The organism is Bacillus zhangzhouensis (assembly GCF_000715205.1).
Lineage (GTDB): Bacteria > Bacillota > Bacilli > Bacillales > Bacillaceae > Bacillus > Bacillus zhangzhouensis.
Genome location: NZ_JOTP01000012.1, coordinates 1 through 115,343 on the forward strand (window position 1 = coordinate 1; position 115,343 = coordinate 115,343).

The 115,343-nt window shown below is 40.9% G+C and carries 120 protein-coding genes, 5 pseudogenes, 6 riboswitches and 1 other annotated feature (1 of these 132 running past the window's edge); of the genes and pseudogenes, 37 read left to right on the forward strand and 88 right to left on the reverse strand.

All coding sequences use genetic code 11. The features are described 5' to 3' along the window. Nucleotides 1–94: 94 nt before the first annotated feature. Complete coding sequence (gene mhqR / locus BA70_RS11235; RefSeq protein WP_003211701.1) at nt 95–550, reverse strand: MarR family transcriptional regulator MhqR; 456 nt, start codon at nt 548–550, stop codon at nt 95–97. A gap of 205 nt (nt 551–755) precedes the next feature. On the opposite strand from mhqR, the gene BA70_RS11240 reads away from it, so the two are divergent. Further along, entirely contained in the window at nt 756–2,261 is a 1,506-nt protein-coding gene (locus BA70_RS11240) for an ATP-binding protein (RefSeq protein ID WP_034322105.1), read from the forward strand. Nucleotides 2,262–2,309: 48 nt separating this feature from the next. Here the strand turns inward: BA70_RS11240 and BA70_RS11245 are convergent, their stop codons facing one another. The 6 genes from BA70_RS11245 to BA70_RS11270 all read right to left on the reverse strand — a co-directional run bounded on the left by BA70_RS11245 (nt 2,310) and on the right by BA70_RS11270 (nt 7,355). Then, complete coding sequence (locus BA70_RS11245; RefSeq protein WP_034322108.1) at nt 2,310–2,552, reverse strand: aspartyl-phosphate phosphatase Spo0E family protein; 243 nt, start codon at nt 2,550–2,552, stop codon at nt 2,310–2,312. Nucleotides 2,553–2,853: 301 nt separating this feature from the next. After that, entirely contained in the window at nt 2,854–3,384 is a 531-nt protein-coding gene (locus tag BA70_RS11250) for a 1,2-dihydroxy-3-keto-5-methylthiopentene dioxygenase (RefSeq protein WP_034322110.1), read from the reverse strand. Between the two features lie 17 nt (nt 3,385–3,401). Beyond that, nucleotides 3,402–4,040 carry a methylthioribulose 1-phosphate dehydratase gene (locus BA70_RS11255; protein WP_034322112.1) on the reverse strand — a complete coding sequence of 213 codons (639 nt, stop codon included), beginning with the start codon at nt 4,038–4,040 and terminating at the stop codon, nt 3,402–3,404. After that, on the reverse strand, nt 4,004–4,699 hold the full coding sequence (locus BA70_RS11260; RefSeq protein WP_034322115.1) for a 2-hydroxy-3-keto-5-methylthiopentenyl-1-phosphate phosphatase: 696 nt from the start codon (nt 4,697–4,699) through the stop codon (nt 4,004–4,006). The genes BA70_RS11255 and BA70_RS11260 overlap by 37 nt, the downstream gene beginning before the upstream one ends. Further along, complete coding sequence (gene mtnW / locus BA70_RS11265; protein WP_034322117.1) at nt 4,700–5,920, reverse strand: 2,3-diketo-5-methylthiopentyl-1-phosphate enolase; 1,221 nt, start codon at nt 5,918–5,920, stop codon at nt 4,700–4,702. Between the two features lie 99 nt (nt 5,921–6,019). Beyond that, nucleotides 6,020–6,121, reverse strand: a riboswitch (SAM riboswitch). A gap of 52 nt (nt 6,122–6,173) precedes the next feature. Next, entirely contained in the window at nt 6,174–7,355 is a 1,182-nt protein-coding gene (locus tag BA70_RS11270; protein ID WP_034322120.1) for a pyridoxal phosphate-dependent aminotransferase, read from the reverse strand. Nucleotides 7,356–7,517: 162 nt separating this feature from the next. Further along, nucleotides 7,518–7,675, forward strand: a riboswitch (SAM riboswitch). 80 nt (nt 7,676–7,755) lie between these two features. Between BA70_RS11270 and mtnK the strand changes: the two genes are divergently transcribed. Together mtnK and mtnA are read left to right on the forward strand one after the other, a co-directional pair. Further along, a complete protein-coding gene (gene mtnK / locus BA70_RS11275) occupies nt 7,756–8,949 on the forward strand; it encodes an S-methyl-5-thioribose kinase (RefSeq protein WP_034322122.1) in 1,194 nt (397 codons plus the stop codon). 6 nt (nt 8,950–8,955) lie between these two features. Continuing rightward, a complete protein-coding gene (gene mtnA / locus BA70_RS11280) occupies nt 8,956–10,017 on the forward strand; it encodes an S-methyl-5-thioribose-1-phosphate isomerase (RefSeq protein WP_034322125.1) in 1,062 nt (353 codons plus the stop codon). Nucleotides 10,018–10,042: 25 nt separating this feature from the next. Here mtnA and BA70_RS20825 read toward each other — a convergent pair whose 3' ends face one another. The 3 genes from BA70_RS20825 to BA70_RS11290 all read right to left on the reverse strand — a co-directional run bounded on the left by BA70_RS20825 (nt 10,043) and on the right by BA70_RS11290 (nt 12,970). Then, nucleotides 10,043–10,177, reverse strand: a complete 135-nt coding sequence (locus BA70_RS20825) for a hypothetical protein (RefSeq protein WP_262982640.1) — start codon at nt 10,175–10,177, stop codon at nt 10,043–10,045. 89 nt (nt 10,178–10,266) lie between these two features. Further along, nucleotides 10,267–10,758 (reverse strand): methylated-DNA--[protein]-cysteine S-methyltransferase, encoded by a 492-nt coding sequence (locus BA70_RS11285; RefSeq protein WP_034322127.1) that lies wholly within the window; start codon nt 10,756–10,758, stop codon nt 10,267–10,269. 1 nt (nt 10,759) lies between these two features. After that, nucleotides 10,760–12,970: a PAS domain-containing sensor histidine kinase gene (locus tag BA70_RS11290; RefSeq protein WP_034322130.1), complete on the reverse strand. Its 2,211-nt coding sequence runs from the start codon at nt 12,968–12,970 to the stop codon at nt 10,760–10,762. Nucleotides 12,971–13,264: 294 nt separating this feature from the next. Between BA70_RS11290 and BA70_RS11295 the strand changes: the two genes are divergently transcribed. After that, entirely contained in the window at nt 13,265–14,284 is a 1,020-nt protein-coding gene (locus BA70_RS11295) for an acyltransferase family protein (RefSeq protein ID WP_034322132.1), read from the forward strand. A 27-nt stretch (nt 14,285–14,311) separates the two neighbouring features. On the opposite strand, the gene BA70_RS11300 is transcribed toward BA70_RS11295, so the two are convergent. The 5 genes from BA70_RS11300 to htpX all read right to left on the reverse strand — a co-directional run bounded on the left by BA70_RS11300 (nt 14,312) and on the right by htpX (nt 17,664). Next, a complete protein-coding gene (locus BA70_RS11300) occupies nt 14,312–14,494 on the reverse strand; it encodes a hypothetical protein (RefSeq protein ID WP_034322134.1) in 183 nt (60 codons plus the stop codon). Then, nucleotides 14,487–14,651 carry a hypothetical protein gene (locus BA70_RS20325; protein WP_167331434.1) on the reverse strand — a complete coding sequence of 55 codons (165 nt, stop codon included), beginning with the start codon at nt 14,649–14,651 and terminating at the stop codon, nt 14,487–14,489. The genes BA70_RS11300 and BA70_RS20325 overlap by 8 nt, the downstream gene beginning before the upstream one ends. A 6-nt stretch (nt 14,652–14,657) precedes the next feature. Further along, the gene (locus BA70_RS11305) at nt 14,658–15,176 is read right to left on the reverse strand and encodes a DUF421 domain-containing protein (protein WP_034322136.1); all 519 of its coding nucleotides are present in this window, start codon (nt 15,174–15,176) and stop codon (nt 14,658–14,660) included. Between the two features lie 97 nt (nt 15,177–15,273). Further along, nucleotides 15,274–16,620 carry a TrkH family potassium uptake protein gene (locus BA70_RS11310; protein WP_034322138.1) on the reverse strand — a complete coding sequence of 449 codons (1,347 nt, stop codon included), beginning with the start codon at nt 16,618–16,620 and terminating at the stop codon, nt 15,274–15,276. A gap of 144 nt (nt 16,621–16,764) precedes the next feature. Further along, a complete protein-coding gene (htpX, locus tag BA70_RS11315) occupies nt 16,765–17,664 on the reverse strand; it encodes a protease HtpX (RefSeq protein WP_034322141.1) in 900 nt (299 codons plus the stop codon). A gap of 280 nt (nt 17,665–17,944) precedes the next feature. On the opposite strand from htpX, the gene BA70_RS11320 reads away from it, so the two are divergent. After that, nucleotides 17,945–18,661 carry a DUF1836 domain-containing protein gene (locus BA70_RS11320; RefSeq protein WP_034322144.1) on the forward strand — a complete coding sequence of 239 codons (717 nt, stop codon included), beginning with the start codon at nt 17,945–17,947 and terminating at the stop codon, nt 18,659–18,661. Nucleotides 18,662–18,784: 123 nt separating this feature from the next. Further along, entirely contained in the window at nt 18,785–18,979 is a 195-nt protein-coding gene (locus BA70_RS11325) for an alpha/beta-type small acid-soluble spore protein (RefSeq protein WP_003211343.1), read from the forward strand. Nucleotides 18,980–19,017: 38 nt separating this feature from the next. On the opposite strand, the gene BA70_RS11330 is transcribed toward BA70_RS11325, so the two are convergent. The 4 genes from BA70_RS11330 to BA70_RS11345 form a co-directional block, all read right to left on the reverse strand. After that, nucleotides 19,018–20,202 (reverse strand): anti-sigma factor domain-containing protein, encoded by a 1,185-nt coding sequence (locus BA70_RS11330; RefSeq protein ID WP_034322146.1) that lies wholly within the window; start codon nt 20,200–20,202, stop codon nt 19,018–19,020. After that, complete coding sequence (sigI, locus tag BA70_RS11335; protein WP_034322149.1) at nt 20,199–20,954, reverse strand: RNA polymerase sigma factor SigI; 756 nt, start codon at nt 20,952–20,954, stop codon at nt 20,199–20,201. Before sigI ends, BA70_RS11330 begins: the two co-directional genes overlap by 4 nt. Nucleotides 20,955–21,169: 215 nt before the next feature. After that, nucleotides 21,170–21,961 (reverse strand): TerC family protein, encoded by a 792-nt coding sequence (locus BA70_RS11340; RefSeq protein WP_034322152.1) that lies wholly within the window; start codon nt 21,959–21,961, stop codon nt 21,170–21,172. Nucleotides 21,962–21,992: 31 nt separating this feature from the next. Further along, nucleotides 21,993–22,164, reverse strand: a riboswitch (yybP-ykoY riboswitch). Nucleotides 22,165–22,241: 77 nt separating this feature from the next. After that, nucleotides 22,242–22,856 carry a DedA family protein gene (locus tag BA70_RS11345; protein WP_034322155.1) on the reverse strand — a complete coding sequence of 205 codons (615 nt, stop codon included), beginning with the start codon at nt 22,854–22,856 and terminating at the stop codon, nt 22,242–22,244. A 247-nt stretch (nt 22,857–23,103) separates the two neighbouring features. Between BA70_RS11345 and BA70_RS11350 the strand changes: the two genes are divergently transcribed. Further along, nucleotides 23,104–25,527, forward strand: coding sequence for a bifunctional diguanylate cyclase/phosphodiesterase (locus BA70_RS11350; protein ID WP_034322158.1), 2,424 nt, complete (start codon nt 23,104–23,106; stop codon nt 25,525–25,527). A gap of 227 nt (nt 25,528–25,754) precedes the next feature. Here BA70_RS11350 and BA70_RS11355 read toward each other — a convergent pair whose 3' ends face one another. The 3 genes from BA70_RS11355 to BA70_RS20330 all read right to left on the reverse strand — a co-directional run bounded on the left by BA70_RS11355 (nt 25,755) and on the right by BA70_RS20330 (nt 26,941). Continuing rightward, nucleotides 25,755–26,219, reverse strand: a complete 465-nt coding sequence (locus BA70_RS11355; RefSeq protein ID WP_105927621.1) for a MarR family winged helix-turn-helix transcriptional regulator — start codon at nt 26,217–26,219, stop codon at nt 25,755–25,757. A gap of 359 nt (nt 26,220–26,578) precedes the next feature. Further along, nucleotides 26,579–26,743: a hypothetical protein gene (locus tag BA70_RS11360; RefSeq protein WP_034322162.1), complete on the reverse strand. Its 165-nt coding sequence runs from the start codon at nt 26,741–26,743 to the stop codon at nt 26,579–26,581. Between the two features lie 42 nt (nt 26,744–26,785). Then, complete coding sequence (locus tag BA70_RS20330) at nt 26,786–26,941, reverse strand: hypothetical protein (protein ID WP_167331435.1); 156 nt, start codon at nt 26,939–26,941, stop codon at nt 26,786–26,788. 187 nt (nt 26,942–27,128) lie between these two features. On the opposite strand from BA70_RS20330, the gene BA70_RS11365 reads away from it, so the two are divergent. Next, entirely contained in the window at nt 27,129–27,458 is a 330-nt protein-coding gene (locus tag BA70_RS11365; RefSeq protein WP_034322164.1) for a MerR family transcriptional regulator, read from the forward strand. 166 nt (nt 27,459–27,624) lie between these two features. Here the strand turns inward: BA70_RS11365 and BA70_RS11370 are convergent, their stop codons facing one another. The 3 genes and pseudogenes from BA70_RS11370 to BA70_RS11375 form a co-directional block, all read right to left on the reverse strand. Next, on the reverse strand, nt 27,625–28,134 hold the full coding sequence (locus BA70_RS11370) for a MepB family protein (protein ID WP_034322167.1): 510 nt from the start codon (nt 28,132–28,134) through the stop codon (nt 27,625–27,627). A 240-nt stretch (nt 28,135–28,374) separates the two neighbouring features. Beyond that, a pseudogene (locus BA70_RS19965) lies at nt 28,375–28,475 on the reverse strand (IS1595 family transposase); the annotation flags it as partial. Nucleotides 28,476–28,653: 178 nt separating this feature from the next. Beyond that, nucleotides 28,654–29,025 carry a cupin domain-containing protein gene (locus BA70_RS11375; protein WP_078061710.1) on the reverse strand — a complete coding sequence of 124 codons (372 nt, stop codon included), beginning with the start codon at nt 29,023–29,025 and terminating at the stop codon, nt 28,654–28,656. A gap of 195 nt (nt 29,026–29,220) precedes the next feature. Here BA70_RS11375 and BA70_RS11380 point away from each other — a divergent pair, with 195 nt between their 5' ends. Then, entirely contained in the window at nt 29,221–30,084 is an 864-nt protein-coding gene (locus BA70_RS11380; RefSeq protein ID WP_034322170.1) for a LysR family transcriptional regulator, read from the forward strand. 137 nt (nt 30,085–30,221) lie between these two features. Here BA70_RS11380 and BA70_RS11385 read toward each other — a convergent pair whose 3' ends face one another. From BA70_RS11385 to BA70_RS20335, 3 genes are all read right to left on the reverse strand, one after another. Then, nucleotides 30,222–30,620, reverse strand: coding sequence for a metal ABC transporter substrate-binding protein (locus BA70_RS11385; protein WP_034322172.1), 399 nt, complete (start codon nt 30,618–30,620; stop codon nt 30,222–30,224). Nucleotides 30,621–30,721: 101 nt separating this feature from the next. Next, nucleotides 30,722–32,080 (reverse strand): magnesium transporter, encoded by a 1,359-nt coding sequence (gene mgtE, locus BA70_RS11390; RefSeq protein WP_034322174.1) that lies wholly within the window; start codon nt 32,078–32,080, stop codon nt 30,722–30,724. A 207-nt stretch (nt 32,081–32,287) separates the two neighbouring features. Beyond that, nucleotides 32,288–32,451, reverse strand: a riboswitch (M-box (ykoK) riboswitch). A gap of 132 nt (nt 32,452–32,583) precedes the next feature. Next, on the reverse strand, nt 32,584–32,724 hold the full coding sequence (locus BA70_RS20335; protein WP_167331436.1) for a hypothetical protein: 141 nt from the start codon (nt 32,722–32,724) through the stop codon (nt 32,584–32,586). Nucleotides 32,725–32,830: 106 nt separating this feature from the next. On the opposite strand from BA70_RS20335, the gene BA70_RS20830 reads away from it, so the two are divergent. Both BA70_RS20830 and BA70_RS11400 read left to right on the forward strand, forming a co-directional pair. Beyond that, entirely contained in the window at nt 32,831–33,064 is a 234-nt protein-coding gene (locus BA70_RS20830) for a cation:dicarboxylate symporter family transporter (RefSeq protein WP_275574587.1), read from the forward strand. A 52-nt stretch (nt 33,065–33,116) separates the two neighbouring features. Next, nucleotides 33,117–34,409, forward strand: coding sequence for an aminotransferase class V-fold PLP-dependent enzyme (locus tag BA70_RS11400; RefSeq protein WP_239646663.1), 1,293 nt, complete (start codon nt 33,117–33,119; stop codon nt 34,407–34,409). Nucleotides 34,410–34,575: 166 nt separating this feature from the next. On the opposite strand, the gene BA70_RS11405 is transcribed toward BA70_RS11400, so the two are convergent. The 4 genes from BA70_RS11405 to BA70_RS11420 all read right to left on the reverse strand — a co-directional run bounded on the left by BA70_RS11405 (nt 34,576) and on the right by BA70_RS11420 (nt 37,983). After that, nucleotides 34,576–35,094 carry a PepSY domain-containing protein gene (locus BA70_RS11405; protein ID WP_034322182.1) on the reverse strand — a complete coding sequence of 173 codons (519 nt, stop codon included), beginning with the start codon at nt 35,092–35,094 and terminating at the stop codon, nt 34,576–34,578. A gap of 93 nt (nt 35,095–35,187) precedes the next feature. Further along, nucleotides 35,188–35,877, reverse strand: coding sequence for a PepSY domain-containing protein (locus BA70_RS11410; protein ID WP_034322185.1), 690 nt, complete (start codon nt 35,875–35,877; stop codon nt 35,188–35,190). Nucleotides 35,878–35,943: 66 nt separating this feature from the next. Next, nucleotides 35,944–37,293 (reverse strand): sensor histidine kinase, encoded by a 1,350-nt coding sequence (locus BA70_RS11415; RefSeq protein ID WP_034322188.1) that lies wholly within the window; start codon nt 37,291–37,293, stop codon nt 35,944–35,946. A gap of 3 nt (nt 37,294–37,296) precedes the next feature. Then, nucleotides 37,297–37,983 (reverse strand): response regulator transcription factor, encoded by a 687-nt coding sequence (locus BA70_RS11420; RefSeq protein WP_034322191.1) that lies wholly within the window; start codon nt 37,981–37,983, stop codon nt 37,297–37,299. Between the two features lie 266 nt (nt 37,984–38,249). Between BA70_RS11420 and BA70_RS11425 the strand changes: the two genes are divergently transcribed. The 4 genes from BA70_RS11425 (at nt 38,250) to guaD (ending at nt 43,414) form a co-directional block, all read left to right on the forward strand. Further along, a complete protein-coding gene (locus BA70_RS11425) occupies nt 38,250–38,720 on the forward strand; it encodes a GNAT family N-acetyltransferase (protein ID WP_034322194.1) in 471 nt (156 codons plus the stop codon). Between the two features lie 378 nt (nt 38,721–39,098). Continuing rightward, a complete protein-coding gene (locus BA70_RS11430) occupies nt 39,099–40,058 on the forward strand; it encodes a S8 family peptidase (protein ID WP_034322196.1) in 960 nt (319 codons plus the stop codon). 112 nt (nt 40,059–40,170) lie between these two features. Continuing rightward, nucleotides 40,171–40,362: riboswitch (cobalamin riboswitch) on the forward strand. Between the two features lie 153 nt (nt 40,363–40,515). Then, the gene (gene metE, locus BA70_RS11435; protein WP_034322198.1) at nt 40,516–42,804 is read left to right on the forward strand and encodes a 5-methyltetrahydropteroyltriglutamate--homocysteine S-methyltransferase; all 2,289 of its coding nucleotides are present in this window, start codon (nt 40,516–40,518) and stop codon (nt 42,802–42,804) included. A 139-nt stretch (nt 42,805–42,943) separates the two neighbouring features. Further along, a complete protein-coding gene (gene guaD / locus BA70_RS11440; protein ID WP_034322201.1) occupies nt 42,944–43,414 on the forward strand; it encodes a guanine deaminase in 471 nt (156 codons plus the stop codon). A 168-nt stretch (nt 43,415–43,582) separates the two neighbouring features. Here guaD and ohrB read toward each other — a convergent pair whose 3' ends face one another. After that, a complete protein-coding gene (gene ohrB, locus BA70_RS11445; RefSeq protein ID WP_034322374.1) occupies nt 43,583–43,999 on the reverse strand; it encodes an organic hydroperoxide resistance protein OhrB in 417 nt (138 codons plus the stop codon). A gap of 167 nt (nt 44,000–44,166) precedes the next feature. Here ohrB and BA70_RS11450 point away from each other — a divergent pair, with 167 nt between their 5' ends. After that, the gene (locus tag BA70_RS11450) at nt 44,167–44,613 is read left to right on the forward strand and encodes a MarR family winged helix-turn-helix transcriptional regulator (protein ID WP_034322203.1); all 447 of its coding nucleotides are present in this window, start codon (nt 44,167–44,169) and stop codon (nt 44,611–44,613) included. Nucleotides 44,614–44,645: 32 nt separating this feature from the next. Here BA70_RS11450 and BA70_RS11455 read toward each other — a convergent pair whose 3' ends face one another. The 5 genes from BA70_RS11455 to purU all read right to left on the reverse strand — a co-directional run bounded on the left by BA70_RS11455 (nt 44,646) and on the right by purU (nt 50,219). Further along, nucleotides 44,646–45,074, reverse strand: a complete 429-nt coding sequence (locus BA70_RS11455) for an organic hydroperoxide resistance protein (protein ID WP_034322206.1) — start codon at nt 45,072–45,074, stop codon at nt 44,646–44,648. A 306-nt stretch (nt 45,075–45,380) separates the two neighbouring features. Beyond that, nucleotides 45,381–46,517 (reverse strand): Rap family tetratricopeptide repeat protein, encoded by a 1,137-nt coding sequence (locus tag BA70_RS11465; RefSeq protein WP_034322212.1) that lies wholly within the window; start codon nt 46,515–46,517, stop codon nt 45,381–45,383. 124 nt (nt 46,518–46,641) lie between these two features. Continuing rightward, on the reverse strand, nt 46,642–47,889 hold the full coding sequence (locus BA70_RS11470) for a glutamate-5-semialdehyde dehydrogenase (RefSeq protein ID WP_034322214.1): 1,248 nt from the start codon (nt 47,887–47,889) through the stop codon (nt 46,642–46,644). 13 nt (nt 47,890–47,902) lie between these two features. Further along, nucleotides 47,903–49,000 carry a glutamate 5-kinase gene (gene proB / locus BA70_RS11475; RefSeq protein WP_034322376.1) on the reverse strand — a complete coding sequence of 366 codons (1,098 nt, stop codon included), beginning with the start codon at nt 48,998–49,000 and terminating at the stop codon, nt 47,903–47,905. A gap of 55 nt (nt 49,001–49,055) precedes the next feature. Continuing rightward, nucleotides 49,056–49,273: a binding site (T-box leader), on the reverse strand. Nucleotides 49,274–49,316: 43 nt separating this feature from the next. Beyond that, nucleotides 49,317–50,219: a formyltetrahydrofolate deformylase gene (gene purU / locus BA70_RS11480; RefSeq protein ID WP_034322217.1), complete on the reverse strand. Its 903-nt coding sequence runs from the start codon at nt 50,217–50,219 to the stop codon at nt 49,317–49,319. 162 nt (nt 50,220–50,381) lie between these two features. Here purU and BA70_RS11485 point away from each other — a divergent pair, with 162 nt between their 5' ends. Next, a complete protein-coding gene (locus tag BA70_RS11485) occupies nt 50,382–50,567 on the forward strand; it encodes a hypothetical protein (RefSeq protein ID WP_034322220.1) in 186 nt (61 codons plus the stop codon). 33 nt (nt 50,568–50,600) lie between these two features. Here the strand turns inward: BA70_RS11485 and BA70_RS11490 are convergent, their stop codons facing one another. Both BA70_RS11490 and BA70_RS11495 read right to left on the reverse strand, forming a co-directional pair. Next, complete coding sequence (locus tag BA70_RS11490) at nt 50,601–50,915, reverse strand: DMT family transporter (protein WP_034322223.1); 315 nt, start codon at nt 50,913–50,915, stop codon at nt 50,601–50,603. Further along, nucleotides 50,912–51,241, reverse strand: a complete 330-nt coding sequence (locus BA70_RS11495; protein ID WP_034322226.1) for a DMT family transporter — start codon at nt 51,239–51,241, stop codon at nt 50,912–50,914. The genes BA70_RS11490 and BA70_RS11495 overlap by 4 nt, the downstream gene beginning before the upstream one ends. A 65-nt stretch (nt 51,242–51,306) precedes the next feature. After that, nucleotides 51,307–51,415, reverse strand: a riboswitch (guanidine-I (ykkC/yxkD leader). 221 nt (nt 51,416–51,636) lie between these two features. Here BA70_RS11495 and BA70_RS19535 point away from each other — a divergent pair. Together BA70_RS19535 and BA70_RS11500 are read left to right on the forward strand one after the other, a co-directional pair. Beyond that, a complete protein-coding gene (locus tag BA70_RS19535; protein ID WP_078061711.1) occupies nt 51,637–51,765 on the forward strand; it encodes a YrzI family small protein in 129 nt (42 codons plus the stop codon). A gap of 325 nt (nt 51,766–52,090) precedes the next feature. Continuing rightward, a complete protein-coding gene (locus tag BA70_RS11500; protein WP_034322229.1) occupies nt 52,091–53,134 on the forward strand; it encodes a bifunctional transcriptional activator/DNA repair enzyme AdaA in 1,044 nt (347 codons plus the stop codon). 18 nt (nt 53,135–53,152) lie between these two features. Here the strand turns inward: BA70_RS11500 and BA70_RS11505 are convergent, their stop codons facing one another. From BA70_RS11505 to BA70_RS11525, 5 genes are all read right to left on the reverse strand, one after another. Then, entirely contained in the window at nt 53,153–53,698 is a 546-nt protein-coding gene (locus tag BA70_RS11505; RefSeq protein ID WP_034322232.1) for a GNAT family N-acetyltransferase, read from the reverse strand. Between the two features lie 19 nt (nt 53,699–53,717). After that, complete coding sequence (locus BA70_RS11510; protein WP_034322235.1) at nt 53,718–54,206, reverse strand: small multi-drug export protein; 489 nt, start codon at nt 54,204–54,206, stop codon at nt 53,718–53,720. 110 nt (nt 54,207–54,316) lie between these two features. Beyond that, nucleotides 54,317–55,069: an HAAS domain-containing protein gene (locus BA70_RS11515; RefSeq protein WP_034322237.1), complete on the reverse strand. Its 753-nt coding sequence runs from the start codon at nt 55,067–55,069 to the stop codon at nt 54,317–54,319. A gap of 4 nt (nt 55,070–55,073) precedes the next feature. Next, nucleotides 55,074–55,400: a PadR family transcriptional regulator gene (locus tag BA70_RS11520; RefSeq protein WP_034322240.1), complete on the reverse strand. Its 327-nt coding sequence runs from the start codon at nt 55,398–55,400 to the stop codon at nt 55,074–55,076. A gap of 114 nt (nt 55,401–55,514) precedes the next feature. Continuing rightward, entirely contained in the window at nt 55,515–56,036 is a 522-nt protein-coding gene (locus BA70_RS11525; RefSeq protein WP_034322378.1) for an acyl-CoA thioesterase, read from the reverse strand. 179 nt (nt 56,037–56,215) lie between these two features. Here BA70_RS11525 and BA70_RS11530 point away from each other — a divergent pair, with 179 nt between their 5' ends. Further along, complete coding sequence (locus tag BA70_RS11530) at nt 56,216–57,076, forward strand: dimethylarginine dimethylaminohydrolase family protein (protein ID WP_034322243.1); 861 nt, start codon at nt 56,216–56,218, stop codon at nt 57,074–57,076. A gap of 62 nt (nt 57,077–57,138) precedes the next feature. Here the strand turns inward: BA70_RS11530 and BA70_RS11535 are convergent, their stop codons facing one another. The 10 genes from BA70_RS11535 to proG all read right to left on the reverse strand — a co-directional run bounded on the left by BA70_RS11535 (nt 57,139) and on the right by proG (nt 67,734). Further along, nucleotides 57,139–58,107, reverse strand: a complete 969-nt coding sequence (locus BA70_RS11535) for an ABC transporter ATP-binding protein (RefSeq protein ID WP_034322245.1) — start codon at nt 58,105–58,107, stop codon at nt 57,139–57,141. Continuing rightward, nucleotides 58,107–59,015 (reverse strand): C40 family peptidase, encoded by a 909-nt coding sequence (locus BA70_RS11540; RefSeq protein WP_034322246.1) that lies wholly within the window; start codon nt 59,013–59,015, stop codon nt 58,107–58,109. Before BA70_RS11540 ends, BA70_RS11535 begins: the two co-directional genes overlap by 1 nt. After that, nucleotides 59,015–60,094 carry a dipeptide epimerase gene (locus BA70_RS11545; RefSeq protein WP_034322247.1) on the reverse strand — a complete coding sequence of 360 codons (1,080 nt, stop codon included), beginning with the start codon at nt 60,092–60,094 and terminating at the stop codon, nt 59,015–59,017. Before BA70_RS11545 ends, BA70_RS11540 begins: the two co-directional genes overlap by 1 nt. Continuing rightward, nucleotides 60,091–61,032, reverse strand: coding sequence for a S66 peptidase family protein (locus tag BA70_RS11550; protein ID WP_034322249.1), 942 nt, complete (start codon nt 61,030–61,032; stop codon nt 60,091–60,093). Before BA70_RS11550 ends, BA70_RS11545 begins: the two co-directional genes overlap by 4 nt. Before the next feature lie 310 nt (nt 61,033–61,342). Then, the gene (locus tag BA70_RS11555) at nt 61,343–62,965 is read right to left on the reverse strand and encodes a peptide ABC transporter substrate-binding protein (protein ID WP_034322251.1); all 1,623 of its coding nucleotides are present in this window, start codon (nt 62,963–62,965) and stop codon (nt 61,343–61,345) included. Then, a complete protein-coding gene (locus tag BA70_RS11560; RefSeq protein ID WP_034322252.1) occupies nt 62,962–63,975 on the reverse strand; it encodes an ABC transporter ATP-binding protein in 1,014 nt (337 codons plus the stop codon). Before BA70_RS11560 ends, BA70_RS11555 begins: the two co-directional genes overlap by 4 nt. A gap of 7 nt (nt 63,976–63,982) precedes the next feature. After that, the gene (locus tag BA70_RS11565) at nt 63,983–64,945 is read right to left on the reverse strand and encodes an ABC transporter permease (RefSeq protein WP_034322254.1); all 963 of its coding nucleotides are present in this window, start codon (nt 64,943–64,945) and stop codon (nt 63,983–63,985) included. Then, nucleotides 64,942–65,877, reverse strand: coding sequence for an ABC transporter permease (locus BA70_RS11570; RefSeq protein ID WP_034322257.1), 936 nt, complete (start codon nt 65,875–65,877; stop codon nt 64,942–64,944). Before BA70_RS11570 ends, BA70_RS11565 begins: the two co-directional genes overlap by 4 nt. 18 nt (nt 65,878–65,895) lie before the next feature. After that, nucleotides 65,896–66,720, reverse strand: a complete 825-nt coding sequence (locus BA70_RS11575) for a M55 family metallopeptidase (protein WP_034322261.1) — start codon at nt 66,718–66,720, stop codon at nt 65,896–65,898. A gap of 189 nt (nt 66,721–66,909) precedes the next feature. Then, on the reverse strand, nt 66,910–67,734 hold the full coding sequence (gene proG, locus BA70_RS11580) for a pyrroline-5-carboxylate reductase ProG (RefSeq protein ID WP_034322264.1): 825 nt from the start codon (nt 67,732–67,734) through the stop codon (nt 66,910–66,912). A 169-nt stretch (nt 67,735–67,903) separates the two neighbouring features. Between proG and BA70_RS11585 the strand changes: the two genes are divergently transcribed. Beyond that, nucleotides 67,904–69,226, forward strand: a complete 1,323-nt coding sequence (locus BA70_RS11585) for a S1C family serine protease (protein ID WP_034322266.1) — start codon at nt 67,904–67,906, stop codon at nt 69,224–69,226. 231 nt (nt 69,227–69,457) lie between these two features. On the opposite strand, the gene BA70_RS11590 is transcribed toward BA70_RS11585, so the two are convergent. Further along, nucleotides 69,458–70,414, reverse strand: a complete 957-nt coding sequence (locus BA70_RS11590; RefSeq protein ID WP_034322269.1) for a ring-cleaving dioxygenase — start codon at nt 70,412–70,414, stop codon at nt 69,458–69,460. 330 nt (nt 70,415–70,744) lie between these two features. Here BA70_RS11590 and BA70_RS11595 point away from each other — a divergent pair, with 330 nt between their 5' ends. Next, the gene (locus tag BA70_RS11595; RefSeq protein WP_034322272.1) at nt 70,745–72,070 is read left to right on the forward strand and encodes an APC family permease; all 1,326 of its coding nucleotides are present in this window, start codon (nt 70,745–70,747) and stop codon (nt 72,068–72,070) included. Nucleotides 72,071–72,082: 12 nt separating this feature from the next. Here BA70_RS11595 and BA70_RS11600 read toward each other — a convergent pair whose 3' ends face one another. From BA70_RS11600 to ggt, 18 genes are all read right to left on the reverse strand, one after another. Beyond that, a complete protein-coding gene (locus BA70_RS11600) occupies nt 72,083–72,412 on the reverse strand; it encodes a hypothetical protein (protein ID WP_024719605.1) in 330 nt (109 codons plus the stop codon). A gap of 62 nt (nt 72,413–72,474) precedes the next feature. Next, nucleotides 72,475–73,431: a sugar-binding transcriptional regulator gene (locus tag BA70_RS11605; protein ID WP_034322278.1), complete on the reverse strand. Its 957-nt coding sequence runs from the start codon at nt 73,429–73,431 to the stop codon at nt 72,475–72,477. 93 nt (nt 73,432–73,524) lie between these two features. After that, nucleotides 73,525–74,331, reverse strand: a complete 807-nt coding sequence (locus BA70_RS11610; RefSeq protein WP_034322281.1) for an SDR family NAD(P)-dependent oxidoreductase — start codon at nt 74,329–74,331, stop codon at nt 73,525–73,527. Next, nucleotides 74,288–74,992: an SDR family NAD(P)-dependent oxidoreductase gene (locus tag BA70_RS11615; protein WP_239646664.1), complete on the reverse strand. Its 705-nt coding sequence runs from the start codon at nt 74,990–74,992 to the stop codon at nt 74,288–74,290. The genes BA70_RS11610 and BA70_RS11615 overlap by 44 nt, the downstream gene beginning before the upstream one ends. Nucleotides 74,993–75,017: 25 nt before the next feature. Beyond that, nucleotides 75,018–76,400 carry a dihydrolipoyl dehydrogenase gene (gene lpdA / locus BA70_RS11620; protein ID WP_034322288.1) on the reverse strand — a complete coding sequence of 461 codons (1,383 nt, stop codon included), beginning with the start codon at nt 76,398–76,400 and terminating at the stop codon, nt 75,018–75,020. Nucleotides 76,401–76,412: 12 nt separating this feature from the next. Continuing rightward, a complete protein-coding gene (locus tag BA70_RS11625; RefSeq protein WP_034322290.1) occupies nt 76,413–77,747 on the reverse strand; it encodes a dihydrolipoamide acetyltransferase family protein in 1,335 nt (444 codons plus the stop codon). 17 nt (nt 77,748–77,764) lie between these two features. Beyond that, entirely contained in the window at nt 77,765–78,745 is a 981-nt protein-coding gene (locus tag BA70_RS11630) for an alpha-ketoacid dehydrogenase subunit beta (protein ID WP_034322381.1), read from the reverse strand. A 31-nt stretch (nt 78,746–78,776) separates the two neighbouring features. Further along, complete coding sequence (gene pdhA / locus BA70_RS11635; protein WP_034322292.1) at nt 78,777–79,760, reverse strand: pyruvate dehydrogenase (acetyl-transferring) E1 component subunit alpha; 984 nt, start codon at nt 79,758–79,760, stop codon at nt 78,777–78,779. 182 nt (nt 79,761–79,942) lie between these two features. Beyond that, complete coding sequence (locus BA70_RS11640; protein WP_034322295.1) at nt 79,943–80,974, reverse strand: alcohol dehydrogenase catalytic domain-containing protein; 1,032 nt, start codon at nt 80,972–80,974, stop codon at nt 79,943–79,945. Continuing rightward, nucleotides 80,971–81,417, reverse strand: a complete 447-nt coding sequence (locus BA70_RS11645; protein ID WP_034322298.1) for a hypothetical protein — start codon at nt 81,415–81,417, stop codon at nt 80,971–80,973. Before BA70_RS11645 ends, BA70_RS11640 begins: the two co-directional genes overlap by 4 nt. 62 nt (nt 81,418–81,479) lie before the next feature. Beyond that, nucleotides 81,480–81,758 carry a PTS sugar transporter subunit IIB gene (locus BA70_RS11650; RefSeq protein ID WP_003212259.1) on the reverse strand — a complete coding sequence of 93 codons (279 nt, stop codon included), beginning with the start codon at nt 81,756–81,758 and terminating at the stop codon, nt 81,480–81,482. Between the two features lie 19 nt (nt 81,759–81,777). After that, the gene (locus BA70_RS11655) at nt 81,778–83,151 is read right to left on the reverse strand and encodes a PTS galactitol transporter subunit IIC (protein ID WP_034322301.1); all 1,374 of its coding nucleotides are present in this window, start codon (nt 83,149–83,151) and stop codon (nt 81,778–81,780) included. Between the two features lie 53 nt (nt 83,152–83,204). Beyond that, the gene (locus tag BA70_RS11660) at nt 83,205–83,672 is read right to left on the reverse strand and encodes a PTS sugar transporter subunit IIA (protein ID WP_034322304.1); all 468 of its coding nucleotides are present in this window, start codon (nt 83,670–83,672) and stop codon (nt 83,205–83,207) included. Between the two features lie 239 nt (nt 83,673–83,911). Continuing rightward, nucleotides 83,912–84,643 (reverse strand): sulfate/molybdate ABC transporter ATP-binding protein, encoded by a 732-nt coding sequence (locus BA70_RS11665; RefSeq protein WP_051691142.1) that lies wholly within the window; start codon nt 84,641–84,643, stop codon nt 83,912–83,914. Between the two features lie 15 nt (nt 84,644–84,658). Further along, nucleotides 84,659–85,528 (reverse strand): sulfate ABC transporter permease subunit CysW, encoded by an 870-nt coding sequence (cysW, locus tag BA70_RS11670; protein ID WP_034322387.1) that lies wholly within the window; start codon nt 85,526–85,528, stop codon nt 84,659–84,661. 5 nt (nt 85,529–85,533) lie between these two features. Further along, nucleotides 85,534–86,379, reverse strand: coding sequence for a sulfate ABC transporter permease subunit CysT (gene cysT, locus BA70_RS11675; protein ID WP_034322306.1), 846 nt, complete (start codon nt 86,377–86,379; stop codon nt 85,534–85,536). A gap of 11 nt (nt 86,380–86,390) precedes the next feature. Beyond that, a complete protein-coding gene (locus BA70_RS11680; protein ID WP_034322308.1) occupies nt 86,391–87,428 on the reverse strand; it encodes a sulfate ABC transporter substrate-binding protein in 1,038 nt (345 codons plus the stop codon). A 259-nt stretch (nt 87,429–87,687) separates the two neighbouring features. Next, a complete protein-coding gene (gene ggt, locus BA70_RS11685; RefSeq protein ID WP_034322310.1) occupies nt 87,688–89,442 on the reverse strand; it encodes a gamma-glutamyltransferase in 1,755 nt (584 codons plus the stop codon). A 222-nt stretch (nt 89,443–89,664) separates the two neighbouring features. On the opposite strand from ggt, the gene BA70_RS11690 reads away from it, so the two are divergent. The 6 genes from BA70_RS11690 to BA70_RS20835 all read left to right on the forward strand — a co-directional run bounded on the left by BA70_RS11690 (nt 89,665) and on the right by BA70_RS20835 (nt 93,269). Continuing rightward, a complete protein-coding gene (locus BA70_RS11690) occupies nt 89,665–90,123 on the forward strand; it encodes an ASCH domain-containing protein (RefSeq protein ID WP_034322390.1) in 459 nt (152 codons plus the stop codon). A 206-nt stretch (nt 90,124–90,329) separates the two neighbouring features. Next, nucleotides 90,330–90,947, forward strand: coding sequence for a DUF47 domain-containing protein (locus BA70_RS11695; RefSeq protein WP_034322314.1), 618 nt, complete (start codon nt 90,330–90,332; stop codon nt 90,945–90,947). A gap of 15 nt (nt 90,948–90,962) precedes the next feature. Next, the gene (locus BA70_RS11700) at nt 90,963–91,961 is read left to right on the forward strand and encodes an inorganic phosphate transporter (RefSeq protein ID WP_034322317.1); all 999 of its coding nucleotides are present in this window, start codon (nt 90,963–90,965) and stop codon (nt 91,959–91,961) included. Between the two features lie 161 nt (nt 91,962–92,122). Beyond that, the gene (locus BA70_RS11705; protein ID WP_034322320.1) at nt 92,123–92,893 is read left to right on the forward strand and encodes a type II toxin-antitoxin system SpoIISA family toxin; all 771 of its coding nucleotides are present in this window, start codon (nt 92,123–92,125) and stop codon (nt 92,891–92,893) included. Next, nucleotides 92,868–93,038: a type II toxin-antitoxin system SpoIISB family antitoxin gene (locus tag BA70_RS11710; RefSeq protein WP_008358858.1), complete on the forward strand. Its 171-nt coding sequence runs from the start codon at nt 92,868–92,870 to the stop codon at nt 93,036–93,038. Before BA70_RS11705 ends, BA70_RS11710 begins: the two co-directional genes overlap by 26 nt. 99 nt (nt 93,039–93,137) lie before the next feature. After that, nucleotides 93,138–93,269, forward strand: a complete 132-nt coding sequence (locus BA70_RS20835) for a hypothetical protein (RefSeq protein ID WP_262982641.1) — start codon at nt 93,138–93,140, stop codon at nt 93,267–93,269. Here the strand turns inward: BA70_RS20835 and BA70_RS11715 are convergent. After that, the gene (locus tag BA70_RS11715) at nt 93,258–94,157 is read right to left on the reverse strand and encodes an N-acetylmuramoyl-L-alanine amidase (protein WP_034322323.1); all 900 of its coding nucleotides are present in this window, start codon (nt 94,155–94,157) and stop codon (nt 93,258–93,260) included. The genes BA70_RS20835 and BA70_RS11715 overlap by 12 nt on opposite strands. A gap of 310 nt (nt 94,158–94,467) precedes the next feature. On the opposite strand from BA70_RS11715, the gene BA70_RS11720 reads away from it, so the two are divergent. Continuing rightward, nucleotides 94,468–95,022 (forward strand): ImmA/IrrE family metallo-endopeptidase, encoded by a 555-nt coding sequence (locus BA70_RS11720; protein WP_034322325.1) that lies wholly within the window; start codon nt 94,468–94,470, stop codon nt 95,020–95,022. 26 nt (nt 95,023–95,048) lie between these two features. Here BA70_RS11720 and BA70_RS11725 read toward each other — a convergent pair whose 3' ends face one another. Then, the gene (locus BA70_RS11725) at nt 95,049–95,672 is read right to left on the reverse strand and encodes a poly-gamma-glutamate hydrolase family protein (RefSeq protein ID WP_034322328.1); all 624 of its coding nucleotides are present in this window, start codon (nt 95,670–95,672) and stop codon (nt 95,049–95,051) included. Between the two features lie 243 nt (nt 95,673–95,915). Between BA70_RS11725 and BA70_RS11730 the strand changes: the two genes are divergently transcribed. Then, entirely contained in the window at nt 95,916–96,287 is a 372-nt protein-coding gene (locus tag BA70_RS11730; RefSeq protein ID WP_034322330.1) for a DUF5412 domain-containing protein, read from the forward strand. Between the two features lie 46 nt (nt 96,288–96,333). On the opposite strand, the gene BA70_RS11735 is transcribed toward BA70_RS11730, so the two are convergent. Then, nucleotides 96,334–97,158 (reverse strand): methyl-accepting chemotaxis protein, encoded by an 825-nt coding sequence (locus tag BA70_RS11735; protein WP_034322334.1) that lies wholly within the window; start codon nt 97,156–97,158, stop codon nt 96,334–96,336. A gap of 220 nt (nt 97,159–97,378) precedes the next feature. Here BA70_RS11735 and BA70_RS11740 point away from each other — a divergent pair, with 220 nt between their 5' ends. Further along, nucleotides 97,379–98,851 (forward strand): FAD-dependent oxidoreductase, encoded by a 1,473-nt coding sequence (locus tag BA70_RS11740; RefSeq protein ID WP_051691143.1) that lies wholly within the window; start codon nt 97,379–97,381, stop codon nt 98,849–98,851. 32 nt (nt 98,852–98,883) lie between these two features. On the opposite strand, the pseudogene BA70_RS19540 reads toward BA70_RS11740, so the two are convergent. From BA70_RS19540 to BA70_RS11760, 6 genes and pseudogenes are all read right to left on the reverse strand, one after another. Beyond that, nucleotides 98,884–98,997, reverse strand: a pseudogene (locus BA70_RS19540) (flagellin); the annotation flags it as partial. Between the two features lie 16 nt (nt 98,998–99,013). Then, nucleotides 99,014–99,133, reverse strand: a pseudogene (locus BA70_RS19970) (alanine racemase); the annotation flags it as partial. A gap of 86 nt (nt 99,134–99,219) precedes the next feature. Continuing rightward, nucleotides 99,220–99,990: pseudogene (gene hag / locus BA70_RS11745) on the reverse strand (flagellin Hag); the annotation flags it as partial. A gap of 294 nt (nt 99,991–100,284) precedes the next feature. Next, nucleotides 100,285–101,181, reverse strand: coding sequence for a flagellin Hag (gene hag, locus BA70_RS11750; RefSeq protein ID WP_034322337.1), 897 nt, complete (start codon nt 101,179–101,181; stop codon nt 100,285–100,287). Nucleotides 101,182–101,408: 227 nt separating this feature from the next. Next, complete coding sequence (locus BA70_RS11755; protein ID WP_034322340.1) at nt 101,409–102,977, reverse strand: Kelch repeat-containing protein; 1,569 nt, start codon at nt 102,975–102,977, stop codon at nt 101,409–101,411. Between the two features lie 177 nt (nt 102,978–103,154). Continuing rightward, the gene (locus BA70_RS11760) at nt 103,155–103,769 is read right to left on the reverse strand and encodes a TetR/AcrR family transcriptional regulator (protein ID WP_034322342.1); all 615 of its coding nucleotides are present in this window, start codon (nt 103,767–103,769) and stop codon (nt 103,155–103,157) included. Nucleotides 103,770–103,983: 214 nt separating this feature from the next. Here BA70_RS11760 and BA70_RS11765 point away from each other — a divergent pair, with 214 nt between their 5' ends. Beyond that, nucleotides 103,984–105,096 carry an NAD(P)-dependent alcohol dehydrogenase gene (locus BA70_RS11765; RefSeq protein ID WP_034322344.1) on the forward strand — a complete coding sequence of 371 codons (1,113 nt, stop codon included), beginning with the start codon at nt 103,984–103,986 and terminating at the stop codon, nt 105,094–105,096. Between the two features lie 164 nt (nt 105,097–105,260). Here the strand turns inward: BA70_RS11765 and alr are convergent, their stop codons facing one another. Beyond that, nucleotides 105,261–106,442, reverse strand: coding sequence for an alanine racemase (gene alr, locus BA70_RS11770; RefSeq protein WP_034322347.1), 1,182 nt, complete (start codon nt 106,440–106,442; stop codon nt 105,261–105,263). 261 nt (nt 106,443–106,703) lie between these two features. Between alr and BA70_RS11775 the strand changes: the two genes are divergently transcribed. Then, nucleotides 106,704–106,967: a hypothetical protein gene (locus BA70_RS11775; RefSeq protein ID WP_034322350.1), complete on the forward strand. Its 264-nt coding sequence runs from the start codon at nt 106,704–106,706 to the stop codon at nt 106,965–106,967. Nucleotides 106,968–107,202: 235 nt separating this feature from the next. Here BA70_RS11775 and BA70_RS11780 read toward each other — a convergent pair whose 3' ends face one another. The 3 genes from BA70_RS11780 to BA70_RS11790 all read right to left on the reverse strand — a co-directional run bounded on the left by BA70_RS11780 (nt 107,203) and on the right by BA70_RS11790 (nt 110,193). Beyond that, nucleotides 107,203–107,661, reverse strand: coding sequence for a GyrI-like domain-containing protein (locus BA70_RS11780; RefSeq protein ID WP_034322352.1), 459 nt, complete (start codon nt 107,659–107,661; stop codon nt 107,203–107,205). 486 nt (nt 107,662–108,147) lie between these two features. After that, entirely contained in the window at nt 108,148–109,281 is a 1,134-nt protein-coding gene (locus BA70_RS11785; protein ID WP_034322354.1) for a response regulator aspartate phosphatase, read from the reverse strand. Nucleotides 109,282–109,611: 330 nt separating this feature from the next. After that, nucleotides 109,612–110,193: a TetR/AcrR family transcriptional regulator gene (locus BA70_RS11790; RefSeq protein WP_034322357.1), complete on the reverse strand. Its 582-nt coding sequence runs from the start codon at nt 110,191–110,193 to the stop codon at nt 109,612–109,614. Between the two features lie 184 nt (nt 110,194–110,377). Here BA70_RS11790 and lpdA (BA70_RS11795) point away from each other — a divergent pair, with 184 nt between their 5' ends. Beyond that, complete coding sequence (gene lpdA / locus BA70_RS11795; RefSeq protein ID WP_034322359.1) at nt 110,378–111,772, forward strand: dihydrolipoyl dehydrogenase; 1,395 nt, start codon at nt 110,378–110,380, stop codon at nt 111,770–111,772. A gap of 88 nt (nt 111,773–111,860) precedes the next feature. Here lpdA (BA70_RS11795) and BA70_RS11800 read toward each other — a convergent pair whose 3' ends face one another. Next, nucleotides 111,861–113,018, reverse strand: a complete 1,158-nt coding sequence (locus BA70_RS11800; RefSeq protein ID WP_034322362.1) for an MFS transporter — start codon at nt 113,016–113,018, stop codon at nt 111,861–111,863. Between the two features lie 127 nt (nt 113,019–113,145). Between BA70_RS11800 and BA70_RS11805 the strand changes: the two genes are divergently transcribed. The 3 genes and pseudogenes from BA70_RS11805 to BA70_RS19545 form a co-directional block, all read left to right on the forward strand. After that, entirely contained in the window at nt 113,146–114,036 is an 891-nt protein-coding gene (locus BA70_RS11805; RefSeq protein ID WP_034322365.1) for a LysR family transcriptional regulator, read from the forward strand. A gap of 262 nt (nt 114,037–114,298) precedes the next feature. Beyond that, nucleotides 114,299–114,916 carry a LysE family translocator gene (locus BA70_RS11810; RefSeq protein WP_034322367.1) on the forward strand — a complete coding sequence of 206 codons (618 nt, stop codon included), beginning with the start codon at nt 114,299–114,301 and terminating at the stop codon, nt 114,914–114,916. 218 nt (nt 114,917–115,134) lie between these two features. Then, nucleotides 115,135–115,343, forward strand: a pseudogene (locus tag BA70_RS19545) (FAD-dependent oxidoreductase); its annotated part runs 142 nt beyond the window's last position; the annotation flags it as partial.

The following is a 115,343-nucleotide window of genomic DNA, read 5'->3' on the forward strand; positions in this document are numbered from 1 at the left end:
GACATTCGTGAGCACCAGCGCGCAGGATTGACACCGAATGCGAGGGTTTGTCTTCACGCTGAAAAGGAAGCCAGCGGCTTCCTTTTTTATTTGTTTATTCTTTATGATCATATAAATGCTTTGCACGCAGTCCCACATGTTTGAGCATATCGATGCACGCATCCTTCTCTTCTTCACTCAGCACACTGATCATCTCATGAATTTCTTTCGCATGATCTGGGAAGATATCATCAAGCAAAGCTCGTCCTTGTTCCGTAATATGCGCAAATGTCACCCTGCGGTCTTCTGCACAAGCCTTACGACTGAGGAGTTCTTTTTTCTCCAACTTATCGACCACATACGTGATGCTTCCGCTTGCGAGTAAAATCTTATCACCGATTTGCTGAAGCGGCTGATCACCTTTATGATACAGCAATTCTAGTACAGCAAATTCAGTCGGATTCAGACCGTGTTTGACAATATGTTTGTTCATGTGATGGTTAATTGAGCGATAAGCACGTGATAATACAATAAACAATTTCAATGATTTCTCAACATTATGATTTTCCATTTTTTTATCATCCTTTATGAAATGCAACCCACTAATGTGACATTAATAAACAATAAGTAAAATGTCAACATGTTGATCCATCTTTAGCATGAAAATGAGACCAGAACGAATCACCTAATTTTTTAAAAATCATACAAGTCATCGTAATAAAGATAGGTTCAATGCTATAATAAGTCTATTAGGTAATACGTTGGAGCGATGAATGATGAGTATATTGAAAGGGTTTTGGAAGAAGATCAGGCTGTACCTTATTTTGGTGATGATTCCAACCCTAATCATTAGTTATTTTATCTACGAAAAAGAAACTGAAAAAATCGATTTAAAAAACAAACAAACTGCTACACTTATGTTAAATATTCACAAAAACCAAATGAATTATTTAATTAGTGAAACAGAGGCGAGATTAACTTCCCTTGCCATGGGATTTGACCAGCCGCTTGAGACGAAAAAAGTACAAAACATCCTAGAGAAAATCTATAAACAAGAACCTCGTTTTTCAGGCCTGTATCTCCTAGACAAAAAAGGAAATGTAACAGCAAGCACCACCGTGTTAAAGGAAAAAATCAACCTATCATTCAGAGATTATTTTAAGCGCATTCAAGTGACCAAGCAGACCGTGATCACAGATAACTATGTGAGTAGAATTACAAAACAGAGAATTCTCTCCATTTGTGTCCCTGTTTTGGATGAAAACGAAGAAGTCACCAATGTTTTAGTTGCCGCCATTCAAATTGACTATTTAAGAAATATTATGAATGTATTAAACCCAGATCTTCATTTTAAGATGCTGAATCAAAATGGACATGTTGTGTTTACAAGTGGTCCGAAACCAGCATCAGAAAATGACAGCACCGTGTCTACATATTTAGATGAAAATAGCTGGAAGCTAGAGGTTTTTCCGCAGCGTGCTTCAACTAGTGAAGTGCTGTCCGTTACGCTGGTTCCTCTATCCAGTGCTTTTATTTTATTAAATATTTTATTCACACTTGTCCAATATGTCATTTTAAGGCGTCAAACTCAGCAGGAGCGTCATCAAAATGAGGCACAAAAGCTTGAATTGATTGGAACACTCGCGGCAAGTACAGCACACGAAATTCGCAACCCATTAACAGGAATTAGCGGGTTTATACAGCTTTTGCAAAAGAAGTATCATTCAGAAGAAGATCAGCTCTATTTTTCTGTCATAGAGGAAGAAATTAAACGGATTAACCAAATAGTCAGTGAATTTCTTGTGTTGGGAAAACCAACCGCAGAAAAATGGCAGAATAATTCTGTGAAAGAAATTGTGAGTGAGATCATGCCGATCGTTTTCTCAGAGGCAAACCTGTATAATGTCGAGGTTGATTTACAAATCAATACGATTCAAGATGTTGGTGTCTATTGCACGAAGGATCACATTAAACAAGTCGTATTAAATGTAGCGAAAAACTCTTTAGAAGCGATGCCAAATGGCGGTCATTTGAAGATTGTGGTTGAGGCTGAAAAAGAACATGTCATCATTAAAGTGACGGATACGGGTGAAGGCATACCGGAGGAGATGCTAAAGCATATCTTCCTCCCCTTTATTACGTCGAAGGAAAAAGGCACAGGTCTTGGGCTTGTCGTGTGTAAACGAATCATTTCGATGTATGGCGGGACAATTGATATTCATAGCGAAGTGAATAAAGGAACAACCGTTATGATCATGCTTCCTTCCGCTCACTCAGCATAGCTAAAAGAGTTCAGCCGGTTTTGCTTATGCAAGACCGGTTTTTTCATGTCAGTAAGAGGGCCGGTTCACGGATAGGAGACTCATTTGGGACACAAGATCATGAAAGGAGGGGGCAGATTGTTTCTCATGAAAAAGAAGATGCTGATACTCATTCATCAAGTTGTCCAGTTCTTGACTATATTTAATTGTCGTCTCACCTGTGTACCCTTCCACTTGAGCAGCTTCTACCATTTGTTTTCTCTTCTCATCAATGGACATCAGCAATTGTTCTTTCCTTACATAAATATTCATGATCTCATCTCCCGCAATGAATTCATCTGTCTATGCTCTAAATGATTCGACACCAAAATTATACTTTATTTGTAAATTAAATTAAATATGCTTATTTTATTTAATTTTTTACAGCCTAAAGACCTCTTACCCAATCATTTCTAGGGGTAAACTTCAAATTTGGACAGGACTGACACATTGATTAAACAGAATTTTATCCTATGCAGAAGATCAAAATCAACTATTTTCTTTCTCATTTTATGTCTATTTTCCTAAAAAAAAGCTGATCTTCCGCCCCATGCGGAATGATCAGCTCCTTTCATTAAACCGTTTCTTCTTCGTAAATTGGCACCCAGCCCTCAGTTGTGACAAATATGCGAACTGCGACCACTTTGCGATCCTCTTGCAATGTAAAGTAGTGACGAATATTTGGTGGCACAGAAATTAAATCGCCTGGATTCAGTCTCACATCAAAAAAGACGCCATCTTGCCCTTGAATGGCAAAGATTCCGTGCCCACTCACAATAAACCGTACTTCGTCATCTGTATGATGGTGCTCACGCTTAAAGTTTTGGAGCAGCTCGTCAAGATTTGGTGTCGCATCAGATAATGAAATCACGTCCTGCGCTTTGTACCCTCTCCGTTCAGATATATTCTGTATTTCCTTTTGGAAAACGGTCAAAATTTCTTCTTTTTCCTCATCTGTTAAATCATACTTTTCTGATAACCGGTTTGGTAGCTTTTCAATATCCCAATGTTCATAAATGACCCCTTGTTTTTCTAAATATGCCGCTACCTCTTGTTCGTTCTCAAGTAATGTGTTCTCTTCATTATGAATAAAAATCGTCGCCATGTGTTTTTCCTCCTTTTTTATCTAACAAGCTGCCTTTGATAAAGCGTTAATTTTAAATGATAGCTAAATAAAAATTCATAAGCCTCTAACACTCGTTTTGCTTCAAATGCTGTTTTTCCCCAGACAGTGATGCCATGATTGCGAATGAGAACAGCACCTGATTCCGCCTCTTCTGTAAGGTGCGCTGCAAAGTGTTCTGCAAGAAGCGGAATATGAGCTGGGTTTTCAATAATAGGAAGAATGACTTCTGCATCCTCTTCCCAATAACCAAGGGCTTTGATGATTTCGTTGCCTTTAAAACGAACCTCTCCTTTATCCCCATACAGCTCTGAAATGACATTATTATCGATTGTGTGGACATGGAGACAGCAGCCTGCTTTCGTCCGCTCATACACATATGTGTGAAGCAGTGTTTCGGCCGATGGTCTGAGTGGTTGATTCGGATCATTAGGCTGACCTGCTGCATCAACTAAAACAAAATCTTCGTCCGATTCTTTTCGTTTATCTTTGCCGCTTGCCGTCACCAAAAACGTGATTGGATCATCCGACACCTTGATCGATAAATTACCGCTTGTTCCGAAAAACCAGTCTCTTTGTGCCAGTTCACGTTTAACGTCTGCTAGCTCCTGCCAGCGTTTACTCTTTGCGTCTGCCATTCTTTCACTTCCTTTATTTGAACAAATTGCGCTTTTAGATCGATAAATGTTTCATACTCTTTATGTAAGAGCCCGAGCTCTTTACACTCATTCAACAAATAGTCACGCGCAAACGTGATATCTGCATGTTTTGCTGCCTCAATATCGGTTACTGAATCTCCAATCATGATAATGAAGTCTTTTTCATGAGTCAGCTTTCGAATGATCGAGGGCTTGCAGCAGCCACAGCCACTTTGACATTCTGAATCGCAGGCATGCGGCCATTCAATCTGAATATGGTCTTCTTTAAATGACGCATGATTGCAATAAATATCTGCTTGATCTACAATGCCTTCGAGTATGGGATAGACAAAAAAGTCCATACCGCCGCTTAACACATAGAAAGGAATGTCTGCTTTTTTTACATCATCAACAAATTGCTTGAATCCTTCCCGAATCTCTGTATCTTCTAAAATAAACGACTGAATGGCTTCCTTCTGATCACTCGTTAGCAATTGAAACATCTGTCCGACGCCTTCTTGAATTGTGATCTCCTTTGACAGGACACCATCCTTCAGCTTCGTCCATTCACTTGGTGCAAACTGCTTCATGATGCGAATAATATTATCATTTTTCGTAATCGTTCCATCAAAATCACAACATACAATTGGTTTTTTCATTTATTCTGCTACCCTTCCCCAAAGATCAAGTGCTACTTTTAAGTCTTGGCAAGATGATGCCTTTTCCTCGATGGACTCTTCATTTATCACCGCATCAATGATGGATCGAAATGCTTTCCCTCCACCGATGGCTCCCCGCGGATGTCCGTGAATTCCTCCACCTGCGTTAATGACATGATCGAATCCAAAATCTTTGATCAATACCGGAACCATACCAGGATGAATACCTGCTGACGGGACAGGGAACGTTTTTTGAACCGTATCCTCTTTTACACAAGCTTCATAGATACCAAGGGCATCTTTTTTCGGAAGTGCGACCGATCCATAAGGAGATGGAAAAAGGCTCAAATCAGCGCCAGCATATCGATTTAATGTACCTAAAAGAAGCGAATGTGAAAATCCATATTCAGGAGATGATGTAAACGCGCCGCTCACTGCTGGATGTGCCATTATAGGCAATTGGATGTCTGGGTCCTCAGCTAAGCTTTGCATGACATCAAGTCCGTAGGCAAAGACGTTGAATAGAAGCGCATCTGCTCCGAGTTCAGCGGCCTTCCTTGCTCGATCTTTAAGTTCAAATGTTCTGCCAGTTAAATTGACAGCATACAGCGTGCGGTGCCCTGTCTCTTCATATGTTTCTTTTAATATCTTTTTTCCTTCTTTGATTCGTTCTTCAAAAGGGGCTAATGGACTTTCAAATAAAATTTCATCGTCTTTGATGAAGTCAACACCGCCTAATGCCTGTAAACGGAGCTGCTCCTTTAAATCCGCCATATCACGGCCGATCACGCCTTTAAAAATACTCATCAATAACGGACGATCAAACACATCTAATCTCTTTCGGATCCCCTCTATTCCAAATACCGGTCCAGGCAGCCTTTTTTTAAACCTTTTCGAAAATTCTATATCGACAAGCTTTACTTTCCCATCTAGTGAAAGCTTTCCAAATATCGTCGTTAAAACGGCTGGTATGTCAGCTGAAAAGTTAGCCTCAGGATAAGCAATTGTTACCTCTGATTGATACAGACCATTTTCGGCTGATGCAAACTTTTCGGTCACTTTCTCTACTCGGCCTTTATGTTTTTTAAGTTGCTCCTTTTTGAGCTGCGGCAAATCCGTCCATGATCCAACTGTTAAACCAAGCGCGATCTGCTCCGCTTTTCGGTCAATTTGTTCATCCTCTCGATGTGTTAATACGTATGTTGCCAGTAATTCACTCACTAGGAATCCCCTTTCGATTGCGTCCTCTATATGTTCAATAAAAAAACCTCTTTAAGTGCTTGGGCAGCGCCTTAAAGAGGTTTCGTCTCATTCATCCGAATCTTATCTCTCAGCGCCTGCTGCAAGAATTAGCACCGTGCTTCATGGAAGTCGGTTGCCGGGCTTCATTGGGCTAGTCCCTCTGCCTACTCTTGATAAGAATATTCAATTTTCTTAAATATTGCCTGAATTATCCCACCATTTTTTTACGTTGTCAATGGCTTTTTTCAAATAGCTGCAAGGCAGCGATGCGTTCTGCGGCTTCTTTTAACCGCTCCTCACTTGTTAAAAGCCCTACTCTGACATAGCCTTCACCGCCAGCACCAAAGCCATTCCCTGGCGCAACGACAACATGTGCTTTCTCTAATAATAAGTCAGAAAAAGTTTCAGATGTATACCCTTCAGGCACCTTTAACCAAGCAAAAAATGATCCCTTCGGTGCAGTTACGTCCCAGCCAATGTCCTTACATGCAGCAATCCATGTATTTCGTCTTTTTTCATAACGATCATTTTGCACCTGTACGCACGTTTGATCGCTTAAAAGAGCTTCTGCTGCTGCATCTTGAGTCGCTTTAAACAGTGACACAAACAGATGATCCTGATAAAGCTCGATCGCTTCAATGACAGAGGGATTTCCTGCTGCAAAACCAACTCTCCAGCCGGCCATATTATATGTTTTGGACAATGTGTAAATTTCAATGCCCGTCTCTTTCGCTCCATCTATTTGCAGGAAGCTGACCGGCTTTTCTCCATCGAATCCAATGCCGCCATATGCGAAATCATGGACAACACACAATTTGTGATCTTTCGCAAAAGTCACGGTTTCTTCAAAAAATGCACGACTTGCAGTGGCACCAGTCGGATTGTTTGGGTAATTTAAGTACATCAATTTTGCCTTTTTCTTATCAGCCTCTGACAATAGATGGTAGTCAGGTAAAAAATCATTTTGTTCAAGAAGAGGCATCGTGACCATATGAGCTCCAGCAAGCACGGCGCCAGACCAGTAATCAGGATAACCTGGGTCTGGGACAAGCAGCGTATCACCCGGATTCAAAAGGCATTGAGGCAGTTCAACAAGTCCCGCTTTCCCGCCAAATAAAATCGCGATCTCCGTCATTGGATCAAGCGTAACCCCATATTCTCTTTCATAAAAGGCGGCGGCGGCCTTTTTTAGTTTCGCCGTCCCGCGGAATGAAGAGTATTGGTGATTTTCCGGTTTTGCTACCGCTTCCTGCATGGCTTTGACAATATGCGGCGGGGTTGGCTGATCAGGATTTCCCTGACCTAAATTAATGATATCGGCCCCTTCCTGCACTTTTTTCTGCACTTTTTGGACAAGCGACGCAAAAAACTGTTTCGGTAAATGTTTCAACACATCTGATTGCTGGAATTCCATTTTTTCACCTTCTATTCAAGTTACATGACAATACACTCACTGTAATAGATTGTTTTATGAATTGTAAAGCAATTTTGAAAAAAGATTGACATGTGAAGAGTAGCTCTGATAATATCTTGAATTAAGAAATACATGCAGACAAAACAATTACATATTGATTTCTCTTATCGAGAGTTGGGCGAGGGATTTGGCCTTTTGACCCCAACAGCAACCGACCGTTAATACCACTGTGAAGTGGGGCGCAGCAAGTAAAGCGCCGAGACAATTGTCTTATAGGGCACGGTGCTAATTCCATCAGACGTATGTGCTGAGAGATAAGAGAGGCTTAGAGCATACACGCCATCAAGCCTCTTTCTCTCAGGAGAAAGAGGCTTTTTTATATGATTTGGAGGGGAAGCAATTGGTTACACTTACGGCATCATATGAAGAATTAACAGAGAGCTCGGCAGTTGCACTCGCAATTAGACTTGGCTTGATCCAAGAAAGCAGTCATTTAACATGTACTGAAATCGGTGACGGAAATTTAAATTACGTCTTTCATATCTTTGATCACAAACGTGAAAAAGGCTTGATCATCAAGCAGGCACTGCCTTATGCAAAGGTGGTTGGGGAGAGCTGGCCGCTTACATTAGACCGTGCAAGAATTGAAAGTGCTGCACTGATTAAGCAGTCAGAATATACACCGCATCTCGTACCAACAGTCTATTATTCTGATACAGCTCTTGCTGTGACAGCAATGGAGGATCTATCACACCTAGAAATCGTCAGAAAAGGGCTAATTGCCGGAAAACAATACCCGCATTTATCAGCTCATGTCGGTGAATTTTTAGGCAAAACACTATTTTACACATCTGACTTTGCCACAAATCCTAAAATCAAAAAACAATTCGTGAAGCAGTTTACGAACCCTGACCTTTGTGACATCACAGAAAAACTCGTCTTCACAGACCCTTTCTTTGATAGTGAAACAAATGACTTCGAAGAGGAATTAAGAGAAGATGCCGAAGCATTGTGGACCGATCTTGCAGTGCAAGCCAAAGCAGCAGAACTAAAGCGGATTTTCTTAACCTCAGCTGAAACACTGGTTCATGGAGATCTTCATACAGGCAGTATTTTTGCAAGCGAGACTGAAACAAAGATCATTGATCCAGAATTCGCTTTTTACGGTCCCTTTGGATTCGATATCGGTCACTTTATTGCCAATCTACTCTTGAATGCTTTATCTCGTGAGAATGAGCAGGATCAGCAGCACCTTTTTGATCATGTTGTCAATGTATGGGCAACATTCAAAGAAGTGTTCACAAAAGCTTGGAAAGAAGACAGCATTGAAGCGTTTAGTGTATCAGACAGCTTTTTAGAAACAACCTTTGACCGTATTTTAAAAGAAGCGACAGGCTTTGCTGGCTGTGAGCTTGTTCGCCGAACCATTGGTCTTGCTCATGCCGCTGATCTTGATGCGATTCCATCACCAACTAAACGAATTCAGCAGAAAAAAGCAGCACTTACACTCGGAAAAACGTTCATCAAACAATATCATGCAGTGGAAACAGCGTCTGACCTCGTCGCATTATTCCAGCAATCTGTAAAGGAGTGACGGGTTTTGTCTAAAGAATTTGAAGTTCCCCGTTCCGTCGAATGGGAAGAAAACCATATTAAAATTTTGAATCAACAAAAATTACCGGCTGAAACCGTATTTGAGCATTTATCTACTAAGGAAGATGTCTATGATGCGATTGTGACGTTAAAAGTGCGTGGAGCACCTGCTATTGGCATTACAGCCGCTTTTGGGCTTGCGCTCAGTGCCCAAGAAATTGATACAGAAGAAATTGATGTCTTTCAACAAGAAGTAGCTCGACTAAAAGAATATTTAAACAGTGCTCGTCCAACCGCTGTAAACCTTACCTGGGCATTAGACCGACTGCTTCAGCGCATTAAGCGTGCTGCTTCGGTGAATGCAGCCAAAACAGATCTTGTCCATGAAGCCATTCAAATTCAAATCGAAGATGAAGAAACATGCAGGCTAATCGGTCAAAATGCCCTCCAGCTCTTTAAATCAGGTGACCGTATTATGACCATTTGTAATGCAGGCTCCATCGCAACGAGCCGTTACGGAACAGCACTTGCTCCTTTTTATTTAGCCAAAAAGAAAAATCTCGATCTTCACATTTATGCTTGTGAAACACGCCCCGTTCTTCAAGGCGCCAGGCTGACGACATGGGAACTCATGCAGGGCGGTGTGGATGTGACGCTCATTACAGATAACATGGCAGCCCATACGATGAAAGAAAAGCAAATTTCTGCTGTCATTGTTGGAGCTGATCGGATCGCTCGAAATGGAGATACAGCGAATAAGATTGGAACGCTAGGTCTTGCCATTCTGGCTAAACACTTTCAAATTCCGTTTTTTGTGGCAGCACCGCTTTCGACCTTTGATGTATCGACCCTTGATGGGGCAGATATTCCGATTGAAGAGCGAGACCCGCTGGAAGTAAAGGAATTAAACGGCATACAAATTGCACCGCCCGATGTTCAAGTATTTAATCCCGCCTTTGATGTCACTCCCCACCATCTTATTTCAGGTATCATTACAGAGAAGGGGATTATCACTTCCAATTATACAGAGGAAATTGATGCACTTTTCACTGAAAGCATCTCCCTTTAATATCAAAAAAAGCGCAGTGTTCTCGTCATTTAAGAGCACCGCGCTTTTTTGTTTCATTCGTTTTAGCTAATATTTCTTTTTTCTGTTCCTCTGTCAAGACGTTCATTTTGACACATAGTGACGTGACGGCATACACTTTATCTTTTTTGCCCCAAAACATCCTAGCGCCCTCCTTTTTCCCTCGACCAACTTTTTTAGCTTAATAAAAGGATATGTCGTTTGCTAAACATTTGGAACAGGTCAACGGATTTATTTTTGAACAAATGGGATGCCTTCTAATTCAAGCAGAACCGCTTTCATATCTGTCTTCGTTCCTGCATAGCCCGTGAGAGACCGGTCTTTCCCAATGACCCGGTGACACGGGATAAAAATAGGCAATGCGTTGCGCCGGTTGGCTTGTCCAATGGCTCTGACGGCCTTTGGATTGCCAATCGCTTCTGCAATGTCTGCATAGCTTTTTGATTCACCGTATGGAATAGCCGAAAGTGCCTCCCACACTTGCTCTTGAAACGGAGAGCCAGCTTGCTTGAGTGGAAGATCGAATACTTTACGATCTCCCTTGAAATACTCATCAAGCTGTTTTTTTGCTTCTCGTAAAACAGACGTATCTTCTTTTTTTAGATCGGATGCCTGTTTTTTTGCCAAAAACGGTTCATCATCAAACACCACTTCGATAATGACACCGTCTTTTTCTAGTATGTATAATGCCCCGATTGGTGCGTGATAGACTGTATAATACACATTAAAGCTCCCCTTCTTGTTTCTGTTGCCTGAGTGGCAGCGTGAGATGGAAAACCGTCCCTACTCCTTCTTCACTCTCTACCTCAATGGTTCCTTGATGCTCTTCAATAATTTTATAACTAACCATTAAACCAAGTCCAGTACCTCGTTCTTTCGTTGTATAAAATGGTTCACCAAGACGCTTTAGCTTATCCTCTGTCATTCCGCAGCCTTCATCACGCAGTGAAATGACAATATGCTCCTCCCCCTTCCGCTGAATACTCACGTATACATTTCCTTTCCGCGGCATCACTTCAATCGCATTTTTTAAAATGTTAATGAACACCTGTTTTAATTGATTTTGTTCACAGTAGATCAGCGGAATCTCATCCATCACATTGAGGTGCATTTGGACATTGCCAAGATTCGCCTGTGCGTGCAGAAGATCCATCGTGTCTTTTACAATTTGCACCACGTTTTTTTCTTCATACACAATGGCTTGTGGTTTCGCTAAAATCAAAAATTCTGTAATTATGGATTCAATTCTTTTTAGCTCGGATGTGATGACATTGAAATAGAGTGAATATTCCCCTTCAATATTTCCTTTCAGCAGCTGAATGAAGCCTTTTAATGCCGTCATCGGATTTCTAATTTCATGAGCAATTCCAGCGGCAAGCTCTCCGACCACATGAAGGGTATCTGATTTTCTTACCCGCTCTTCTAGTTCCTTTCGCTCTGTCACATCTCTAAAGATCGCTAGATTCATGTTATGAATGATATTGCGTTTAAAGGAGAATTCTAGTATGCGTTGATCTGGGTGGTTCAGCACAAACGGAACTTCATTGTCCATCTCATCTAATGACATCGCCTGAGCGGGCTGTGCCAAATTTTCAATTTGATATGGTGCAAGTATATGAAAGAGATTCATTTCAGTTAAATGATCGTCCTTCAGTTCTAGCAGTTCGCTTGCAGAAGGATTGACATCAATAATCCGGTATTGATTATCGAAAAGAACAATGCCATCCATTGACCCATTAAATACTTTACGGAATTTGAGCTCACTTTCACGCAGCTCCTCCTCCATTCGCTTTCTATCACTGACATTACGTAAAATGGTTAAGTGCTGTCCTTCTAATACCGCATGCTTTGAGGTGAACTCAAGCTCTTTAAATTGACCATTTGCCATTCTGAACAGGAGTTCTTCCCTTATTTCATGATTCCTGATATAACGTCTTCTTGTCGGTCTATATCTCTTATCAGATTTGACGAGAAAGTCTGTGAGTTTCTTGCCAATCAGTTGATGCATTGGTAATTCAAAAATACGGCAGGCCGATTCATTGGCTCTCACAATCTCTCCATCGTCCGCCCATATGATGATAGCATCCATCGCATTTTCGAATATTTCTCTAAAGCGTTCTTCACTTTTTAACAACTTCTCTTCCATTAACCTTTTTTCTGTAATATCCCGCATGATGGACATATAAAAACCACTCATGACATTTGATGTAATGGTCAGTTCGAATAATTTGTGCTGACCAGATTGTAAGGTAACGGGAAGCTCTCCTTTTGCTTTCCCTGTTTCTTTTAATGACGTTAAAAGGTGCTGCAAGGCTGGAAGATTTTCTTCTTCGACAAATTCATTTAAATAGCGATCTGTTAAATCTGTCTTTTGAAGCTCAAAGCTCTGACAAAAAGAATGATTGGCGTCTATCATGCAGCCATCCTGATCAAAAATGACCATACCATCAATCGCTCGGTCAAACAAATCTTTGAACAGCTGCTCATTCATGGAGCGTTCTCGTTCTAAGATTTTCTTTGAAGAAATATCTCGCATCACCACAATATATTGCTGATTCACGGCGTCATGTTCTGCGACAAATTCAATGTATTTTGTCTCGCCGTTTTCAAGCTGGATGGAGATTTCTCTTTTTAATGTACCTTTTCGAAAAAAAACCTCTAGTGAGCATTCAATTTTATTTTTCGGGATGCCGTATAAGAAATCTAGAACGGATTTATTGAGGAGGTCTTCTTTCGGTGTCTGTACAAGCCGGCATGTTGCTTCGTTGGCTTGGACAATGTTGAGGTGCTGATCAAATATAAAAATGGCATCTAACGTCTTATTTAACAACATTTTTTGCTGCATCAACTCAGTTCGCAAATATTCGTTCTCTTTTTCTAATTTTCTGATATTTTCCGCAGAGATTAATCGCTTGCCATCGAGCGTTTCAGTCATTCTCTTACACTCCTTTTCCAGCCTCATTCCTCTACAATATTTCTACAATATTTTCATTGTTCCTTCATTCGACTCATAAAAAAAGATAACTTTTTACACGAAGACTGTTTAATTTATTTCATGCGGATGACACGATTGTATAATGAATCTCTTTTCTTACGTTTCTTTTGCAACCGTTATACAATTTCAAATCAAATAGCGAAATGAGCCAAAATGTATTTTAAAATGGGGCAAATGAGGGAACCGTGCACTTAGAACGTTTATGTTTGAAATGAAGCAGGGAAAGGTGATGTTATGACATCTTCACGAGATAGTTATTTTGATAATGCGAAATTTCTTCTGATTTTTCTAGTCGTTTTTGGTCATTTGTTACGGTCATTCATCCATGATAATGATTGGTTGCTCTACTTATACAAGTTTATTTATACATTTCATATGCCGGCCTTTATCTTGGTTTCTGGCTTCTTTGCAAAAGGATTTAGACAGCCTGGTTTTATGAAAAAAGTCGCCGTTAAGCTGATCATCCCATATTTAATTTTTCAGGTGATCTATTCTGTATACTATTATCTCTTGCAGGATCAAAGCATGTCCAATTTAAATCCAATTGATCCGCAATGGTCTTTATGGTTTTTAATTAGTTTATTCTTTTGGAATTTACTGCTCATTCCTTTTTCCAAACTGCCGTTCCACTGGGCGATGATCGTCAGTTTATCGATCGCATTACTTGTCGGTTACGTGGACAGCATTAGCAATACGCTCAGCTTATCGCGTACGTTTGTCTTTTTGCCCATGTTTTTGGCTGGCTTTTATTTAAAGAAGCAGCACTTTGAATTTATTCGAACTAGCAAAGGGAAAATAACAGCACTTTTTGTATTGATGGGCGTGTTCATGTTTTGCTATTTCTATGAATTCGATTATTCCTTCTTATTTGGGTCACAGTCATACTCTTCTCTTGGAGATGAAGGACTGATTGCGGCTATGAAACGAATGGCATGGTATTTGCTTGCCTTTGGCGCTACATTTAGCTTCTTTGCACTTGTTCCAACACGCCGTTTCTTCTTTACAAAATGGGGCACAAGAACGTTATATGTCTATTTATTGCATGGTTTTGTCATCAAGCTGCTCAGAACCACTTGGTTTGATGATTGGGCACTAAATGCGGCAAGTGTACTGATTTTATTGCTGCTAACCATCCTCTTAACCTTTACCCTGTCTAGTACATTTGTCAAAACTGTTGCACAGCCAGTGATTGAGCTCAAAATGACCAATCTCATGCGAACGATCACTGGCAAACAAAGCAGCTATATCAAATAAAAAACGATCCCACGAGGATCGTTTTTTCTATTTCTTGTTCTTTTGCCCAGTATGACATTCAGCATCCTTTTTTGGTTTCATGAGGGTATCAATCCATTTGCTGCTGTTCACATCTCCAAGCTCACTGCCAAATTCCTCTTCTAAGATGTCTGGATTCATCGGTTTTTTATGGTCTTTGATATCCTTGCTCTTCACATGCTTTTTAGTCACGAGATGCTCCCCCTTGTTTACCTTGGTGAGAATTTCGGTTTGCCTGACGATCTTTTGATTGTTCGTCAAATTGTGTTTGACCTTGGTCATGTGCCATGCTTTCTGTTGGCGTCATATTATTTGTCAGTGCTTCATTTTTCGCTGCTTTTCTTTTCATTTAAAATCAGTCCTTTTTCGGCATGTTTAATTCTTCTCTTAATTGTTCAAACAGCTCTTTCATTTGCTTAACCGTTACTGGTTTTTCCTCAGGTTTTAATTCATAGCCAATTTGTCCGTTAGCTTCTAGCGTGGCTTTTTTGAGACTGCTGATGTCCGTAATGCCTTGCTGCTTTAAACGCATTTTAAATTGATCCCTTGTGAGCCGGATTTTCTTCAGCTTGTCATCAAGCATTTCGCCATCCTGTAAAATCACCACCGATTTCCCTGAAACCAATTTTTCAAAGAAATCAGATTGAATAGACAATTTTTCCATGATGACGAGTGCAATGATAAATGTAGCGGCTGCATAAATCGTTTCAAGTAAATTGTGCTCAATAAAGGGTTGGATAATAATTGATCCGATTGAAATCATGATCACTGTTTGTTGAACAGTTAATTGACTAATGGATTTAGGCCCTGCTATTCTCAGTAGCAAGGTACCAACTAGCAGCATGACAATTGCTTTCCATAACACTTCCAGCACGTCTCGTTCACCTCTTACCTATAGATTGCGAACATCTCGCGTGATTTAGCCAGTTAGATAATGGAAATAAAAAAACAGCATTCGCTGGGAATGCTGTTTAGCCGATGATGACACGCTCTTTCGGATAATGATAATTCGCTTCACTTTCTCTTCGGCCAATTAAGTACAAGAAGCTTGGAATGCCGATCCGTCCAATAAACATGACCATCATAATGATACACTTACCGAAAACAGAGAGCTCAGAGGTAATCCCTAGCGATAGCCCCGTTGTTCCGAAGGCAGAACAGACTTCAAATAAATTTTCAAGAAGTGTATTATGCTCTGATAAGGTTAACAGGAATGTAGCTCCAAACACCAAAATAAAGGCCATCATCGTCACCATAAGGGATTTGTTAATATCCGCTTGATGAAGCTCTCTTTTGAAGATTTTGATGGACTTATTTCCTCGCGCAAAATGAAACAGTGCGAGTAAATTAAGGGCAAACGTGGTTGTCCGAATTCCGCCCCCCACCGAGCTTGGAGAAGCCCCGATAAACATGAGCATACATAGAAATAAAAGTGTCGGTTCCGTCAATTGGGTAATATCTAATGTCGTCAGACCACCGCTTCGCGTTGCGGTTGATTGGAACAAAGAATAAAACACGATCTCGTGCCAGCTCTTCCCTAGAAAGGTAAAACGGGCTTCAAGTGCATATATTCCAATCGCTCCAACGACAACGAGCCCGCCAAACGTGATCGTTGTGATTTTTGTAAACAACGAAAACGATGCATGCTTTCGGTCTTGATTAAATAAATAGTCCTTTACTTCAACCAGCACCGGAAAGCCAATGGCTCCAAAAATGATGAGCAGCATCGTAATAAATTGTACAAAATAGTCACCTTTGTATGGGATCAACGAATTCCCTGTAATATCAAAGCCTCCATTGGTTGTCGCACTAATACTTGAGAAAAAGCCATGTAAGAAAGCCCCTTGCACGTCGTAATATTTGAGAAAATACATACTTAAAATCAAACCGCCGACAAACTCAATCAGCAAAATTAAATATAAGACCTGCTTCATTAGTTTCACAATTCCTGATAAATTGCTTTGGTTTTGGTCTGCCATGATGAGTTTTCTTTCTTTAATTCCAATCCTTTTTCGCATGACGATCCATACGAAGGTACCGAGGGTCATAATGCCGATGCCTCCGATTTGCAGAACAAACGCAAGAATCCACATACCTGCCACACTAAATGTTTGCGAGGTATCGACAACGGTTAGGCCTGTAACACTGACAGCACTCACAGCTGTAAATAAGGCATCAATAAATGTCCATTTCACTCCCTCTTGGTGAGCCACTGGGAGGCTGAGGAGAATGAACGACACTGTGACAGCGAGAAAATAATAAAGGGCAATCAGCTGGAACGCTGACAGCCGGTCAATTAACTTTTTAATTGGATTCATTGTCATTCCTTCTTTTATCTTTCTTTTCGAATACTTTATCATTTTAATGAAAAGAGACATGTTTTTAAAGATATTTTATGCTTTATTTTCTTTTTCATCAAAAAGAAAAAGACATCCTGTAACAGAATGTCTTTTTGATCTTTCTTATTTTGCTTCTAGTCTTCTGATTCTTTCGTTTAAATCAGGGTGAGTCGAGAAAAGAGAAGCTTTTCTTTTACCACTGATTTTCAGTGTCGCGACTGCTGTTTGATCATCATCTTTGATTCTTGACGTATACGCCTCAAGAGAACGAAGTGCATGAATCATTTTGTCTTTTCCAGCAAGGTCAGCACCGCCGCGGTCTGCGTGGAATTCACGATGTCTAGAATATGCAAACACGACAAGGCTTCCTAGGATAGAGAAAATGATTTGGAAGACAATCACAGCGATAAAGTGGACAATCGGCACAAGCTCTTCACGTGAAACGAAACGACTTGCGATCCATGCCGCAATTCTTGAAAGGAAAACAACGAACGTGTTGACGATCCCTTGTAGCAACGTCATTGTCACCATGTCACCGTTCGCAACGTGAGCGACTTCGTGAGCAATAACACCTTCAACCGCTGCATCATCCATTTCATGCAGCAAACCAGTCGATACAGCAACAAGTGATCTTCTCTTAGAAGGACCTGTCGCAAAAGCATTTACTTCCGATGATTGATAAATACCAACCTCAGGCATTTTAGAAAGACCTGCTGCTCTAGATAATCTGTGAACACGGTCAACAAGCTGCTGCTCATCGTATGTTAATGTATCCTTTTCAGGGTTTAACACGCGCACACCCATCATCATTTTTGCCATCCAGCGAGACATTGCTAATGACATAAACGAGCCAACAAAACCAACAACTGCACTGAAGACAAGAAGATACATGATATTAAGACTTCCGTCTGCTCCTATATAAGAACCAACACCAGTTGTTGCACTAATAATCGAAAGTACAATTCCAATCGTAGTGATAACAAGAATGTTCGTTAATATAAACAGAAATATTCTTTTACCCATACATAACCTCCGCTGTCATATTAAGTTCAAATGAACTTATTAATAAAATTATAAAAATAAACGTCTCAAATTGCAAGGAAAAAGGAATCGTTTTCTATGTTTATCATAACGGCTTAAGCACCGTCACTTCAATATTTATGACTTTTGCTACAAAACAGAAGTGAACAAATTGTGACGCGCCGTCCCAGTTTTTAGTTTGTTTTGCATTTTCATCGAAAAGAGATTATGATGTTGAATTAGATCAATAATCACGTTTTTGACGTACAAAATGAGGTGGAACATGGTTACTTTTAAATTAACGAGAATTGACATGACGAGACTTCTATATTCTCTAAAAGGAGAGGGAGATCTGACTCCGCTTCAGCTTTTGAATCTATCTGTAAAAAGCGACAAAGATCATGAATATGATGAATTAAAAATCCCATCATTTTTTGCAAAGCTCGAACGACGAAAGCAAAAAGCAGAGCACGGACTGTCAACAAATGAAATTGTTGAGCTTGGCAACTTGTGTGAGCTAACTTCCCTTAAATCGACGGCCATTCAAAACTGGATCAAACGTGATATTAAAGATATGATTGGCCATCCGGAGCTTGGCAAGAAGTACTCCATTGATCAGGTCGTTATTTTATTAATTGTCAGGGATTTAAAATCCGTTTTTGACTTTGATGCCATTCGCATGATCTTATCTGCCTTATTTAACACGATCACAGATCGAACGGATGATATTATTAGCCCAATCCGTTTTTATGAAGCATATGCGCACGTCCTTGATTTTATTTATCATCATACACATTTTCCGTTAAAGGAAACGAATTTGCGAGAAATGACCGAGGAGCAGACAGACAAGCTCCATGAAGAGTTTACAGAATTGACGAAGAATCAATGGAATTTGATTAAAGGCATTATCAGTTCTACGGTCTTCTCTGTTTTCACTTCTCATTTGCAAAGCACAGCACAAGAAATGATGTTTAATACGTTGAAGCTTAAAAAGGATTAAATAAGAGCCGAGGTGACCTCATCACCTCGGTTTTTTTGTGCAGCAATTGCCAGCATAATTGCAGACAGTTTTTTTCAAAATAAGAAGGCGCAACAAACATGAGGTGAAAGGAGGAATATGATCATGGCAAACCGAAATCAACTTCTTGTTCCTGGAGTAGAACAAGCATTAGATCAATTTAAATACGAGATCGCTCAAGAATTTGGCGTGACTCTCGGTTCAGATACAGTCGCACGTGCAAACGGCTCTGTTGGCGGCGAAATCACAAAAAGACTCGTTCAACAGGCTCAATCACAAATGGGCAATCAATCTAAATAATGACATGGTGAAATACGCCGGAGCAATTCTGGCGTTTTTTATTGTTCATATGTGTGCTCATGCCGTTTCTCGCGATAAAAGGCCTGCGCATCTTTTCCTTTTTGCTTTGCATGTTCTCTTTTTCGTTCACTGGACGTTCGTTTCTGATCCCTGTCGTTTTTTTTTGCGTGCTTTTCAGCATGACCACGTGATGTGTCGTTCGAATTCTTTTTTTCATTAGGGTCAGTTGAGTGATTTTTTTTTTGCTCTTTATCGAAAGAGCGATCCTTTTCCTCTTTTATCTGTTTGTTTTTGTTTTCATCATCAGGTTTTGTCTGGTGAGGCTTTTGAACAGACCCTTGCTCTTCCCTCTCTACTTCCTTCTGCTCTTTATCTTCGCCTTCAGGAGCCTCTTGATCAGGCTGCACGTCTTCGCTATCGTCTGTCTTTACTTCTTCTTGTTCGTCTTTGCCTGCTTGATCTTCATCATCTTTCTTAGGCTCTTCTTCTTTGACAGCTTCACCCTCTGCTGCATCTTCATCCTTTTTGATGTCTTCTTGTTCTTTGTCTTGCATTTCTTGATTTCTAATATATGTTCCTGTTGAGATGCCTGCCTTTTGTGCTTTCTCTCTTGTTTCTAGGTCACCCTCCACAGTTTCTAGCTTGTAATCGCGCTTTTGATATTCACCAGAGATGGTGTTAATTTTGCTTTTTACATTTGTTTTATATGTATGATCCTGCTTGTTTTCATAAACGGTTGAAATATAAATGCTTTTAGAGTGGTTCACGTATCCCTTTTTATCACAATCGTCTATGATTTCCTGCACCACTTTGGTCATATCATTTTTTTCTAAATCTTTCATACTGGCGAGTACTTGTTTCGCATCTTTATTCAGTGGTGTGACACCGATCACTTGATAGTTGTGATCCAGCTTTAGCTCAAAGCTCGGGTTAATGTCAATCGTCATATACGCATATGCTTTTTGACTTGAGAAAGATGGCATCATAGTGAAAATCACGACAATAATAGCTGCGATTGATAGAATTCCTGCATTTAACGGACGTAAACGGAGCAGGTCAAAAAAACCGGCTCTTTTTCTTTCGAGACGTGATTCATTCGGAAATGTCACTTCTTGACCGATTTCATAGTCTTGCTGTTCGTACTTTGTCCGCAGAAATTGTCCATCAGGGGTCAGCAGCGTGACATATTTTTTGTTTTTCTCTACTATAATGCCTCTTCTCATGAATTAAGCACCCCTTTAAGGTAATCTTTCAAATACACATAATCACCCGTCATAATGATCGCCATCGCAATGATATATTTTCTATTTCTCTCAATCGTTTTGCGGCTGACTTCCACTAGCTTTTCCAGCTGTTTAACTGGCAATTGTTTTTTCTGAAATAAAATCATTCTTAGCTCATCGTGTTCAACGAGTGTATGGGCCACTTTAATTGCATTCTGCCTGGCATCTGCATGCTTGGGTGAATGCTCAAGCAACTCTTGAAACGTGAGGCCGTATACTTTTAACCGTTCTTTAAAATGTTCAATCTCTTCTCTTCTTTGTTCTTGTTCAATTAAACGCCTATATTCATTTGCAGATAGCTCTGCTTCAATCATACTTTGAGAGTATTCGCCATTCTCACTTTCTTGAAGGTCCATTTGAACCGTTGGCGCATTTCTTGCTTCTTTTCGAATATAGTCGATCACTTTTCTTTTAATAATTAATTCCGCAAAAGCAAGGAGTGAGTTTCCTTTTTCGGCAGAGTATTTTTCTATCGCTTCATTAAAGGCAATTAAGCCGATGCTGAATTCATCATCTTTTTCATCTATATATCGTTTACAAACGGATGAAACCGTCTTAGCGACAAATGGTTTGTATTGCTCTATTAATGCATTTTGCAGCTCACTATCACCTTGTTGGATACTGATAGCCGACTGCTCTAATGTTTGCTTTTTCTTTCCTTTTTTAAACAAAAGGCTAAGCAATGGTTTCACCTCAGTTCTCCCTATATTACTCATTTATGATAGCTAATTTATGAGGGAAGCGCAAAGGAAGAAATGAGGAATTCATTTCCTGTTACTCAATTATGACACGTATTTCATGATCTCCTTTACAACGTTTCGTCTAAAAGCAAAGAAATAAGGGGGTATCTCCCCCTTTTTTGTAATATACGTGTTATGAAAATGAAATGATATTTCTTTCAAAAAACCTACTCTTCTAGGCGCACCTCTTGTTTTTCCTTGCTTTCTTGTCCGCCCTTTCTTGATGGACTTGATAAAAACCAGCCAAATGCTGCAATCGCGAGAAGCACCGTCCAGAAAATGACTTTCCATAATGTTGAATGAATGAAATGAGAGGACACGACTCCAATGGCAGGATGTGAAAGTGTATAAAGCGTAAGCTTCACGCCAACCCATCCGACAATGACAAATGCTGCTGTTTCTAGGCTCGGTCTTGTTTTGAGCAGTTTCACAAAGACAGTTGCTGCAAATCGCATGATGATCAGACCGATGATACCGCCTAAAAGAATCACGATAAATTGACCGCCATCAAGTCCACCGATTTGCGGAAGACTTGTTGTTGGAAGTGTCACCGCTAAAGCGACGGCTGCTAAAATAGAGTCTACTGCAAAAGCAATATCGGCAAGCTCTACTTTCACGACTGTTGCCCAGAAGCCGCTTTGCTTCAAGTTCGTTTCTGATTCCTTTTTCTTAAATACATGAGATTTCAAAATATGGTGAATGGAAATATAAAGAAGATAAATTGCGCCAATTGCTTGAACTTGCCACACATCCACTAAAAATGAAATAAGAAATAAAGAACCAAATCGCATGACAAACGCACCCGCAAGTCCGTAAAACAATGCCTTTTTTCTTTGCTTTTCAGGAAGGTGTTTGACCATCACGGCCATGACTAGCGCATTATCAGCTGCTAAAATCCCTTCTAATCCAATCAATACGAGAAGAACCCACCCGTATTCTAAAATAATTGCTGCATCCATCATCATTCCTCCTTGTTTTTATCTATTGTCCCACAACAGACAAAGGCTTATGAATGCAAAAAAGACCTTTGCCTGTAATGGCAAAGGTCTTGCTAGACATGTGATATGTAGAATCATGCCAACAAAGCCGATGGAACATATGTCCATGTAATGACGACTTTGTTTCCGGTAAAAACCGGACGCTACTCCCCTTTGGTGGGATTAAGAATATTTAGATTACTTATATCTTAATCAATAGATACTGAATTGTCAACAGATGACGTTCATCCCAATCCCGTGATTAAGCAGTTGGCGTTTCTGTTTTTCTCTTTCTTCGCTTTAGCCATATGTAAAGAACGAACAATAACACAACACCGATCCCAATCGGTAAAAGATATGGCTCTAAAATGGCGCCAACCTCTTTCCAGTTCTCCCCAAGCATAAACCCTAGATACACATACACAAACGTAATCGGTGTAATGGCCAAAAACGTATACAAGCAAAATACCCACACATTCATCTTGGCAATACCACATGGAATGGAAATAAGGGTTCTCACTCCTGGAATAAACCGGCCGCTAAACGCGACAAAACCGCCATGCTTTTCAAAGAAAGCATCCGATTTATCAAGCGACTCAGGTTTTACAAAAAAGTACTTCCCATATTTATTTAAAAAGGGTCTGCCGCCGTAACGTCCTAACCAGTACAAGGTCAAAGGACCAGCCACGCCGCCAAACGACCCTGCAGCCACGACACCGATGAAAGCCATGTCCCCTTCTGAGACCCAGTAACCCGCGAGAGGCAAAACCACTTCAGCAGGAACAAATTCAATGCATAATGCAAGGAAGATGCCAAAATACGACAAATTCTTAAAGGCATCAGCTAAAGAAATAATAAAATCTTCGATGTTTATCAATCCCTTTCACACATAATCAGTTTGACAGGCCATATCGCTTTTAAAGCCGTGCCACTTATTAAACGAATAAAACCGAAGAAACGATTCACTTTTCATCGTTTTTTCATTAAAAGTTGATTTTACTATAAAAAATGAACAAAAAAAATCCTGATTGTCCTTTTTAAGTGAAGGAAAAGTGAACACAGAAGCCAATCGATCCGATATATTAAGTATATGTCTGTTTTTAGGATACAGGAGGTTTTCTCACATGACACATTTAACAGGAAGCTACAACGGATGGCTTGTCTTTCTGTCAGTCGCTGTCGCCGTTGTCGCCTCCTACTCAGCTCTTCATTTAGCCAGCCGAGTGATACAGTCAAGCGGCGCAAAGAAAAAGGTATGGCTGATCATTGGTGCAATGATCATGGGAATGGGGATATGGTCGTTGCACTTTATCGGTATGATGGCATTTCACATGCGTGTAGGCATCACATACGAAACTCCCTTACTGATTTTATCGATTTTAGCATCTTTTATCGGTTCTTTGATCGCTTTTTCGATATGCATTCAGCAGCAGCTCTCCACAAGGCGACTGCTGATTAGTTCAATCACTATGGGGTCAGCTATGTGCAGCATGCATTATCTCGGAATGGAATCAATGGCCAATGTCTCAATTAGCTATGATCCAGTCCTCTTTTTTCTTTCGTTTTTCATTGCTGCGCTCGCTTCTTTCTTTTCGTTAAATCTCTTTTTTCGGCTCCATCGATCTGAGAAAAGACAGGCGGATCATCTATTAAAAATAGCTGGCGCACTCATGATGGGTGTTGCTATTGCTGGTATGCATTATACCGGTATGGCTGCTTCTACCATGTTTCTCCATTCAGATGGGCGGGTCGCTGCGGGTGGTTCTCTTGAAATGTCGCCATTCAGTCTATCTATTTTCATTGGTTTAATGACTCTTATTGTCCAAACGCTGATGATTTTTGGCGCCTATATTGATCACCGAATCATGAAGCAGTCAGATAAGCTAAAGGAAAATGAACAGCGGTTCCAATCACTCATCAAACATAATATCGATGGCATTATCGTGTTATCAGTCGATCGAAAGGTGCTTTCTGCCAATGACTCAGGTAAGCACATTTTAAAAATGTGCAATTTCTGGATCGGTGATGATGTCAGCCAATACGTGATGCCAAATGAGATGTGGGAAGAATTTATTTACCAATCTAAGAAGGCCATCACACGTGAAGCAGAATTAAAAACAGCAGATCGCTTTTATTATTACCATGTTACTTACATACCTGTTCACGTCAACAATACACTTGACAGCATTTATCTTGTGTTAAAGGATTTAACGCAGCAGCGGATTGCAGAAAAAGAAATTCATGTGATGGCACATTATGATGCATTAACTGAGCTTCCAAATCGGCGTCACGGCATCAATCATTTAAATGATGTTCTATCCGCTCAAGGAGAGACAAGGACATCAACCGCTGTTCTTTTTCTTGACCTGAATCGGTTTAAAATTATTAATGATGCACTTGGTCATAACATAGGGGACTTATTGCTCAAAGGCGCTGCAAACAGACTGACGCAATGTTTACCGGATAATGGCTTTATTGCTAGAATTGGCGGAGATGAATTTTTAATGATTTTCCCTCACATGGAGCATGATACATATAAAATTGAACAGCTTTCTAAAAATATCATCCGGCAATTTGAACGCCCTTTTTTCATCCAGAATCATCAGCTCATTACATCTATCAGTATTGGAATCGCGATCTCTCCGCAAAATGGAAAAGACGGGATGGAACTGATGAGAAAAGCAGATATGGCGATGTATTTATCCAAAAAACAAAAGCAAAGCCGTTATGAGTTCTTCACCGAATCAATGGAAAGATCGAGTGAAGACAGGTTAAATCGAGAGCTGGAGTTAAGAGATGCCATTCAAAGAGAGCAGTTTGTGCTTCACTATCAGCCTCAAATCAGTGCCAAAACAAGAAAGATGACAGGGGTTGAAGCCCTTTTAAGAATGAGAGCGCCAGACGGTACCTTAAAGTCACCTGAAGCATTTATTGAACTAGCCGAGGAATCAGGCCTTATCATTGATATTGGCAGATGGGTCATTGATACCGCGTGTAAGCAGGCAAAAATTTGGTATGACACTGGTTTAAAGATTCCTGTGGCCGTCAATTTATCTGCTAAACAATTCAATTCTGAAGACTTAATCGATTTGATCAAGCTGACACTGAAAAAATACGACCTTAAGCCGTCACTGCTGGAACTTGAAGTCACAGAAAGTATGACAATGGACAACATCAAGCAATCAAAACAGGTGCTTACGTCGCTGAAGCAGCTTGGCGTTCGCATTAGCATTGATGATTTCGGTACAGGTCACAGCTCCTTAAGCTATTTAAAGGATTTACCAATTCATCGACTGAAAATCGACAAATCCTTCATTGAGGATATTCTAAGTGATTCAAAGTCTGAACAGATCACAGGTGCCATTATTGCGATGGGGCATCAATTATCTCTCGAAGTCATTGCAGAAGGCGTTGAAACCTTCGCACAAGCACAGCTGTTATCTGCGCAGGGCTGTGACGATTTGCAAGGCTTTTATTATGCAAAGCCCCTTCCAGCAAGCGATATTGAGAAATTCATCGCCTATCCTGCATATGAGCTGGACACATAAAAAAGGTGCCAATCCTGGCACCTTTCAGCGTATAGACAAACCCTCGCATTCTTTGTCAGGTCTGCGCTCCGGTCCTCACGAATGTCAAATTCGCTCCGGTGCTCGCCCTTCCTAGACTTCAAAGGTTTTCGATCACGATAAGTTAAAAAAGACAAAGGGCTAAATTCAACATCATTTTAGCCCTTTGTCAACAATCTAAAAGGCGCCAACCATGGCACCTTTTCGTTTTATCTAAATAATAAATGCTGACTGTGAATGCCTGCTTTTTTCAGAAGACTAATCAATTGCTCCTGTTCTTCACGCGTCAGACCAGAAAACGCCCGCGCAATACGAAGAGAATGGATCGGGTAAATCTTATCAAGATAATTGCGCCCTTTATCTGTTAAATGGGCATAAACCGACCGTTTATCCTTAGGGTCCTGTTCTCTTTCAATGAAACCATTTCGTTCTAATTTGTCAATTACGTACGTAACATTCCCGCTGACAAGCAGGAGTCTTGAACCGATTTGCTGAAGCTTTTGAGCACCTCTTGTGTACAGCAATTCAAGAACGGCAAATTCAGTTGGATTAAACCCATGCTCTTTGCTGTCTCTAATACTGTGTTCTGAAACGCTTTTAAATGCTCTTGCAAAAACCTTGTAAAGCGTCATTGAACGTTCTACTTCTTCTTCATTAAACGATAGTCTCATCACATATCTACCTCTTATAATATTTTTTTAACTTCAAGGCTTTCTTGCGGTGCAGTTGGAGCCTTTCGTAAAAAATAGAAGTACGTTTTTGAAAACCCTTTCAACCACATAAGTGACTCCATTCGTGTTATGTATAAGATTTCGATATAAACTTTTAAAATCCTTCTTATTTTTCACAATCATCTTGAAAAAAAGCTTTTTTAGCAAACCATCAAGTTACGACACGTTTTAACATAATCTGTAAAGACTCTATGTTTTCTTGCAGTTAATTCGTCAAATTTCTACAAAATTCAATATTGCTATAATATTGAATACGCAAAAAAAGAACCCTCTATGTGACGCGTGCACATTTCAAGGGATTTTTACAGATAGCGCTCTGTTTTGTTGAAAAAGAAATGATACTCTTTTTTTAAGTCACTAATTGTCATGTTTTTGGTCATATCAGGGCTGTAAACCCCTAACGAACACAGCTGCTTCGTATAATAACGTCTTTCTTTCGCTAAAGCTTCTTTTAATATACGTCGCACCGAATATCCCCTCCCTCCTATCAATTGATGTGGATCGGGTGCTTATGAAGACCTTTTATACAAATCATTTTGTACGGCTCTTAGAAGAGCATGTGCGTTCTGACCTGCAGCCTGCATGAATTGCTCAAGCAATTCATCCCTCTTCATATCTAACGCGATGATTTCTTTTGCCATACGGATGATCTGTGTTTGCTCCATCATATGCTCCTCCTCCTTTTTCAATTCAATTATATGTGCTCATGAGATGGTTTGCACATATAATGTTAAGTTTCCTCCCATTGTTTTTTCGTTTTTTTCATTTTTGTGTTATATTTTCTAACAAACGTTAGGTTTTTTTACTTGTCGTTCTATATAATATGAAGAAAAGACTTGCAGGGGTGAGTATATGACGCAGGAAGATGTATCTTATAAAGATAAAAAAGTCATTTCAATCGGGATTGTCAGTGAATTAACAGGACTTTCTGTCAGGCAAATCCGATATTATGAGGAACGTAAACTCATCTACCCCCAGCGCTCAACAAGAGGCACACGGAAATATTCATTTGCAGATGTTGAACGTTTAATGGACATCGCCAATAAAAGGGAAGACGGAGTGCAGACAGCTGAAATTTTAAAAGACATGAAGAAAAAAGAACAAGCATTAAAAAGCGGACAATATAAGAAAAAAATGCTGGAAGGCCAGATTAACGCACACTTCCGATACAAGAATCGATAAACAAATAAAGAATCGCTTACTCTTTAAAATTAAGGCTTTGTTCGTATTGATTGTTGCTAATGGCTTAATGAAAAAGAGACAGCGTTTTTGCTGTCTCCGTTATCCAACTAGAGCCCTTGGCAGTTTAAGTTTATAAATTCGCAACCTTTTACAGCTTAGAGTTATTTTAGTTAGAGTATAGTTTTAATAGCTCTTGTGCTGGCAAACTATTTGTATTGTTCATGCAAACAAAATATTCTAATTGCCATTTCTGTGTTTCGATAGCTTGTTTGCTAGCGGGATTTGCCCAGCTAGGGTAAACTCTAATTGCCATTTTTCCTTTTGTAGTATCTGTTTTAAGAATATTGTGTTTTACAAGAACTTCTTTCGAAAAAACGAATTGACCAAAATCATTTTCACTAGTAAAGGTATTGATCACTAATAAATCCGTAGCTTTTTCATATGAAAAGGGTTGGTTTTTATTTCCCTCATCTTTTTCCCAAAAAGCAACAAACTGTCCTATCTTAGTAGGCGTTATTTTTGCGACTCTAAATCTAATTGATTTTGAATTTAGCTGAAACAAACCAGCCCCATAATCCGAATTTTGGACTTCTTCTCGGACAGCTTTTAAGGACAAATGATTAGGTTCATAAAACATTTTATTTACATATGTTAACACATTATAAAATTCATTCACTGCTTTACACCCCTTATTTCACACTAATTCCAACACTCTTGAAATCAACATTATCTTAATTTGAACGCAATACCAAATTCAAACTTAGTGAAATAAGCTATATAAGCAAAATACATCAGTTGAAATTTCTAATATCGATTAAAGTTGTGAAATTTGCTTTTTTGCAGGCGTTCAACAACATTTCATTCACATTTTATTTAGAGGTAAATTTCCTATTAAATTCTAAGAACAATGCTATATCAAATACCCGTTTAGGTATTTCGTTGCTACCCCATTAAATCGTTCCATCCAATCTTTTAATTGTCGATGATAACTATATTAACGTGCTGAACGTGATAAATTTTATGTCGGACATACTCTTTATTACGTGCATTGATCGTCTCGTGTTTTATTCCTTTCATAGTCTATAGTTAGTTGCATATCTGTGCACCGTAAAAGCGGGAATATATGGTGAAGTAGTAAAAAGAGACAGCGATTGCTGCCTCTTTTTGAACTAAAGCACCTGTTAAGTGCAATGATCTAGTGTTCATTCATTCGTTCAGGAATCGAAACGGTTCGTTCATTGACCACATTCCCCGTGTTTAGAGTCGTTTTGGGTTCGATTAATAGCAAATGAACTTCCTCTTCAGCAATTGGTTGATGTTCAATTCCTTTAGGTATCACAATAAACTCTCCTTCATTAAGAGCGATTTCACTATCCCTAAAACGGATGACCAGATGCCCTTTACATACAAAGAACATTTCGTCCTCGTCATCATGGTGATGCCAAATGAATTCACCCTTAATCTTTACCATTTTAATGTATGAATCGTTCAACTCTCCGCTTATTCTAGGATTCCAATAATCATTTATTTGCAAAAATTTTTCTTGGACATTCACCTTTGAAATCAATAGATCCCCTCCTCATTAATTGGAAACGTGTGTTTTTATAAAATCACCTTTCTTCCATTCCCCTCCTCACGATTAAATAACAAGGTACGCAAAATCCTCTTGTATAATTAAGTTTACATACTTCAGTGGATCACGTAAAATCAAAAAATAGCTTATAGATCATCATAATTAGTGATGCAAAAAGGGAGAGTTGTTTTGGATATTAAATCTTTGGAAGTATTTAAAGCAGTAGCCATTGAACAAAGCATTACAAAAGCTGCTAAGAAATTAAATTATGTGCAGTCAAATGTCACTGCACGAATACAACGTCTTGAACAAGAATTAGGTGTTCCTCTTCTATATCGATATCACAAGAAGATATCCTTAACGCCTGCAGGACGTGAACTGTTGCCATATGTAAACAAATTACTCTATGATTTCGAAGAAGCGATAGAGGCAGTACAACTTTCCTCTACTCCACGGGGAACTTTACACATTGGGGCTATAGAGTCAACTGCTTCTACAAGATTGCCAAAAATTTTTGCAGAATATCATAAGAATTTTCCACAAGTAGAATTGAGCATGTATATGGCACCTACTGTAGATCAGGTGAGTGCCATTCTCAACTACAAGGTAGACGGCGCATTGGTAGATGGTCCAATTCTTCATCCAGAAATTATTGAGTACCCTGTATTGGAGGAATCCCTAGTTCTAATTACAAGCTACTCTCAGGAGCAATTCCAGGTGGAATCAATTTTACATGAACCGTTGCTCTCGTCATTTGCGCATTGCATCTATTTGGGACGTTGGCAGCAATGGCTTGAGAGCAATGGCTTTGCTCCTATGAAGGTAATGGAATATGGTACTTTAGAGGGTGTCCTTAAATGCGTAGAAAATGGGCTAGGAGTCACTGTATTACCAAAATCTATGGTTGAATCTCGGGTGCAAGGCAGATTTACCTGTCATCCATTACCGGACCCACATAGAATAGTGCCCACTGTATTGATAAGACGTCGCGATTCTTACATGACCAGTGCTCTCTCACGATTTATGGAGTTGATGGGCATAACTAATATGTGATCGGTGACAGATAGTGGTTTTAGTAAACAAGATCATTTATGGCAAAAAAAGAGGATAGATAGAGCACGGTTATTTCAGCTCTTCTATCCTTTTAAATCATATAATTTGACATTTATTATGGCTTTTGAATGATTTTTTTATTTAGAGGAAGCATCAGTTCCTTCAACGACCCCTACAAAGTCAATCAGCACGCCGCCTTTTTCTGGATCTTCTTTCACCCGGAGGGCAAGTGCCTTTTTCTTCCCGGTTTTTGTATCTTCATAATTTGCATGGAACACGTGAATGCTGGCTTCTTCCAATTGAAAATCCTCATAAGAAAGCCTGTCTATGCCCCATTCTTTTTTCAGTTTCAACATGTCATCCGGGCTCGGGACCGCACCTTCGACGTAGACATCTTCCATTTTTCTTTTATTTCCTTCGGTGATGGCTTCAAGCATACGCTCTGCAGCAACAAGCCTCCTGTCTTTCCCTTCGTCTTCCCTTTGACATGCACTCAGCAAAAGAATACACATCAAAATGAATAAGAACTTCTTCATATTTCTCTCCCACCTTCTCCTTAAAATGTAAAGGATGAAAGCGCTATATGCAATCTTTATTCAAAAAAGACTGTAAAACGTCACGTTTTACAGTCTTTTTGCTACATCAGTGTATGAAGGAACGCTGTGGCAATGCCAAAATAGATCAGCAGTGATAAAATATCATTCAATGTTGTAATCAGCGGTCCAGATGCAATAGCCGGATCCACGTTTAATCTGTGTAAAATAATGGGCACGATAGTACCTGCCATTGTTCCAATAATGAGTGTCGCAAGGAGCGAGGAACCAACCACAAAGCCTAAAATCATATTGCCCTGCCAAACCATCGCGACAACTGTAATAATGATTGAACAGACAATCCCAATGTAAATACTTGTTCTCAGCTCTCTAAAAATAAGGCGCATAATGGTTTTTTTCGTTAATTCTTCTTTTGAAAGCCCTCTAATAACGACCGCAAGAGACTGTGTACCTGTATTCCCTGTCATCCCTGCAATCATCGGCATGAAGAAAGCAAGAGCAACAACTTGCTGAAGCGTATCTTCAAAATAATTTAAAATACTGCCTGAAATCAATCCAATGAATAAGAGCAAAATGAGCCATGGGAGACGGCGGTATGCCGCAACAAATGACGGTGTTTCAAACGTGATATCTTTACCAGAGGCAGCAAACTTCTCATAGTCTTCTCCTGCCTCTTGAATGACGACATCAATGATATCATCGACTGTGACAATTCCGACAAGGACATTGTTCTCTTCCACAACAGGAATGGCGAGGAAATCATACCGTTCAATCAGCTTTGCAATTTCTTCCTGGTCTTGAAATGCTCCGACGGCAATGACTCTTGTAAACATGAGATCCTGCACTTTTTCATCCGGTTCACCTAAAATAAGGTCACGGTAAGAGAGGACACCTACAAGCTGTTTTTGATCATTGATCACATATAAGTAGTTAATCGATTCTGCAATTTCAGCAAAACTTTTCAGCTTCACAACCGCATCCTGAACCGTATAATGCTGAGGAATCCATACATACCGGTTGGTCATGATCCGGCCTGCTGTCTCTGCAGGGTAATTCATCAGAAGCTGGACGGCTTTTGACTCCTCCGCTTCCATGTTTGATAAAAGCTGATCTTTTAGCTCATCATCCATTTCATCAAACAAGTTGGCTAAGTCATCGTTATCCATTTTGTTTGTAACGAAGGTAGCTTTGTCTTTCCCTACTTTTTCAAGAACGATCTCTTGATATTCCCGCTCAAGCTCACCCATCATTTCCGTTACATCATCGACTGTTAAAAAACTGAGAAAGCGTCCGCGGTGTTTTTCTGGAAGCTCTTTAAATAAATAGGCCATGTCATACGGCTGAAGCTCTTCCATAATGTTTTTAAATTCTTTGCGTTTTCCATCTCTTAATAAAATAATGATTCTTAAAATGAGTTCATCGTACGTAATGTTCTGTATCATTGCTGTTACCTCCCCAAAGTCAGGAGATACCCGAATCCCTTAGAACGTGCGGGGTCAGGATCTCCTCTATCTGATGTCTCAATTTGATCTTTTGACATAATCTCTATGTGTCTCGAATCGGGATGATCCATCCCCACACCTCCTTTTCTTATAAAAAAGCACCTTCAACCGAATGAAGGCGCTTTGTAAGCATGGCAAAATAAACACTTGCTCCTTCAATCGTAGAGCTTTAGCACTGTATGGCATAGGATAAATCCAGCTGCATTAAAAATCACCTTATGTCGATGATTTCTGTTGACCCATTGGCGTCTTTGGACATTTTTGGGCAGCAGCGTATCTCCATACAGGAGCCTCACCTAACGAAGTCTCATATTGTTAACACACTGAGATTACAGAAAAAGCGTAATGATGTCAATAAGCAAGATGCCAAGTCTCGTCATGTATTCGCTTACTTTTCAAAAAAAAGAGCGATAGACAAGTTGACCATCGCCCTTTCATGCCTTTTATTCCTCTTCCGGCTGATTCAAATCCTCTTGGGAGAGGAGATGAAAGGAATCATGCAAAAACAAAGCATATCCTTCTCCATCAGGATGCGGAACATATTCCGCATAGTCCATTGTCTGTTCTTCTTCTTTTTTCTTCATATTCTCTCGCCTCCTTTCCCGTAGTTTGTCCTAATGAAAAAACCTTACACATAAAAGTGTAAGGAGTGATTTGTATAAAACAGCTGAGCTCATAAAGATGCGGTATATGTTTTCAAACATAATCATTACAGTTCTAGCTCTCATTAGATTCATCTTCGTTCCATTTTTGCTTAACTTTTGTTTCTTACATCTATTGTCTTTCTCATTCATTGGGCTTCCACTGGAAGGGATTGCTCTTTTAATGACAGCTGATTTTATCATGGACATGGCGAGAACAACAACTAATGTCATTGGCAATGCACTGGCAACCGTCGCTGAGAGAGGTACCACCATTGATTGATCACACAATGTATAATACTAAGTATAAGAATTGAATATTGGGGGATATGATGATGAATGAAACTAAACTAAACATGCACTTTTCAAATGATTTATTAAAAAAAGTAAGAGAACATTTTTTATATATTGATGAGGATCCTATCCTCAAAAAGGAACGGCTTTTTTTTGATAATGCAGGTGGCTCTCTTCGTCTAAAACAGGCAAATCATATATTTTCAATCATTGAAGGCATCCCAGATTGTTCTGAAAGAAATCATAAAACTGCAAAACACTTGATTGATATCCAGAAAAAAGGGATTGTTGATCTTCAAACCATTTTTAACGTTAAACAAGGAAGCTTCGCCACATATCTGACAGCATCACAGGCTATCTTTCAAACTACGGGTGTCATTGCAGAACATATTCAAGGAACAAATATTGTCACAACATCCTTAGAACATCCAGCAGCTTATGACGCAGCTAGTTTTTATGCAAATAAATTAAACAAGGAGCTGAGAGTGGCCAAGTCTAATCCTTTAACAGGCGGAGTGAACGTAGAAGACATCTTGGCATTAATCGATCAAGATACTGTTCTTCTAAGTGTCATCTATGCTTCGAATATCTCTGGTGCTATTTTAGACATTGAACAAATTGTACAAGAGGCAAGAAAAAAGAACCCAAACTTATTTATCATTGTTGATGCCGTTCAACATGCACCTCATGGTTTAATTGACATTGAAAAAACACCTGTTGATGTGATAAATTTTGCCCCATATAAATTTTTTGGTGTTAGAGGCTGCGGGGTTGCTTATTTATCGGAAAGAGCTGCTCTTCTCCCTCATCATAAGTTAAAAGGAAAGAAAGAAACTGAATGGGAGCTAGGAAGTCCAGCACCTGCACATTATGCGGCTATTAGCGCAATTGTTGATTATGTGTGCTGGCTTGGTGGTCATTTTACGACAGTGAATGCCAGACGACAGTTATTTGCAGCAGGTATGGAAGCTATCGCAAAACAAGAAAGATCTTTATTAAAAATAATGCTAGACGGGACACCCAACGTAAAAGGGCTAAGAGAGATCGAAGGCGTTACCGTGCATCTTGATGACCATGATTTATCAAAAAAAGATTTCATCGTAGCCATATCAATAGAAGGAACAAACCATGAGGATGCAGTAAGACAATATGAACAGCATGGTGTGATCGTATATGAAAGGGTGAATACAAGCATTTATTCTAAAAGGATGCTGGATTCCTTTGGAATGAAAGGAGCTATTAGAATATCACCTCTCCATTGTCATCATATTCAAGAGATTGAGACGTTTTTAAGAACAACTGAAATGATAAGCAGTCAACATAAAAAGCATTAACATGCTTGGTGTACAGATATATGGAAGTAAGCTATTCAGTTTAAAAGTTGATATTCATTTGCACTTGTATACAATCATTTAAGTAAAAATAGCGGTCTGAACCAGCTATCCATGATGGATAAATGGTTCAGACCGCATAAAAATTTATCTTAGGATTGCAGGCGGATTAATCATCCCATTCTTGCTTCAGGATTTTGCCTGTTTTAGCGGAAATCTCAAAATCAACTTCCTCGCCGCCTGGTGTAGTGATTTCAACTTCATAAATGTACACACCATTTTCTTTATCTAAATCTGAATCTGTAACTGTGCCTTTTACTTTTGCAAGGGCAATTTGTTCAGCCTGCTTTTTGGTGATTTTCACATTTTGTTTCTTTTCTTTCACTGGATCATTCAGCGCTTTTCCTGTTTTTGCATCGACATATACTTTATATTCAAAGCCGCCTTTTTTAATCTCGACCTCATACACCCATTTTCCTTTTTTACGCTCAAGGTCCACATCATCCACATAGCCTTTCACAACTTTTAATGCTGCTTTTTCAGCTTGTTTCTTTGAGACAAACGATGATTTCTTTTGCACCACTTGCTCGGCGTTTGCTGTTTGATTTGTATTTTGCGCTTGAAGTGTGAAACCACCTGCGACAAGAGTTCCTGTTAATGCTGTAGCTACTAGTACTTTTTTCATCATGTTCATTTCCTCCTCTGTTTGATTTCTCCTTTATCTTAATAAAACAAGATGATAAAGGAAGGAAAGAAACATGAGAATATCATGAGAAAAGGATTAGTTTTCGTACGTAATGCCTTCAATGTCTCCTGTATACGCGTTCACAAGCACCTCTGCCTCTCTACCATCAGGCAAATCTAGCTCCACCTCAAACACGAGCATGCCGCTAAATGTTTCAAGATCTGCATCATCCACTGTCCCCCCGACTTCTTTTATGGCGATTTGAATGGCTTCTTCCACCGTGATTTTCGTCAGCTTCTTTTCTTTAGAGGTTGTTTTTTTCTTTTCTGCTTCTATCACCTTAAAGGTTTGTTTATCGACAGCCACTTGATATAATTCTTTTTTTGATTGGATCGTAAAGATAAAACGATCTGACTTCTCTTTCTTTTGGATCACGGTTCCGTTCACTTTTTTAACGGCCGCTTCTTCTGCTTGCAGTGCAGCATTTTTTTCATTTGGCTTTTGATAGCTTTTTAACTGTTTGATTTCTTTCATTTGACCGCTTGCAGAAGATGCAATGATTTGATAGATGCCATTTGAATTTTCCAGCGTCAATGTATAGTCCTGTTTATGATTGATTAAATCAATATTTGTAATGTTTCCATTGTAGTCTTTTGCGATGATTTTTTTAATTTCTGCTTCACTTAATACTTTTTGATCAATGGTTTGAATCATAAGCATTGCAAAGGCCGCAAGAATGACTAGACATCCTGCGAGCGCAAGCACCATTTTCGTTTTTCTAGACATGCAGCGCCTCCTTCCTATTCCCTATTTTATAAGGAGGAAATGAGAAATTGATGAGAAAAGACCTATTTATTTCTGAAAAAGAATGGTCATGGTTGTCCCGTCGCCTATACGGCTGTCTACCTTTAGTTCAGCCCCGTGCTCTTCAGCAATTTGCTTCGCAATTGAAAGACCAAGTCCGGTTCCTCCCGTCTCACTGTTTCTGGCTTCATCCACACGGAAAAAGCGGTCAAAGATTTTCGGCAGATCCTCTTCTTTTATGCCAATTCCTTTATCAATGACTGAAATAAACGGCTTGTCTCCTGCTCTCCCGCAGGTCACACCAACTGGCTCTGCACTATATTTAACCGCATTGTCAATTAAGATGGTCAAAAGCTGTTTGATTTTCTCTTCATCTCCCTCAGCGACGAGCGGCTGATTTGTTTGCACATCAGGATGAATGCTTCGATTCGTTGCGACTTCAAGTGTATGACTTACCTGCTTGCATAAATGACCAAGATCAACTGGCTTCATGTCCAAGTATAGCGGTTGACCATTTTTCGCAAGTGTTAATAATTGATCTGTCAGTCTTTTCATTTTTTTCGCTTCATCATGAATCGCTTGAGAGGATTCTTCTACAACCTCTGGACGTGTCTGTCCCCAGCGTTTTAGTAAATTACTGTAGCTCATAATAACGGTAATCGGTGTCTTCAATTCATGAGAGGCATCATGCAAGAATTGTTGCTCTTTCTCATAATGTTTCTCGAGTATTTCTGACATTTCATTAAAGGTTTGTCCCATTTGATACAATTCATCCTTTGAATCGCCTGCTAGTTTGATTCGCTTAAACGCCTTCTCTTTCATACTTGCCTTCATTGTATTGGTCATTCTACTAATAGGGCGGACGATTTGTTTTGTTAAAATGTGGCCAGTAAAATAGGAAAGCACAATAATTAAAACGCCAGTAGCGATTAAAATCATTCTTAATAACGCCAAGTTCTCTTCCGTATTTTCGATTTCTTCATATAATTGAAGCGACACAATCTCACCATTTGTCCAAATGACTGGAATAGCAGCGAACGCAATCATCTGCTTGTTGTATTCTTTAATTTCTGCTGTCTGACCAGATTCATATGTAAAAGGCAGTGAGCTAAACGTTGATTCCTTTGTGATAGTTAGCTTTGATTGGTCCTTTTCTGTCACGACACGGATCATGCCATTTTGAGGCAGGTACGCCTTCAGTAGCTCCGAGGATGGAAGGCCCTCTTCTTCTGATTTTTTTAGAGCAATAGCAATATTTTCGGCCACCTCAGATAGACGAGACATATCTTTTTGCGTCAAGGTCATCGAAAAAATAAAATAAATGGCTGTATGAAACAGCAGCACCATTAAAAACAAAGACAGCGACGTATAAAGCTGGATTTTATTTTTTAATCTCATTCTTTATCCTTTCATCACATAACCCACACCTCTCACTGTGTGAATCAGCTGTTTTTCAAATGGGTAGTCGACTTTTTTTCTTAAATAGCGAATATAGACATCCACAACATTTGTGTCACCGAAGTAATCAAAGCCCCAAACGGCTGTTAAAAGCTGATCCCTTGTGAGCACTTGCTGCTGATGTTTCAGCAAGTGGACAAGCAGGTCATATTCTCTCGGTGTGAGCTCAAGCATTTGTCCGCCCCTTTGTATGTCTCTTGTTTTCTCATTGACAGTCAGATCTGCTATGCTCAATTCTGTTTCTTTTTCTTCTTGCGCACTTATATTGAATCTCAGCTGCGCACGAATTCGCGCTAATAATTCTTCTATGTCAAAAGGCTTTGTAATATAATCATTTGCCCCAAGATCAAGGCCGCTTACCTTATCAGGAACACTCCCTCTTGCTGTAATCAAAATAATGGGCGTGACTGTATTTGTCTTTCGAACCCTTCTAAGCACCTCAAGGCCGCTTAATTCTGGAAGCATGACGTCAAGCAGCACTAAATCGAAGCTATCTTCTTCAAGAGCTTGGAGTCCGCTCATGCCTGTATCTTTGACGGTGACCTCATATCCTTCATATTCAAGTTCAAGTGACAGCACCCTTGCAATTTTCTTTTCATCTTCGATCACGAGTATCTTCCCTTTGTTCATCTCTATCTCTCCTATCTAAAAGGCAGGCTTGTCTTTCCATTATTATATGTTGCCTTTCGCATTTGGAACAGTCACAAACTTCACATCTTATTTTTCATATGAATATTGATAAACAAGAACATTCGTTCTATACTAAAGTTATCACCATAACAGTTATTGATATTGTAAGCACCTGAACGTCATCCTATTTCATTTGTTGTATAAACATATCTATAGAATATGCAAATCTCGCTCATTTTAAAAAATACAAGGAGGAACACCATTCTATGAAAAGCAAAAACAATGTAAAATTAACACACTTTTCAGATGTATACATAGAGGGTTTAACGTCTTTTGTTTTAGATGAAGAACAAGTAAAATTCACTGCTTTACCAAACGCATATTTTGAAGGACAATACAGAATTGTCATACTCAATGAAAGTGAACCGGTTGGATTCTTTGTACTACATGCAACAGATCGTGTTAAGGATTATTCAGATAACCCAAACGCTATGTTGTTAACTTCATTATCTATTCATCAGACGCAGCAAGGAAAAGGATATGCGAAACAAGCAATGTTCTTATTAAATCAATTTGTCACCTCTGAATTTCCTAACTGTAACGAGATCGTACTGGCTGTGAATCATCAAAATATTCCTGCTCAGACTTTGTACTCACAAGTAGGCTATAAGGATACAGGTAAAAGAAAAATCGGTCCAATTGGCGAACAGTTGATAATGAGTTTATGGTTATCCTAACTGTTCACAAAACGAATACTAGAGTAAAAAATATTTTAGAACAAAAATAATTCCGCTCAATTTTTCTTCTTCTCACTTCTCAACTATCACTTATTTTCGTTGTTTAGTCAGAAAGCCTTTTTTAGTTCTTTCCACCCATTTTGATCTATACAGGTGCAAGCTCACTATGCAGCATTTCCTTCTTTTTCATATGATATCAAGAGTTTTCCTCAAAAGACGACCCCTTTCGGCAAGATGTGAGGAGACTTGCACATTTGATAATAGATTGATTATTTGAAAAATTATTACAATTGACCCTTTCCGAACAAAAGTTTCTTTTATACAATAACATTACGCAGCCTGAATCTACTTTGAAAACAAAATAAGGAGGGCTTTCTTATGAAAGGTGAAATTCGCTTAATTCCGTATGAAGTAAAAGCCAATGTGATGGAAGCGAAAGAGACGCCGGAAAGTATTCAGGAGATTAAAGCACCCGAACTTTGGTCAAGTGGCTTCAAAGGAAAAGGCATAACCATTGCTGTCCTTGATACAGGTTGCGACACGGAGCATCCCGACTTAAAAGATCAGATTATCGGAGGGAAGAACTTTACCGATGATGACAATGGAGATGCGGATAATGTGAAAGACTACAATGGGCACGGTACCCATGTAGCAGGAACAATTGCAGCAACAGATCAAAATGGCGGCATTTTAGGGGTTGCCCCTGAAGCCAAGCTACTTATCGTGAAAGTCCTCGGCGGAGAAAATGGCAGTGGGAAGTACGAATGGATCATTAATGGCATCAACTATGCCGCAGAGCAGAAGGTGGATATTATCTCCATGTCTCTCGGTGGTCCAAGCAATGAACCAGCCCTGCAGGAGGCCATTCAAAATGCGGTAAAAAGCGGTGTGCTTGTTGTTTGCGCAGCAGGAAATGAAGGAGACGGGGACGAGCGTACTGAAGAGTTCTCCTATCCAGCTGCATACAATGAGGTCATTGCCGTCGGCTCTGTCTCCCTTGCAAGAGAATCCTCTGAATTTTCCAATGCCAATAAAGAAATCGACCTCGTCGCTCCAGGAGAAGACATTTTATCCACTCTCCCTAACCATAAATACGGCAGACTCACAGGTACTTCAATGGCTGCCCCTCACGTGAGCGGTGCACTGGCCATTATTAAAAATGCTGAGGAAGAAGCGTTCCAGCGTAAGCTGACAGAACCTGAGGTCTATGCTCAGCTTGTGAGAAGAACCCTTCCGCTGAAACAATCAAAAACCCTTGTAGGGAATGGATTTTTATATTTAACTGCGCCTGATGTACTTTTAGAAAAAACATTGGAAGCAGATCTTTTATCTCTATAGCTTAAATTTAGGTCCTGAGAAAAGATCGAATTTTCTCAGGATTTTTTTAATTAAAATTATTCAAAATTTACTTTGACGAAATGAAGTGAACGTTATATAATCGAACACAATAAATTCATAGTTTGAGAGTCGGTAATTCGATGACACGTCGAATTTTAATTGGGAAGACCGGTGAAAATCCGGCGCGGTCCCGCCACTGTAAGTGAGGAGAGCTTTTCTTTTTGATCCACTGTCATGAGGATGGGAAGGATGAAAAGCTTGAAGATTCACCAGCCAGGATACCAGCCGCTCTATCACATCAAACCCCCTACGGTTGATAGGAGATGTCGGATAAGCGTCAGTTGTGCTCACGCTTCATTTCGCACACACATTTTGTCTTTTTAAACCAGACATTTGCCCTCATCAATCTAGACCATGAGTGTGAATGTCTTTTTATATTTTAGAGGAGGAATTGGAATTGACAATTGTTAAAACAAGTAATTTAGGTTTCCCACGAATTGGTTTAAACAGAGAATGGAAAAAAGCACTTGAGTCTTACTGGAAGGGTCAAACGAACCGCGAAACCCTCTTAAGCACACTGGATGAACAATTTTTAACCGCCATTAAAACACAAATTGACCAACAAATTGATGTTGTTCCTTCTGGAGACTTCACCTTCTATGATCACGTGCTGGATACTGCTGTTATGTTCAATTGGATTCCAGAGCGCTTCCGCAGCTTGAAAGACCCACTAGATACATACTTTGCGATGGCGAGAGGAACAAAAGATGCTGTCTCAAGTGAAATGACAAAATGGTTTAATACAAACTATCACTACATCGTTCCAGAATACGAAAAAAGCACCGAATTCAAACTCACACACAACAAACCGCTTGAAGCTTATGAAAAGGTAAAAAAGGCGTTTGGCGTTGAAACAAAACCTGTTGTACTTGGACTTTATACATTTGTCTCTCTCTCAAAAGGCTATGAAGCAAATGAAGTGAAAGAGATCGAGCAGCGTCTAGTGCCGCTTTATACTCAAGTTTTAAAAGAACTTGAAGAAGCCGGCGTCAAATGGGTTCAAATTGATGAGCCTGCACTTGTCACAGCTTCAAGTGAAGACGTGACAGCAGTAAAAGAAATCTATCAAACAATCAAAGAAGCCGTACCTGCCTTAAACATTCTTCTTCAAACATACTTTGATTCAGTTGATGCCTATGAAGAGCTTGTCTCTTACCCTGTTGAAGCCATCGGTCTTGATTTTGTCCATGATCAAGGGCGCAACCTTGACCAAGTGAAAAAGCATGGCTTCCCGAAAGATAAAATTTTAGCAGCAGGCATCATTGATGGAAGAAATATTTGGAGGTCAGATCTTGGCGAGCGATTATCGTTTATCTCTGAGGTGATTGCTGACGTTCAGCCGAAAGAAGTGTGGCTACAGCCATCAAGCAGCTTGCTTCATGTACCAGTTGCGAAACACCCGAGCGAACAGCTTGAAGAAAAACTATTAAACGGACTTTCTTATGCCACTGAAAAGCTGGCTGAATTAACACTTTTAAAAGAAGGCTTAACAAAAGGAACGGCTGCCATTGATGCAGACATCAATGAAGCAACACAAGCGCTTCTTACCTTAAAAGAATTTGCGAAAGGAACAAATGCGGATCTGACAGCAGAACGTAACAATCTTTCATCTAAAGATTTTAAACGTCCAGTTGCCTTTGAAGAGCGCCTTCGTATCCAAAACGAATCTCTTGGGCTGCCGCTCCTACCAACGACAACGATTGGCAGCTTCCCGCAATCAGCTGAAGTGCGCAGTGCTCGTCAAAAGTGGCGTAAAAATGAGTGGACAGATGCAGAATATGATGAATTTATTAAGCAAGAAACAAAAAGATGGATTGATATTCAAGAAGAGATTGGTCTGGATGTTCTCGTTCATGGAGAGTTTGAACGTACAGACATGGTTGAATACTTCGGTGAAAAGCTAGCCGGATTTGCCTTTACGAAATTTGCTTGGGTGCAATCCTATGGATCGCGCTGCGTGAAGCCGCCAATCATTTATGGAGATGTAGAATTTACAGAGCCAATGACTGTGAAAGAGACGGTTTACGCACAAAGCTTAACTGAGAAAAAGGTCAAAGGAATGCTGACAGGACCTGTCACCATCTTAAACTGGTCTTTCCCAAGAACAGATATCTCCCGGAAAGACATTGCCTTCCAGATCGCATTCGCTTTGCGTAAAGAGGTAGAAGCGTTAGAAGAAGCAGGTATTCAAGTCATTCAAGTGGATGAGCCTGCGCTTAGAGAAGGTCTTCCGCTCAAAGAAAGTGATTGGGCAGAATATTTAAACTGGGCAGCCGAGTCATTCCGTTTATCAACATCTTCTGTTCAAAATGAAACGCAAATTCATACACATATGTGCTACAGTAACTTCGAGGATATTGTCAATACGATCGAAGACCTTGATGCCGACGTGATCACGATTGAGCACTCACGCAGTCATGGTGGATTCCTTGATTATTTAGAAAAACATCCGTATCTGAAAGGACTTGGACTTGGGGTATATGACATCCATAGCCCGCGCGTTCCATCTATTGAAGAAATGAGTAAAATCATTGATGATGCACTGAACGTATGTCCGACAGATCGCTTCTGGGTCAACCCTGACTGTGGTCTAAAAACAAGACAAGAGCCTGAAACCATTGCTGCTTTGAAAAACATGGTCACATCTGCTGAAGTGGCTCGTAAAAAGCTGGCGCAGCATGCATAATGGATTTCTCCCCCCTGCTGAACATGGCAGGGTTTTTTTTATCCGCATATTGTCCTGTTCGATCATCTACTAGGATGATTCCTTTTCTAGCATGATTCGTTTATACTAGAGAAGTCAGTCGAACAAAGGGAGGAAGACAATGAATCACGAAGCTTTTTTACAACGCGCAATTGATCTTGCAGTAGAAGCAGTCAATAATGGTACTGGCGGCCCTTTTGGAGCAGTCATTGTCAAGGATGGTCAGATTATTGCAGAGGGAAGCAACAATGTCACAACAAATAATGATCCTACTGCACATGCAGAAGTCACAGCCATTCGAAAGGCGTGCCAGGCTCTACATACATACCAATTAGAAGATTGTATTTTATATACAAGCTGTGAGCCTTGCCCAATGTGCCTCGGCGCTATTTACTGGGCTAGACCAAAAGCGGTGTATTTTGCAGCTGGACATCAGGATGCCGCGACTTCTGGTTTTGATGACTCGTTTATTTATGAAGAAATCAACAAAGAATACGAATCAAGAAACATTCCATTTTACCAGCTGACTCTTCAAAAAAACCTTGCGCCATTTGAAGCATGGGAAGCATACGACAAAAAGAAAGAATATTAAAAAAAGACACCTGCCCACAGCAGGTGTTTCAAATTGTTGACAAAGGGCGAAAATGATGTTTATTTTCGCCCTTTGTCTTCTTTTCAGCGTGATAGAAAACCTTTGCAGTCTAAGAAGAACGAGCACTGGAGCGCAGACCTGACAAAGAATGTGAGGGTTTGTCTTCTATTACTCAGCCACTTCAAGCTCCACTTCGATGTTCCCTCTTGTTGCTTTTGAATATGGACAGAATTGATGCGCAGCCTCGACAAGCTCTTTTGCTTTGTCATAGCCAAGCCCTTTAGCGGACACAATCAGCTTCACGCCAAGTTTAAAGCCCCCATCGCTTTCATCTTTTAATAGACTAACATGCGCCTCTACTTCTGATTCAATTTCTATCCCTTGCTTCTTGGCTACGTGTTCAAGCGCTCCGCCGAAACAGGCCGCATAGCCTGCTGCAAATAATTGCTCTGGATTCGTGCCAGTCTCTCCATTTTTCTTTGCGTTTGGCATGACAATGTTATGATCAAGCACACCATCGTCTGAACGAACATGCCCAGCTCTTCCATGCTGCGCCTTTACTTTTGCTGTGAATAATGGTTTCATCTTCATCTCCATCTCCTCCTTTTTCTATTAATACCTTTCACGTTCTATTCATTTCTCAAACATTTATCGCACATTGAAGAATTTTTCATTTTTAGTCTGTATTTATTTTAAAAAGGAAGAAAATCTTATACAATGATAAGTATGACAAAAAATAGTTGGTGACTGACATGACAAATGAATTCGAACATATGAAGCTGGAAAATCAGCTTTGTTTCTTGTTATATGCAAGTTCAAGAGAGATGACGAAGCAGTATAAACCGTTATTAGAAGAGTTAAACATCACCTACCCTCAATATTTGGCACTGCTTTTATTGTGGGAGCATGGGACGTTAAATGTGAAGACAATGGGCGAGCTTCTGTATTTAGACTCCGGTACACTCACCCCCATGCTCAAACGGATGGAGCAAAACGGGCTCATCATCCGAAAGCGCTCGAAAGAGGATGAGCGGTCTGTGCAAATTCGTTTAACTGAGTATGGAGAACAGCTAAAAGAGAAGGCCACTGCGATTCCATTTCACATGCTGTCTGGAACTGGCAGATCAGAAGAAGAGCTGAAAACACTGCGTGCCTCTTTACATGAGCTTTTGCAAAAATTAACACAACCAAAAGGCTGAGAGAACATTCCCTCAGCCTTTTATGATGTCAATTATTGGGCCACAGCCACTAGTTCTACTTCAATGTTTCCTTGAGTTGCTTTTGAATATGGGCATACGCCGTGTGCTTTATGAACCAGCTCGTCTAATGCTGATTGCTCGATTCCAGTTCCTTTTACTTCTAATTTAACGCCTAGTTTGAAACCGCCATCTGAACTATCTTTGACTAAGCTCACATGTGCCGTTACTTCACTTTCAAAACGGATGCGCTCTTGTCTCGCTACCATTTGAAGGGCTGAATCAAAACATGCAGAGTATCCTGCTGCGAATAATTGCTCTGGATTCGTTGCTTTTTCAAGCTTTTTCGCTCTTGGTGTTCCAGGCATTGCCACATCATGCTCTAGTACTCCATCTGCTGAAACAACCTTTCCTTCTCTTCCTCCTACAGCTGATACCGTTGCAGTAAATAAAACGTCTGACATCAATATAACCCTCTTTCTCTCCATTAATGTTTTCTACAATTGAATTGTACACAATCTAATTTCGCGAGTCAATGAAAAAGCACTCTTATTAAGCTTTCCTACAAGTTTCATTTTTATAAGCATATCACGCTGGTTCTTTTTAAAGCAGTCAATCAATAAAAAAAGCCCTTGAAATAGGGCTTTTAAATGGTGACATGTTGCGGATTCGGTTGTTCTAACGTGTGGTTTCTGTTATCCGGATCGGTATTTGCTGATACCAGCCATAATGCCATGATCGTGATGCTTGTACAGACGACTGCCCATTTTTTAAAATTCATATAAACAATCCCCTCTCTGAATATAGATTCGAGCATGTTCCGCTTCCCCATAGAACATGGAAGATTTTTCAAAATCCTCCCATTCATTATAATACTTTGCGGTGTCTAATGCTAGCTCCTCTATATCTGGATATGCATAGGCAGACTCTAAAAAATGGAAAATTCGTTTAATATGCTCGGCATCTTGTCTCAAATACAATGCCTCTAGAAATTTTGTCTTTTGAATATGAATGTCATCCTGAAGAGATTCTGCTCGTTTCATACATTCTTCTCTGTAGTATAATGCTTCTTCGTGTTTACCTTGTTTGTATAATATCTGCGCGGCTGTATAAAGAGGGTCTATAGATCGACGAAGATGATCGGATTGATTTTGATCAAATAATGAGATGGATTCTTTCATTAAGTCGAGTGCGCGGTTCAAATCTCCCATTCTGTAATAGCTGTTGCCCATATTATACAAAGAGGAAGCAATAAAACGCACATTCTGAAAGTCTCTAGATCTCGCAAGTGCTCTTTCGAGATGTGGTAATGCCTTTTCATGCCTTCTCATATCATCATAATTACCGGCCACAATAAATTCACACTGAATCGTGCGAAGCACATACAGTTCGTGCTGAACATAGACATCCAGCGCTAGTTTGGCATGGTGCATCGAGATATGGGTTTGTTTCATGTGATAATATATTTCTGACATTTTAAAATGATACTCCGCACGTTCAATATCATCTGATACAAAAGAAAGCTTATGCTCCGCCTTTTGATAAGACGATATGGCAGCAATGTATTGCCTTCGGCCGAATTCATACATGCCCCTGAAGAAATGATAGTAGTATTCAAGCATGCCTGTAACATGCGTTTGATGCTCATCTATTTCTTTCGAAAGCTCGGAAAAGTTGGCGCGAAGCTTTCCTTCCTTTAATGGCTTTAAATAATCGAGCATGACCTCATGCCTAAATTCCATTAAAGAAAAATAGAGAAGCAAGTTCTGATCTTCTTCCATTGAATCAAGAGAGGTGCGAATTTCCTGCTTTAACTGTTCTGCTTGTTCTGAATCAAATCTGCGGATTAATTCATACCACTTGTTGATTTTCACTCCAATATCCGAAGAGGGAATGATTTTCGCCATACGTTGCCTTCTCCAATCTTCTCAAAATATAAAACATTACCATATTTTATCATACTTGACCTAAGAAATACAAAAATGAAAGGAAAAAGAGAGCCTGTTGTGATTAGACTCTCTTTTGACATCGTTATTCTCTTATTTGTCCTTGACCACGAATGACAAATTTTTCAGAGGTTAAGGCTGGCAAACCCATCGGCCCTCTTGCATGCAGTTTTTGTGTACTAATGCCTATTTCTGCGCCATAGCCAAATTCAAAGCCATCTGTAAATCGAGTGGAGGCATTATGATATACAGCGGCAGCATCGACGGCTGTTAAGAAAAATGCCGCATGCTGATCATTTTCCGTAATGATGGCTTCAGAGTGCTTGGAGCTATAGGTTTGAATATGTTGAATCGCTTCTTCTATGTTCTGAACGATTTTGATACTGACAATTGGTGCTAAGAATTCCGTTTCAAAGTCAGCTGTTGTCGCAAGTGTTGCGCCCTGAGCAAGCGCGCACACGGCTTCATCTCCTCGTATCTCTACCCCATTTGCATGAAGGGCTTCAAATAACGAAGCGCCATGTGCCTTTGCCCATGTTTCATGAATGACAATGCTCTCGATGGCATTACAAACAGATGGTCTTTGGGTTTTGGCATTCAGAACAATCTGCTCAGCCATCTCTTTTTTGGCCGTTTCATCAATGTAGATATGACAGTTCCCTGCGCCTGTCTCAAGCACTGGCACGGTAGACTCTCTCACAACGAGATCAATTAAATTTTTCCCGCCTCGCGGTATGAGGACATCTAGGTAATCATTTAAGGTGAACAGCGTTTTAGCCGTTTCTCGGCCTGTATCTTCAATCAATTGCACACTGTCTACTGGAATATCCGTGGCATGAAGTGCTTCATGAATCACCTTCACAATCGCTTTATTACTATGAATGGCTGATGAGCTTCCTCTTAGAATGACAGCATTTCCAGTTTTCAAACAAAGGGTGGCAGCATCTACTGTCACGTTCGGTCTTGCTTCATAAATCATCCCAACCGTTCCGAGAGGCACACGTACTTTTTCAATCAAAAGACCATTTTCTTTTTGAATGGTTTCTAACGTTTCACCAATTGGGTCTTTTAGCTGAATCAGTTGAAGTGTAGCGTCTGCGATTGCCTCAATTCTCTCTTCCGTGAGTGTGATCCGGTCAATGACAGATGGAGTGAACTGCTTTTCCTTGGCTGCCTCAACATCCTTTTGGTTCTCCTCAATCAAAAAAACTGAAGATGCTTTTAGCGCTTTTGCGATTGCGTCTAAAGCCGCATTCTTTTGTTCAGTCGTTTTTAATAGCAGCTGATCTTTGGCCACACTTGCTTTTTTTGCTTTTTCAAGAACTTCATTCATCGTATATCCCTCCTCAGTTTTGTACATGCTGTACCCAGTGATCTCGGTGTATAACCTCAGGCTTCTCATGTGAAAGCTCATCACTTCGCATCCCTTTAATGCCGAGAAGCTCATCAGACGCGTACAATGTTTGTCCCTTACCAACTAATCCGTTCGGACCGACGACCTCAACGACCTCTCCTTTAGAAAAATCACCAGCGACATCAATGACACCCGCCGGAAGAAGGCTTCTGCCGTTGTGCAAAATCGCCGCTTCCGCTCCCGCATCAATCATGATTTTCCCAGAGACGGGTGAGTGGAATTGAATCCATTGACGACGGTTGTTAACGGCTGATAAGTCCTGTTCACCGATATACGTTCCATCACCTTGACCTGCGAGAATGTGAAGTAATTTGTCTTCCCCTGTACCCGTGCCAATGAAGACTTTGACGCCAAGTGAAAGTGCGGTTTGTGCAGCAGACAGCTTTGATTTCATCCCGCCTGTTCCAACCTTTGAACCAGTGCTCTTCGCATATGAAAACAATTCATCTGAAATGTGTGTCAGCGCATCGAACCGCTTTGCCTCAGGATGCTCATTTGGGTTTGCATCATAAATTCCATTAATGTCAGTTAAGATGATCAATTGATCTGCATGGATTAATCCACTGACAAGCGCTGACAGCATGTCATTATCACCAAAGGTCAGTTCCTCGATCGAAACCGAATCATTTTCATTAATAATCGGTAAAATTTTTCTTTCCAACAGCTCCATCATCGTTGCGTAAGCATTTCGATATCTTGTACGATCTGAAAAGTCATTACGTGTTAAAAGCATTTGTGCAGGCGTCATGTGAAACTGTGAAAATAGTTCAGTATATTTCTGCATTAATAAGCCCTGACCAACGGCAGCAGCAGCCTGTTTTCCTTTTAAGGTCACAGGTCTTGATGGATATCCTAAACTGCCAAATCCCGCCGCAACAGCTCCTGACGAAATTAAAATAACTTCATGCCCCGCTTCTCTGAGCTTTGCAATGGCTCTCACATGATCCCACATTTTTTGTTCATCAATGGCTCCCTTTTGCTCTGTTAATGAACTGCTGCCAATTTTTATGACGATCCTTTGCTTTTTCATCATTGATTCCCTCCGCTATACCTTTAGGCACAAAAAAATCCCTTTTTCTCCTTAATTAAAGGACGAAAAGGGATTTTCCGTGGTACCACCTTCATTGAATAAGCATGCGTGTGCTTATTCCACTCAACTCCTGTAACGCCAGGCCTGCGCTTAGATTTTTCCTCTAAGGCTCAAAGGGTAGGTTCAGCAGCTGTCTGCGGCAAATGTTTCAGCATATCATTTGCTCTCTTTACACAGCAGTTCCTGCTTACTATTCCTTTTCAACGCTCGTTAATTTTTTTATATTATCACCAATTGCTTCAGAAAAGTCAAGCGGTCAATTAAACACGATCGTTTTATTCTCGTGAACAATAATCCGATCTTCTAGATGCCATTTGACAGCACGTGCAAGTACACTTCGTTCAATCGTACGACCAATGTTCTTTAGTGCCTCTGCATCATCCCGGTGATCTACCCGCTCAATATCCTGTTCAATGATCGGCCCTTCATCTAAATCATTTGTTACATAGTGAGAAGTCGCACCAATTAATTTGACACCCCGCTCATATGCCCGCTTGTATGGGTTCGCACCGATAAATGCTGGCAGAAAGGAATGGTGAATATTAATGATTTTGTTCGGATGCTGTTCAATAAAGGCAGGCGTTAAAATTTGCATGTATCTAGCAAGCACAACCGCATCAATATCGTACTCTTCTAATAAGTCGAGCTGCTCTTTTTCTGCTTCTTTGCGAATGTCTTTATTCGCCTTCACATGATGGAATGGAATCCCGAGCGCTTCTACTGTATCTTTTGCCGTTTCATGATTGCTGATGACAACCGCAATTTCAGCCATTAAATTTCCGCTCTGCCATTCCCATAGGAGCTCATGTAAGCAATGAAGTTCTTTTGACACGAAGATCGCCAGCTTTTTGAGCTCACTTGCGCGTGACATGCTCCACGTCATTTGAAATGATTCAGCAATTGGCTCAAAGCCGTTTTTCAGCTGATCAATATTAGCTGAGATGTCTTTCCAATCAAATTCAATTCTTAAAAAGAACCGGCCGCTTTCATGATCTGTTGTATATTGACTGGATTCAATGATGTTTGCTCCGTACTCAAATAAAAAGGTAGATACAGCTGACACAATACCGGGCTGATCTGGGCAGCTGACAAGCAATCTTCCTTTTTGCTCGTGTTTTTGTCTGTGTAATTCAAGTTTCTCTGTAATCAATGTTCTCATGTATCATGACCTCTTTTACGTTTTCATTCTAATGAAATATTATACTGGACTGGAAAGAGAAAAAGCAATTGAGAGTCGCATTTTTTATTGAATATTCATTCAATTCTGCATCAGGCGTGATATAATGTGAATAGACCTTTTATCACAAAAGGAGTGATGGAGATGAAAAGCATGACTTTGTTTGGTAAAGTGAGCTTTTGGCTCGGCATCGTATGTCTGATCACTGGCATTTATCTTTTTATGACCGGAGAAAGACTCATTCCTTTACTCACGTTTGGTGTATGTTTTGTGCTTGTGAGTCAGCTTTACCGCAAAAATGAAAACGATTCCAATCATCATTCGATGTGACAAAAAGGCTGGCATCTGTTTGCCAGCCTTTTTTTATTCAATGATTTTTAGCCCTACCGCCGCAGACAGAATCAGTGCGATAAAGAAAATGCGTTTCGCCTCTTTCGACTCACCGTAAAACAGCATACCGACAATGGCGCCTCCTGCAGCTCCAATTCCAGTCCAAATGGCATACGCCGTTCCCATCGGAATTGTATTCATCGCAAGAGACAGCATCAGAAAGGACAGCGAAAATCCAGCTGCAATGAATAAAACCCATTTCAGATGTCGATCTTTCTGGAATTGATTCATCATGGTGACACAAAGCATTTCTAAGATGCCTGCCCCAATGAGTAAAAGCCAGCTCACGATTCAGCCTCCCCTTTCTTTTCACCCGTTGTCAGTTTCAATCCTAATACACCGCACAAAAGCATCATGATCAGCAGTACTTTAACTAGCTGAACCGGCTCACCAAGTACCATGCCTAAGGTAACGGTACCTGCTGTTCCAAGCCCGGTAAAGACGGCATAAAGTGTGCCAACTGGCAGCACACTTGTTGCTTTTATGAGTAAATAAAAGCTCACGATAATACAAACGATGGTTGCGCTCCATTCAAGAAGCGAGTGGGCATATTTCAATCCCATCACCCAGCCGACTTCAAATATAGCCGCAATGAATACACTTCCCCATTTCATCCGATCTCTTCCTTTCTGACCAATTTCAAGCAACAAAAAAGCCCGGAAATCGATCGTTTGATCAAATCTCCCGGGCTTTTATCCCTCCGTGTCCATATGATCTATTCTAAAGATCCTATGTGTTTTCTCTCGGTCCAGACTACGTCGCCGCACGGAACCCTAGAAAACCAATTCATTATAAGCAGACCTGCCATAGAGCAGATTCTGTATGGAAAAATTGTATCACACCCCAGTATGCCGGTCTACTGCTTTACCTTCTCATTCAAATATACTTGTTCATTTTTCGAAAGAAATTTTATGGGACCGCCGTATACTAAGTGTTAGAAACAGGTCTACTGATAAAGAAGATTTGCGGGCTATTTCGCGTGCTGCGAACTGAAGGGAAATGAGCGTATATGACCATCCATTTATTTTTTATTACATTGACGATCAAGCGTAAATATAAGGACATGGAAACCGTTCTTTACGAACAAGAAGTCGAAACATTTTATGAAGAAATGAAACAGAAACAACTAAAGTTATGAACTAAAACAGGACATCAATAATGAGAAAAGGTGGAAATTGACATATTTATGCTACTTGCATTGCTTGATTGTTATACGAGGAAGAAGGATCAGGTTTAGACACATTCCGCATTCCTCAAAGCACAGGTACGCCAATCCATACCCAACACAAAGAGAGCAGCAAGAAATGCTCAGACGTTAGAGGAACGATCACACCGCTGGTATAATGAAATAAGATTGATGTGATGAACGTTCAACTTTAGGATGCTGCATATACAGATCATCCGTTGTCTCGGCCCAAACAATGCTGAAAAACATTTTATAGGAAATCAAGAGGTGGATTCATATGATGATGACCGATGAACAAAAACATGAATTTTATCAAGCACTTGTTGACAAGAATCCGCAATATGACGGCACATTCTTTGCCTGTATTAAGACAACTGGTATCTTCTGTCATGCCACATGTACGGCTAGAAAGCCAAAATATGAAAACTGTGAGTTTTTCTTTACCGCGGAGGAAGCACTGCTGGCAGGGTATCGTCCATGCAAGCGCTGCACACCATTAACATACCCTAACAGCATTCCCGAAGAAGTCAAAACACTCGTTTCAGCAGTAGAAAAAAATCCTGAGAAACGCTGGAAGGAAGAGGACTTTCGCCAATTAGGGATTCACTCTGCCACAGCTCGAAGAAAATTTAAAGACATTTACGGCATGACCTTTGTTCAATATGCAAGATCACGCCGAATGGGACTTGCCTTTAAAGAAATTTTGAACGGAAAAAAAGTGATCGATCAGCAGGTCACCTTCGGCTATGAATCTTCAAGTGCCTTCAATGATGCATTTACGAAAATCATGGGGAATCCCCCTAAAAAAGCGCAGATTAACATTCTCTATGCTAATTTTATTTCCACACCGGTCGGGCGGATGATCAGCGTGACAGATGCCACACATGTGTATTTACTGGAATTTATGGACAGGCGGGGACTCGAAAAAGAAATTGAAACATTAAGAAAGAAGCATCATGCCCGCATTTTAGTTGGAGAAACAAACGTCCATCAGCAATTGGCAAAGGAATTGGCCTTATATTTTGAGAAAAAGCTTACCAAGTTTACTGTGCCACTTTCCTTACATGGCACCCCTTTTCAAATGAAGGTGTGGGACATACTCTCACGTATTCCAGCAGGTGAAACAAGATCATATAGAGACATTGCCAATATGCTTGGCGATCCGCACTTGGTTCGCGCGGTTGGCAATGCAAATGGTGCCAATCAAATGGCAATCATCATTCCATGCCACCGCGTCATTCAAACAAGTGGTGAGCTCGGTGGATACGGCGGCGGAGTCGAACGCAAGAAATATTTACTTCAGTTAGAACAGCTTGTATAAAAGAAAAAACGGCTCTCTTTATTGGTTAAGCGAGCCGTTTTCTCCGTCACGGGTGATGCTGTATACATCAATGATTTGATCCCATTTTGAAATGGTTTTTTCTTTTTCCATGCCCAATTTTAAAGCGACCTTCACCGACGCTTCATTCTCAGGACGAATTAAGCTCACCATCCGTCTGACCTTCATTTCTTCAAAACCATAAGTCAGACAGCCTTTTGCAGCCTCAGCAGCATACCCATTTCCCCACGCCGCTCTCTTTAGCATATAGCCGATTTCAAGCTCCGTTTGTCCTTCGATGTTTTGCAGCACAATTCCGCTTTGCCCAAGCGGTTCCTTCGTTTCTTTATCTTCAATGATCCACAGGGAGGTATGGTACATGCGGTCATTTTTTTGATTCCAGGCAATCCACTCTTTCGTCTGCTTTTCATCCTTTAAAGAAGGATAATACTTCATGACTTCTTCATCTTGGAACAACATTTCGTATAAGAATTTCGCATCATGCTCATCCATTGTTCTAAGTCTAAGGCGCTCTGTTTCGAGCACTGTCCGCGTTTGATGTTTCATCTGTTATCCTCCCTTCGCTCTACCTCTGAAAGATATCTCCGAACAATCCATTTGAATCCGGGGCAAAGTAATGGAAGCCTGCGCCTGTTAAACTAGCTGCTAGCGCCGTCCACATCATTAAGCTAACCGTCATCCACACCGCCACTTGTTTTCTTTTCGTACCGAAGCTCATACACATAAATGCCGCTAAATGACTGCCGATGATAAAAGGACCGACGAGCGCAAGACCAGGAAGACCATATCGTTCCCAAATCTTTCTGGCCCGTAGCTGCTTTTTCTCCCCTTTTTCATCACTTTTCTCTTCTTTTCTCTTCAACCGCCATGCTTTAAACCGGTCAACGAAGACAATAAGAAGCAAGACTGTAAGAAAGTTGCCGATGAATCCAATAATCGCCGTTGTTACAGGATGCAGTCCACTTAAGATCGCCAGTGGAACGACACCAACCACTTCAAAAAAAGGCAAAGCAGCCAATACAAAAACAAGTACATATCCCCATACGATATCCAAAAACAGAACCCCTTTTCATTTTTGTCCTCTTCCCATTGTAAAGAAAAACATGATTCCATTTCTACATTTTTTTAGAAAAAGAAAAGCACATCGTTTAGGATGTGCTATGCTTACATTGAATGTTCATTTTTCTTGTTTGTTTTCCTTAAAAAAGTGATCGTGAGCAAAACTAAAATGACAATGGAGAGCAGACTTGTGGAAAGAAGCATCAGAGGCGATGTCCATCCAATCCATTCGAATAGAAGCTGCGGTCCGAAGAAGATCAGCGGAATCAGCGACACCATATTCGCTTTTAATATTGCATTAAATAAGACAATACACAGCAGCATAAGAAGAATGACGCCCCATCTTTGACTCGAGGTAAGCACAAGTAAGGGTGTGCCAAGTTTTTGATCCAATAATTTCACTGTGATCATGGCGGTCATCTGAAAAACACCTAATATCCAAAAGTAAAAAAAAGCCCTCCTGCTTGTTTGAAAAGCAGACGCTCTAAACATCACAATGGTCATGATGACATTGGCCACTATAATCAGCGGATAACCAATGAGTGCATACCAAGAATACGATAAACTTTGACTGATGGCGTCTGCTAAAATCATGTAAAAGAGCGATCCAATTAAAAAAGCACTGACAAACGGAACCCAGTCTTTATAATTTCTAGAAAGCTCTTTTGCTAACTCGTCAGCAAAGCCCCGCGGATCTCCGCCGAACACATCCTCACCTGTTTTACCATCTTTTTCAGCGTCGACAGCGTGTGTCGTCAGTTCATCCATCAGCTCGTCAATGTCGTCCTGATTTTTCCCCTTTGATATGAGATAGAGTTTCAGCTCTAGTAAGATGTGTCTTGTTTCTTTTGATACCATATTCTCACTTCCCTTTATGTAATAAGCGCTCTACATTTCCTGACAGCTCATTCCAGCGTGCGATAAAATCTGTTAGCACTTGTTCTCCCGCTTGAGTGAGCGTATAGTATTTCCTTTTCGGTCCACTTGAGGATGCTTTTGTGACAGTGCTCACTAGCTGTTCTTTTTGCATACGCAGCAGAATCGGATAAATACTTCCTTCACTAATTTGATCAAACCCATAATGCGCGAGCTTCTTCGTCATTTCATACCCATAAATTTCACCTTCAGAAATAATCGACAGCAGGCAGCCTTCTAAAATTCCTTTTAGCATTTGTGTTGATGTTGTCATCATTGATCCTCCGATTTCAGTATCTTGTATCACAAGATAGCTTCATCTTAACACACACTATCTTGCCATGCAAGATACCATGATAGAAAAAAATCACCGCTTAAAGGGTGATTTTTACGCCCATGGTTTATCTGTCCCAAGTGCGTCAGCCAATGCTTTACTATGCTTTCGGCGGCTTTTTCTTTCCTCTGCTCGCTGCTTCGCTGTTTGATGCAGCATGATTTCTTCCTCTGTTTCCGGCATGACTTGTGGGACTTTCTTTGGCTTCCCGTTTTCATCTAACGAGACAAAGGTAAGAAATGAAGTCGCTGCGAGTCTGCGCTCTCCAGACATCAAGTTTTCTTTGATGACCTTGACGAACACTTCCATAGAAGACGTGCCGACCCATGTGACATAGGACTCTAAACATACCGACTCCTTTTGTCCAATCGGCTCTAAAAAATCAACTGAATCCATTGATGCCGTGACCGTTTCACATCGGCTGTGTCTTGCTGCCGAGATGGAGGCAATATCATCTATATAACTCATTAATTTACCGCCAAATAATGTTTGATGGTTATTCGTATCGAGAGGGAAAACCCTGCTTGTTTTAACGACTTTTGATTCTTTACAATACTTGAAATTTTCTTCACTCATCATCATAGCCCCTTCTTGCTGATTTCTTTGATGCGGAACGCTTTTTATTAAACACTATTCTTTTAGGTTTGTCTAAACTTTTTGCTTTAGTCTCACATGAGAGATTTTCTTTCGGAAATGTTTCAACATTTACTAGAAGGAGGAATAATAGAACTATCTACGAACAAGGAGGCCATTTGATGGATTCTATGAAATCAGAGAAAGTGTACAAAACACCGCACTGTATGAGTGAATATGATGATTTACAAGAAGTCCTCTTGTGTAGCCCTATCTATATGGAAATCAAACAAATCATCAACGAAACCCAAAAGCATTTTGCTAGAGAAAATATTTCTCAAATCAAAGCAGTGGCTCAGCATAAGCAGCTGATTCAAACGTTAAAACACCATCATGTACGGCCTACCCTGCTTCCTGCAAATGACCGCTTCCCTGAACAAGTCTTCACTCGGGATATTGGGTTTATGATTGGACATACCTTATTTGTGTCAAACATGGCCGCTCCGGTTCGACAAGGAGAAGAACAATCCTTAAAAGAGTGGGCTCAGGCAAAGGGATGGACATCCGTCACCCTGACAGAAGGAACAATTGAAGGCGGCGATGTGCTTGTGGATCAGACCCGCGTATTTGTTGGAACGAGCAAAAGAACAAATCCAGCCGCTATCCATCAGCTAAAAAAAGAACTGCCGAATCACGACATCTTTCCCATTCATCTTCCTTCTCATATTTTGCACCTCGATTGTGTAATGAATATTCTTTCTCATGAGGAGATATTGATTTACCCTGAAGCCTTCACCAAAGAGGATCTTCACTTGCTCAAAAAGCATTATGACCTGATTGAAATAAGTGAACAAGAGCAATTCACACTTGGACCAAATGTTTTATCCATTGGGCAGAAAAAAGTGATCAGCTTGCCCATCAATCAAGAAACAAATGCTGCATTAACCGCTCATGGGTACACCGTCATTGAAGTGGATTTTTCAGAAATTATTAAATCTGGCGGCTCTTTTCGATGCTGCACACTGCCTATTCGGCGTTCATAATTACAAAAAAGCCAGCTAGTTTACTTGCTGGCTTTTTTGCGACTTGTCCTATTTTCATGGCTTTATTTTCTATCGTATAAATGACAGGCAACTTCATGTCCTTCTTCCGCTGCTTGTAATGTCGGTTTTTTTTCAGCACAGACGTCCATGGCGGCAGGACATCTTGTTCGAAATACACAGCCGCTTGGCGGGTTCACTGGACTTGGAATTTCTCCTTTTAAAATGAATCTTTTGCGCTTGTCCTCCACGTCAGGATCTGGAATCGGGATAGCAGATAGCAGAGCCTGTGTATACGGATGCAGCGGCGTCTTATATAAAGCATCACTACTGGTCATTTCCACGAGATGTCCTAAATACATCACACCAATTCGATCGCTAATATATTTGACCATAGACAAATCATGCGCAATGAATAGAAACGTTAATCCTTCCTCTTTTTGCAGCTTTTTCAGCAAATTCACGACCTGCGCTTGAACGGATACATCTAGTGCAGAAATCGGCTCATCTGCCACAATAAATTTTGGCGCTAAGGCAAGTGCTCTTGCAATTCCTATTCTCTGCCTCTGTCCTCCGCTAAATTCATGCGGATAGCGGGTGGCGAAATCATAGCTTAGCCCTACCGCTTCAAGTAGTTCTTTCACGCGGGCGATCCTTTTCTTTTGACTCCCATAAAGGTTATGGATCTCCATCGGTTCCAGCATAATATCTTTTACTGACAGCCTTGGGTTTAAAGATGAATACGGATCTTGAAACACCATTTGGATTTGTCTATTGAAATCAAATGCTTCTCTTTTAGACAGGTGGTGAAGACTTTTTCCTTCATACAAGGCTTCGCCATCTGTCGGGTCGTAAAGCCGCATGAGCACCTTTCCAAGTGTGGATTTGCCGCAGCCGGACTCGCCAACGAGACCAAAGGTTTCGCCTTGTTTCAGCTGAAAAGAAACGCCGTCTAATGCTTTTAAGGTTCTTCCTTTGGCTAGATGAAAATGTTTTTTTAGATTGCTAACTTGTAAAAGTGGTTCAACTGCCATCACACCTTCCCCCTTTCGTTTGGCAAATACCGCCTTGCACCTGCCCATTCTCTCTCATATGAAGTGCCAGAAAGGGAAAGAAGCTCAATTTGTTTGCCGGTTTTAGGCGAGTGAAGCATGAGGCCATCTCCCGCATATATCCCAACATGGCGAACAGCTCCCTTGCCGTTTTCATTTGCAAAAAACATCAGATCACCTTGTTCTAAATCGCTTGATGTGACCGGGGTTCCTTGAACTGCTTGATCACTTGCGTCTCTTGGCAAAAGATATCCGCACGCTTTGTACATGCTGTAAGCAAAACCGGAACAGTCGTAGCCAAAGCTGCTCATGCCGCCCCATAAATACGAAAGCCCGATAAATTGTTTTCCAATGTCTAAAGCATCCTTTCCGGTCATAGTGAAAGGTAACGAAACCGAACGCACATCCTCTTTTTTGATTTCTCTTCTTCCTACTGGGGTAAGAACATGAAAATGATCACTGGCTTCTTCAACCACTGCCAGCTCTGTTAAAAAACTAACCTCCATATCCTCTTTCCCTTTTTGATATAACACGGCTTTTTTCTGATCTACGACATGGGTTGTAGCTGGCGCACCCTCCTCCGTTACTTGCTTTAATTGCTGAACAGGGATATAGCCAGGGTAGCCTTGCGGATGTTTCCGGCTTGCCTGCTGAGGGATTACGACTCTCATCCACCCGTCTGTCTCTTTTAATCCAATGACTCGTTCGCCGAGCAGCACTTGCGATTGAATCAGATTTTCTTCACATAAAGCCAATTTTTCTTCATACGTTTGCTGGTCAATCCACTCTTTGATTTTGACGGAGCCCTGAAGAATCTTCCGATCGATTTCTCTTGGCGACTGCGGCGCTGTCCATACATTCGCGACTGGAACCTTTGATTCATATATCATCACGAGACTCCTTTCACTCCTTGAATGCCTAACCCATGATGTGGCGGAAAGAATATATCTTTTCCTTTGTACACGATTCCTCCGTCTATTAAGTCCTCTTTTAGCAAAAGCGGGGCATCAAAGTCGTAGCGGGTAATATTCTGCTGGCTTGCGGCGAGATGAGCGGCTGCTGTAATACCAAGTTTGGTCTCAATCATACTGCCAACCATGCACTTTACGCCGTAAGCTTCTGCTAAACCATTGATTTTCAGTGCTTCTTTTATACCGCCTGATTTCATTAATTTTAAATTCAGCAGATCACAGCTTCTCGTTTCAAGCACCTTGATTGCATCATGGAATCCGAAAATGCTTTCATCCGCCATAATCAACGTGTCTGTTGCTTCTGTCACCCGGCGCAGGCCTTCGATGTCTTCTTTAGGCACTGGTTGCTCAACTAATTCGATATTCAGCGCCTCCATTTTCCGAATGGCCACGATCGCTTCCTTCCACGTCCAGCCCTGGTTCGCGTCGAGCCTGATTTGAATATCCGGCCCGACTTTTTCTCGAATCCGCTTGATGCGCTGAATATCAGTGTCTATGTCATCTTTTCCTACTTTTATCTTTAAAGTAGGAAAGCCTTCAGCTACATATTGCTTCGCATCTTCCGCCATCTCTAGCGGCCGGTTGACACTGACCGTATAATCGGTTTCAAGCTGATCGCGATAACCGCCAAGGTATTGATAAAGCGGAAGCCCTGCCTGTTTCGCTAAGCCATCATAAATCGCCATATCAATTGCAGCCTTTGCACTTGTGTTCCTAGCGAGCACACGGTCTATAGCTGAAAAGATTTGTTCATATTGCGACAATGAAGTCCCAAGCAAGATCGGCCTGATCACTTCACAGATGGCATAGTCAATGCTTTCTAGCGTTTCACCAGTAATCACCGATGTTGGAACTGCTTCTCCGTAGCTGATATCACCTTGATCATATGTGATGATGACGATCAGAGATGCTGCGTCATACACCGTTCTTAAAGCGGTTTTGAACGGCTTCTTTAGCGGTACATTCGTTCTGCATGTACGAACATCTACGATTTTCATTTGATCGCCTCTTTTGCAGCGACACCCGGAGAAATGTGCAGTTTTTTTCCTGTCGCATCTAATACAGCCTGTGTGCCTATTGGGATGGCAAAGTTCGGAGATGAATGACCGATCCGAAAGCCGCCAAGTGCAGGTTTCTTTTGCGGCACAATATAGGTCTCCCATAGCTCTTCCAGCGTTAAGGACTGCTCTTTCTTTTTTGGCTCACATAGATGAAAATCCCCAATGATGAATCCAGCCGCTTCCTCTAATTTTCCAGCAGATGTAAGGTGCTGCATCATTCGATCGATTTTATATGGTTCTTCGTCAATATCTTCAATGAACAAAAGCTTCCCCTTCGTATCGATCTCAAATGGTGTACCAAGTGTTGTCACGATGAGGGCAAGGTTCCCTCCTGTGATTTCGCCTGAGGCAGTGCCGTGATAGAAGGTATGGAGAGGTGACAGGTGATGCGTATACGTAAAGGTCCTTGGAGTGAACAGCTGCAAAAAAGTATCCTTCGTATACGGATGGACCTCCTCACATCCCACATCAGAGGCAAGCATCGGGCCATGAAAGGTCACAAGACCTGTCTGCTGCTGGATCGCCGTATGTAAAAACGTAATATCGCTATAGCCCCAAAAGATTTTTGGGTTCCGGCGAATGAGGTCATAATCAATGGCTTCCGCGATTCTTCCAGTCCCGTATCCTCCGCAAGCACAAATCACAGCCTTCACTTCGGGATCTTGAAACATGCGATGAAGATCTTCTACTCGCTTATGATCATGACCTGCTAAATACCCATACCGGTCGTCGATATACTTCCCTTTTTTCACCTTCAGCCCAAGGCTTTCTAAAAAGGCAATCCCTTTTGCTAATTTCAGCTCATCAGGCGGGCTTGCTGGTGCAATAATCCCCACCGTATCCCCTGTTTGAAGTGCAGCTGGCAGCTGATTCATGCCATATCCCCTCTTTCTCTTTTTCTTTCAATCTATGGGCATCTTCTTCATAACATGAACGATTAAAGGAACAGACGCTTTTTTCAAAGCGTCCCAGATTGTTGACAAAGTGCTAAAATGATCTTTATTTTAGCACTTTGTTTCTTTTCAGCGTGATAGAAAGCCCTTGAAGTCTAGGAAGGACGAGTACCGGGGCGGAGCGAATGAAATATTCGTGAGCACCGGCACGCAGGACTGACAACGAATGCGAGGGTTTGTCTACACGCTGAGACGCTTTTTTCAAAGCGTCCCTTTACCACATTTACTTCATTTACTCTCCATCTACTTGTGCCCATTTCAAATCGATATAACCAACAGGGTGACGGACAATGCCCTTCACACCTTCTTTTTGTAGATGTACTTGGTTATAAAAATGGATTGGAATAATCGGTGCTTCTTCAATGAGAAGTGCCTCCGCATCATGAAGGGTGTCGTTTCTCGTTTGTTCATCTGCTTCTTGGCTCGCCTTCTTGATCAACTGATCATAGGTGTCGTTTGACCATCCTGTCCGGTTCATCGCATTTCCTGTTTGGAAGCTCTCTAGGAAATTGATCGGATCTGCATAGTCTGCTAAAAATGAACTTTGCGAGAATTGGAATTTCAGTGCCTTTTGATCTTCTGCAAACACATTCGCTTCCATGTTCGCAAGCTTCACGTCTACACCTAGCGCTTCTTTTAACTGTTGCTGGATCGCTTCAGCTTTTTTCTTGTTCTCAGGCTTTGTACTATATGTTAATGTGACGGGCGGCAGCTTTGAATAGTTCTCTTCTTTTAGCCCTTTTTCTAACAGCTTCGCGGCTTCACTCGTATCATTTTTCACAAGATCGCCGCCAGCTTCTCTGAAATCCTCACCCTTTGAATCTAGAATTCCCGGCGAAACGAAGGCGCGTGCTGGCTTCTCTTCATTTTTCGTTACATAATCCACAATATCTTGCGGGTTGATCGCCATTTGAAAGGCTTTGCGAATGTTCTTATTTTGAAAAGGTTCCATGTTCACATTCAGACGATAAAAGAACAGTCCGGCCTGATCTTCAATTTGGACATCTTTATTTTTCAGCAGATTTTCACTTTGCTCTGCTGGGACAAAGGCAGTATCTAAATCTCCTGATTGATACATTTGATAGTCTGTGTTTCGATCACTGATCATCAGCCATTTCACTTGATCCAGCTTAACCGTTTTTTTGTCCCAATACGTCTCACTTTTTTCCATTGTGAAGCTCTCGTCATGCTTCCACTCTGTGAGCTTAAACGGTCCATTCCCGACAAAGGTTTTGGCATCCTTCGCCCAGTTCGGATCTTTCTCTGCCACTTTCTCATTCACAGGAAAAAAGGCAGGATTTGCTGTCATATTTAAGAAAGATTTCTGCGGGTACGCAAGTTGGACTTCAAGCATTTTGTCATTTACAGCGGTGACTTTCACGTCTTCTTTCTTTCCTTTGCCGCTGTTAAATGCCTCGCCTCCTTCAATCATGTATGCTAAGAACGATGCAGAAGATCCTGTTTTCGGATCTAACAGCCGCTTCCAAGCATATTCAAAGTCGCTCGCTTTGACTGGATCACCATTCGACCACTTGATGCCATCTCGTAAATGAAACGTGTACGTTTTCCCATCCTCGGAAATTTCCCATTTTTCCGCCATGGCAGCAGATGGTTCGTGCTTTTCATTCAGTCTCGTTAGCCCCTCCATTAAGTTATTCAGCCCTTGCCAGGATACATTATTAAAGCCAATCGGCGGATCAAACGATGTTGGTTCGTTTTCGTTATTTATTGTTAACACTTTATTTTCAACCTTATTGCTTGACGATCCTTTGCCTGCTTGCTCATTGGCTGTACATCCAATGAGTAGCATCATAGATAACAAACATACACTGACGATCCAACCTTTTTTTCTCATGAGATACTCCCCCTTTGTGTTACAGATAAAATCGTTTGTTTTGCTCGCTCATCCTGGAGCCAGCAATGCACTGTATGAGTAGGTGAACGCTGCGTTTCATGCGGCATGATATGATCACACACTTTCATGGCTGCCGGGCAGCGCTCTGTATACGGACAGCCTTTCGGTGGAGCAAATAAATCCGGCGGGCTTCCTTCAATTGGAATGAGTTCATCTTTCATATCAAGTCTTGGAACGGATTGCAGCAGTCCTTTTGTGTACGGGTGCTGCGGACTGTAAAAGATATCCTGTCTTGTGCCGACCTCAACCATTTTCCCTCCGTACATCACAGCCACTCGATCTGCGACTTGAGCTACAACCCCTAAATCGTGCGTGATTAAGATAATGGTGACACCTGTTTTCTTCTGAATCTCTTTAAATAGCTCTAAAATTTGCGCCTGTATGGTGACATCTAGGGCGGTTGTCGGTTCATCTGCTATCAGCACCTTAGGCTCGCAAATCAGTGCCATTGCAATCATGAGCCGTTGTCTCATTCCGCCGCTGAACTGATGTGGATATTGCTTTAGTCTCTCCTTCGGCTGCGGAATGCCAACCAAATCAAGCATCCGAATGGCGGCTTCTTTCACTTCTTTTTTTGTCAGCTTCTGATGCTCCTTCGCTGCTTCCATCAGCTGATCCCCTATTGTCAAAGTCGGGTTCAATGCGGTCATCGGATCTTGGAAGATCATAGAGATATCGACACCACGGATGGCACGCATTTCTTTTTCAGATAAAGAAAGCAAGTTACGGTCACGAAACCAAATTTCCCCCTGATCTACATGAGCGCTGTATGCCGGAAGAAGCCGCATGATGCTTTGTGACGTCACACTTTTTCCGCAGCCTGATTCTCCAACAATGGCAAGGGTTTCTTTTTCATACACATCCACATTCACCCCGCGTACCGCTTGAACCGATCCGCCATATGTCCGAAAGCTGACATGCAGATCGATAATTTGAAGAACTTTTTTCAAAGCGCCATCACCTCTTCATCTTTGGATCAAGCGCATCTTGCAAGCCATCACCTAAATTGTTAAAACAAAACATCGTAAGTGAAATAAAAAATGCAGGGAAGAACAAACGCCACCAGTGACCATTGTCTGACAGCACAGTTGGCAAAGCATCATTGGCCATCACGCCCCAGCTTGCAAACGGTGCCTGGATTCCTAAACCGAGAAAGCTTAGGAACGCTTCGGCAAATATCGCTGTCGGCACAGTCAAAGTCATCTGGACGATAATCGGCCCCATCGTATTCGGCAGTAAGTTCCGGCGGATGATTCGCAGGCTTTTTGCACCAAAGGTTTTCGAGGCAAGGACATATTCCTGGCTTTTCAGCTGAAGAACCTGACCTCTCACGATTCTCGCCATTCCAATCCAACCTGTGACAGTGAGTGCTACAATAATGGTGACAAGCCCGGGCCCCATGAGCACCATCAATAAAATGACGACGAGTAGATAAGGAAGACCGTAGAGTACCTCGACGATTCGCATCATGACATGGTCATATCTCCCGCCCTTATAGCCAGCAATACCGCCATAAATCACGCCGATGGCAAAATCAATGAGGGCTGCCATCACACCTACAAATAACGAAATGCGTGCTCCGTACCATGTACGCGTGAACACATCTCGTCCAAGCTCATCCGTTCCAAACCAGTGAGCAGCAGAGGGCGGTAGATTTTGCATCGAAAGACGCTGCTCTGTCACACTATTTGGGGCAAGCAGCGGACCTAAGACCGCCATCATAAAAAGAAAGATCAGCACTGATAGACTAAACATCGCGAGCTTATTTTGCTTTAGCCGTCTCCATGTATCTGCCCAGTACGAAAGAGAGGGTCTTTTAATGGCATGGGCTTCAGTCTTCTTTTGCTCCCTAGGAGAAAACCATTCATCCGGCACTTCATGGTTTCGATTCGGTTGATCGTGCTGAAGGTGTACACTCATGCCTTTCCTCCTTTCTGATGCAGCTGAATCCTTGGATCAAGCAGACGATACGCCACATCTACAATGTAAAGAAGTGTGATTAAAATAATGCTGTAAAAAACAGTGGTACCCATGATCACAGGGTAATCACGGTTGTTAATACTCTCGACAAAGTATTTTCCCATTCCAGGAATGGCAAATATTTTTTCAATAACAAAACTTCCTGTTAAAATACTTGCGACAAGTGTTCCAAGAATGGTCACAACGGGTAAAAGCGCATTCCGAAGCGCATGTTTAAACACAATTTTAAAAGAAGAAAGTCCTTTCGCTTTGGCAGTGCGAATATAGTCCTGCGACAGCACTTCAATCATGCTCGATCTCGTTAACCGGGCAATAATAGCCATTGGACCGACAGCCAGTGCGATTGTAGGTAGCACCATATGCATCGGACTTGTCCACATCGCTGTAGGGAAAAGCTTCAAATTCACAGCAAGCTGCTGAATTAATAAGGTAGCAAAGATAAAGTTTGGAATGGATATACCGAAAACAGCAATGGTCATGGCGATATAATCAATCAAACCATTATGCCGGAGGGCAGCCATAACCCCTAGCAGGATGCCGGAGATGACAGCAATCAATATTGAGATAAGACCAAGTTCTAATGAGACTGGGAAGCCTCTCGCCAATAGATCATTGACACTTTCAGAAGGCTTTTTAATGGAAGGACCAAAATCAAAGGTAACGATGGATTTTAAATAGATGACATATTGAACATAAAGTGGTTCGTCTAAGTGATAGTAGCTTTCGAGGTTTCGTTGGACGGTTTCATTTGTATTTCGTTCTTCATTGAAGGGCGATCCTGGAATGACCTTCATCAAAATAAATGTTAAAGTCGTAATGGTTAAGATCGTGGCAATCATTGCAATGAAACGCCTGAGCAAAAAGCTGGCCATCTGCTGTCTCCCCCTCGCTTAACAAAATGTTGTACGTGCGGCAAGCTCTGTCATGACAAGCATCGCTTGGTAGGCTTCTAAAATATTTTTTGCTTGATACGTCACCGTCGTCGTTCCTTCTACGATGGCAGTACCCGGCATTAAATTCGCCCATTCAGCTTGTCCATAATTGGCAAACTCGATCTTAAGCATTGGCTGATCAGGAGGCGTCAGCGGCTTGATTTGATGAATTTGTTTCATTGCAGCTTCCACTTGCTGCGAGATTTGTTTATTTACCTTGGCTGGGGATAAGCATTTTACAGCAGATCTTGAAATGGTTTCTTTCACTGCAACAGTTTTCACGCCAGGCATCAGCTTTTCTGCTTCAAATGCCGCTTGATCGTCTCCGCATACAAGGATCACCGGAACACCATAATAGCCTGCAACATACGCATTAAAGCCCATTTCACCAATTGGATGATCATTTATGTAAAAATGTCTGACACCAAAAATCATACTGTGGGACATCACACCTTTCATTGACGCCCTCGCATGGTAGCCTAAAAAAACAGCTGCATCATACGTTTGATCTAATCCTTGCACCATTGAATAAGGTTTTACATCGCCTGATATGAGGGCTGCCTCTTCATGCAGTTCTTCGATCAAGAGATTATTCATTTTAGAATGACTGTCATTGATTAAAATATCGGTTGCACCATGCCCAAGAAGAGCTTCTACACAGGCATTCACTTCACCTGTCATGATTTTTCTGCCCCGCTCATAATTGTGCTGACGGGCATCGACAAATGTATGATCAGCTAGACCAGTAATACCCTCCATATCGACAGATACATAGAGCTTCATCCCCATCCCCCTTTAATTAAACTTAAAATTTGTGTATATTTTTCTAAATTTTCTAAAAAATTATATGAGAACTTGATTGATTTTTCAATACATTTTCTAAAAATAAGGAGTTTAGACTCAGCTAATACAGGTCAAAAGAATAGCAAGTAAAGGGTTTTTTTAACAAATAAAACACCACTAACTATGTCTTTAGTGGTGTTTATCTGCTTCGTCGACCTGCAATTTCAGCTGATCGTATTTCTTCATGGTTTGTGTAAATAAGTCATCAAACATCTGGGGTGCCTGCCTTTGAATGACCGAAGCGCCTTCTCCTGTAATCCCGCCTTTTGTCGCCACCCTATTGACCGTTTCAGCGAATGTGAGGCCGTGTTCTACAAGGACTTGTCCTGTGCCTAAAAGCGCATAAGTTAAAAATTCATATGCTTCCTCTAAGGAAAGCTCACTATTTCTCACCGCGGCTTTCGCCATTTCTTCAAAAATAGCAGCGATAAAACCAGGAGATGAGCTTGTCAAATTACTCGCCGCATCAAACCGATCTTCCTCCACTTCCCGGACGATGCTAAATGCTGAAAGCAGACGGTTCAAGCGTTCTTTCTCTTCATCCCCTACGGTAACACCATGTGCAACAAGTGATACGCCCGTCCCAACGGCTGAAGTCAAAGTTGGGATGTATCTGGATACTGGTTGATTCGTATGCTGCGTTAATTTATCTAACGTTACAGCCGCTGCCACTGACACAACATGTATCGCTTTCTTTGCCGGGTGTAGCTGATCCAGAACATCAAGTACAGCAAGCGGCGGCACACAGACAAACAGAACATCACATGACGCAGAAAGTTCATCTAATGAGCAGATGTTAACATCTTGGTGCTTCTCTTTGAGCTGATGAAGCCGCTCCGTTTCACTTCTTGTATGAATCATAAACTGTCGGGCATCTAGCACCCCTTTTTCCAGCCATTTTTGTACCATCATATCAGCCATGCTTCCATATCCAATGATTCCTATTGTCTCCACAGTTTAATCTCCTCTATTTTGCTTAGATTCACTACTTATTTTAACAATTTCCCACAATGTTTTCATTTTTATCCCACATTTTTTTCTTACGATAAAGTCAGTATCCACCACATACCGTAAAACACCTTGAACACATACATGTAAAAATTGATGAAAGAGAGTGATCCGAATGACAAATCACAAAGATGAAAAACAACCTTCATATGAATTACAAACAATCGAACAACCAAAAAAACAGAAGAAGAAGCCGAGTGGTTGGTTTAAACCGTTCATAAGCGGCATTGTAGGCGGTACGTTAGCATTAGGTGTCTACGTCCTCACGCCATATGCTCAGCACTCAGAAAGCAGTACAGCAAATGAATCGTCAACAAAAACCGAAGCTGTCTCCACTAATGATACAAGTACCAATACGTCAAAATCCACTGCCGTACAAACATCGAATTCATCAAGCAGCATTTCCAATATGGTCGAAAATGTATCACCAGCCATTGTCGGCATTACAAACTACCAAGCGCAAAGTCAAACAGATACGAGCTTTGGCGATGTCAATACGCCTTTTGATGAATCACAGCAAAACCAAAACAACAGCAGTCAAGAGGAAGAGACCGGTACAGGCTCAGGAGTGATTTTTAAAAAATCTGGCAGTAAAGCCTATGTATTAACAAACAACCATGTCATTGAAGGGGCAAACAAACTGACGGTCTCCTTGCATGATGGCAAAACCGTTGAAGGAAAACTGGTCGGTGCAGACCCGCTGACTGACCTAGCAGTTGTAGAAATTAGCAGCAGCAATGTCACGAAGGTTGCGACATTAGGCGATTCTTCTTCACTTCGAGCTGGAGAAACCGTCATCGCTATCGGAAACCCACTTGGTGAAGATTTATCAAGAACCGTGACGCAAGGAATTGTCAGCGGTGTCGATCGAACGGTCTCTATGAATACATCAGCTGGCGAGAGTAGCATCAATGTCATTCAAACAGATGCAGCCATTAACCCCGGCAACAGCGGCGGACCGCTTTTAACAACAGACGGAAAGGTTGTGGGAATTACGAGTATGAAAATCTCTGAAACAGGTGTTGAAGGAATTGGATTCGCGCTCCCAATGAATGATGTCAAACCAATCGCCGAACAGCTTCTCGCAAAAGGAAAAATTGAGCGTCCATATATCGGCATTAGCATGCTGGATCTTGAACAAGTCCCGGATGTTTACCAGAAAGAAACACTAGGACTCAAAAGTAGTCAGCTGGATAAGGGCGTGTACGTCAAAGAAATCGCCGCCGGCTCACCTGCTGCAAAAGCTGGCTTAAAATCAGAGGATGTCATTACCGCCATCAATGGCAAAAAAGTAAAAACCGGCAGTGAATTACGACACGAACTTTACACGAATACAAAAGTAGGAGATGCAGTGAAGATTACACTCATTCGAAACGGAAAAGAAGAAACAAAACAAGTCACATTAACGCAATCGGAGTCAAAGGAAGTAAGTTCCTAACAAAAAAGCAGCTCATCAAATGAGCTGCTTAGATTATTGACAAAGGGCTAAAATGATCTTTATTTTAGCCCTTTGTCTTCTTTGCAGCGTGATAGAAAACCTTTGCAGTCTAGGAAGGACGAGTACCGGAGCGGAGCGAATTTGACATTCGTGAGCACCAGCACGCAGAACTGACACCGAATGCGAGGGTTTGTCTACACCCTGAGCAGCTCATTAAATGAGCTGCTTTTGCTATGATGACTGGATTGGGGTTAATCGTTGTTCAATTTCTGCTCGTTTGTGCTCTAGAAATGGCGGAAGTGCTAGCTGATCACCAAGCTCATCCACTCCCTCATCTACTGTAAACCCAGGGCCATCTGTTGAAATTTCAAACAAAATACCATTTGGCTCTCTAAAGTAAAGTGCTTTGAAGTAGAAGCGTTCCACAACACCAGAATTCGTGAAGCCAGCCTTTGATATTTTGTCATGCCATTTTTCTAGCTCCTCTGCATCTTCCACGCGAAAGGCGACGTGATGAACACTCCCTCTGCCAGAACGCTCAGATGGCCCTTCTGCTTTTTCAATCACATGAATCTCTGTTCCAGCTCCGCCATTTCCTGACTCAAAAATGGTCACAATTTCACCATCACTTGATTGTTCACGTGCCCTTTCAGTGAAACCAAGGATGCCCGTTAAGACGCCGATCGTTTTTTCTACCTTTGCAACTGTTAATTCTACTGGACCTAAACCTCTAATCGCAAAATCTGCAGGAATATCGTCATGTACTGGCGGTGAACCTGCCTCATGTCCGCTCGGTTCTACTGTCAAAAATAGTTGCTGCCCTTCTGGATCTGTAAATCGCAGGGCAGGTCTTCCGCCTCTTAAGGAAGCTGTTTCTTGCTGCACGCCTTTTTCTTCAAACCGCTTCTCCCAAAATGAAAGTGCTTCTTCAGAAGAAACGAGAAGGCCTGTGCGTGTGATGGCATTGGTTCCTTCCAAACGGCGGGCCAGCATTGGAATTTCAAAGAATGTGAGTTCCGTTCCTGGTGAGGCGACCTCATCTCCATAAAACAAGTGATACATAGAAGGGTCATCCTGATTAACTGTTTTCTTCACAAGTTTTAAGCCAAGGATTTGGCGGTAGAAATCAACATTATTCTGAGCATTGGCTGTTAGTGCAGATACGTGGTGAATCCCATTTATTCTCATTATTTTTCACTCCTATTTCAAAATATCTCGAATTCAAGATAATATCCTTATGAATAAAATAGGTTATTTTTCAAGAAAAGTCAACCGTTTGGCTGCACGTTTACTGGATGTTCGGTTTCCGCCCTTTAAATTAACATTAAAACGAAAATAATCTTATATTGTTCGTTTTTAACACAACATTCACCCTAATATCTCCAATAAACAAACACTTTTAAATTCAAATACGAAAATCAGAAAATTTTTTTAATTCTTGTTTTCTTAAAATCGTATTACAATGAACAAAATACATGTCACAGTAACGTACGAAAGTGATGCAGGAGGTCGTGTGTAATGAACAAAGAACAACCAGCGTTAAAACAAGACATCGGCTTATTTTTTGCCCTATCTCTTGTCATCGGGACAATTATTGGGTCAGGCGTCTTTATGAAGCCAGGCAACGTCCTTTCCTATTCAGGAAGCTCCGACATCGCATTATTTGCTTGGCTGTTAGGTGGAATATTAACCCTTGCAGGTGGACTGACTGTCGCCGAAATTGGTACACAAATCCCGCGAACCGGCGGCTTGTATGCCTATCTTGAAGAAGTGTACGGTGAATTTTGGGGCTACTTATGCGGCTGGGTGCAAATTATCATTTACGGACCTGCCATTATTGGTGCTCTTGGTCTTTATTTTGGTTCATTATTATCCAATTTATTTTCTCTTTCTTCTTTATGGTCTACAACTATTGGCATTATCACGGTTCTATTTTTATGTGTCATCAACATGATGGGAACGAAATACGGTGGGTTTGTACAAGGACTAACCACGATCGGAAAGCTTGTCCCAATTGCCGCTATTATTGTGTTTGGCTTATGGAAAGGAAATGAAAACATCTTTACGGCTGTCAACGATAGTATCGCTCAGATGAACTTCGGTGCAGCGGTTTTGGCTACGTTGTTTGCCTATGATGGCTGGATTTTGCTTGCAGCGCTTGGCGGTGAAATGAAAAACCCAGAGAAACTGCTTCCTCGAGCGATGGCAGGCGGGATTTTAATTGTCACGGCCTGTTATCTCTTTATTAATGTGGCACTTTTGCACGTGTTACCAGCTAATGAAATCGTTCAGCTAGGTGAAAATGCAACAAGTACTGCTGCCACAATACTCTTTGGTCCAATTGGCGGTAAAATCATTAGCATTGGGATCATCATTAGTATCTTTGGTTGTTTGAACGGAAAGGTTCTTTCATTCCCACGTGTGATTTTTGCAATGGCAGAACGAAAGCAAATTCCTTTTGCCAAAGCCATTTCACGTATTCATCCTACCTTCAAAACACCTTGGGTCGCTGTATTTGTGCAAATTTTGATCGCCATTGTATTTATGATCGTTAGTAATCCAGAGAAGCTGTCAGAGGTTTCCATTTTCATGATTTATATTTTTTATGTAATGGCCTTTTTCGCTGTATTTAAGCTAAGAAAACAAAACAGCGGAATGAAGCGCGCTTATAGCGTACCACTTTATCCACTGACACCGATTGTTGCGATTATCGGCTCTTTATTCGTCTTAATCAGCACGATGATCACGGATTGGAAAAGCTGCCTTTTCTCCATACTGATCGGGATAGCTGGACTGCCTATTTATTATTATATGAAAAAGACCCAAAATAAAGCAGAGAGCTAAACAGCCTCTGCTTTATTTTTTATATTGCTTGATCACTTTGTATGATTCGTTTAAATATCTCATGAGCCGGTATGGCTTACTTAGCACGCGGATTGGGAGCCTTGAGATAAAGCCATTCAGATTCGCCTTATATTCCTGCGTCATCCGCTTTGGCTTTGTCGCAATTTTTTCATATACTTCTTTGTAAAATTCCTTCATGATGTCGACTTGCACGCTGATCTTCTGATGACACTCTGTACACTCAACGCTTTTCATTTGATCATTCACATAAACGATGCTGTGGAGGGTCTCTTCTTGGCACCGAGTACAGTGTAGATTTGCTTCCATTTCGGTTTGCTTCAAGATACACAGCTCCTTTCTCGTTTGATGTTGCTCTTTTTATACAATACGATCACCGCCGCCATTTATTGGACTGATGCTTCCTTTAAAATGGCTGTCGCAGTCTGTTCGTCGGTCACCAGCACTTGGATGAAGCCGCCATTTAAAGCCCCTAAAATACTTTCAGCTTTATGGGTTCCTTCCACAACAGCAATGACAGTTTTGACGCTCTTTAATTGTTCTAACGATAAGCCAATGACCTTTTGGTTCAGTTCATCTTGGACGGGTTTTCCTTCTCCATCAAAGAAGCGAAAACCAATATCACCGACAGCACCTGATTGTCTTAATCCAGATAAATCCTCTTCTTTTAAATAACCGACTGTTTTTAAAGTAGAGCCTTTATGCGGGTTACCAATACCGATGAGGGCAATATCCACATTCCTGCCTTCTTCAAGCACAGCTTCTATGTCCTGCATCGCCATGAGCCGTTCCTTTAATTCTTCTGTCTCTAAAATCGCAGGGGCATATAAATAGGAACATGTGCCATTCATTTTCTTTGCCAGCTCATATGCCAGCTGATTGGCATGAATGTCGACTGCCTGCCTGCCCATCCCGCCCTCTAAAGGGATGACTTTGATTTCGTTTCTTCGTTCAAACGGATATTCTTTCACAAGCTCAGCAAGCGTGGTCCCCCAAGAAATGCCGATTTTCTCAGCGTCTTTCATGTTTTTAGAAAGATAATAAGCTCCTGCCTGACCGACTGCCCGCTTGACCATCTCAGACATTGTCCCGACACTTGGGACCACGACAGCATCTGTTAATTGAAAGGTCGTTTCTAGCTGCTTTTCAAGTTCCACCGTATGAATGCTTTCGTCTTTAATGTACACTTCAACGATTCCCACATCTTTTGCTTTTTGTAGAAGTTTTGAAATAACTGGTCTTGAGACATTGAGCTTTTTTGCAATTTCCTGCTGCGTCCACCCGTCTGTATAATAAAGATGTGCAACCTTGACGAGCTGTCGTCTTTCTTCCCAATTCAGCATGTGACATCATCCTTTTAATATACTATGATTACCAGTATACCAAACATTCGTTTCCAATTGGAACAATTGTTATGAAAATGACAAAAAGAGCGATCAACTCTCCGCTCTTTTTCCCTCGGTATATTTCGGCTGGTACGTTCTCCCGCCATCTAACAGGATAATCTGTCCGTGCAAATAGCTTCCTTCGTTACTTGTGAGAAATAAAGTGAGACCTGCGATGTCCTCAGGTTTTCCTAATCTCCCGATAGGAATGAGCGATTGGAGCTGCCTTTTCTCCTCCTCAGTAGGATAAAGGGTATCAAGCATCTGAGATTCAATGACGCGGGGTGCAATCACATTGATGCGCACATGATGTGTGCCTAATTCCTTTACGAGCGAACGCATTAGGCCAAAAGCACCTGCTTTTGACGCGTAATACTGAATACCGCCGCCAGAGCCTGTTATCGCAGACCCCGATCCAATAATGACCATACTGCCTTCTTGTCGCTCACATAAATAGGGTGCCGAGGCTTTAATGCAATAAAAAAGACCATATAAATTCACAGCCAGTGTCTTTTTCCAAAGCGAAAAATCAACTTCTAAAAAGGGAAGTGATTTCGTCATCCCTGCTGAATACACAAGATGATCAATGCCGCCTAGCTCCCTTTCAGCTGCTGACATCATCTGCTGAACACTTTCCCACGATGAAACGTCAGCTTGAAACGTCAGTAGCTGAGGATGCTGTTTTTTTAAGAGTGAAAGCCCCTGTTCATCTATATCTGACACAGCAACACGATGCCCTTCTTTTAAAAAACGCTCGGCAATTTCTTTCCCGATCCCTTGGGCCCCACCAACGATAAGAACTGCTTTTTGATGATTAGCCAGCGCTCTCACCCCCGTCAAGCATAATCGCTGCTCCATCTGTAAATGCCCCATACGACGTACTTAAGAACACCGTCATATGAGCCACAGTCTCCTTGATTTGCTCTGTGTCAGGAAGCAAATGGAGAGGAGGCGGCAATAGTGCTAACACCCGGATGCCTTTGTCTTTAAATTCTCGCGCTAAACCTTTTGTCATGGCATTCAGCATACTATTCGATGTAGCATGTGACATCCCGCCATCACCTGTTATACTGCCTGAAGACGATATATTAATAATGCAGCCTTGCTTATGGTCAACCATGTGCCATACAGCGGCTTGACTGGAAAGAAAAGCTGTATTTACGGTCGATTCCACTTCATCCACCCATCTATCAGGGCTTACGCCAGCAACAAGCTCCGTGCCCACTTTTTGCTCTGCTTGATTGACCAAAATATCAAGCTTGCCGCATGTATCTATCACTTGCCTCATCATGTTCGTTGCATCTCGCGGTGTCTCTAGTCGATTCATGATGATACTTGATTGGCCACCCATTTTTTGAATGTCTTCACTAATGGTTTTTGCCTTGGATTCATCATAAAAAGTGTGTATAAAAACATGTGCACCTGCCCGGGCTAAAGCCAGGCAGATGGCTTCTCCAAACCCATCTGTGCTACCTGTTACAAGTGCCGCTTTCTGATGAAGCTGGACGTGCACATGCATCTCCTCCCTATCACTTGTTTGGCCTCTATTTTCTCAGCTTACTCACGATATGAAGGGCTGCTTCATAAAAGCCTTCTGAGATGGTTGGATGCGGATGAATCATTTTGGCCATCTCTTCTGCCGTCCCTTCTAAATACATAAATGAGGAAGCTTCTGATATCATCTCTGTTACGTGCGGACCAACCATAGTGGCGCCAATGACTTCACCATATGCTGTATCGTACACCAGTTTAATAAAGCCTGTTTGAACACCTGCCGCCAATGCTTTTCCGCTTGCAGCTAAATCGAATCGTTCTGTTTGAACTTTAAGCCCTTTTGCTTTCGCCTCTTTCTCTGTAAGCCCAACACTCGCCACCTCTGGTAATGTATAAATACATCTAGGTACGATATCGGAATTCATTTTTTCAAGCTCTCCGCATATATTACTGACCGCAACGGCTGCCTCTGCCATCGCTGCATGGGCTAGCTGATAGCCGCCGGCGACGTCGCCAACTGCATATACACCTTCAGCACTTGTTTGCATCTGGTCATTCACTTTGATAAAAGGTCCATCTAACTGAAGATTCAGCTGGCTAACCGCTGATACATTAGGCTTTCTTCCTACACAAACGAGCAGTCTTTCAGCCGTAAAGATATGTGTTTCTCCTTTATCATCTGTTGCATGAACCGCTTTGACGCCTTCGCTTTCTGTCACCTCTGTCACAGTGGTTTTCGTCGCAATATGGATGCCTTTTTTCTTTAATTCTCTTTCTAGCAGCTTAGATGCTTCCTCATCCTCTTGTGGAATAATGGACGGAGCCGCTTCAATAATAGTGACTTTTGATTGTAGACTCTGGAAGATACATGCCAGTTCAAGACCAATGACACCTCCGCCAATAATGACGACAGAAGCAGGAATATCTGGGATATCAAAGATCGTATCACTTGTATCAAATTGAATCTCTTTGAGCCCCGGAATTGGCGGTATGGCAGGTGAAGATCCGGTGGCAATAATGAGCTCTTTCGTTTCAATCGATTCTGATCCGTCTTGTTGTTCAATCTCAATACGATGCTTTGTGACAGCTGTACCTCTGCCGTTATATACATCAATCTTTCCTTGCTTTAATAAAAAGGCGATTCCGCCTCTGAGCTTTTCAATGACATCATCTTTACGCTTTCTCATTTTTTCGAAGGAAAGGACCAAGTCTCCTGTTTCGATTCCCCAGCTTTTCGCCTTCTCAATTGATTCAATGACTTCTGCATGTTTGAGCAGTGTCTTTGAAGGGATACAGCCTCGATTTAAACAAGTACCACCTAGAAAATCCTCTTCAATTAAAGCGACCTTTCGTCCGCGCTCAGCTGCTTGAAGGGCGGCAGTATACCCGCCAGGCCCTCCGCCAATGACTGTCAGATCATACGTTTTCGTCATCCGATTCATCTCCTACATTAGCAATTCAAATGGTTGTTCAAGCACTTTTTTAAGGTCTGTTAAAAAGGCAGCCGCTGGTGCGCCATCTACGACTCGGTGATCAAACGATAAACTGACTCCCATCGTTGGCCGCACCTGAATTTCTCCATCTATCACAACAGGTTTTTCTTGAATGCGCCCAACACCTAAGATCGCCACTTCTGGCTGATTAATAATTGGGGTAAAGGTATCAATGGCATACATACCTAAGTTACTAATGGTAAATGTCGACCCTTTCAGCTGGTCTGGGAGCAGTTTTTGGTCACGTGCGTTTCGGCCAATTTCTTTTGCCTCTTTTGTCAGCTGTTTTAATCCTTTTTCGTTCGCATGAGAAATGACTGGAACCATTAAGCCGTCTTTCACAGCAACAGCGAGACCAATGTGCACATTGTCATGGAAATGGAGCTCATTTTGTTCAAACGTCATATTGATTTGCGGGTGGCGCGTAAGGACATTGCTGACTGCATGAATGATGATTTCTGTAAACGATAATCTGTAGCCTGTCTCTTTTTCGATCGCCGGTAACAGCTGCTTACGCACTTCTTTCGCTTTTGTCATATCGATTTCACTTGTTAATGTCACGTGCGGTGCTGTAAAGGCACTTTGTGACATGCGATCAGCGATCACTTTTCTCATGCCAGCTAGTTTTTGTGTTTTCACTGGAGCAGAGTCTGCCTTTTGTACAGCTGCTGCTTTCACATCACTCTTCATGATTTTTCCGTGAGCGCCAGATCCAGCAACTGCCGCTAAATCGATTCCTTCACGCGCAGCGACTTTTTCTGCAAGCGGTGACACGCGCTGATCTTGCTCATCAGTATTGATGACTGCTTCGACATCCCGCTTTTGAATTCTACCTTTTGGTCCTGTGCCAGATACCTCGTGAATCGGCACATGGTGATCCTTTGCCGTTTTTCTCGCCGCAGGCGTGGCACGTACTTTTTCATCAGAGTTTGTTTCGGCTTCGGCTTCGGCTTCAGTAGAACCAGATGAAGCAGATTCTACTGATGATTCACCGCTGCCCGAAGAATCTTCATCTGCTTGTGCAGGCGGCTCGCTTGGCACCTGTTCATTTGCCTCTCCGATATACCCAATGACAGCATTGACAGGAATTTGATCATCGGCTTCATAGTATTTCTTCAGAAAAATGCCATCATCATAGGCTTCCACCTCGATATTGATCTTGTCTGTCATAATTTCAAAAAGAGGCTCACCGATTTCAACCGAATCTCCTTCTTCTTTCAACCATTGAAGCAAGGTACCGATCTCCATCGTACTGCTTAGCTTTGGCATAAATATCTCTTTTGGCATGATCTTCTCCCCTTTATTTAAGAGCGCACAAGCTCTTTTGCTGCTTCAATAATATCTGGCACTTGTGGAATGACTGCTTTTTCGAGCGTTGGGTTATAAGGTATTGGTACCGCAAGTCCGCCAAGACGTTTAATAGGAGCATCTAAGTAGTCGAAGGCTTCACTTTCCGCTATCATACTCGCAATCTCTCCACCGTAGCCGCCTCGTTTCACTGCTTCATGAACGACGATACATTTACCCGTTTTCTTCACAGATTCGATAATGGTTTCTTCATCTAAAGGTACGAGTGTTCTTGGATCAATAATTTCGACATCGATTCCTTCTGCTTCTAATTCCTTCGCCGCTTCTAATGCTTTATGCACCATAATAGCTGTTGCTACAATCGTGACGTCCTTCCCGCTTCTTTTCACATCCGCTTTCCCTAGAGGAATCGAATACTGCTCTTCTGGCACTTCACCGATTGTTTTATATAAAAGCTTATGCTCGTAGAAAATAACAGGGTTGTCATCATTCATTGCTGCCTTTAAAAGTCCTTTTGCATCATAAGCTGTTGAAGGCTGAACTACCTTTAGTCCCGGGATATGAGCCATCCACGCTTCTAGGCTTTGTGAGTGCTGCGCTGCGGCACCCGTTCCAGAGCCTGCTGGTGTTCTCACAACAAGCGGCACCTTTCCTTTTCCGCCAAACATGTAACGTGTTTTGGCCGCTTGGTTGACAAGCTGATCCATAGCGATGGTAATAAAGTCAGAGAATTGAAGTTCTAAAATTGGACGCATGCCTGTCAAAGCCGCTCCGACTGCGCCTCCTGCGATGGCAGCCTCTGAGATCGGTGTATTGCGTACGCGCTCTGGACCGAATTCTTCAATCATGCCGCGCGTAACCCCAAAAGCGCCTCCATATACGCCGATATCTTCACCTAAAATGAAGACATCTTGGTTTTCTCTCATTTCCTGACTCATAGCCTCTCGAACGGCTTCTAAATATGAAATCTCTCTCACTGTTGTTTTTGTCACGTGATTCCCCTCCTAATTAGGCGTATACATCCTCTAATAATGTGTCAATTGACGGTTCTTTACTGTTTTTAGCAAATTCGACAGATGCTTCGATCTCCTGTTTCGCTTCTTCCTGCAAGCTTGCTGCCTGCTCCTCTGTCAAAACATTTAGATCAATTAAGAGTGACTTAAAGCGTTTGATTCCGTCTTTTTGTCTCCATTCCGTTTCTTCTTCACGTGTACGGTATTTTTTCGCATCACTCTTTGAGTGGCCCTTCCAGCGATACGTTTTCATTTCAATGAGTGACGGACCTTCGCCAGCTCTTGCTCGGCTGACCGCTTCATCTACTGTGTTCATGATCTCGACCATGTCATTTCCATCAACAGTTTTTCCTGGCATCCCGTAGCTCTTTGCTCTTGTTGAAATGTCTTCAATGTTGATCATTTCTTTCACAGGACCAGACATGCCGTATTGGTTGTTTTCACAAATAAACACAACAGGTAAATCCCAAATGGATGCAAGGTTTAACGCTTCATGGAAGCTGCCTTCATTTGTTGCACCATCTCCGAAGAAACAAAGGACAACATAGCCTTCCTGCTTCATTTTAGATGTCAGCGCTGCGCCTGTTGCAAGCGGGATACCGCCGCCAACGATTCCATTTGCTCCAAGATTCCCTTTTTCTAAGTCGGCAATATGCATCGAGCCGCCTTTTCCTTTGCAATAGCCGGTTTCACGTCCAAACAGTTCAGCCATCATTTTATTGACCTCTGCACCTTTTGCAATACAATGTCCATGTCCACGGTGTGTGCTGATGATCTTATCTTCATCCTTTAACACGGCAATAGAGCCAACAGCTGACGCTTCCTGTCCAACACATAAATGAGTCGTTCCATGAATGAGTCCTTTTGCAAAGAATTGATCGACCTTTTCATCAAAATATCGCACTAACCACATTTGTTTATATAAATCTGCTAATTTCTCATGACTAATTTGTTCAGGCAAAGTGATTTGTTTTTGCATTTCTTCTCTCCCCTTTACATTTGTTCTTATGTGTTACATTTGTAATTATCATACGTTTAAGTCTCATTGAAGTCAAGCATTTCTGTTTCATTTTTAAGCGTTTTCATCTTTTATCAGAAAAAAAGAGAAAGGCAAAGCCCTTTTCCAAAGAACTTCTCTTTCTCTTTCAATCTCATACGTTCTCATTCATCTGGATACATCATGATTTTGACGCTCTCACCTTCAGGATGCCTCGCGCATTCTATCGCCTGAAGCAGCTGACTTAAAGGATAACGATGCGTCACCATCTTTTCTGTGTGAACCACCTTCGCCTTCAGAAGATGAAGCGCTTCATCATAATGATACGGATGCGAAGAATAGGCCCCCACTACTTTCACTTCGTCATGGAAAAATCGCTCAGCCGGAATGGCGACATCTCCTTTAGGAAAGTGCGCAAATACCAAAATCGTCCCGCCTCTAGCTACTGCTTGAAACGCCTCTTTTAAAAGTGCACTGCTCCCAACAGAAATAATGACGAGATCTGCCCCTTTTCCATCTGTTTCTTTCATGACCCGTTTTTCCACTGGCTCAGTTGCTGGATGGAAAGCGACATCTGCACCTAAATTTCTCGCTTGAAGCAGCCGGTTCTGATTCACATCCGTTATCATCACTTTTCCAGCTAAATAATATTTGGCGAGCTGTAATTGAATACAGCCAATTTGTCCCGCCCCAAGGATCAGTACAGAATCTCCAGGATGAACAGGCGCTCGTTCAAACCCATGCAGGCAGCAGGCAACTGGTTCGACCATGGCCCCTTGCTCATATGAGACGCCATGCGGGAGCTTACCCATAGTGTGCTTTACGTGTAAAGCAGGAACACGGATATATTCTGAAAAACCGCCTGGATCTACATTTGTGGCTGAAAACTGCGGACACATTGTATAAAAACCTCTTTGACAAAAGTCACAGGTGAAACAAGGAACATGATGTGCTACACATACCCTGTCTCCCGTTTGGACATGTGTCACTTGACTGCCGGTCTCGACAATATCACCGGCAATTTCATGTCCGAGCACCGTCCCAGGAGGTACCGTCTCATGTGTTGCTTTGTAAATATCCGTCCCGCATAAGCCGCAGGCACGCATCCTTAAAAGAACTTCATCATCACCAATCGCAGGCCGCTCCCTCTCCTCATAACGAATGTCCTCTGAAGAATAAAAGACAGCTGATTTCATGTAGCTGCATCCTCCTTTTCATCACTTTTCGCAAGACCCTGTAAAGTTTGAACAAGCTGTTTGTATTCACTCATCTCACTTGATATCCAGTAACGTCCCCCGAATATTCGCGCCTGTCCCACTCTGACATATACTTTTCCGATATGGGGATATGGCTTTAAAAACAGTTTTCCTTTGATATCGGATACAGCATATGTGTGCCATCTGCCAAAAGCACCTATCTTCAGCTCATCTCGACTAATGATGACGTTCGTCGGCTGATTCAGCCCCGTGAAGCTAGAAAGCATCAGAATAGGCAGCGTATAAACACCTAACACAGCTAACGGTTCAGGTCCTGCCGACATTAAGGTATAAAGAGACCAGAGAAAAAACAGACAGATGAGCAGGGCCGGAAGAAAAATAGAAAACATCGCAGACGTTCGGCTATAAGTATGCTGCTGCATGAGACTCCCTCCTTTCAGGTGACATGGAAGGAGCTACAAAAGCTCCTCCATGCAAACATCGTTTACTTAATATGATCAATGATTTTCTCAATATCATCTTCAATGCCAAATCCAGTTAAAAAGGATAATGTTTGAATCACAGGAGTCCCTTTTGTATCACTTACAGGCGTTGTCGTTACAATTAAATCGGCGCCCTCCGCCTTTTGCGGTACCTCAGAAGCCTTACATTGTTCAACCACGACATCGTATCCTTTTTCCTTTAATGTCTCTTCTACTTTTTTTGCGACAACCGTTGATGTTGCAACTGCTGTTCCGCACGATACCAATATTTTCTTTGCCATAAGAATCCCTCCAGCTTGTTTATTGGTCTTTCTGATCTAAGCCCATTTCTTTTGCATACTGCTTTTTAATATCATTTCGCACCCAGTACCATAGAAGCGCATAAGCCAGGGCACACACAATCGCTGCAATAAAGTACGGGTTGCTCGGATCAAGAAGTCTCACCATGATCCAAGGAATGACGTGAGAACCTAGATCAATACCAGAAATCATGTTTGCCCCTTCTGGGAAATCAAAGCCTACTGCTTTCCCCATTGTTGTCGCAAGTGGTGCGAGGTTCGTTGCGATGAAGAAGACAATCATTAATGTAAAAATACTGTTAATGAGGCCGCGAATAATATTCCCACGAGCGGCTGCAACTGCCCATACAACCGTAAATGGCAGAACCGACAAATCCGCAAATGGCAGCATGCCATTGTAAGGAAGAACAACAGCGAGCAAAATCGTAATCGGCACCATCAAAAGGGCTACGGCCATATTCGCCGGATGACCGATTACAATCGCTGTATCTAAGCCAATATAGACGTTTTTTCCAGGGAAACGCTTTTGAATATAGGATCGAGCGCCCTCAGAGATTGGAATAAGTCCTTCCATTAACAAGGCAACCATTCTTGGCATTAACACAAGAACTGCTGCCATTTGAATGCCAAGAGTCATGACGCCTTTCGCATCATAGCCGCCAAGAAGACCAATAATGATACCAAGTATGAGACCCATCACGAGCGGTTCGCCAAAAATCCCAAAACGTTTCTTCAATGTTTCTGGATCAGCATGAATTTTGTTTAAACCAGGGATTTTATCAATGATACGGTTTGACGCATACATGAGCGGCGCGAAGTTGACCGTTTCAGCATGAGCCATCGATACGCCTTTTAATCCGAAATGGTGTTCAATTGTTGGTGCCGTCCAATCGGCTAATTTAAGCGTAATTGCAGAGACGATCAAGCCAACTGCAAGGGCCAAGAACATATTATGATAAGCGTAGTAAGTAACAGAGGCCGCAAAAATCAAATGCCAGAAATTCCAAATATCCACATTCAGTGTTTTCGTAAAGTTAACGGACAACAAGATGACATTTAACAAAAGCACAAGAGGAATCATCAAAGGGGCAACAGGTGTACCAAACGAAATTGCGGCTCCAATCGGCCAGCCGACATCCAAAATATCGAGCTTTAACCCAAGGGAATTGACCATGGCTTTTGCTGCTGGTCCAAGACCGCTCACAAGCAAATTAATGACAAGGTTGACACCGACAAAGCCAATTCCGATTGTGATACCGGCCCGGAAGGATTTCTTAAAGCCTTGCCTTAAAACCATACCGAAAATCGTCATAATAATCGGGAGCATAATAGTTGGTCCAAGGTCTAATATAAAATCGACGGCTTGCTTGATCATACATCCACCTCCTGATTTTTTCAGATAAAGCGCTTACATTATTTCACGAAAGACTATTGGTTTAATTCTTGTTGAAGGACATCCACAGCTTCTTCATACGATGTCATGTGAGATAACTTATTCATCACGTCTTCTTTTCTAAAAAGCGTCATGAGCTTTTCTAACATCACAAGCTGCTTACTAGGTTCAGAGATTGCAAGGACGAACACAATTTTGGCTTGCACTGTTTCATCAGGGCTTCCCATCTTATGAAAAATGACAGGTTCCTTTAAAGTCGCTACACTGATCGCCGGTTTGTTCACATGTTCAGGATCTGTATGCGGAATTGCCACTCCAAAGGTCGCCAGAGGCAGGCCTGTGGGATATGTTTTTTCTCTTTCAAGCACTGCTGGTAGAAAGCTCGATTTAATATATCCTCCAGCTTCTAACCGTTCTGCTAAATATGCCGTCACCTCCTCTCTCGAAGATGCTTCGTACTGCAGCTCAATTAGCTCCTTATCTAATTCAAACAAGTTGTTCAAACAACCACCTCTTTCATTTGGTATAAACATGAACACATGTAATAAAAAGAAAGAACATTTTAGAGTAGAACCTTTTATAAAGCGCTCACAAATACTCATCCTTAAAAATGTTCAATGTTGTTACCTTTGTAAAGATATTATAATATTCGAAATTATAAGTCAATGTTCCTAGGAAAATTTTTATAAAAAAAGATGCAGCGAATGCTGCACCCTTCCCTTTGAACCTCCTACACCTCTTATTAAATATAGCTTCCTATATCTAAAAATTCGGATACAAATAGATTGTCTGTTTGCTCCGCCATTTCTTGCTTTGTCCCGATCTTTTCGATTCTGCCTTCATTCATGACCACGACACGATCAGCAATATCGAACGCCTCTTCTTGATCATGTGTCACAAAGATGGTTGTCATCTGAAATTCTCGATGGACTTTTTTGAGCCAATGTCTTAATTCTTTCCTCACCTTCGTATCTAGAGCGCCAAAAGGTTCATCTAATAGGAGCGCCTTCGGTTTGACCGCAAGTGCGCGTGCTAGCGCTACACGCTGCTTTTGTCCACCTGATAGATGCTCTGGATAACGCTGCTCATACTGCGTTAACTGAACGACTTCTAACAGCTCATGCACACGTTCTTTGATAGCCTCTTTTGACAGTCGTTCCCGCTTTGGTTTTACCCTCAGGCCATACGCAACGTTATCAAATACTGTCATATTTTGAAAAAGAGCATATTGCTGGAACACAAAACCGATCTGCCGCTTTCGCACAGGAATATGAGTATAATCCTGATCTGCAAATAAAATCTGCCCGTTATTTGCATAGTCAAGTCCTGCAATAATTCTTAATAAAGTCGTCTTTCCAGAGCCAGATGGTCCTAGTAAAGATATCAATTCACCATTTCCAATAGACAAATCCACGTTTTGCAACACCTTTGTCTGCCCAAATTGTTTTGATATTTGTTTCGCTGTAATGCCCAAGGCTGATCCCTCCATTTATTTTGAACGCTTGCCAAGCCGATGATCCAACTGTTGAATGATTTGCTTGATCATTAATGTAATGACCGCAACAAACGCCATGAGAGAAGCCACGGCAAAAGCAGCTTGGAATTGGTACTCATTGTATAAGATTTCAATATGAAGCGGCATCGTATTGGTCATACCGCGAATATGACCTGATACAACCGACACTGCACCAAATTCACCAATCGCCCTTGCCCCTGCTAAAATGACGCCGTAAAAAAGTGCCCATTTGATATTTGGCAGTGTCACGAGAAAAAAAGTCTTCCACCCATTTGCACCAAGCGTGAGCGATGCTTCCTCCTCATGAATGCCTTCATTTTGCATAAACGGGATTAACTCTCTTGCAATAAACGGAAATGTGACAAATATGGTCGCGAGGATCATGCCTGGTACAGAATAAATGACTTTCCATCCATTTGCTAAAAGCCATGGACCTAAAAGTCCGTTTGAGCCAAATAAAAGAACAAATACAAGTCCAGCTATCACAGGTGAAACTGCAAACGGGAGGTCAATCACAGTCGTTAACAAACGTTTTCCGCGGAAATTAAATTTTGTGAACAGCCATGCAGCGCTGACTCCAAAGATGATTTGAAGCGGCAGTGTGATGATCACAATGAAGACGGTCAATTTGATTGCCGCAAGTGTATCTGGATGTGAAACAGCCAGAAGATAAGAACTCCACCCTTTCTCAAATGCCTTTGAAAACACGGCAATCAGCGGCATGAGTAAAAACAAAATCAAAAAGGTATACACAATGGTAATAAAAATGATCTTTACCGTCTTTGATTCCGTCACAGGACTTTTAAATTTGGTGTGATGCTGATGACTAAGCTCTCTCTCCAATTGTTTCACCTCACGTCCACTTGTTTTTTCCGCTCAACATACCACTGAATCCCGTGAATCAATATCAGGATGAAAAACGAAAGGAGCAGCATCAAGCACGCAATTGCTGCTGCACCATGATAATCATACTGTTCAAGCTTTGACATGATCATCAGCGGTGTAATTTCTGTTTTAAACGGAATATTTCCAGCAATAAACACAACGGAGCCATATTCACCCAGTGCTCTTGCAAACGCAAGAGAAAAGCCTGTTATAATCGCTGGAAACATGGCGGGTAGCAGCACATGAAAAAAGGTCTGGCTTCTTGTTGCACCAAGGATCGCCGCAGCCTCTTCCACTTCATGCTGCAGTCCTTCTATCACCGGCTGAACCGTTCTAATGACAAATGGAATGCCGATAAAAATAAGTGCCAAAATAATCCCTAACGGTGTGTAAGCCACCTTTACATGCAAAAATTGACCAATCCAACCATTCGGAGAATAAAGGGTTGTGAGAGCAATACCTGCAACAGCCGTTGGGAGAGCAAATGGCAAGTCTATGAGAGCATCCAAGATTTTCTTTCCAGGAAAAGAGTACCTGGTGAGAACCCAGGCGATCAATACACCAAATCCCGCATTGATGAGTGCGGCTGCAAAGGAAGTCGTCACAGTTAGCTGCAACGACTTCAATACTCTTGCATCGCTAAAGACCTTCCAAATGCCTTCTACTCCTAATGAAGCCGTCCAGATCAATACCATAGATAAAGGAATCACCACAATCGCACTCACATAAACGAGCGTCACCCCAAGGCTCAGCCCGAATCCAGGCAATACATTTTTTCTTTTATTGGTGGCAGCATGTGCTTTCCTCATCACGTCGCCCCCTATTTTTGTCCGCTATAAATTTGATCAAATAATCCGCCATCATCAAAAAATCTTTTTTGTGCCTGTCGCCATCCGCCAAATGCCTGATCAATTGTCACCATATCAATTTTTTTAAACTGGTCTTTATATTTGTTTAACACTTCTTGATTTCTAGGCCGATAATAGTTTTTCGCCGCAATTTCCTGCCCTTTTTTAGAATACAAATAATCTAGATAAGCCTTTGCCACTTTCTCCGTTCCTTTACGCTTCACATTTTGATCGACAACGGCAACGGGTGGCTCTGCTAGAATACTTATGGATGGGCTGACAATTTCAAATTTGTCTTTGCCTAATTCATGCAGTGTCAAATAGGCTTCATTTTCCCATGCAATTAACACATCACCAAGACCGCGTTCGACAAAGGTAGTTGTGGCTCCACGGGCGCCTGAATCAAGGACCTCGACATGTTCATATAGCTTTTTGACAAAATCCTTTGTTTTTTCTTCATCGCCATGAAATGTTTTATCGGCATATGCCCATGCGGCTAAGTAATTCCACCTTGCACCGCCGGACGTCTTTGGATTCGGCGTAATGATAGACACGCCTGGTTGAATCAAGTCATCCCAGTCTTTAATATTTTTTGGATTTCCTTTCTTCACAAGAAACACAATAGTAGACGTATAGGGAGTTGACTCGTTGGGAAATTCCTTTTGCCAATCCTTTGAAAGAAGTCCACGATCTGCAATCGCATCAATGTCATATCCAAGCGCAAGTGTTGCCACATCTGCCTCGAGTCCATCAATAATCGATCTCCCCTGTTTTCCCGATCCTCCGTGAGACTGCTGAATGGTCACATCGTCACCGGTTTTGTCTTTCCAGTAAGTCTGAAAGGCTTGATTGTAATCCTGATACAATTCACGTGTAGGATCATACGAAACATTTAACAGCTCAACCTTACCTTTTTGATTTGAGGCTTCGTTTGCGTTTGAGCATGCAACACTCGTCACAGTCAAGATCAATATGGTGGTCACGATCGAGACCCATTTCCACTTTTTCACGTTATCCCGCTCCCCTGTTCTCAAATAATAGTGACACCAACCTTGCCGTTTCATACGCAAAAAAGGCCCTTAGCCATTGAAATACATACAGTCCTGTACTTCAAATGCCAAGAGCCTTCGGTTGTCCGATCAGCTATATATGATTGATGTTAGTCTATATATTATTCAAACTATTCACAGGTGTCAACTATGTTTTTCTTTTTGTTTAGACAAAAAAAGAAACGTCATCTTCAAGAGACGCTTCTTTTCCCGGGAAATGTTATTGATTTGCAGATAGCTTTAAATTGACACCAACAGCGGTTCCATTTCTAGTTGAATCAGCTACTCCAGTAAATGTCCCTGCTTTTCGATCAATTAGAAGAGCTTGCACGTTTCCTATATCAATAGGCGAACTGCCAAAACGGTGCCCCATATCATTTAACTTTGTCCTCACATCGAGGGGGACACCTACTTCATAGCGGTAAGAAGTTAAACTGTTTGTATAAATCCTTGGTTCTTCGACCGCATCCTGAAGCTCCATGTCATATTCAAGCAAATTCAGGATCGTCTGTGAAACAGAAGCAATAATCGTGGTTCCTCCAGGTGACCCAACGGTCATGACAGGCTCTCCATCTTTAAAAATAATCGTTGGCGTCATACTTGATAATGGACGTTTATTTGGCTGCACTTCATTTGCGCCGCCAGGCCTTGCATCAAAATCCGTGAGTTCATTATTTAAGAAAAAACCATACTCGGGGACAAGAATCCCTGTACCAAATAACTGTTCAATGGTTGTTGTAAATGACACAACATTTCCCCACTGATCTGCAACAGTAAAATGGGTGGTCTCACCAATGGTTTTATCTTCTGGCTGAGGAACAATTGGGGATGGATTTTTTTCATCCTCATATGCCCATGGATCTCCTTCTTTCGGGTTTTGAATCATTTGATCTAATTGAATGAGAGAGGCTCTTTCTGAAATGTAATCATCGTCTAATAGTCCTTTTAGTGGAACATCTACGAATTCGGGGTCGCCGGCATATGCGGCTCGGTCAGCATAGGAGAGATGCATTGTTTCAGCAAGTAGCTGATATTTTTCGAACGATTTGGGGTCATATTGAGATAGGTTAAAGTGGTCAAGTATTTTAAGGATTTGTAGCATAAACACCCCACCCGAGCTTGGTGGAGGCATACTTGCAAGCTGGTACCCTTTATAGTCTCCCCAGATTGGCTTGTCAGTCTTGACTTCATAATGACTAATGTCATCTGTTGTCATCGTACCACCAAAATCTTGGACCGTATTTGCGAGTGCCTTCGCTACTTTTCCTTCATAAAACGCCTTACTTCCTTTTTTTGCAATCAGTTTAAATGTTTTTGCAAGACCTGGCTGAACAAGCAGATCTCCTTCTTTGAGCGGTTGATCATCTGGAAGAAAGATTGGTGCTGCAGCCGTTTTTTTCAATTTTTCTTGATGATCTTCAATGGCTTTTGCAAGGACCGAATCAATTTGAAATCCATCCTCTGCCAGTTGAATAGAAGGTTTAATCAATTCCTTCATAGAACGAGTCCCCCACTTATCTAATGCTGCCTCAAGACCTTTTACTGTCCCGGGAACACCAACTGCATTACCATGTGTGGATCTCTCAGCGAATGGGATGACTTTACCCTCATCAGTTAAAAACATGTCAGGTGTTGCGCCCTGAGGTGCCCGCTCTCTACTATTGATGATGGATGTTTCTTTTGTCTTCCCATCATAAACCATCATAAATCCTCCGCCGCCGATTCCAGACATCATTGGCTCTGTCACATTCAGTGCGTAATGGATGGCAACAGCAGCATCAACTGCGTTTCCACCTTTTTTCAATACATCAGCACCAACTTCTGATGCAAGTGGATGAGCTGTGGCCACCATGCCATCTTTGCCAACAGCTACTTTATTCCCATGTGTTTCATTTGCAGTGACTTGGCTGACAGGTAGGAAAAACGAGAAAACAAACAGACATATGGACAAAACAGTTAGAGAAATGCGTTTCATAAACAACACCCCTTCCATATTCTTACTTTGACATTACCTACTTCTTGACCAGAATACAATAGATTATTCTAAAATTTCTAAAATTTTCATTCTATCATCCTACATAAATCAAATGAAACACGTTTTTTCAAAACATATGACACACAATAAAAGTAGGGATAAAGACATAATGTTTTCACGTATTTGTCTTAACGGTATAATAAACACAAAGGGGGAAAAATGGTGAACCACAAAAGCAAAATGTTTTGGGAAACGTATTGGAAAGAGAAATCAGAAAAAGCACCTGCTGACGCGTTTGTTTCGGCGTGGGCATTCGGATCAGATCCAGATCATTTGCTTAATCTTGTAAAGCAAGGGAAAAAAACAGCCACTTGTTCTGGACACCTGTTTTATGAAAAAGAACAGGAGCCACTTCCAAAAGCCGGACAATATGCAGTCATTTTGGACAGCCAGGAAGAACCTAAAGCCATCATTGAGATTACGCATGTAGATGTGATGCCAATGAATGAAGTCCCTGAATCCTTTGCACAAGCAGAAGGTGAAGGCGATCTATCATATGACTATTGGTATAGAGTTCATAAAGAATTCTTCACAGAAGCACTCAAGCCATACGGATTAGACTTCAAAGAAGACATGCTTCTTGTTTGTGAACGTTTTAAACTGATTCATTCAGCTTCTTAACCTTTAAGCGGCGCCAAAAACGGCCCGCTTTTTCCGTTTCCTTTTCCCTTTCTGAAAAAGGTGTGTTGAGATCACATCTTTAGGTCAGAATAAGATCAAATAGAAAAAGTGAAGAAATTTTCGACTACACCTGTTTTTTTTCGACAAAAGAATATATAATTATTTGATGTGTGCATTGTCTCATTTATACAATGGAGGGTTTTTACATGTTAAAAAGGAAAAAAGACAAGTTTTCCGTCTTGTTAACGGAAATTGCTAAAAATTTAGATGAAACTGCTGAGTATTTTGTTAGCTATAAAGTAACAAATCAAACCACTCTGAAAGAATTTTCTGACACATTGAAGGAATATGAGACAAAAGGTGATCATCATGTTCATACCATGATTAAAGAGCTGAACAAAGCCTTTATTACACCGATTGAGCGTGAAGACATTCTTCAATTGACGAATAGCCTCGACGATGTTTTAGATGGAATTGAGCATTTTTCAGCGACAATGGAAATTTATTCAATGACAAGCTCTGACGAACATATCGACAAATTCAGCCACTACATCAGAGAATGCGCAAAAGAAATTTTAATTACAATTGATTTACTGGCTGAAAATCGCTTAAAAGATATTCAACCACACGCAATCAAAATCAAAGAGATCGAGCATAATTGTGACAATCTTTATCGTAAATCACTAAAGAACTTATTTGGAAAAGAAACTGATCCAATCAAGGTCATTCAATACAAAGAAATTTACGAAACACTTGAAGAAATCGCTGATTCCTGTCAAGGTGTTGCCAACAATCTAGAAACAATCATTATGAAGAATGCGTAACGGGGTTAGTTAAATATGGATACATTACTCATCCTTACCATATTTATTGTCATTTGTGCACTTGCTTTTGATTTCATTAACGGATTCCACGATACAGCAAATGCCATTGCGACTTCAGTTTCAACAAAAGCATTAAAACCAAGACATGCTATCATTATGGCAGCGTTTATGAACTTCTTAGGAGCAATGACATTTACAGGTGTGGCAAAGTCCATTACAAAAGACATCGCAGATCCATTTACACTTCAAAACGGTTCTGTTGTCATTTTGGCTGCTTTAATTGCAGCTATTACTTGGAACTTGCTTACTTGGTATTACGGGATTCCGAGTAGTTCTTCACATGCACTGATTGGATCAATTGCAGGAGCTGTTATTGCCTCTGCCGGTTTTGGCGCTTTAAACTATTCGGGATTCATTAAAATCATTCAAGCCCTTTTGCTTTCACCTATCCTAGCTTTCGTGTTGGGATATATCGTGTACACCATTATTAAAATTATATTCAGAGACAACAATCTCGCAAAAACAAATAAACAATTCCGACGTGTTCAAATTTTAACTGCCGCACTGCAATCGTATACCCATGGAACGAACGATGCGCAAAAAGCGATGGGAATTATTACGATGGCTTTAATTGCAGGTAATTTGCATACAACAGACGACATTCCATTCTGGGTACAATTCTCTTGTGCGCTTGCAATGGGACTTGGTACTTCTATTGGTGGCTGGAAGATTATTAAAACAGTCGGCGGTAAAATCATGAAAATTCGTCCAGTAAACGGAGTATCTGCCGATTTAACTGGTGCAGCCATTATTTTCGGTGCAACGTTTATCCACTTACCTGTTAGTACCACACACGTTATTTCATCTTCTATTCTAGGCGTAGGTTCTGCGCACAGAGTCAAAGGTGTGAACTGGGGTACGGCAAAACGTATGCTTGTCACTTGGGTCATCACATTACCGATTTCAGGAACTCTAGGTGCTCTCATATACTTTTTGCTAAACACGTTTCTCTAATGTAAAAGGCCTGTCTAACAGGTCTTTTTTTATGTAGACAAAGGGTTTTGCCTTCACACTCAAACTGTCTGTTCTTACTGGCAGTTTTTTTCATGAAGCAGGGTTTCCAATCATACCCATAGAAGTAAACAAGTATTCATCTGTCTATGGGAGAGAAGAACATGCTATTATTTTTTCAATTGACTGTATGGTTATTGTTAGGTGCACTTGCAGTGTATGTATTTGCTGTATGGCGCTTTGAACAAAAAGTAAAAGAAAAAATGTTTGCCATTCGTAAAACGTGGTATTGGATTTATGTAGCTGGTGCTGTTGTTTACTGGACAAATGACCCCTCTTCCATCTTCACCGATTGGATGCACTACTTCATCATTGCCGTTTTTTTTGCATTAACCGATGCTTTCATTTTTCTCAGCTCCTATATTAAAAGACTTGGGAATCATGAGCTGGAAACCGACACCCATCAACTCCTTGAACAAAACAACGATCTACTTCATTCTTACCTCAATAAACTAAAAACGTACCAATACCTATTGAAAAACGAACCGATCCATGTATATTATGGAAGTATAGAGGCATATATAGAGGGAATTGAACGGCTGATTTATTCTTTTGCAGATAAAATGAATATTCAAGCGGTTCTGTGTCCATATGATACGCAGGAACAAAAAGATGACTTGCTGCGAACACTGGACCAGCGAGCTCTTATTCAGGCAAAGCTTGACAGGCAGGAAGTATATTACGATGATTTCGGCAAATTGGTGCTCATTCCGTTTTCAGTAGCAGATGCACACTTTGTCATTAAGCTGACCTCTGATGAGATTGTCACTGAGTTCGATTATTTATTAATGACTTCACTTACAACAATTTATGACCTAATCTTGCCTGACGAAGAGGAAGGTGATGAAGATGGACCACGCACTTCAAGGGGATAACAACAATCGCAAGAAAAACCCTTTTAAGATTTTAAAGAAGAAACGCCATATTAGTATGGCCGATTACAAAGTAAGCCCCCATACAGAGCGTATTTTCAAAAAAAATGAACAGCTTCTGGATGAGTATAAAAATAAAAAAGCTTGATCACAATAAAGGACGCGGAACTAAACCCGCGTCCTGATTCCTTTTTTACATCGATTCGCATACAATAAAACCATATGCTGTAACCATTGAGGTGCCAAAATGAAAAAGAAAATCAAACAATTGAGATATGTTCAATTTGCTGAATTTCAGCCGTCCCCTTATGTCCGACGATTAAATGAAAAAAGTGAAGCAGTCATTCATTCATACAAACAGAAAAACTCACTTATTTAATAGCTCAAGCAGCTTTTCCTTCGTTTTAGGTCCGTATACCCCATCACTTGTCAGACCATTCATCAGCTGAAAACGCGCTACAGCATTGGCCGTTTTTTCCCCATAAATCCCGTCGACTCCCTTATCTACAGCCGTTTTATCAGGATAAAAATAAACAGCAGCAAGCGCTTTTTGGACGAGGCGTACGTGCTCCCCCTTTGTCAAAGGAGATGTCACCTTTAAAGTCCCATCCGGCAGCTCATACATCACCTTTCCATCATTTCGATAAATTTTAAGAACCTGTCCAATTTGAATCTTGTTCGGATCGCTAATGTCATTCCATTTCTGTAAATCACTCACCGTGACGCCATGGGCTTTGGCAATACTTGTTAACGTATCCCCGCTTTTGACCACATACGTGATGACCGTCTCCGGATCACCTGCAGTTTCAATTCCTTTTTTAAATTCACCCCATGTAGATAGCAGCAGGCGTGGACATGCTTTTCCAGACCAATGCTGATGTGTAACCACGTTTGCTAATGGAATGTCATGTTCTTTTAATAGCTTTTGAATGAGCCATTGAGCATGTTTGACAGCCTGCTGAAAGTTCCCATCTTCATTTTCACAAATTTCAATTCCGATTGATTTCCGGTTACCATTCCCATGACCATCCCCTGCATGCCAGCCATTTTCATTTAAAGGCAGATGCTGAAAAATTTCACGATCATCCACTGTAAAGTGCCAGCTCACCTCTGTTGTTGGTCGTTTGACGTATGCCGCATGACTTTTCGCATCAGCTCCCTTTGACGTATTCGCTGTGTTATGAACAGTCACATACAACGGTGTCATAGCGTATCCTGGACGATTTCCGTTTCCTACTGGAATAAAATCTTGATAAATTTGTACCATGTTCTGCACTCCCTTTTGCTAGATTGAATTGATCTTTCTCATCAATCGGTGGCATCCGTAAGACAAATTTTGTTTGTTTTAGTCATAACACTATGGTAAAATTTGAATTCAATCTTCCATTTTTAATAGCGAAAAATGAAAAAACGACGAAAAACACAGGAAATAATTCCATTTTTCTTTGATTTTATGTTAAAATTGTTAAATATAAGCCGATATAAAAAGTAAGCGATAGCTTTATTAGCCATTTAGTCCTATATGGACTTTTCTTTTACGTTAAAAACAGAACATACGTTTGCATGGAGGTTTTTAAATGACTTATTTTTTAACCCATTTAGAAGAAGATATTAAACGGTTATACACTCAACTACAAATAAGCGGTCCTGCTTATTTGGATATGCAAAGGATCGCTTCTGAATTTCATGTATGGGTCCATTACGAGGATACCGGCAGCATGATGATCAAACATCAAGGTCTTTACAGTATTATTTTAAACAGATCCCTATCACCAGAAGAACAGTGGCAGGATTTTGCCCACGAGCTCTGTCATGTGCTGAAACACGCAGGCAATCATTTCAAGATGCACAAGCTCTTTCGAGAACTGCAAGAGTTTCAGGCAAAACAATTCATGTATCACTTTTGTGTTCCGACCTTTTTGCTCCTGCAAATGAAGCTTCCAAACCTTCGGCAGCAAGCTATTTCGCATATTGCTCAAACATTTCACGTAACCTGGGCTTTTGCAGAAAAACGGCTTGCCTTATTCGAACAGCGAAAAGTAGGCATTCGCTTTCAAAAGGAGTTTACTTCCTATTTAATGAAAGCGGAAGCGGAAAGGGTTGCGGAAAAAGAAGCCGTTTATCAAACGTAAACGCCTGCCCGCATGACAACAGAGGTTTATTCATAAAGGCTTAATACTTGTTTCAGTGCATTTGTGTATCTATAAAATTGTTCATTTTGTGTATCACGCCGATAGCGCCGCCTAAAGTCTTGAAAGAATGCTCTTCTTTGAGCTTGACTGATTTCAATTTGAACGCTTTTCCCTGTCAGACATTGATTATTAATATTATCAGGATGTGTTCCAGAAAAACGATCTGATTCAGATAGCAGCAATGCAGGAAAACCATTCAAAGTTAAACGTTTCACCGTTTCTGCAGCTCTTTCTCTGTCTGTACCACCCACTAATGTTTGAAGCACGTCTGTTTCTCCGTAGCCGTGGAGCGCAAATGTATAATGATGTGTATGCACTTGAGAAAGACAAATCGGCTCATCAAAACGTGTGCTTGTAATATGAAGAACATGATTGCCTTTCACTTTAAGGCCCTCAAATAAATACATAGAATAATCGCCTGCTAATTCATGGATCAGCTCACTCACGCCTGATTCAATTCCTCCGGCATGAGGCGACAAAACGAGAAGCTGATCCCCTTCCCGCTTGTGAAGAATTTGATAGTCAATCCCTTCTCTTTCATGAGCGGAAAGCTCTTCATAATTTTGATACGTATCGATGATTTGCATCATTCCATCTGCCCCATTTCTCTATATGAGCATAAGTCTACTGATCTCAAATTCTTTTGTAAAGTGTTTTCGAAACGTCTATCCATATGAAGACATCCTTAAATTTTCCTTATTTTTACGGCTTTCTGTTGAATTTTGAGAAAAAATGACTGATAATTGAAACAAATAGAACTTTTGGACTATATGAATCTTTTTGTATTCTCTCTCATAAATTAGAAATATTGTGATCTATATCTGGAGGAATTCATGTTAAAAAAGAAAACCACCATCATCCTTGTCATCTTATTGATTAGCTTCGCTGGTATCATTTATTGGAAATGCTTCTCTCTTCAAGGCGTGTCTCACGGAACATTCATCCGCTCTATGTCATCACCTGACGGAACATATATCATCAACACCTATCGTCATAGTGGAGGAAAACTAAAGGCAAACGCAGTCAGAGCTGAAATTGAAAACAAACTAACCCATCGAAAGAAAACGATTTACTGGAAATACCCTGATAAAGACCCTCTCATCAAGTGGAAAAATGCACAACTTGTTCAAATTGGACACGAGTTTTTAAATGTTGTAAAAGGCGAAACGTACGATTATCGCTTTGATCCATCACCTAAAAAATAAAATATGAGTAAGAAAAAAAACGAACCCTATTTGGATTCGTTTTTTGTTACGTTGACATAATTTTTTGCATAAAATCTTTCATTTCCCTGCTGACCACAGTCAATCGATCAATGACCTCGCTAAACTCTGTCACAAGCAAAGCCTGCTCTGCCGATGATCCTTTCATATGATCCATACTCTCAAGTAATGTATGTATATTGGAGGAAATCCCTTGCAATGAGCTTTCAATATTTTCAGTTGCACGTGAGGTTTCGCTTGATAGTTTTTGGACTTCGCTTGCCACAACACTAAAACCTGCACCCTCTTTTCCTGCTCGGGCTGCTTCGATTGACGCATTCAATCCTAGCAAACTCGTTTGTTTAGATATCCCTTTAATCATTTTTGTAATTTCTGATGTTTTTTTCGAGCTTTCAAGTGTTTGCTGCGTTTGTAAGGTCATTTCCTCACTTGTAGCAGAGAGCTCCTCTGAATGCGCCGCCACGACATGTACCTTCTCTTGAATACTTTGGATAATGTCATGTAACGACTCCATATATGCCTCAAGCTCCAATTGATTTTTGATCGGAAAGCCTAAAGCAATTGCCCCAACTACTTGTTGATTCTCATCGAAAATCGGCAAACCCATCGCATTTAACGGTATCCCATAGACGGATTCTGGCAAAAACGTACTCGACGTTTCCCCTCTAAGCGCTTTTTTCATATTCATATCATCCGGTTTAATCAGATCACCTGCTCGTATTTGAAAATCAACATCTTTTGATGGCAAATAAAGCAAGAATTTCTCTCGATCAATAACACCCATCGTCACTTCATTCTTTAAGATCTGCATCATATATGGTGCAGCTGTCACAATACTCTGTAGTATATCCACTTCTCCTACCCCCTTACTGTATTTATCGGTCATCGATCTTAAATTAATAGTTATTTTTAAAAATAATGATTTTGATTGATGATTTTTCTCATATTTACGGGTAAGAAGTGTGTCATTTCCTTTCTATATTCAAAAAAACACAAATTTGCTATAATCAAAGTATCAACATATGATGAAATGGTCATGTAACCATTTTACTTATTCATTGGAGGCGCATGTTGTGACACAACCCATGAAATATGAGCAGGCGATCGTCATTGGCGGCGGTATCACCGGAATGCTCGCTGCAAAGGTATTATCAACGTTTTATCATCAGGTGTTTATTATTGAAAAGGATGAACTGCCAGACTCTCCTGAGAACCGTCTCGGCACTCCTCAAGCCTTTCATCCACATAGAATGCTGCCACTTGGCAAGCAAATATTCGAACGTCTATTTCCTGGTTATACAAAAGAATTACTGGCAATGGGCGGATTTAATACTTTGCATCAAACATCTCGATTTATCACAAAAGATGGTGAATTAGCGCTCACCGATACAGAAGAAACAGCTGTCACAAGACGAGCCATGCTAGAGTGGGTGCTGATGCAAAGAATGTTAAGTGAGGAACGTGTTCATTTTCTAGAAAAACATGAAGCGATCTCGCTTCAGTTTGAGGAAGGAACAAATCAAGTCATAGGGCTCATCGTGAAAGATCGGCATGTAAAGCCAGGAATTATTCATCAAATGAAAGCAGATTTAGTGATCGATACGTCTGGAAGAATGTCTAAACTACCAAAATGGCTGAAAGACGCAGGACTGTCCTTGCCACAGACAGATGAGCTAAGCGTCTCTCTTGGCTACAGCACAAGATACTACCAGATATCACCTAAGGCGCCAAACCTGCAATCAATGGTCGTAGTTGGACAACCAAACAAACAAATCCCGACAGGACTGTTTGAACGGGTAGATCATGATTTAGTAGCTGTTCTTCTCTCAGCAGCGGGCGGCTCACATTATCCAACAACGGATGCTGATCAATTTGATTCAGAAACCGCTGCGCTTACCCATCCAGCGATAGCAGAAGCCATCACCCATTTAACGCCCTATACAAAACCAAAAGGATTTAGAGTCCCTTCTTGCGTGAGACATCACTATGAACAAATGCAGGATTGGCCAAGTGGATTATTGGTAATGGGCGATGCTTTATGTACATTAGATCCAATTCATGGGCAAGGAATGACAAAAGCAGCTCTCGAGGCGCAAACACTTGAGCGTATGCTCAAACAAGCACAAGAAAATGGGCGGTTGTCTTTTGAAAGGAATACCCTAAAACAAATGCAGCACGCCAATGAACTTGGCTGGTGGCTTTGTGCAATTGCTGATATGGCGTGGGAAGGAGTCGAGTTAAAGGGAGGAAAGCCAATTCCCCATTTAACATTTGTACAGGAATATTTAAATAGATACGTGCAATATGCCGTTCAAACAAAACAGGCTGAACGTCTTGAGGCATATCACCGTATGCATTCTTTCTTAACAGAACCGAGAGAAATCCTGAACCTAGAGCAGCTACATGACATGATTCAGTCTGATTCCTCTGGAGAAACTGCCGAGTGGTGGCGACAATGGGACAAAGAGAACAATGAATTAAATCGAGCTTTTTTCCATGAAGCTGTTCCTGAATTTCATTTACACAACCTGCTTCATACAAATTGACAGAAAAAAAGCCCCTCATTGGGGCTTTTTCATTAACGTAATAATTGAAGTACGTTTTGTGGCTGTTGGTTTGCCTGAGCTAACATTGCTTGAGACGCTTGAGAAAGAATGTTGTTCTTTGTGAACTCACTCATTTCTTTAGCCATGTAAAACTCTTGACTACATCCAGTCCGCACGTAGACCGGATAAGTCAATTCTCCAGGCCGCAGCTTTTTTCACACAGTCGAGCGGGGTAAATCCAAGCACCAGAATAGGCGCTTCAATTTTCGCTCTTCGCAATACTTGAATAAAATAACTGTCGTTGATTTCTTCGTATTCATCACTGACAAACGACATTCTATTCTGGAAAATGTATTGCAACTTCTTCAGTTTTCAGCAGAAGCGCTAAGGTTGTTAATTGTGTGCTCTAGACGGTTTTGGACCGCACCAAGCTTAGATCGCTGAGCAGACACTTGCTTAATGGCTGTTTCAACAATACCAAGTTGTGCATCAAATCCAGCAGCTTCCTCGCCATCTTCGCCACTTGCACTAATAAATTTTGTCACATCAATTCCAGCAACAGAACCAGCTCCATCTTCACCTTCAGCAGTCCCATCTGTACCTAAAACGGAAGCACCCATGTTTTCAATGTTAAGTGTAATTTGTTGTTTTGCGTTTGCACCGATTTGGAATACAAGGCTTTGTGCCTCACCACCTTCTTCAGTACCCTTAGACGAATAAGTCCCGTCTAATAATTTCTTCCCGTTAAACTCTGTACGAGTAGAAATGCTTGTAATCTCATCTTGCAAGTTTGAGATTTCATCTTGAATTGATGCTAAATCCTCTTCCTGTTGTGTACCTGTGTTCCCCGCTTGAACAACAAGCTCACGAATACGTTGAAGTATCGCATGAGATTCAGTCAATGCACCTTCAGCCGTTTGAATAAGAGAGATACCATCTTGAGAGTTCTTAGTAGCCATTTCTAAACCACGGATTTGACTTCTCATTTTTTCAGAGATCGCAAGACCTGCTGCGTCATCCCCTGCACGATTGATGCGAAGACCAGAAGAAAGTTTCTCCATGTTCTTTTGGCTTGAACCGTTGTTAGTAGAAAGACGATTCAATGTGTTAAGTGCTGCGATATTGTGGTTAATTCTCATGTTAAATGACCTCCATGTGTTTGAACCAATTAGACATCCTTGTCCAAAAGTTCTAAATTAGAATTTTTTTGTAAGCCTTACAATCCATTTATCGAACTTTAATGGAAAATGTTTAACATAAAAGGGATAAATAAGGAATAAGTCTTATTCATTATGATCGTTTCGCTAGAGTATGCCAATTTTAAAGGTCGTTTTTCATGATTTATCAGAGGGATTTAAGAATCATAAGTAAGGAGAAGGAGAAAAAACGAAGAAAAAAGAGCATAAAAAAAAGCCCCATCAAGGGGCCTTTCATTAACGTAGTAATTGAAGTACGTTTTGTGGCTGTTGGTTCGCTTGTGCAAGCATTGCTTGAGAAGCTTGAGAAAGAATGTTGTTCTTAGTGAACTCACTCATTTCTTTAGCCATGTCAACGTCACGGATACGAGACTCAGCAGCTGTTAAGTTTTCACCAGAAGCACCAAGGTTGTTGATTGTGTGCTCTAGACGGTTTTGTACCGCACCAAGTTTAGAACGTTGAGTAGATACTTGTTTAATTGCATCATCAACGATTTGAAGTTGCTCGTCAAATCCACCAGCAGCGTTTGCAGCAATTGTTGCAAAATCAGTTACTTTAAGAGCAGATACTGTTTTAGTTGCATCAGTTGGATCTGTTCCAAGTTTATCGGCAGACATTGCTTCAATGTTAACTGATAATTGTTGAGTTCCGTTAGCACCAATTTGGAAAGTTAAAGTAGCTGTTCCATTAGCAAAATCGCCATTTAACAACTTTTTACCGTTGAACTCAGTACGATCAGAGATACCATTTTTATCAGTACCATTTCCGATTTCTTGTACTAAAGCATCAATTTCTTCTTGAATTGCACCAAGATCTGTATCATCTTGTGTACCAGTGTTTCCAGCTTGAACAACTAGTTCACGTACACGTTGAAGGATTGAATGAGTTTCAGTCAATGCACCTTCAGCGATTTGGATAAGAGAGATACCGTCTTGTGCGTTTTTAGAAGCCATTTCTAATCCGCGGATTTGTCCACGCATTTTTTCAGAGATTGCAAGACCTGCTGCGTCATCTCCTGCACGGTTGATTTTAAGACCAGAAGAAAGTTTCTCCATGTTCTTTTGGCTCGCACCGTTGTTTGCAGACAAACGGTTTAATGTGTTAAGTGCTGCGATATTGTGGTTAATTCTCATTTCCTATTACCTCCATGTAATTGGGACCTGACAGACGTCCTTGTCTGAAAAAAGTCCTTTATTCTAGGGCTTATCAACCCTGACAATTCTATTATCGGACGTGGTTATAGGATGTTTAGCAGATTTTTAAAAAAATATCTTATTTTTTTATGATTTTAATCCTAATTTTAACAATTATGTAAAAATACAAAAAGCTGCTGATTTATTATCAGCAGCTTTCCATTTTATCAATATTGCTTGATATCAAATATTAAGATATTTTGGTACACCACATAATCTTTCTTACTTGTGAAAGGTCCTTTATTGTGTTCATTATTGATCTCATAAAAGTTCATTCCGATTCCAAAGCTTCTTTCTTTATACCAGTTAAGAAAATCGTTGATTTCTTTCATTGAGAGCAGATAATCCTTTTGTAACCCATTAATCATGGTAATAGAAAGTATACCTTTCGCAGTTTCTTCTCCTGGCTTTGTTCCGTCCTGATCTTTTGGCTCTTCTGTTGATCCATCACCAGGCTTTGTTCCGTCCTGATCTTTTGGCTCTTCCATTGACCCATCACCAGGCTTTGTTCCGTCCTGATCTTTTGGCTCTTCCATTGACCCATCACCAGGCTTTGTTCCGTCCTGATCTTTTGGCTCTTCTGATGACCCATCACCAGGCTTTGTTCCGTCCTGATCTTTTGGCTCTTCCATTGACCCATCACCAGGCTTTGTTCCGTCCTGGTCTTTTGGCTCTTCTGTTGACCCATCACCAGGCTTTGCTTCATCTTCAATAATTTGCAAGTCACTTAATGGAATAGAAATCACTGATTTGTAATCACTTTTTGCAGAAAAATTCCCCATATAATATGAGTAGTTACGTCCGCCAATGACATACAATTGGTCATCAACAATTGCTGCGACAGCTGATACTCTACCTTCTGGTAAATCATATGCTGAATTTTTAAATTGGCCATCTTCTGGGTTGAAAATTTGAACTTTATTCAGTATTTCACTTGAATAATCACCAGTTCGCTGTCCGCCAATAACGAAGAATTTCCCATTATATGTTTCATAGGCCGGTTCAAATGAATATGAAGTTAAATCACTATCTTTTAATTTACTCCATTTATCTGTTGAGATATCATACTGGAACAAAGATCTTTCTCTACTATGCCCTATCGAATTTTCTCCACCTGCAACATATATTTTACCGTCAATTGCAGATATGGCTCTCCCATTTCGAGATGGTAAACCTGATGAGTTCAAGCTTTTCCATTCACCAGAGTTTGTATTGTATTGATAGACATTATTCTTATAAGAGTTTTTTGAAGACACAATATATATATTCTCATTCACTTCAACTGCGTACAAAGTTCCCTTGCTATAAGTTGAAAATACAGGGTCTCTTGGAATTTGAATCGGTTCTTCAGCCCACTGATCAAGTTCTGCATCATAAATATCAATCGTATTATAAGCTACTTTTGTATCTTCGTTAATCCCACCTATTAAATAGATTTTTTTACCTACTGTAGCATATGTTCCACCTGTTCTATATCTTGGCATACTGGCTTTCTCTTCCCACACATCTTTCTTAGGGTCATACATAAATGTTTGGTTGTTTAATTTATTTTTTTCACTTGCTCCACCAAACACATAAATCTTTCCATCAACGACTCCCACACCAGCATTAATACGTTCTTCTGGCAAATCAGCTCGTTTCGTCCATCCAATTGAATTTGCTGCATTTGCTTTGAATGGACTAAAAATACTCATTAACAAGAGTACCGTGATGAATAATAAAAACCTTTTTTTCATTTCCTATTCCTCCAACTCGTTATATTCCCTCCTTTTATCGTTCTTTTTTTTACAAAGTTTACAATTTAAAGAAATTAAGATGAGTCACTTTAAAAAATCAAATGACACCAAAAGTCACTCATTCAATCATCTAAAAATGTTGTGTGATAGAGATATGTTCAAACGAACAGTTAAGCATTACGTTTTAATAATCATTTCCTCGTCCTTCAACTGAATCATGAGTGAGGATTGAATATATAATAAATTAATAATGCGACGTGCCATTTCAGACGGAGAAGCATTGTACTGATTTCTGATCCATTCAAGAATCAATCCAAAGATGCCATATGAGCGATATTGAATAAAATAACTGTCGTTGATTTCTTCGTATTCATCACTGACAAACGACATTCTATTCTGGAAAATGTATTGCAACTTCTTCAGTAAAATTTCTTGAATTTGAGGTACACGGTCTTTCATCACCAATAAATCATAATAGTCGCGATTTTCGACGATATATTGAAATACATCGGTGCCCTCTGGTTTCATGCGAGTTAAATCCAACAGTGGATTTTCACGAGTCGGCTTACAAAATTCATATTCAAAATCTACCATTTCCCGGTGAATAAAATCTGCTGCAAGTTCGTCCTTACTATCGTAATGAACATAAAACGTCGTTCGATTGTAGTTTGCTTTTTCAACAATATCCTTCACTTTTACGTGAGAATAGCCTTTTTCTTTCACAAGCATTTTGAATGCTTGACGCAGTGTTTCTTTTGTTCGCTCAACACGGCGATCCTCTTTATTAATCATTTGCACCCTCCTTTTAGACACTTTTAAAAAAATGTTGAATAGAGATACAAAAATTCTATTGTGTTGAAAACCCATACAAAAATGTTTTTTTGCTGATTGATATGAACAACCTTTCATCTTACAATCAACTTAAGTCACATACAAATGAAATTTATGTGACAATTTATCTATCTTTAATAGAATACCATAATATACGAAAAGTGAGGCACATGATATGGAATTTCAAGCAATGGTCACAACAAATGAAAAAGATTTCGAGAAACAAACTTTATTACTAGATGACCCAAAAGCAGATGAAGTACTTGTCAAAATAGTTGCATCTGGCGTCTGTCATACTGATGCCACGGTATTAGATGGTACTCTTCCTGTACCACGTCCAGCTTTATTAGGACATGAAGGCTCTGGAATTGTAGTAAAAGTAGGTTCTAATGTAACAACCGTTCAAGAAGGAGACCACGTTGTATTGGGATTCGCTTATTGCGGTCACTGTCATAATTGTCTAGATGGGAACGCCGGTGGATGCGAAAACATGATTCAATTAAATTTCTCTGGTCGTAATAAGCGAAATGAAACGCCTATTCATACACACGATCAGCAAGATGTATCTCAATTTTTTGGCCAATCATCATTCGGGACATATGCAACTGTTGATGAGAAAAACGTGATAAAAGTAGACAAAGAAACCGATTTACGTTACTTAGGTCCATTCGGCTGCGGTTTAATGACTGGGAGCGGTACTGTCTTAAATTCGCTTGCTCCAGCACCAGGTACAAGCTTTGTTGTGTTCGGTACAGGCGCTGTTGGTTTAAGCGGATTAATGGCTGCAAAAATCGCAGGCTGCGATCCAATTATTGCCGTTGATATCCATGATAGCCGCCTTGAGCTAGCAAAAGAATTAGGTGCAACACATGTCATCAACAGTAAACATGAGAATCCAGTTGAAAAAATTAAGGAAATAACGGAAGGTAAAGGTGCACATTACTCATTTGAAACCACTGGTGTACCAGAAGTCACTCTAGCTGCACTTCATTGCCTGCGTGTCAAAGGGACTTGTGCAACAGTAGCAGTAGGTAAACGCGATTTAACATTTAACGTGACGAATGATTTAATGCTCAACGCGCTCACATTAAAAGGTGTGATAGAAGGGGATGCCGTTCCACAATTATTCATTCCTAAATTAGTGAAATTCTTTAAAAACGGACAATTTCCAGTTGAGAAACTGGCAAAATTCTATGAATTAGAAGATATTGAACAAGCCTTTGAAGATTCTAAAAATGGCTCAACGATTAAACCAATCCTTATTTTAGATAAAGAGTATCGAGTTTAAGCAGTGATCATAGACAAGCCGTGAAATAGAACTTAAACTCATTAGCCCCCCTCGCTATGCAAAGGGGGCTAATCGTATTTTAATATGCTATCCGCTTTTAGAAACAACTCCATCATGGTTTTCCCTTCTCATTTTTCAAAACGATTTATAAGATAAAATTGAATTCACACATACATCACCGGCGTTGATATTTTAATAATCTTCCCACCTCGACGATAAAATCTTGGAACGCGGCGGCTTAATGTAGCGATAACTTCATAGTTAATCGTATTGAGCATTTCGGCGATTTCATCGACAGAAATGTCCCCGCCTTTTTGACGCCCGTAAATGACGACTTCCTCGCCTTGCTTTGCTTTCATTTCTCCTAAGCTGATCATGGTCATATCCATCGTGACTCGGCCCGCAATTGGCACTCGTTTTCCTCTGAAAAGCATAAATCCTCGATTCGATAAAGCACGCGAGTACCCATCCGCATAACCAATCGGTATGGTCGCAATGACTTCATCAGGCTTTGCCACATAGGTAGCTCCGTAACTGACTGTCCTCGGCTTCGTCACCATTTCCTTCACGAAAGCAATTCTTGCCTTTAAACTCAGAGCCGGCTCTAGTTGTACAGCATCTAAGCTTTCAATATATTGCGAGGGATACAGTCCATAAAGCCCGATGCCCAGCCGAATCATATCAGCACTAAATTCAGGAAATGCAATAGAAGCCGCAGTATTGTTCATATGTACGGTAGGCAGTGGAATTCCTTGTTTTTTTAGAAAACGAAGAAAATCAATAAAAATACTGTGCTGAAGTAATGTGAAATCAGGGTCTGGTTCATCCGCAGTTGAGAAATGCGTAAAGATTCCATCCCATCTGAGGTACTCACTTTCTTCAAGTGCCTCAACGACTTCCAAAAGCTCTTCCTTCGTCCGAACGCCTAGTCGCCCCATGCCTGTGTCGACATTGACATGAATGCCAAGCCGATGCTGACTTTCTTCTTCCGCTAAAATGGCATTGGCTTGATTGATCCAGTCCGCACGTAGACCGGATAAGTCAATTCTCCAGGCCGCAGCTTTTTTCACACAGTCGAGCGGGGTAAATCCAAGCACCAGAATAGGCGCTTCAATTTTCGCTCTTCGCAATACAATTCCTTCTTCCAAGCTGGCAACCGCCAGCTCTGTCGCGCCGCTTTCCAGTGCCTGTCTGGCCACCTCCACTGAACCATGTCCATAAGCATTTGCTTTCACTACAGCCATGATCTTACTTTTCCTTGGAATATGCGCTTGAATCGCCTCAATATTTCTTTTAATCGCATCAAGATTGACTTCAATCCAGACTTCCCGGCAGAGCTTTATCATTTATCGTTCCTCCTCATAAAATGAGTGATTCCTATATCAATGTTCGCTTTCGTGTCTAGTCTATCTTTATTCATTTTTAAGTAAAAACATTCAAGCACAACAGAACAAAAAAATGAAAATAATTACTAAATATGTATATTTTTTGAACTTATTATGCTTTAGACAATATTTGACATTATTCTCCTGTCCTTTTTGCTATTCTCTTAAGTATCTATTAAACATTGTTTAATAGAAGAATATAATGAAAAGGGAGATGTTTTTATGATTAAGGGGAAAATGAAAAAAATAGTGGGCGCTGCTGTATTCACTGGTGCTTTAATGTTCTCTGCAATTCCTGCTGATGCAGCTTCGAATTTAATACCTATTAGGGACAAGTATGATGGCTATCAATATCAATGGAATGGCTACAATAGCAAAGGAGTAGCAACCGTCACCGTTTTCTCTAGAGATTCGAATGGTAAGTCTTACTCTAATACTTATGAATGTGTCACTGTTATAAGCGGTACTTGCTACGTTTACGAATAATGTAAAAGATTCATAAAAAATCTGCCTCACCAAATTGTTGAGGCAGATTTTTTATTTCTGCTTCGCTTGATCAATGACATCTAATTAAGAAGAGGAGTCACATAGAACTGTGACTCCTTCAGAACATAATATGTTGTGTATCTTTCAATCTTCAATGGGTTTCGTTCATCTTTCTAAGGAATGAGCCCTTTGCTTCCTACATTATCCTTATTATCTCGTAGCATCTACAAACTACCTAGACGATCGGAAGTAAGAACTCACACACCTTATCTTCCCCTTCTTCTTCTCTATATCGCTCTATAATAGGAGCCTGACGCATGTCCAAATGATTGTTTTGAATAACATGGGGTAAATGACTCCAAAACAAATTCACTTTTTCAGTCGTATGTGCCACCGTAAAAACGGCATATTTCCCCCCTTCAAAATGACCAGTCTGAACCATTTGATCTTTTGAAAAATCTTTATTTGTCATTAACATGAGGTCATATCTGCATCTTTCAGGTAAAGTTCTTTCGGGATGATCTTGAGGAACACCATATATCCCATATTCCTCTAATTCATCATTTAAATGATGTTGAGCTATCCATTTTTTAAAACTTTTCATCATATCTAAATTCTTTTTGCTGCCGTATGGTCCTATATTTCTCATATACACCATTTTCATATTCTTTAACATTTCAATTTTGTAATTCATGATTTCCCTCCAACACTTTATTGGAAGATTGGCCAATCATTCCTTACATCCAACGGTAACATCCTTTAAAATATAATGCAGTAGGTTATTAAAAATAAATGAATTCATTATAAAAAATACATATTTAGGAATATCATTTATAAGATGTTCGTTTTTTAAAAACAAAAAAGAACGACCATTGGCCGCTCACTTATTATTGATTTTACCATTGTCTTTTGCTTATCCTCAGTATGTTTTTTGTAGACTGATTCATGTGATTACTAAATATGTAAAAAATAGAGTATAGCTAACCATTCTGTTTAATACCTTTAGTATTCAACCTTTACTAATACTAGATAAAAAGCCCTTCAAAGGGCTTTTTTAGTTTAAACAAAATAACCGATACTTGATGTATGTCCTCTTTGGGCTTCATTATGGATATCGTTTGATGAAACATAACTAAAAGCACATAACACACTGACAATTATTAATACGGTTGCTACTGACTTAAATTTCATAAAGACAGTCTCCCCTTTTAATTTGGTGTTGGAAATATAGAATCTTCTCATAAAATTCGTTTGAGCGTTCTATATCTCCTGCTTTATTATAATGCTTCACTGCATCTTTCGCTAAATCTTCAAGATTTGCAAAAAAAGACTTTGATTCCAAATAAGCCATTGATTCTTCTATACGGCTAACATCGTTATCGATATATAGTGATCTCAACATAATGAATGTATTGATAAAAATATCATCCTTTAATTTTTCAGCTAGTTCAATCCCATAATTTAATGCATACAAACCTAAATCATTCTGTTCACTTTTAAAGTATGATTTTGTCAACATGACGAGCGGATCAAGAATTTTGTTTAGATGCTCATATCCTTGTTCTTTAAATGAATGAATAGATTCGTTAAAGTATTTAATTGCCATTAATAGTTCATTGTTATGAAAATAACTCAACCCTAAATTATAAAGCGCTGATCCTTTTAATCGTTTTGTTGAGTTGTCGGCGGCTTTTTCTAGTGCGTATTCAAAATGGGGGATTGCTTTTTCGGGGCAGCCCATATCGATATAGTTTAATCCAATGACAAAAGAACATTGGATTTCTCTTACTGTGTATGTATCTTTTTCTCTATAGCACTCTATCGCCTGGGCGATATGATGCATGGACATGTGGGTTTGTTTCATGTGGTAATAGATTTCAGCCATCTTGTAATTGAACTCAGCACGTTCAATATCATCACTGACAAGAGATAGCTTTTTTTCTGCCCGCTTATAGAAGGTAATGGCATTTAGGTATTCATAGTTTTCAAATTCGTACATGCCGTAGAAAAAATTGAAGTAATACTCGAGTAATCCTGTTAATTTCTCTTGATCCTTTTTTATCTTCATTGCTAGTTGCCTAAAGTTGGCTCGCTCTTTTCCATTTTCTAAAGGAGTCAAGTAATCTAGCATTAATTGATGTCTAAATTCCATGAGTGAGAAATACAATAATAAATCCTGGTTCTCTTCCATATGATAGAGCATCGATTTGATTTCTTCTTTATATGCCTCGGCATCCGGCACGTTAAATCTTTGAATATGATAATACCATTCATTGATTTTCAAGCCGACGTGAGAAGAAAGTACTTTCTCCATCAATCCTTACCCCTTCCTCTATTTTCCCTATAATGACATATATTATCATTTCAAGAATCATTCGACACCGAAAAGAAACCGCAAAAAAAGCCCCTTTAGAGGAGCCGTGTGAATCATAGTAGATGCCATTACATTTCTTCATAAACAAGGAACCAGTATTCATATCCAGATTCCCCTTCTTCTACAACAGCCTTCCAGCCCTTTTTTTATAAAAAGAGAGCGCTTTGTGATTTTGGAGACACGTTTGAGTGTGACTGGTGACGGGATTCAAAATAGAGGATAGTCTATGGTACTTGATTCTCTAATCAGCATCACATCAACCCCTATGTTTTAATTTGGATGTGATTCCACCTCTAGGATGCGTTTTGCCTGTATCTTGCCTGCTAGTAATAATTGATCACTGAAATTCGAATCATTGACAGCGCGTGCTAGAGCAATTGTACCGACCAGGCTGCTTACTAGCGCGTAACTGGTAGAGACATCAATGTTTGCCGTATCGGCTATAAACTCCATAAATCGCTTCAATTCATCGGTATAGGCTTGTCGAACCTCTTGCGATAATTGAGAAACCTCCCCTGCCAATGCAGGCAGTATACAACCGACCTCCGTCTGATCCCTATGAACGGAACTTAAATAGAATTCAATGATGGTCTGAATTCGAGGCTGGTCTGCTTTCTTGTCAGCTACATTTTGCAACAGCTTTATCGTATCGCTAATGGCAAAATGAAAAGCCTCTATCACCAACTGATCTTTGTTCTTAAAGTGGGCGTAAAACCCGCCATGAGTTAGACCTGCCCCCTTCATGATGAATGGTAAACTGATATGACGAACGCCATTTGTTCGAAATGCTTTTGCAGCACTTTCAATGATCTGCTCTCTGACTTTTAACTTATGGCCTGTCGGATAAGGCATCTCTTCCGAACCCCCTTCTCTTTCACTCATTCTAAGCGTATTTATCAAAATATTATATTCATCATATTATCTTGTGTCAATTGACTGAAATCCATCTTCCCTCACCCAGATGGTATTGACTTCATTAAAATATGATGACTATAATATATTATGATCATCATATTTTGAGGTGGAGGTACATGAAATGATTCATTTAGAGACAGTAGATACCTTAGTGATTGGATCAGGTCCGGGAGGCTACGTGGCGGCATTACGTTCAGCAAATCTTGGCATGAAGACAGCGATTGTAGAACGTGATCAGTTAGGCGGAGTATGCACCCATGTAGGTTGTATTCCTTCTAAAGCACTAATTGCAGAAGCAGAGCGTTTCAAACTCCGCACACAATTGGGTGTTTTTCAAGAAGGCGATTCTTTCAAGGAAGCTCAAGCGTTTAAAATAGCTGTTGTGAAAAAACAAGCTGGAGGCGTCCAATTTTTGTTAAAGTCAGCGGGAGTTACAATTCTAGAAGGCGAAGCAAGCTTAATCGATCAGCATACAGCAGCGATTCAACATTTCGAACAAGGGGAAAAGCGTATCACCTTCAGACATCTAATACTAGCAACCGGTTCCCGCCCAATTGAAATTAGATCACTCCCTTTCGGAGGTCGTATATTGTCTTCCACTGAAGCACTATCCCTTCCCAAGATTCCAAGAAATCTTGTCGTAGTTGGGGGCGGTTATATTGGGGTGGAACTAGGACAGATGTTTGCAAGATTTGGAACGAAAGTCACCATTTTGGAAGGCGGAGAACAAATATTGCCTGGCTTTGAAAGTGAACTTGTCTCGCCTGTCGTTCGTCAACTGAAAGAAGATGAAATCACACTGATAACAGGAGCAAACGTCACAGGTGCCGACCAGCATACAAGCGGAATTGACCTTCATTATGAGAAGCAGGAAGTGCGCTACACGGTGAATGCGGAATATGCACTGATTACTGTAGGAAGGAAACCGAATACAGATGGAACATTAGGTCTTGATTCTATCGGGTTGTCCATGACCCCTCAAGGACTGATTGAAATTGATGAACAATGCAGAACATCAATTCCGCATATATATGCCATTGGTGATATCATCCATGGTCCTGCTCTAGCCCATAAAGCTTCCTATGAAGCGAAGGTTGCAGCAGAAGCTATCAGCGGTAAACCCTCAATGATAGATTATAAAGCGATCCCACTTGTTGTTTTTTCCAGCCCAGAATTGGCCGGCGTTGGACTGAGTGAAACTGATTGTAAGCTAAAATCCATTCCAGTTGTCATTGGCAAATCAATGTTCTCTATTAATGGTAAAGCGCTAGCATTAAAAGAACCAGAAGGCTTTGTGAAGATTGTAGCCCATGCTGAATCTGGTCTTATTTTAGGAGCACAAATCGTAGGTGCTGAAGCATCTACTCTTATATCAGAACTTTCTCTCTCTATTGAAATTGGCGCTACAGCAGAAGATTTAGCAATGACAATTCATCCTCACCCAACGTTAGGTGAAATCATCATGGAAGCCGCAGAAATGGCCAGCCGTAAAGTTGAAAAGTATCTTGCACAATAAATGGTTTCGAGTGCAGCTTCTAAAAATAAAGCATCATAAGCGTCATCAGCCTATTTTGAAAATAGGCTGTGGCGATTTCATTTGATCGTTAATTGGGTCCTACTTTGCGTTGTTTTCCGAGATTCATAGACAACTGAACGCCAATCATCAGCATAACGATGACGAGCATCGCAACAATGGAAGCATGGAAATGTCCGCTTAGATCGAAAACCAAGCCAATGAAAAATGGACCAAACCCTCCCATGATGTACCCACCCATCTGCGACATAGCTGACCACGTACCAGCTTCCTCCGGAGTACGCGTCTCTATAATCGGGAGCATAAGCGCTAAAGGAAATAATCCACCTGCCCCCATACCTAGGAAAATAACGGCTGGCAAGATCGGCAATGGCAGTAGAAGAAATATGAGGCCAATCAGCTCTGACACACTGCATAAGACAAGAAATAATTTCGGCTTTCCTAAGCGATTTACGATTCCCGGAACGAGTAATGCCACCGGAATCTGAATAAGCGTAAATACCGTAAGCAGCATGGCAGCATATTGCGGACTATTTCCGAAACTAAGAGCAATGGGTGAAATCCATGCCGTCAACGAATAGAACATGCTGGACATAAAGCCAAAGAACAGAGTGAATTGAATGGCTTTTTTGTTTCGCAGCGGCAGCCTGAGCGGCAAGGTTTCATGTCCAGCCTTTTGTTTTTTCCGAGCTAGACCTAGCCATAGGATTAGTGCGATAACCCCTAAAATAGCCCAGCAAGACAATGCAATCGGAAGGTTATGCTGACTGCGAAGGTAAATTGGAATTGTGAAGCCCGAAGCAAGTGCTGCCCCTATTGTCATCGATATAGAATACACACTGACGATTCCCGGACTTTTCGGGAAGTACTTTTTGATAAAACTGGACAATAATGGTCCCGCAAAGCTAATTCCTATCCCTCCTGCAAACGCAGTCATGAGAAGGATCGCAACAGATTGACTCGTACCACGCAGTGCGGTGGCGATTGTAATAAGGAGGATCGAGAAAAAAATGGTTCGCTCTAAACCAAACCGGCGGCTGAGTGTCGTCGCAACAGGAGCAAACACCCCCATACACAAGACCGGTAATGTGGTTAAAAGACTCGCTGTCAGTGCGTTTACTCCAAGCTCCGATTGAATCATACTCATCATGGAGGCCACAGACGTAATGATCGGCCGTAAGTTTAATGCAGCTAAAAATAAAGCGGCTAAATAAAATACTTTTTTCATAAATACTCTTCTTCCTCTCTCTTCTTGTTGAGGTTACTTTGAGTATACGTCTGCCACATTCATTGATCAATACAATAATTCGTATTATGATGATAGTAAAATACTATTGTTCATGAAAGGATGAAATATGGATACTCGAAACATTACGTATTTTATGGCAGTATTCGATCATCTCCATTTCACAAAAGCCGCAGAGCATTTAGGGATATCACAGCCCACACTAAGTCAGCAGATTCGGCTGCTTGAAGCAGAACTTGGGATGCCACTCTTTGATCGAATCGGCAAAAAAGTGGTTGCAACCGAAGCTGGTTCACTGCTTTATCAATATGGCATGAAAATGCTTCAAGCTGAAAGAGATGCGAAAAGTGCCATGAAAGAACTGTTATCTGAAAAGCGAGGAACCGTTCGTCTCGCAGTACTACCCTCCGATCTTGACTTTCAGCTTGTTCCGCTTTTTGTAGAATTCAAAACACATTATCCTGAAATCAATCTGAAGGCATTTTCAACCATATTCGTTCGTGAAGAGGTGCTTTCGCATAAAGTGGATCTCGGCATTGGCCTGCGTGGGCCTGCAGATAAGCGTCTCGTTCAAGTTCCACTTGGAAGTGAGCCCTACGAATTATTTGTTCATTCTGACAGTGAGCTGGCAAAAAAGAGTGAAGTGACGTTGGAAGAGCTGACGCAGCATGCTTTAGTTATGTATCCGAAGGGTTATTTAGGCAGGGATTTAGTAGATGACGTATGTAAAAAACATGGTTTTGAATTGGACACCGTCATGGAGGTTGGGTCCGCATCTTCTTTATTGCAGTTAGTTGAAGCAGGTATCGGTGCAACCATCCAGCCAAGAGGGCTATTAAAACAACATTCAACATGGCCTAATATTGTCTCTATCCCTATATCTGGGCCTGCTCCTATTCGGCACCTGGAGTTAACTTATTATGCAAATCGATTTGTGAGCAAAGCGCACAAGCAGCTGTCCGAATGGTTGATAGACTTTTTCAAAGCAAGAACAAGCTGATCAGCGAGATAAAAACATGAAGAATTAAAATAGCTTATGTACACCGACCAGCAACTCGTAAGTCAGCGATTTGATCTGCATGCTCTATTATCACTTTTCTCGCTTCAATTTTTTTATGGATTGATGATGGTATAGAGTGTAACCGAAACCAAAAGACAGATAAAAATGAAAAAGAATAGCGTTTTCATCATGACTCATACGAATTGCAATCTATACATTTGTGCGTTAGTATGGATTATTACTTTTGAAAGGACGTATGGATATGAATGATTTTCTGACTTTTCTTCTTACTCTGTTTGTCGTTGCTTCTCCTGGAGTTGATTTTGCCTTAATCACGAAAAGAACCATAGGTACCGGAAAATCTGATGGGATCAAGATGGCGTTAGGTCTAACATCAGGCGCTCTTATTCATACACTTGCTGCAGCATTTGGACTTTCCTTAATTCTAATGAAGTCTGCTTTAGCATTTGAAATCATTAAATATCTAGGCGCTATTTACCTCATCTATCTAGGTGTGTCTTCTTTCATGAATAAAAAAGAGAGAGAAGCCGCCCCACCTCATAAGGTCGAAACGCCAAAACATTCTGCTTTTAAACAGGGATTCATCTCAAATACATTAAATCCAAAGGTAGCTATTTTCTTTTTAACATTCTTACCTCAATTCGTCACACCAGGATTGAATACAAGTTTTCAGTTTGTCGTGATGGGTTCAATATACGCTCTATTGTCTATATTGTGGTTTTCAACGATTGTATTGCTTCTTGGCTACATCAAAAAATTCTTATTATCAGCAAAAGTTCAAACGACCATTGATAGAATAACAGGTTTAGTGTTAGTAGGCTTTGGCGTGAAACTATTGTTTACAAATCCAAAACATTAGATATCCAATCTAAACAACTTCACATGAAACTAAGAAGAAAAAGAGCCCTTTTAAGGGCTCAGATTGTAGAGAAACTCATGTTTCAGACGTAATGATCGGCCGTAAGTTTAATGCAGCTAAAAATAAAGCGGCTAAATAAAATACTTTTTTCATAAATACTCTTCTTCCTCTCTCTTCTTGTTGAGGTTACTTTGAGTATACGTCTGCCACATTCATTCTTAATCGATCAGCATACAGCAGCGATTCAACATTTCGAACAAGGGGAAAAGCGTATCACCTTCAGACATCTAATACTAGCAACCGGTTCCCGCCCAATTGAAATTAGATCACTCCCTTTCGGAGGTCGTATATTGTCTTCCACTGAAGCACTATCCCTTCCCAAGATTCCAAGAAATCTTGTCGTAGTTGGGGGCGGTTATATTGGGGT

Bases quoted from the DNA above. Each gene is read 5' to 3' on its own strand.
- mhqR (WP_003211701.1), bottom strand. From the start codon at position 550: ATGGAAAATCATAATGTTGAGAAATCATTGAAATTGTTTATTGTATTA.
- BA70_RS11240 (WP_034322105.1), top strand. From the start codon at position 756: ATGAGTATATTGAAAGGGTTTTGGAAGAAGATCAGGCTGTACCTTATT.
- BA70_RS11245 (WP_034322108.1), bottom strand. From the start codon at position 2,552: ATGAATATTTATGTAAGGAAAGAACAATTGCTGATGTCCATTGATGAG.
- BA70_RS11250 (WP_034322110.1), bottom strand. From the start codon at position 3,384: ATGGCGACGATTTTTATTCATAATGAAGAGAACACATTACTTGAGAAC.
- BA70_RS11255 (WP_034322112.1), bottom strand. From the start codon at position 4,040: ATGGCAGACGCAAAGAGTAAACGCTGGCAGGAGCTAGCAGACGTTAAA.
- BA70_RS11260 (WP_034322115.1), bottom strand. From the start codon at position 4,699: ATGAAAAAACCAATTGTATGTTGTGATTTTGATGGAACGATTACGAAA.
- BA70_RS11270 (WP_034322120.1), bottom strand. From the start codon at position 7,355: ATGGAATTCCAGCAATCAGATGTGTTGAAACATTTACCGAAACAGTTT.
- BA70_RS20825 (WP_262982640.1), bottom strand. From the start codon at position 10,177: ATGTTTTGGGGCAAAAAAGATAAAGTGTATGCCGTCACGTCACTATGT.
- BA70_RS11290 (WP_034322130.1), bottom strand. From the start codon at position 12,970: ATGACTGAAACGCTCGATGGCAAGCGATTAATCTCTGCGGAAAATATC.
- BA70_RS11295 (WP_034322132.1), top strand. From the start codon at position 13,265: ATGACATCTTCACGAGATAGTTATTTTGATAATGCGAAATTTCTTCTG.
- BA70_RS20325 (WP_167331434.1), bottom strand. From the start codon at position 14,651: ATGAAAAGAAAAGCAGCGAAAAATGAAGCACTGACAAATAATATGACG.
- BA70_RS11310 (WP_034322138.1), bottom strand. From the start codon at position 16,620: ATGAATCCAATTAAAAAGTTAATTGACCGGCTGTCAGCGTTCCAGCTG.
- htpX (WP_034322141.1), bottom strand. From the start codon at position 17,664: ATGGGTAAAAGAATATTTCTGTTTATATTAACGAACATTCTTGTTATC.
- BA70_RS11320 (WP_034322144.1), top strand. From the start codon at position 17,945: ATGGTTACTTTTAAATTAACGAGAATTGACATGACGAGACTTCTATAT.
- BA70_RS11325 (WP_003211343.1), top strand. From the start codon at position 18,785: ATGGCAAACCGAAATCAACTTCTTGTTCCTGGAGTAGAACAAGCATTA.
- BA70_RS11330 (WP_034322146.1), bottom strand. From the start codon at position 20,202: ATGAGAAGAGGCATTATAGTAGAGAAAAACAAAAAATATGTCACGCTG.
- BA70_RS11340 (WP_034322152.1), bottom strand. From the start codon at position 21,961: ATGGATGCAGCAATTATTTTAGAATACGGGTGGGTTCTTCTCGTATTG.
- BA70_RS11350 (WP_034322158.1), top strand. From the start codon at position 23,104: ATGACACATTTAACAGGAAGCTACAACGGATGGCTTGTCTTTCTGTCA.
- BA70_RS20330 (WP_167331435.1), bottom strand. From the start codon at position 26,941: ATGGAGCAAACACAGATCATCCGTATGGCAAAAGAAATCATCGCGTTA.
- BA70_RS11365 (WP_034322164.1), top strand. From the start codon at position 27,129: ATGACGCAGGAAGATGTATCTTATAAAGATAAAAAAGTCATTTCAATC.
- BA70_RS11385 (WP_034322172.1), bottom strand. From the start codon at position 30,620: ATGAAGAAGTTCTTATTCATTTTGATGTGTATTCTTTTGCTGAGTGCA.
- mgtE (WP_034322174.1), bottom strand. From the start codon at position 32,080: ATGATACAGAACATTACGTACGATGAACTCATTTTAAGAATCATTATT.
- BA70_RS20335 (WP_167331436.1), bottom strand. From the start codon at position 32,724: ATGAAGAAAAAAGAAGAAGAACAGACAATGGACTATGCGGAATATGTT.
- BA70_RS20830 (WP_275574587.1), top strand. From the start codon at position 32,831: ATGTTTTCAAACATAATCATTACAGTTCTAGCTCTCATTAGATTCATC.
- BA70_RS11400 (WP_239646663.1), top strand. From the start codon at position 33,117: ATGAATGAAACTAAACTAAACATGCACTTTTCAAATGATTTATTAAAA.
- BA70_RS11405 (WP_034322182.1), bottom strand. From the start codon at position 35,094: ATGATGAAAAAAGTACTAGTAGCTACAGCATTAACAGGAACTCTTGTC.
- BA70_RS11410 (WP_034322185.1), bottom strand. From the start codon at position 35,877: ATGTCTAGAAAAACGAAAATGGTGCTTGCGCTCGCAGGATGTCTAGTC.
- BA70_RS11415 (WP_034322188.1), bottom strand. From the start codon at position 37,293: ATGAGATTAAAAAATAAAATCCAGCTTTATACGTCGCTGTCTTTGTTT.
- BA70_RS11420 (WP_034322191.1), bottom strand. From the start codon at position 37,983: ATGAACAAAGGGAAGATACTCGTGATCGAAGATGAAAAGAAAATTGCA.
- BA70_RS11425 (WP_034322194.1), top strand. From the start codon at position 38,250: ATGAAAAGCAAAAACAATGTAAAATTAACACACTTTTCAGATGTATAC.
- BA70_RS11430 (WP_034322196.1), top strand. From the start codon at position 39,099: ATGAAAGGTGAAATTCGCTTAATTCCGTATGAAGTAAAAGCCAATGTG.
- guaD (WP_034322201.1), top strand. From the start codon at position 42,944: ATGAATCACGAAGCTTTTTTACAACGCGCAATTGATCTTGCAGTAGAA.
- ohrB (WP_034322374.1), bottom strand. From the start codon at position 43,999: ATGAAACCATTATTCACAGCAAAAGTAAAGGCGCAGCATGGAAGAGCT.
- BA70_RS11450 (WP_034322203.1), top strand. From the start codon at position 44,167: ATGACAAATGAATTCGAACATATGAAGCTGGAAAATCAGCTTTGTTTC.
- BA70_RS11455 (WP_034322206.1), bottom strand. From the start codon at position 45,074: ATGTCAGACGTTTTATTTACTGCAACGGTATCAGCTGTAGGAGGAAGA.
- BA70_RS11465 (WP_034322212.1), bottom strand. From the start codon at position 46,517: ATGGCGAAAATCATTCCCTCTTCGGATATTGGAGTGAAAATCAACAAG.
- BA70_RS11470 (WP_034322214.1), bottom strand. From the start codon at position 47,889: ATGAATGAAGTTCTTGAAAAAGCAAAAAAAGCAAGTGTGGCCAAAGAT.
- proB (WP_034322376.1), bottom strand. From the start codon at position 49,000: ATGAAAAAGCAAAGGATCGTCATAAAAATTGGCAGCAGTTCATTAACA.
- purU (WP_034322217.1), bottom strand. From the start codon at position 50,219: ATGAGAACATTGATTACAGAGAAACTTGAATTACACAGACAAAAACAC.
- BA70_RS11485 (WP_034322220.1), top strand. From the start codon at position 50,382: ATGAAAAGCATGACTTTGTTTGGTAAAGTGAGCTTTTGGCTCGGCATC.
- BA70_RS11495 (WP_034322226.1), bottom strand. From the start codon at position 51,241: ATGAAATGGGGAAGTGTATTCATTGCGGCTATATTTGAAGTCGGCTGG.
- BA70_RS19535 (WP_078061711.1), top strand. From the start codon at position 51,637: ATGACCATCCATTTATTTTTTATTACATTGACGATCAAGCGTAAATAT.
- BA70_RS11500 (WP_034322229.1), top strand. From the start codon at position 52,091: ATGATGATGACCGATGAACAAAAACATGAATTTTATCAAGCACTTGTT.
- BA70_RS11505 (WP_034322232.1), bottom strand. From the start codon at position 53,698: ATGAAACATCAAACGCGGACAGTGCTCGAAACAGAGCGCCTTAGACTT.
- BA70_RS11515 (WP_034322237.1), bottom strand. From the start codon at position 55,069: ATGGTATCAAAAGAAACAAGACACATCTTACTAGAGCTGAAACTCTAT.
- BA70_RS11520 (WP_034322240.1), bottom strand. From the start codon at position 55,400: ATGACAACATCAACACAAATGCTAAAAGGAATTTTAGAAGGCTGCCTG.
- BA70_RS11525 (WP_034322378.1), bottom strand. From the start codon at position 56,036: ATGAGTGAAGAAAATTTCAAGTATTGTAAAGAATCAAAAGTCGTTAAA.
- BA70_RS11530 (WP_034322243.1), top strand. From the start codon at position 56,216: ATGGATTCTATGAAATCAGAGAAAGTGTACAAAACACCGCACTGTATG.
- BA70_RS11535 (WP_034322245.1), bottom strand. From the start codon at position 58,107: ATGGCAGTTGAACCACTTTTACAAGTTAGCAATCTAAAAAAACATTTT.
- BA70_RS11540 (WP_034322246.1), bottom strand. From the start codon at position 59,015: ATGATATATGAATCAAAGGTTCCAGTCGCGAATGTATGGACAGCGCCG.
- BA70_RS11545 (WP_034322247.1), bottom strand. From the start codon at position 60,094: ATGAAAATCGTAGATGTTCGTACATGCAGAACGAATGTACCGCTAAAG.
- BA70_RS11550 (WP_034322249.1), bottom strand. From the start codon at position 61,032: ATGAATCAGCTGCCAGCTGCACTTCAAACAGGGGATACGGTGGGGATT.
- BA70_RS11555 (WP_034322251.1), bottom strand. From the start codon at position 62,965: ATGAGAAAAAAAGGTTGGATCGTCAGTGTATGTTTGTTATCTATGATG.
- BA70_RS11565 (WP_034322254.1), bottom strand. From the start codon at position 64,945: ATGAGTGTACACCTTCAGCACGATCAACCGAATCGAAACCATGAAGTG.
- BA70_RS11570 (WP_034322257.1), bottom strand. From the start codon at position 65,877: ATGGCCAGCTTTTTGCTCAGGCGTTTCATTGCAATGATTGCCACGATC.
- BA70_RS11575 (WP_034322261.1), bottom strand. From the start codon at position 66,720: ATGAAGCTCTATGTATCTGTCGATATGGAGGGTATTACTGGTCTAGCT.
- BA70_RS11585 (WP_034322266.1), top strand. From the start codon at position 67,904: ATGACAAATCACAAAGATGAAAAACAACCTTCATATGAATTACAAACA.
- BA70_RS11590 (WP_034322269.1), bottom strand. From the start codon at position 70,414: ATGAGAATAAATGGGATTCACCACGTATCTGCACTAACAGCCAATGCT.
- BA70_RS11595 (WP_034322272.1), top strand. From the start codon at position 70,745: ATGAACAAAGAACAACCAGCGTTAAAACAAGACATCGGCTTATTTTTT.
- BA70_RS11605 (WP_034322278.1), bottom strand. From the start codon at position 73,431: ATGCTGAATTGGGAAGAAAGACGACAGCTCGTCAAGGTTGCACATCTT.
- BA70_RS11610 (WP_034322281.1), bottom strand. From the start codon at position 74,331: ATGGAGCAGCGATTATGCTTGACGGGGGTGAGAGCGCTGGCTAATCAT.
- BA70_RS11615 (WP_239646664.1), bottom strand. From the start codon at position 74,992: ATGCATGTGCACGTCCAGCTTCATCAGAAAGCGGCACTTGTAACAGGT.
- lpdA (WP_034322288.1), bottom strand. From the start codon at position 76,400: ATGACGAAAACGTATGATCTGACAGTCATTGGCGGAGGGCCTGGCGGG.
- BA70_RS11625 (WP_034322290.1), bottom strand. From the start codon at position 77,747: ATGCCAAAAGAGATATTTATGCCAAAGCTAAGCAGTACGATGGAGATC.
- pdhA (WP_034322292.1), bottom strand. From the start codon at position 79,760: ATGCAAAAACAAATCACTTTGCCTGAACAAATTAGTCATGAGAAATTA.
- BA70_RS11640 (WP_034322295.1), bottom strand. From the start codon at position 80,974: ATGAAATCAGCTGTCTTTTATTCTTCAGAGGACATTCGTTATGAGGAG.
- BA70_RS11645 (WP_034322298.1), bottom strand. From the start codon at position 81,417: ATGCAGCAGCATACTTATAGCCGAACGTCTGCGATGTTTTCTATTTTT.
- BA70_RS11650 (WP_003212259.1), bottom strand. From the start codon at position 81,758: ATGGCAAAGAAAATATTGGTATCGTGCGGAACAGCAGTTGCAACATCA.
- BA70_RS11655 (WP_034322301.1), bottom strand. From the start codon at position 83,151: ATGATCAAGCAAGCCGTCGATTTTATATTAGACCTTGGACCAACTATT.
- cysT (WP_034322306.1), bottom strand. From the start codon at position 86,379: ATGAGGAAAGCACATGCTGCCACCAATAAAAGAAAAAATGTATTGCCT.
- ggt (WP_034322310.1), bottom strand. From the start codon at position 89,442: ATGAAACGCATTTCTCTAACTGTTTTGTCCATATGTCTGTTTGTTTTC.
- BA70_RS11695 (WP_034322314.1), top strand. From the start codon at position 90,330: ATGTTAAAAAGGAAAAAAGACAAGTTTTCCGTCTTGTTAACGGAAATT.
- BA70_RS11700 (WP_034322317.1), top strand. From the start codon at position 90,963: ATGGATACATTACTCATCCTTACCATATTTATTGTCATTTGTGCACTT.
- BA70_RS11705 (WP_034322320.1), top strand. From the start codon at position 92,123: ATGCTATTATTTTTTCAATTGACTGTATGGTTATTGTTAGGTGCACTT.
- BA70_RS11710 (WP_008358858.1), top strand. From the start codon at position 92,868: ATGGACCACGCACTTCAAGGGGATAACAACAATCGCAAGAAAAACCCT.
- BA70_RS20835 (WP_262982641.1), top strand. From the start codon at position 93,138: ATGAAAAAGAAAATCAAACAATTGAGATATGTTCAATTTGCTGAATTT.
- BA70_RS11715 (WP_034322323.1), bottom strand. From the start codon at position 94,157: ATGGTACAAATTTATCAAGATTTTATTCCAGTAGGAAACGGAAATCGT.
- BA70_RS11720 (WP_034322325.1), top strand. From the start codon at position 94,468: ATGACTTATTTTTTAACCCATTTAGAAGAAGATATTAAACGGTTATAC.
- BA70_RS11725 (WP_034322328.1), bottom strand. From the start codon at position 95,672: ATGATGCAAATCATCGATACGTATCAAAATTATGAAGAGCTTTCCGCT.
- BA70_RS11730 (WP_034322330.1), top strand. From the start codon at position 95,916: ATGTTAAAAAAGAAAACCACCATCATCCTTGTCATCTTATTGATTAGC.
- hag (WP_034322337.1), bottom strand. From the start codon at position 101,181: ATGAGAATTAACCACAATATCGCAGCACTTAACACATTAAACCGTTTG.
- BA70_RS11755 (WP_034322340.1), bottom strand. From the start codon at position 102,977: ATGAAAAAAAGGTTTTTATTATTCATCACGGTACTCTTGTTAATGAGT.
- BA70_RS11760 (WP_034322342.1), bottom strand. From the start codon at position 103,769: ATGATTAATAAAGAGGATCGCCGTGTTGAGCGAACAAAAGAAACACTG.
- BA70_RS11765 (WP_034322344.1), top strand. From the start codon at position 103,984: ATGGAATTTCAAGCAATGGTCACAACAAATGAAAAAGATTTCGAGAAA.
- alr (WP_034322347.1), bottom strand. From the start codon at position 106,442: ATGATAAAGCTCTGCCGGGAAGTCTGGATTGAAGTCAATCTTGATGCG.
- BA70_RS11775 (WP_034322350.1), top strand. From the start codon at position 106,704: ATGATTAAGGGGAAAATGAAAAAAATAGTGGGCGCTGCTGTATTCACT.
- BA70_RS11780 (WP_034322352.1), bottom strand. From the start codon at position 107,661: ATGAATTACAAAATTGAAATGTTAAAGAATATGAAAATGGTGTATATG.
- BA70_RS11785 (WP_034322354.1), bottom strand. From the start codon at position 109,281: ATGGAGAAAGTACTTTCTTCTCACGTCGGCTTGAAAATCAATGAATGG.
- BA70_RS11790 (WP_034322357.1), bottom strand. From the start codon at position 110,193: ATGCCTTATCCGACAGGCCATAAGTTAAAAGTCAGAGAGCAGATCATT.
- lpdA (WP_034322359.1), top strand. From the start codon at position 110,378: ATGATTCATTTAGAGACAGTAGATACCTTAGTGATTGGATCAGGTCCG.
- BA70_RS11800 (WP_034322362.1), bottom strand. From the start codon at position 113,018: ATGAAAAAAGTATTTTATTTAGCCGCTTTATTTTTAGCTGCATTAAAC.
- BA70_RS11805 (WP_034322365.1), top strand. From the start codon at position 113,146: ATGGATACTCGAAACATTACGTATTTTATGGCAGTATTCGATCATCTC.
- BA70_RS11810 (WP_034322367.1), top strand. From the start codon at position 114,299: ATGAATGATTTTCTGACTTTTCTTCTTACTCTGTTTGTCGTTGCTTCT.